We start from the raw sequence: 110,826 nt of genomic DNA, 5'->3' as shown, positions 1-110,826 counted from the left end.
GTGGTGACCAGCGCCCGGCCGGAGCCCAGCGTGAGGCGCTGCCGCACGGGCTCGGGGCCGAACGCGGAGAACAGCGGGCAGAACACGCTCGCGTTCTTGAACGTGCCGAGCACGGCGATATACAGGTCGGGCCCGCGGCCGGTGAGGGAGAACACCCGTTCCCCGCGGCCGACGCCGAGGCTGCGGAGGACCCCGGCGAAGCGGTTGGTCTGTTCGGCGAGTTCGGCGTAGCTCAGTGAATGGGTGCTGCCATCGGCGCGGACAAACCGCAGGGCCTCCCGGCCGGCGCCGCTGCCGGCTGCGTGCCGGTCCACGGCCTCGTAGGCGATGTTGAGGCCGCGGCCCCCGGGGAGCCCGGACAGTGCACGGCGGCCCTCATCCCAGGTAAATGCCGCGCAGGCCGCGTCATAATCCACCAGGTTCGGCCGGATCCGGAAACTGCCGATGTCTTTGGTGATCGCAGGCCAGCGGATGGATGGTTCGGTTCCTGCCGTCATGGTTCCATCGGACTCCCGTGCGCCGGTGCCGCCAAGAGTAAAAGGTCCCGGCCCCCGACATATGGGCGCCCGGCTGGGAATCCGCGGCGGACCAGCCACTAAACTGGGACCCATGACTGCCACCCGTGACTTCGCAGCCGACGCTGCCTCTGCCCGTGCCCGACTCCTGGAACTGATCAAGGAGCTGGCCGTCGTCCGCGGCAAGGTCATCCTCTCCAGCGGCGCGGAGGCGGACTACTACATCGACTTGCGCCGCATCACCCTGCACCACGAGGCATCCAAGCTGGTGGGGCAGGTCATGCTCTCCCTGATGGACGACGCCGGGATCGACTTTGATTGCGCCGGCGGGCTCACCATGGGGGCAGACCCGGTGGGCACGGCCGTCATGCACGCCGCCGTCGACGCCGGCCGTCCGGTGGACGCGTTCGTCGTCCGCAAGGCGCAGAAGTCCTACGGCATGGGCCGCCAGGTGGAAGGCCCCTCGGTCGAGGGCCGCCGGGTCCTGGTCCTGGAAGACACGTCAACCACCGGCGGCTCCGCGCTGACCGCCGTCGAGGGCGTTCGCAAGGCCGGAGGCAACGTTGTGGCCGTCGCCGTGATCGTGGACCGCGACACGGGAGCCAAGGAAAAGATCGAAGCCGAAGCCGGTGTTCCGTACCTCTTCGCGTTCGGCAAGGACGAACTGGGCCTGAGTTAGGCGTTTCACCGGCGGCGGACACGTATGGACCGTGCTTTGGGGGTGACTTATCATTTCTTAAATACCCCCATCGGTACCCGCCTCTGGAGAAACGCGCCATGCTTCCGCCCAATGAAGATTTGACGACTGAGTCCATCAGCACTGTCGACCAGGTCCAGAACCTGATCCTGGACAGTGCGGACTTTGAAGAGTTCCTGAACGAACTCGCGCGTTTTTCCGCGCACCAGGTGGCCGGTGAGGGCGACGACGCGCTGTGCGGGATCACCTTGTTGCGGGACCGGAAGGCCGCGACGATCGGCTGGAGCAGTGAGTCTGCCCGGGAAGTGGACGAGATCCAGTACCGGCTGGCCCAGGGGCCGTGCCTGACGGCGGCGCAGGAGGAGCGCGAGGTCTACGTGCCGGACCTTTTTGAGGAAGACCGCTGGGGTCCGGACTACGCCAACGCCGTGGCCTCGCACGGGCTGCGTTCGGTGCTCTCCGTGCCGTTCCATCTCCAGGGCGAAGCCCAGGCCGCCTTGAACCTGTACTCGGACGTGCCGCGCAAGTTCGACGGTGACGTCGCGGACCGGGCGCGCGACTACACCCGGCAGATATCCCAAGCCCTGCGCATGGCCGTGCGCTTTTCCCTGCACACGGACAGCGCCACGAACCTGCGCGCCACCCTCGAGTCCCGGACCGTCATCGACATGGCGATCGGGATCGTCATGGCGCAAAACCGCTGCGACCAGCAAACCGCGGTCCGGATCCTCACGGATGCCTCCAGCAACGGCAACGTGAAGCTGCGCGACATCGCCACCTCGCTCGTGCAGTCCGTGGGCGGAACCGATACCCGGACCCATTACGAGGAGCCGGGCCGGCGCCAGGCCGGCTAAACCGGCAGTCTCCTATGACTTGTGCCCAACCAGCGGTGCGGATACGCTGGTTGCGGTTGAGCCGTCGGCCATAGACATCCTTCTTTGGAGTACCTATGGACCAGTCACTGCAAGCCCACGTCAAGCTCGATGTCGTTTCCGACGTCGTCCGGATTGACGTCCGGGGGAGCCTCACGCAGATCTCCCGCCCTTCCCTGATGCAGATCATTCAGCGCGTCCGCCGGATGGGCATCACCGCGCACATCCGCGTCGACCTCGGCCGCGCCGCGTTCGTGGAATCGTCGGCGCTGGCCGGCCTGCGCAACGACCTCAACGCGATCGACGGCGGAAGCGCCGGCTCGGAGACCGCCGGCATACCGGCGTCCGGCAGCGGCGTTTCCCTGGAACTGACCCCGCGCTTTGATGACCCCGCCGCGTTGCAGACATTGGACATGTCCGGGGAGCTCATGGCTTCAGTGGACGCCTCGGGCACCAGGCGGTTGACCCGGTTCTCCGACGACGAACTCCTCGCCGCGAGTGACTCCGTGTTCGGCCTGCTGGACGACCCCGCCCGCATGGCCCGCGCCGAACTCCTGGCGACCTATGACGAGATCGGCATGGAAATCAGCCGCCGCGAGGTCGGCCGCGAGCCCGAACCCGCGTAGCCGGTCAAGGGCCCGGATGTCGGTGCCGACGGGGTCCCGACGGGGTCCGGGACGGCGCCAACGGGGCCCAGAACGTCACTGAGTACTGCGCTCCGTTTGGCCTTCTGTACGGCGTTCCAGTCCTACGGAAGGGCGCCGTTTCTCTTCCCCGCCGGAGCGTGGTTACGGTAGTGATGTGCCGGCAGAGATGGAACCGAACCATCCGCGAGGCCCCGGTTCTGCCGAGGCCCGCCTGCTCCGCCACGCCGTCGAACTCAAGCGGTTTTCCCGGCGCACGTTCCTGGTCGGCGCCGGGTCCGCGTCACTGCTGGCGGCCGACATGCTGTTCACCCAGCGCGTGCAGGAGGAGCGGCGCGTCAACCGGATCCTTGAAGTGAAGGACGATGTCGCGGAACGGTATTTTCCCCACGCCAGCTGGATACTGTTCCCCGGCTACAAGACGAGCTGGGAAGAAGCACTGTGGATCCTGAACGCCCTGCGCGGTTCGCTGAACAAGCGGGGCCAGCTGGCCGCCGTCGGGTATTCCAACGAGGGGCTGGACATCGATGAAGTGGTGATCGCCGTGATCGAGCACGTCCGCGCCCACCAGCTCACCACCCTCTATTTCTACGGCCACAGCTTCGGCGGCATGGTGGCAACCCAGGTGGCCGCCCGGCTGCGCGAGCTCCACGGCGTCGAAGTGGCGTTCATCCTGCTCGACTCCAGCCCTGCGAGCCGGTATGACGTGCTGGATCAGAGCTGGTTCGAGGGTGTGGTGCTGCTCTACGAGAGCGGCTTCCGTTTCCCCACCGTCCTGCGCGGCGGCTACGAGCTCGGCGAGAGGATGCTGCACAAGAATGAGCGCAGCTGGAGCCAGATCCTGGACCAGACGCTGGAGCAGTTGTCGCCCATCGCGCCTTCCAGCGTGCTGATCCAGTCCGAATCCGCCTTCATCTACCACTTTGACGCCGGCAGGTTCGTCGGCAAGCTCGGGGGCACGAAGATGGCCTTCATCGGCAACCCCCGGGACCAGACGGTGGACTACGAGACCGCCCGGGACGCGTGGTCACTGACCTTCAAAGCCAACATGGTCTCGGACAATCTGCGCACCGACGGGGCCAAGCCGGAACACGCCAGCCCCGGCTGGAGCCCGTTCGTCTACCGCCCCATCGTCGAAAAACTCCAGGACGATTTCTTCCCGCTGCCCACCGGCGGCGGGAAGAAAGCCGTGGTCTGAAGGGGTCAGATCTGGTTCTTGAGGTCCGCCACGGAATTCAGGATCTGGTTCGGCCGGAACGGGTACGCGGCGATGTCGTCACGGTGCGTGATGCCGCTGAGCACCAGCACCGTGTGCAGTCCCGCTTCCATGCCTGCGATGATGTCGGTGTCCATGCGGTCGCCGATCATGGCCGTGGTTTCCGAATGGGCGTCAATCTGGTTCATGGCCGAACGGAACATCATCGGGTTGGGCTTGCCCACGATGTACGGTTCACGGCCCGTGGCCTTGGTGATGAGGGCAGCGATGGCGCCGGTGGCGGGCATGGGGCCGTCCTTCGACGGGCCGGTGGCGTCCGGGTTCGTGGCGATGAAGCGGGCGCCGGCCAGGATGAGGCGGATCGCCATGGTAATGGCTTCAAAGGAGTAGGTGCGGGTCTCGCCGAGCACCACGAAGTCCGGGTTCTGGTCGGTGAGGATGAAGCCTGCCTCGTGGAGCGCCGTCGTGAGCCCTGCCTCGCCGATCGTGTAGGCGCGGTTCCCCGACTCCGAGCCGCGGACCTGGTCCTTGAGGAACTGGGCCGTGGCCAGGGCCGAGGTCCAGATGTTCTCCTCGGGGATTTCCAAGCCGGAGGAGCTCAGCCGGGCCGCGAGGTCCCGGGGCGTGAAGATCGAGTTGTTGGTCAGTACGAGGAACCGCTTGGAGGTATCCACCCAACGCTGGATCAGCTCCGAGGCACCCGGGATGGGCTGGTTCTCGTGGACCAGCACGCCGTCCATGTCCGTCAGCCAGCACTCGATTTCCTGGCCGCTGCGGTACATCGAAGCCCGGGAACGTGCCTCTTCTGACTCTGTCAGCTGGTCTTCGCGCTCTTCTGCCATGGTGTCCTCCGCCGTAAGTGTGCCGCTTCCAGAGTCCAGTCTAATGTTGAGGCGTGACTGAACCTGAGATCCCCCGCGCCGCCGGTGCAACGCCTGACGCCGACCCTTCGGCCGACTCGACGGCAGAGACTGCGGCAGCGACTGCGACAGAGACAGAACCCAAGCCGGAGGTTGGCGTCGGCCCCTGGGACGGCGATCTGCCGGAGGGCGAGCACTGGGACCCGGACCTCCTGGCGGACGGCGACCGGCGCAACGTGGTGGACAAGTACCGCTACTGGAAGCACGAAGCGATCGTCGCTGACCTGGACTCCCGACGCCACAACTTCCACATCGCCATCGAGAACTGGCAGCACGATCTCAACATCGGCACCGTGGTCAGGACCGCCAACGCGTTCCTGGCCAAGGAGGTCCACATCATCGGACGACGCCGCTGGAACCGGCGGGGGGCCATGGTTACCGACCGCTACCAGCACATCCGCCACCACCCCACCGTGGAGGACTTCGTGACCTGGGCGCAGGGGGAGGGGCTCGCGATCATCGGGATCGACATCTTCCCGGATTCCGTGCCGCTGGAGACCTACGAACTGCCCAAGGACTGCGTCCTGGTCTTCGGCCAGGAAGGACCGGGCCTGACCTCGGAGGTCCACGACGCCGCCCTCGCCACGTTGTCGATCGAGCAGTTCGGCTCCACCCGCTCCATCAACGCCGCCTCCGCCGCGGCCATCGCGATGCACGCGTGGATCCGCCGCCACGTGTTCGGGCAGGTAGTTTCCTGAGGCACCTATAGTCAGATCGGCGTTTGCCGTTTAGGCTCTGGCCTGTGTGGGCGCAAAGGGCGCCCGCCTAGGGGAAGACATCTCATGAAGAAGGTCTCAACTTCGCATTCCCGGCGCGCCACGCGCCTGCTGGCCCTTGGAACTTCACTTGCCTTTGCCGTCGGGCTGACCGCGACGGCCGCGGTCGCCGCCCCGCCGACGCCGCCGCCGTCGAACAACTACCCGGGTTCAGTGCCCCCGTGGGCAGGCTCCCGCGCCAAGACCGGCATCCCGCTAAGCAATACGACGGTCGAGGGCGAGATCTACCTGAACCTCCCCGACGCCGGAGCAGCCAAGGCGTTTGCGACGGCCGTGTCCACGCCGGGAAGTCCGCAGTACCAGCAGTACCTTTCGCCCCCGGACTGGATCGCCAAGTACGGGCCGGCCAAGACCGACGTCGCTGCTCTCGTTGACTACCTGAAGGGGCAGGGCATGGTGGTCACCTCGGTCCCTGCGAGCGGCCTCTACGTGGTCTTCCGCGGCACCGTCGCCCAGATCAATGCGGCTTTCAGCACGACCGAGCAGACCTATGCCTTCCAGGGCCAGAGCCTGATCGGCCCGTCTACCGCGCCGTCCCTGCCGGCGAACCTCGCCGCCAAGGTCCAGGCGATCTCCATCGACCAGGGGCGGCTGCTCACCCGCCCCTCGCTGGCAACCGCGGGCTCCTCGGATCAGGCCCAGACATCAGGCAAGCCCGTCGGCCCGGCGCCGGTTGACGCGCCGTGCTCCAACTACTGGGAACAGAACAAAGTGACCGTTCCTGCGGCGTACGGCGCAACGAGCTTCGGCACCGCTATCTGCGGCTACACCCCGGCGCAGCTGCAGGGCGCCTACGGGGTGACGTCCCCGTCGACGGCCGGCGCGGGCCAGACTGTGGCGATCATCGACGCCTACGCCTCGCCGAGCATCGAATCGGACGCGAACACGTATTCGCAGAAGAATGGCCTCCCGGCCTTCAAGACCGGGCAGTACCAGCAAATCGTGCCGGATTCCCGGTTGTTCATGGACCAGGCCCTGTGCGGACAGCCCAGCGGCTGGCAGGGTGAGCAGACGCTCGACGTCGAGGCCGTGCACGGACTCGCCGCCGCCGCGAATATCCTCTACGTCGGGGGGAACAACTGCGGCGCGGGCATCGACGTCGCGATGTCCACCATCCTGGACCAGAAGCTCAGCACCATCGTCAGCAACAGCTACGGCTACGTCGGCGAGGCGGTCTCCCCGAACGCGCTGATGGGCATGCAGAACATTCACCTTCAGGCGGCAGGCGAAGGCGTCGGGCTCTACTTCTCCAGCGGAGACAACGGGGACGAGAAGGCGAGCCTGGGCTACGCGTCGCCGGACTTCCCGGCCAGCTCGCCGTTCGTTACGGCCGTCGGCGGAACCAGCCTGGCCGTGGGCAAGAACAACGATTACCTGTTCGAAACCGGCTGGGGAACCACCCGCAACCGGATCGTCCCGAACCCCGACGGCAGCCTCGGCTACGCCGGTGACCTGCCGGGTGTATTCCGTTTCGGCGCCGGCGGCGGGACGAGCGCGGTGTTCGACCAGCCCGACTACCAGAAGGGCACGGTCCCGGCCGCGCTGGCCAACGGCTACAGGGTCTCCCCGGATGTCGCCTCCCTTGCCGATCCGTACACCGGCTACCAGGTGGGGATCAGCCCGATCACCAACGACCACTCTCTCAACACCGGTTCCTATGAAACCACCGGGTACGGCGGAACCTCGCTGGCGTGCCCCTTGACCGCAGCGCAGATGGCGATCGCACAGTCCGCGACCGGAAAAACGGTCGGCTTCGCCAACCCGGCGATCTACGCGGCGGTGAAGCCGGCCGCCTCGGGAGCGCGGGACGTGATGCCCCAGATCAACCCCCAGGCCATGGTCTTCTCCAGCCCGGTCAGCGGCAACAGCTACCTGGTCGGCACCGACAAGGACACCTCACTGTCCACCTCGCCAGGCTATGACGACGTCACCGGCGTCGGCAGCATGACCGTCCCGTTCGCGACGAGCATCGCTGGACAGTAGCCGCACGACGGCACACCGCCAACGGCGGCCGCTTAACACGTCTTCCTGCGTCTGTCGCCGGGTCCGGGAACATTTCCTGGACCCGGCTTCACGTATTCGGCTCCGGGGCGCACGTGGCTAGGATGTACATAGCCATGTAGCTACCACTGCTTTCGACGAGGAGTCAGCATGCCCATTGCAACCCCAGAGATCTACTCCGAGATGATCGACCGTGCAAAGACGGGCGGCTTCGCATTCCCGGCCGTCAACGTCACGTCCTCCCAGACCCTGAACGCGGCCCTGCGCGGCTTCGCCGAGGCCGAGTCCGACGGCATCGTGCAGGTCTCCACCGGCGGTGCGGCTTACTGGTCCGGCGCCTCCACCAAGGACATGGTTGCCGGCTCCCTGGGCTTTGCCGCGTTCGCCCGCGAGGTCGCCAAGAACTACGGCGTCAACATCGCCCTGCACACGGACCACTGCCCCAAGGACAAGCTGGACGGCTTCGTGCTCCCGCTCCTCGCCGCGTCCGAGGCCGAGGTCAAGGCCGGCCGCAACCCCCTCTTCAACTCGCACATGTGGGACGGTTCCGCCGAGACCCTGCAGGAAAACCTCCGCATCGCCCGTGAACTGCTGGAGCGCACCGCGGCCGCCAAGATGATCCTCGAGGTCGAGATCGGCACGGTTGGCGGCGAGGAAGACGGCGTCGAGAACGCCATCAACGACAAGCTCTACACCACGGTCGAGGACGCCCTGGCCACCATCGACGCCCTCGGTTCCGGCGAAAACGGCCGCTACATCACGGCCCTGACCTTCGGCAACGTGCACGGCGTGTACAAGCCCGGCGGCGTCAAGCTGCGCCCGGAGATCCTCAAGGACATTCAGGAGCAGGTGGGCGCCAAGATCGGCAAGGCCAACCCGTTCGACCTCGTCTTCCACGGCGGCTCCGGCTCTTCGGAGAAGGAGATCGCCGACGCCGTGTCCTACGGCGTGATCAAGATGAACATCGACACCGACACCCAGTACGCCTACACCCGCCCCGTGGTGGACCACATGTTCCGCAACTACGACGGCGTCCTGAAGGTCGACGGCGAGGTCGGCAACAAGAAGCTCTACGACCCCCGCGTCTGGGGCGCCTCCGCCGAGGCCGGTCTGGCCGCCCGAGTGGTCGAGGCCGCCCAGCAGCTGGGCTCCACCGGCAAGACCTTCTAGTCATGTCCGACGAGTTCCGCAAGAACCTGATGGGTCCCGAGCCCACGCTCCTGCCTGCCGAGACTGAGATCTACCAGCACCTCGCGCTCGGCCAGGAAGCCCTGGACCTCGTGGCGAAGTACCCCACCTCCTCGCTCCTGTGGGCCATCCTGGCCGAGGAGGCGTGGACAGAGGGCCGCACCATCGATTCCTACGCGTACTCGCGGGTCGGCTACCACCGCGGCCTGGATTCGCTGCGCCGCAACGGCTGGCGCGGTCTGGGACCGATCCCGTGGGAGCACGAACCCAACCGCGGCTTCCTGCGCGCCCTCTACTCGCTGGGCCGCGCGTCCGCCGCTATCGGCGAGGCCGAAGAACCGGAGCGGATCGAAAAGTTCCTCAACGATTCCGATCCCGGCGCCAAGGCGGCCATCGAAGCCCAGGGCTGAGAAGACGCCAGACGACGCAACGCGGGGTCACCTACCGTCCATTCCCGTGACCGGGACGGGCGGTACGTGACCCCGCGTTGTGGTTTAAGCGACGGAATAACGTGCGACGGCGGGCCCCCACCGTGAGGTGAGGACCCGCCGTCGGCGGATTCGTGGGAGGGCCCACGCCCGCCGGGTTCCCTGGCCGAGCTTGCGAGGTTAGGGGGCGGGTGGGGATCAGCTGGCCTTGGCCAGGCCCGTCCGGGCCATGGCATCCGCGTAGGCCGTGTGCATTTCCGCCAGGTACTCCTCCTGGCGGACCGGGGTCCCGGCGAAGGCGCGGCCGCTCAGCGAGCGGACTTTGTAGGTCTTGAGGCCGCGGCGCCAGATCATGGGCACTTCGGTCTTGAGCAGCAGGTTGGCCAGGCGGTTGGCTTCGGTGCCATGGGCCACGATCACCGAGGCGCGGGGCACGAGGGCCAGGAACTTCAGCAGCGGCTTGAGGCCGGCGGAAATCTGGTCCGGCGTGAACTTGCCGTTGGCCTCGCCGGGGACGTACCAGGGGTGGACGTTCCACGGCATGACGAATTCGGGGCGCAGGCCCAGCTTCCACTGGATGCCGAGCATGCGGGTGGCCGCCTCGTCGTCGCCGGCGGTGATGAAACCTGACGAGTCCGCGGTGCCGATGTTGGAGTAGAGGCTGATGATGCGGCACTCATCGACATCGTGCATGGGGTCCACGTAGGGGACAGAGGTGCCAGCCTTGGTTGCCTGGAGAGCGTCACAGAGCTCATTGACGGGGGCGACGTTAGGTTCGTACCGGCGGCTCAGGAGCTCTTCGCGGAAATTTTCAGTGGCCAGGGCTGTCATATGTTGCTGGGTCTCCTGCGGGATTGGCAAAGCTGCCACACCGGACGCGGGCACGCCGAATACAGGGCATGAAGAGCATTGGTGTGGTTTGAAAATGTGGTGTGGACCGATTCGTGATCGATCCTTATCAGTCTATCAAGCCCCGCGAAATGCGGCACCGGCCCGTGCCCCGGCGGCCCGGCCGGTGCCTTGGGGACGGCGTCACGATGGCCCGGCCGGTGCCTTGGTGGCGTCCGGGCGCTGCTACCAGAGGCGCTTGGTGGCGCGGCGGGCGCCCTCGCCGAGGGCCTCCAGCTTGGCGTAGGCAATTTGCGGATGCACCCTGCCGCCCAGCCCGCAGTCGGTGGATGCGATCACGTTCTCGCGTCCCACGAGCTCCGCGAAGCGCACGATCCGGTCCGCCACGAGGTCCGGGTGTTCCACGACGTTTGTGGCGTGGGAGACGACACCGGGGATGATCACCTTACCCTCGGGAAGCGTGGTGTCTTCCCACACCCGCCACTCGTGCTCGTGCCGGACATTGGCCGCTTCGAAGGAATAGCCGCCGGCGTTGACCTGCAGGACCGAGCCGACGATGTCCGCGAACGGGATGTCCGTGGTGTGAGGGCCGTGCCAGGAACCCCAGCAGACATGCAACCGGATCTTGTCCTGCGGGAGGTCGCGCAGCGCCCAGTTCGTGGCTTCGACCCGGAGCTGAATGAACTTCAGGTAGTCCTCGAGGCTCGGCTCGGGGTTGATCTGGTCCCAGCTCTCGGCCAGGGACGGGTCATCGAGCTGGACCGTCAGGCCGGCGTCGATGATGGCTTTGTATTCCTCGCGCATCGCGTCGGCGCAGGCGTAGAGGAGTTCCTCGTCGCTCTTGTAGTACTCGTTGGCCACGCGGGCGCACGAACCGGGGGAGAGCGACGCGACGAATCCCTCGGTGAGGCCGGCCGCGGCCAGGCCCGTCTTGAGGTTGGCGACGTCCGAGGCCACGAGTGCCTGACCGGTGTACGTCAGCGGCCCCGCGATCTTGGGCTGCGTCACGGCACGACGGTGCGCCAGGATCCCCGAGGAGGGGTCGTTGTAGGCGTCATTGAACTTCTGCCGGTCCCGGCGGTCGGGGAACGAGGTCAGGACGATGTTGCCCGGCGAGGAACGGTGCACCTTGGCGTCGGCCCAGCGGTCCACGTCGGTCGGTTCCAGGCCGCCGAGGCGGGAGAAGGAATAGTTCCACCAGGCGCCGTAGTCCACGGAGCTGGACATTGTGTGCCCGTACTCGCCGTCGTTGGCGATGTCGATGCCGAGATCCTTCTGGCGCCGGACGACGTCAACCACCGAGGTTTGCAGCAGGTCCAGGAATTCGGGCGTGATGCCGTCGGCCTCTTTGGCCTCGTTCGCGGCGATCAGCTCAGGCGTGCGGGGCAAAGAGCCGGCGTGGGTGACGCGGATGTGGTCGATGTTCCGGGAAGTTTTGTTCTGGGGCTCGGTCTTTTCGGACATGGCGCGGTTTCCTTTCCATCGGTCCTGGCAGTAGCACCGGTGCCGGTCACGGCGGCCGCGGTTTGGCGGGCTGTGTCCGGGAGGGTTGCTGCGGCGTCAATGGTCCAGGTCCCTCGGCCGCTCGGGATGGTCACTCTCACTTAATTCCACACCGGCCCGTCCCGCAAGTCGCGCCCACTATGTGTCGGGCATGGACTGGTGGAAGATGCAGTTGGCGTTCACCGCAGCCTAGCTCCCGGTCCGAGCAAGGACCTAAAGCGATGCCTGTCACCGTTTTCGGCTAAACTTGGGTGGTAAGAGCCCCGGAACTCTGGCGTTGGGTAAGAGCACAGCGGTAGATTCGGGGCATTCTCATGAACGGCGCTGAGCTGCGGTGGCCACCTGGTCAATCGCACGCAGTTCGGCCCGAACGAATGGGGGAGGATCCCATGCCAGCAATCGTGATCGTCGGAGCCCAGTGGGGCGACGAAGGTAAAGGAAAGGCCACCGACCTGCTCGGCGGCCGGGTTGACTACGTCGTCAAGCCCAACGGCGGCAACAACGCCGGGCACACCGTCGTCGTAGGCGGTGAGAAGTATGAGCTCAAGCTCCTTCCTGCCGGCATCCTGAGCCCGAACGCGGTTCCGATCATCGGCAACGGCTGCGTGGTGAACCTGGAAGCCCTGTTCCAGGAAATCGACGGCCTCGAGGCCCGCGGCGCGGACACGTCCCGGCTGCGCGTCTCCGCCAATGCCCACCTCGTGGCGCCGTACCACCAGGTCCTGGACAAGGTCACCGAACGTTTCCTCGGCAGCCGCGCCATCGGCACGACCGGCCGCGGCATTGGCCCGGCATACATGGACAAGGTGGCCCGGCTCGGCATCCGCGTCCAGGACGTCTTCGACGCCTCGATCCTGCGCCAGAAGGTCGAAGGATCGCTGCGCCAGAAGAACGAGCTCCTGGTCAAGGTCTACAACCGCCGCGACATCGAGGTGGACGAGATCGTGGAGTACTTCCTGTCCTTCGCCGAACGCCTCCGTCCGCTGGTCATTGACAGCACTTTCGTCCTGAACACCGCCCTGGATGAGGGCAAGGTGGTCCTCATGGAGGGCGGCCAGGCCACCTTCCTCGACGTCGACCACGGCACCTACCCGTTCGTCACGTCCTCCAACCCGACCGCCGGCGGCGCCTCCGTGGGCTCCGGCATCGGTCCCACCCGCATCTCGCGCTCCATCGGCATCATCAAGGCGTACACCACGCGCGTGGGCGCCGGACCGTTCCCCACGGAACTGTTCGACGAGATGGGCATGTACCTGCAGAAGACCGGCGGTGAGTTCGGTGTCAACACCGGCCGCCCCCGCCGCTGCGGCTGGTACGACGCAGTCCTGGCCCGCCACGCCTCCCGCGTCAACGGCTTCACCGACTACTTCGTCACGAAGCTGGACGTGCTCACGGGTATCGAGCAGATCCCGGTCTGCGTGGCCTACGACGTCGACGGCGTGCGGCACGACGAAATGCCCATGACCCAGACCGAGTTCCACCACGCCAAGCCGATCTTCGAGTACTTCGAAGGCTGGACCGAGGACATCACCGGCGCCCGCACCCTGGAAGACCTGCCGGAAAACGCCCGGAACTACGTCCTGGCGCTGGAGAAGCTCTCCGGCACCCGGTTCTCCGCGATCGGCGTCGGACCGGACCGCGACCAGACGATCGTCGTCAACGACCTGATCAACGACTAACGCTTTAGAAGCTGACGCCCGACGGCGGCGGGTCACCCTGGCAGGGCGGCCCGCCGCCGTCGCTGTTACGGCCCTTGTTAGGGCCGTGCTGAGGTTCGCGGCTAAGACGGGCTTACTCCGAGGGCCTACTGCGAGGACGTGAAGCGCAGCGAAAGCCAGTTCTCCCGGCATGCCCTGGCGGTGGCTTCGGCGTCGCGGAGGCCGGCGAGCCGGATGATTTCGGTGTGCTGGGCCACGGATCCCCGGGCGGCAAAGGAGCCGAAGCGCATCCGCTCCACCCGGCGCAGGACCGGGGTGGTTTGTTCCAGGAGGTCCCGGAGCACCGGGTTGCCGCTGACGGCGACAAAGACCGCGTGGAAATCGTCATCGGCCTGCAGTGCCGACTCGACATCGGCGTTTTGCAGGGCCTGTTCGAAGCGCGAGTTGGCCTCGGCCATGGCGGAAATGTGGTCCTCCGTCAGGAGCGGGACGGCCAGGCGCGCGGCCAGCTCGTGCAGCCCGCCCACCACCTGCTGCGTGCTCTCGGTCGATGCCTGGTCGTAGGGGGCCACGATGGTCGCCTTGCCCGGCAGTGCGATGACCAGGCCGGCGTGTTCCAGCCGGAGCAGCGCCTCCCGGATGGGGGTCCGGCTGACGCCCAGCCATGCCTCCAGTTCCGTGTCCTTCAGCCGTTCGCCGGGCTCGAAAGTGCCGTCGACGATCGCGTTCCGGATCGATTCGAAGACGTTGTCCCGGAGCAGCGGCCGCTTGTGGACTCCGGAGAGCGAGGGGACGGGCATGCAACATATCGTATATCCCTCTTGTCCTCCCGGAGCCGTTATCGGACAATGCAATATATTGCATGTTGGATGTTTACCATGCCCTTTCCCACCACGAGCGAAGGACCGTCGATGGCCATCACCGATTTTGAGCGTTACCCCCTGATGTTCGGACCGAGCCCCGTCCACCCGCTGCCGCGGCTCAGCGCGCATCTGGGCGGTGCCCGGATCTGGGCGAAACGGGAGGACGTCAACAGCGGCCTCGCATTTGGCGGCAACAAGACCCGCAAGCTGGAGTACTTCGTCCCGGAGGCCCTGGCTCAGGGCGCGGACACCTTGGTGTCGATTGGCGGCTACCAGTCCAACCACACCCGCCAGGTCGCGGCGGTGGCCGCGAAACTCGGCCTCAAAGCCCGCCTCGTCCAGGAAAACTGGGTCGACTGGCCGGATCCGTTGTCCGACCGTGTGGGCAACATCCTGCTGTCGCGCATCATGGGGGCCGATGTCCGGCTGGATAGTGCGGGCTTTGACATCGGCATCCGCAGCAGCTGGGAAAACGCCATCGAAGAGGTCAAGGCCGCCGGCGGCAAGCCGTACGCCATCCCGGCCGGCGGGTCCGACCACAGGCTGGGCGGGCTGGGCTTCGCCAACTGGGCCTACGAGGTGGAGCAGCAAGAGCGCGAGCTCGGCATCTTCTTCGACACCATCGTCGTCTGCACGGTCACGGGCTCCACCCACGCCGGCATGATCGCGGGCTTCGCCGGCCAGGACAAACCGCGCCGGGTAATCGGCATCGATGCCTCAGCGACGCTGCAAAAGACCCGCGACCAGGTGGAACGCATCGCCCGGAACACCGCCGAGCTGATCGGTCTGGGACGGGACCTCCGCGACGACGAAATCACCGTCATGGAAGGCTGGGCCGGGGATCTCTATGGCATTCCCGTCGACTCCACCCTGGAGGCCATCCGCCTTGGCGCGTCGCTCGAGGCCATGATCACCGACCCCGTGTACGAGGGCAAGTCCCTTGCCGGGCTGATCGACCTCGTGAAGAGCCGCGATATTCCGGCCGGAAGCAATGTCCTTTACGCCCACCTGGGCGGGCAGATCGCCCTCAACGCCTACAGCGGGCTCTTCCGGTCCTGATTGTTGCGCTATCACTTAGGGTCCTTCTGAGCGCTGAGAACGACCCTAAGTGATAGCGCAACGGTTGGGAGCCCAACGGTTCCGACGGTGACGGGTCCCCTTGAAACCGCCGCCTGGCGAGGAGCCCGCCGTCGTCAATCCGCCGCTAAAATCCCCCGCAGCGCCCGGCCCGAAGAAAGAAATAAAGAAATCTCCGATTGGTGCGTAACCTTTCGGGTCACCCCGACGATTACTCCTTTGTAAGCGCCTCCGGAGCTCGGACCCCCCATCGGGTCTCCGGTCGGCCTTCCACCGTAAGCGCAGGCCGGCGCCTTCCCCCCATTTGGTCTCCGGTCGGCCCTTTACCGTAAGCGCTTGCCGGCGCCTGCCCCCATCGGGCGCCGGCCAGCCTTCCACGGCGAGAGCGGGCTGTCGACGGCCCACGAGGCCTCAGCCCGCCTTCCACCAAAAAACAAAGGATGTATGTCTGTTATGAAGAGTGTTAGCAAGACCACCAAGATTGCTGTCGGCGCCGCCATCCTCGCAGTCGGAGGATTCTCCGGCATCGGACTCGCCAACGCGGCCCAGATGTCCAGCACCCAGCAGTCTGAAGTGACCCACGCTACGCCCGCCACCCCGGCGACCCCTGCGGTCCCGGCTACCCCGACCCTCCCGGCAAAGCCTGCCGTCCCCGCCACCCCCGCAGTTCCCGCGGCACCGTCGGCCGATGGCTCGGCCAAGGGCCACACCGCCGCCGACGCCGACGTCAAGGGCACCGAGGGTGCAGGCGAAGGCTCCGTCGATGCTGACCAGGACGGCGCCACCGTCAAGGGCGACGCCAGCGTGAAGGGTGCTGCCGCTGAAGCGCGCGCCAACGCCAACGTCAAGGCCGCGGTCCCCGCAGTTCCTGCTGTCCCCGGAGCCAACGGCGTTCCGGCCACCCCGGCCGTTCCCGCCGTGCCGGCAACGCCGTCCGTCGAGCTGCCCCAGCACGACAAGTAATCTCCGGCTCTTGAGCCCGGACCCGGTTGGGTCCGCAAGAAGGAACCCCTCGCTTTGAGGGGCCCGGGGGTGCGGCCGCTAGACTTTTGGGGGCCGCACCCCAGCAGTAACGGAAGGACAGCCTCTTGGCACAGCAGCTAAGCGACGACGACTTGTCAGCCGCTTTAGCTGGCGACCCATCAGGCTTCAGCGCGGTGTACGTGGCTATTTCCCCCGCCGTGCTGGGATATTTCCGGGCCAGGGGAGTGGACGACGCCGAGGCCCTGACCCAAGATGTGTTCGTGGACGTCCTGCCGAAACTGGCCGGCGTCACGGGCGGCCACACGGGTCTGCGGACTTTTATTTTCTCCGTCGCCCACGCCCGGCTGGTGGACTACCGGCGGCGCGAGCAACGCGCGCCGCATCTGGCCGAATACGACCCCCTGAACGACGCGCGGTCCTCGGCATCCGCCGAAGACGAGGCGCTCGGCTCACTGGGCGGTATCTCTGCCACTCTCGCGAAGCTCAACGAGGAGCAACGGGAAGTTCTGGTCCTGCGCATCGTCGCGGACCTTTCCATCGAACAGGTGGCCGGCATCATGGACAAGACACCGGGGGCCATCAAACAGCTTCAGCGGCGCGGGCTCAGTGCCCTGCGCGAACTCGTAACCGAAAAGGACCACGCAGCATCATGACGGGCACCCGCGACCCCCAGCAGGATGGCAGCATCCACGCGATGCTGAGCGACTCCGGCCTCGAAACCGCGGCCGAACTCCGGAGCGCGCTCAAACAGCTCCACGCCCTCGTTCCGGAGGCGGCGCCGGCACCCCGCGCCGACCTCGCGGCACTGCTCGCGTCCGGAACAGCCGGGGTGGTCGGAGCAGCCGGTCCGGGCGCAAGCGCGACGACGGCGATGCCCACCCGCGCGATGCCCACCGCAGCAGCCGGGCCGGACGCCGTCGTCGTCAAACTTGCTGATCGCCGCAGGGCACGGAACCGCCGCCTCGCGATCGTGGGCGGCGCCGTGATCGGTGCCATGAGCCTGGGCGCGGGGGCCGTGGCGGCCTCCAGCGAGGATTTCCGGCACAGCGTCAGCCAAACCGTCGGTGTCATCTTCCAGCCCTCGGGGCGCACGACTCAGGCCCCGGAACATGTCCAGCCGTCGCCGGCTTCCGTCCCGGCCTTCCCCGCGCCTGCCGGCACTGCCCCTTCGGGCACGCCGGGCACTGCGCTGCCGTCCAGCGGCGCACCCGCCGGCGCGGCACCGGACGCCCGCAAGGAGGCGGCCGAGCAGACCGGACACACGCCGCCCGTCTCGCCCCCAGCCGTCGGCCGGGACGGCATCCTGCCGTCTCCGGGCCACGGGCCGCAATCGCCTGGCCTACCCACGATGCCCGGCATTCCCGGTGGTTCCGACGGCGGCGAGGACCTGCCCCGCGTCCCCGGCCACATCACGCCAACCCTGCCCGCGATTGTTCCGACGAAGGCCCCCGACCACTCCTAGTCCGTTAAAGCAGTTGCGCTATCACTTAGGGTGGTTCTCAGCGCTGAGAACGACCCTAAGTGATAGCGCAACGTCGGGGTGGCGGCGGGATGGAGGCTAGGCCAGGATCTGCCGTTTGGAGGAAATGACGCCGGTGTCGAAGCCGGCCAGGTGCAGGCCGCCATGGAAACGGGCATGCTCAATTTTCACGCAGCGGTCCATTACGACGTCGAGCCCGGCGGCCTCGGCCTCCTTCGCCACGTCCTCGTGCCACGAACCCAGCTGCAACCATAGTGTCCTGGCGCCGGCCGCGATGGACTCCTCCAGGACACCCGGCAGGTCTTCGTGCTTGCGGAACACATCCACGATGTCCGGGCTCTCCGGAAGGTCCGCGAGCGACGGGTAGGTCGGCTCGCCCAGGATTTCCTTCACCACGGGGTTCACGAAATAGACCTTGTACCGGGTGGAGGACTGCAGGTAGGTCGCCACGAAATAGCTCGCCCGGGACGGCTTGTCCGAGGCCCCCACAATCGCGATGGATTTCGCCTGCCGCAGCAGGTTCAGCCGTTCCGGCGCCGAGGGCCCGGTCCAGGTTCTGGTTTCTTCCGCGCTCATGCGTTTGCTCCGATCGTGCAGCTGTCCGCCGGCAGGACGCCCGGGACGGATTCTTCGGACTGTTCCGATGCCGCCGTCAGCGCCTGGTCGAGGTCCCACAGGATGTCCTCGAGATCCTCCAGGCCCACCGAAATGCGGACCAGGTCCTCCGGGACGCCGGCAGCTTCCAGCTGTTCGGGGCTCAGCTGCTGGTGCGTGGTGGAGCCCGGGTGGATGACGAGGGTCCGGGAATCGCCCACATTGGCCAGGTGCGAGGCCAGCTGCAGGGCTTCGATGAATTTCTGGCCCGCCGCACGTCCGCCCTTGACCCCGAAGGAGAACACTGAGCCGGGACCCAGCGGCAGGTACTTCCTGGCCCGCTCGAAGTGCGGGTGCGAGGGCAGGCCGGAGAAGTTCACGTAGGCCACGCGCTCGTCAGCTTCAAGCCATTCGGCCACGGCCTGGGCGTTGCTGAGGTGCTCGTCCAGGCGCTGGGGGAGCGTCTCCACGCCCTGCAGGAGTTGGAACGCCGACTGCGGGGACAGCGCCGGGCCGATGTCGCGCAGTTGCTCGCAGCGAAGCTTGGTGAGGAACCCGTATTCGCCGAAGTTCCCCCACCACGAGACGTTGCCGTAGGAGGCGACGGGCTCGGTCATCGTGGGGAACTTGCCGTTGCCCCAGTTGAAGCGGCCGCTTTCCACAATGACGCCGCCCAGGGTGGTGCCGTGGCCGCCGAGGAACTTCGTGGCGGAGTGGATCACGATGTCCGCCCCGTGCTCGATCGGCCGCACGAGATACGGCGTGCTCAAGGTGGCGTCGACGACGAGCGGGATGCCGGCGTCGTGCGCCACCTTCGCCAGGGCCGCAAGGTCCTGGACTTCCGAGGACGGGTTGGCCACCACCTCGACGAAGATCGCCTTGGTGTTTTCCCGGACTGCCGCTGCGTAGTCCGCCGGGTCCGTGCCGGGAACGAAGGTGGTGTCCACGCCGAAGCGGCGCAGGGTGACGTCCAGCTGGGTCACGGTGCCGCCGTAGAGCTGGGAGGCGGCCACGATATGGTCCCCCGCCTGGGTCAGCGCGGCGAAGGTGATGAACTCCGCGGCCATGCCCGAGGACGTGGCCACGGCGCCGATCCCGCCTTCGAGGGACGCGATGCGTTCCTCGAAGGCGGCCACGGTGGGGTTGCCGATCCGCGAGTAGATGTTGCCGTACTTTTGCAGGGCGAAGAGGTTCGCGGCGTCCTGGGTGTCCTTGAATACGAAGGACGTGGTCTGGTAGATCGGCACCGCGCGGGCGCCGTGCTCGGCGTCGGGAGTGCCGCCGGCGTGCAGGGCGCGGGTGCGGAAGCCGAAGCTGCGCTCGGCCACTACGCGGCCACCTCAACCTGTGCCACGGGCGTGCCGGACAGGTCCAGTTCGGTGCCGTGCTTGCGGGCGAGGTCGGCCTCGAGTTCGCGGACGATCGGCAGGATCTCCTGACCGAACGCGGCCACCTCCTCCTGGAAGTGCAGGTAGCCGGTGAGGAACAGGTTCACGCCGATCTTCTTGTACTCCACGATCCGCTCGGCGATCTGCTCCGGAGTGCCGATCAGCTGGGTCTTGAAGCCGTCGTTGTACTGGACCAGGTCCTCGAAGCTCGAGTCGGCCCACATGCCCTTGCCATCCTTGGTGGACGGTCCGGCTTCCTGGACAGCGTCGCGGAAACCCTGGACGGCGGGCTTGTGAGCCTTTTCGACGATATCGCGGAGGGTGTCCCGGGCCTCCTTCTCGGAATCGCGGGCGATGACGAAGCCGTTCAGGCCAAACTTCGGAGAAGGCAACTGGCCGTCGGTGCCGCGGCGGGTCTCGCTGGACGCGGCAACCACGCCGGCGATGTTCTCCTTGAACCCCTCAAGGTCCTTGCCGTTGGAGAAGTACCAGTCCGCCACACGGCCGGCGGTGGCCTGCGCGGCCGTCGAGTTGCCGCCGAAGAAGATCTCGGGGTGGGCCCGGCCTGGCACGTCCACCGGGGCCGGCTGCAGGGTGAAATCGGTGATGTTGTAGTACTTGCCGGACTGGCTGAAGTTCTTTTCGGTCAGCAGTCCGCGGAGCACGCGGATGAATTCCTCGGTGCGGACGTAGCGCTCGTCGTGTTCGAGCCATTCGAGGCCGAAGTTCTCGAACTCCGCCTTGAGCCAGCCGGAGACGATGTTGACGGCGGCCCGGCCGTTGGAGATGTGGTCCGCGGTGATGAGGTACTTCGCCAGCACGCCGGGGTGCCACATGCCGGGGTGGACGGCGGCAATCACCTTGAGCCGCTCCGTCGCGGCCAGCAGCGCCAGGCTGAACGAGGTGGCCTCGTGCTGCTTGTCGGCGCCGTAGGAGGCGGCGTAGCGGGTCTGGGTCAGGGCGTATTCGAAGCCGGAGTTCTCGGCGATCCGGGCCAGCTTCTTGTTGTACTCGAAGTCCCAGCCGGTGCGCTGTTCGATCGTGGAGACCACGAGGCCGCCGGAGACGTTCGGGACCCAGTAGGCGAACTTCAGGGGTTCGGAAAGACGGGCGACGCTGCTGATGTCAGTCATGGGGATTCCTTTACTTCTGGGTGGGGATGGCTGCTGCGGGGACGGCCGCGGCGCGTTCGCGCAGCACGTCCTGGATGCCGGCGATGGCCGGCTCGTTCTGGAGGGAGGTGGTGTCGCCCAGCGTGGTTCCTTCGAACAGCTGGGTCAGCAGCCGGCGCATGATCTTGCCGCTGCGGGTCTTCGGCACATCGGGGACGACGACGACGTCGCGCGGCTTGGCGATGGGGCCGATTGCCTTCGTGACGTGCGCCTTCAGGGCGCCGTGGATGTCGGCGGTGGCCGCCGAATCCTTCAGCACCACGAACGCCACGATGGCATGCCCGGTCTTCGGGTCCGCGACGGGGCATACCCCGGCCTCCACCACATCCGGGTGGGAGACGAGGGCCGATTCGACTTCGATGGTGGAGAGCAGGTGGCCGGAGACGTTGAGCGTGTCGTCCACCCGGCCGAGGATCCAGATGTCGCCGTCGTCGTCATATTTCGCGCCGTCACCGGCGAGGAACCAGCCCTGCGCCGCGTACTGGCGCCAGTACGAATCGAAGTAGCGGCGCGGGTTGCCCCAGACCGTCCGCGCGATGGCGGGGCCGGGCGCGTCCACCACGATGAAGCCCTGGACGCCCGGCGGCACGGTGGTGCCGGCGTCGTCCACGATCCGGGTGCTGACGCCCGGCAGCGGCCGGGCGGCGCAGCCGGGCTTGAACTCGGTGTCGGTCGGGGCGGGGGAGAGGATGGTGGCGCCGGTTTCGGACTGCCACCAGGTGTCCACCACCGGGGCGGTGCCGGCGCCGAGGTTGGCCCGTAGCCAGCGCCAGGCCGCGGGATTGACGGCCTCGCCGACGGTGCCGAGGAGCCGGATGGAGGAGAGGTCGTACGTGTCCGGTACGCCGTCCGGGAACCAGCCCATCAGGGAGCGGACCAGGGTGGGTGCGGTGTAGTACTGCGTGACGCCGTAGCGTTCGATGATCTCGAAGTGCCGGCCCGGGTGCGGGGTGTTGGGGGTGCCCTCGAAAATCACCTGGGTGGCGCCGTTGGAGAGCGGGCCGTAGAGCTCGTAGGTGTGCGCGGTGACCCAGGCGAGGTCGGCTGTGCACCAGTGGACGTCCTGGTCCCGCAGCGCGGGGTCCGGGTTGCTGAAGAGGTGCTCGAAACTCCAGGAGGCCTGCGTGAGGTAGCCGCCGGAGGTGTGGACCAGGCCCTTGGGCTTACCGGTGGTGCCGGAGGTGTACATGATGAACAGCGGCGTCTCGGCGTCGAACGCCTCGGCTTCGTGGATCTCGGAGGCGGTGCCGACGGCGTCGTGCCACCAGACGTCGCGGCGTGCGGTCATCGGGACGGTGTCGAGCAGTTCCGGTGCCGTGGTCCGGTTGACCACCAGGACGTGCTCGATCGCGTTCTTGCCGGCGACGGCGGCATCCGCATTTTCCTTGACCGGCACGGGCACGCCGCGGCGGAACTGGCCGTCCGTGGTGACCAGCAGCTTGGCGCCGGTGTCCTCGACCCGGAAGCGGAGGGCCTCGGCGGAGAACCCGCCGAAAACGAGGGAATGGATGGCGCCGATCCGGGCCGCGGCGAGGGTGATGACCACGGTCTCCGGGATGACCGGAAGGTAGATCACCACACGGTCGCCTTTGGCGATGCCGAGATCCAGCAGGGCGTTGGCGGCCTTGGAGACCTCGCGCTGCAGCTCCGCGTAGGTGATGGTGCGGCGGTCGCCCGGTTCGCCCTCGAAGTGCAGGGCCACCTTGTCCCCGCGTCCCGCGGCCACGTGGCGGTCCACGCAGTTGTAGGCGACGTTGAGTTTGCCGCCGTCGAACCAGCTGATCTGCGGGCCGAGCCCGGCTTCGACGTCGGCAGGAATCAGACGGTGGGCTGTGTGCCAGGGCTTGCCGCCGGAGGCATCGCCGGAAAAGTCCGCCCAGTCGAGCCGGAGGGCGGCTTCCTCCCAGAAAGCGATCCGCTCCGCCTCGGGCATGAGGGCGGGCGTCGTGTTCTCGGGCGCGGACACGGAATAGACAGTCATAGGTGTGCTCCATCGGTCCTGGCGGTAGCACCCTGCTGATGGCCAGGGTTGCTGCGGCTGCATCGATCCAGGTCTCTTGGCCGCTCGGGATGGTTGTACTTCACACTAAACGGATGCGCGTCCCGATGGTGAAATTGCCGTCTTGTGCCACGTAATATTCGGCTCTGCAGAATTTTGTGGCTTTTCGGCGGTCATTTCTTCGACGCCGGTGCCGCTGCTGCCAGCCGACCGGCGCGTCCGCGGGTACTGCGCGTAGGCTTTGCCCATGCCCCATGTCAACGATCCTGCAGTCCTCGAACGGCTGATGCGCACCAAGGGGCGGTGGGCCATCGTCGGCCTCTCCACCAACGAATGGCGCGCCGCCTACGACACCTCCCTGTTCATCCGTGACCGGCTGGGCATGGAGATCATTCCGGTGAACCTGCCGGGAGATCCCGTGCACGGCGAAACGGGCTATGCCAGGCTCGCCGACATCCCGGACAGCAAACTGCCCATCGACGTCGTGGACTGCTTCGTGAATTCGCAGAAGGTGGGCGCCGTCGTGGACCAGGCAATCGCCGTCGGCGCCAAGGCCATCTGGATGCAACTGGGCGTCATTGACGAGGCGGCCGCCGAGCGCGCCAAGGCCGCCGGCCTCGATGTGATCATGAATGCGTGTCCGGCGCAGGACGCCGTGCGCTTTGGCTTATAGCCGCTGTATTCTGCAGCCTCCGTAACTTAACCCTAAAGTGTCATTTTCGCCTGCTACCGTTCAGCGGAATCTTCCCCGCGACGCAAGGAGCAGCCATGTGCGAGCACCACCCGACGCTGCCTCCGGCGGCGGCCCCTGAACCTCACTCGGCCCTTGGCCGGCGGGCGCTTCTGGGCCTGCTGGGCGCTTCTGTGGTCGGTGGGTTGGGCGGTTGCGCAGTTCCGGGGGCTACGGCTCGCGGCCCCGAAGCATCGTCCGGTCTTTCGGCCGGCCCGGGGCAGCCGACGCTGTCCGTCCTGACAGTCGACGGACTCGACTCCACTGTCCCCAACGACCTGCGCCGCCCCGGCAGGCGCCCCAAGCGCACCTATGTCTCCGATTTCCGGCTTCCCCCGGTCCAAGGGGGAATGGCGCCGGTCCTGACGCGGGTCCTGACCAAGCAGCCCGTGGTGTTCCTGACCATCGACGACGGCGTGACAAAGATCCCCCGGATGGCCCAGTTGCTGGACGAGTACGACTACCCCGCGAGCCTGTTTCTGACCCGGAACTTCGTGCAGAACGATCCCGGATTCTTCAAACAGTTCGAGGCCCAGGGAAGCCTGGTGGAAAACCACACCGTCAGCCACAACGTGAACATGTCCCGCCAGCTGAGCTACGGGCAACAGCTTGCCGCGATCGCCGGTATGCAGGACTACGCCCAGCAGCAGTTCGGACGCCGGCCCACGCTCTTCCGGCCGCCGGGCGGAGACTACTCCAATGCCATGCGGCAGGCCGTTGCAGCCGCCGGGATGAAAGCCATCGTGACATGGGAAGCCAAAGCCAACGCCGGCCGCATGGATTACCAGTACGGAAATTCACTTCGTCCCGGAGACATCGTGCTCATGCATTTTCGGCCGGAGTTCGCTGCGGACCTTGCCGCCTTCCGCGAGGCCCAGCTTTCTGCCGGGCTCGACGTCGTTCTCCTGGAAAACTTCCTCGGCGTCGCCTGAGCGCGCAGGGGCTGCCGCTATGGTCCGATGGTGCCGGACGGAGCCGGGTCGGCCGGCGGCGAAGTGCCGGGTGGCCACGACGTCGGCGCCTGGCAGTAGGCTCGAAGCATGGACGCAACTGCACTCCGGGCGCTTTGCCTCGGGTTCCCTGGTGCCTTTGAGGACTTTCCCTTCGGGCCCGAGACGTCGGTCTTCAAGGTCCGCTCCGCCGTCTCCGGCGGGCTCCGGCAGGCGGCCAAGATGTTCGCCCTGTCCGCGATGGACGAGGCCGACTTTTCGGTCAGCCTGAAATGTGAGCCGGTCTTGGCCCAGCAGCTGCGAGCCGCCCATCCGGAAATCACCGGTGCCTGGCACCTGAACAAGACGCATTGGAACGGTGTCCGGCTGGACGGTTCGCTGCCCGATGCCATGATCCGGGACATGGTGGAGGACTCCTACGACCTCGTGGTGGCTTCGTTGAGCCGGCGCCAGCAGGAGCAGCTCGGCTGGGCCCGGCTGGCGCTGGGTGACGCCGGGCCGGTGGAGAGGTGAACGGCTTCTTGGGCCGGCTCGTGGGCTTGCCGCCGAGCGGACCAGCGAGCGGCCCGGCCGCCGGCAGGATCGCCGGCGGTGCGCTGAACTATGCGGGCATCGGCGCCACGGAACATGGCCCGCCGCCCGAGGGCGTCGAATGCCTTGTCACGCAGGCCCATGTGGGGGAGGGAGTGGCGGCCTACCGGCGTGCGGTCCAGGGCATGCTGACGTGGCAACTCCAGAAGCGGTCAGGGCTGCGGGTCCGGGCGGAGTCCGGCGTCGTGGTCCCCGGAACCCGTGTGGTGAGCGGTTTCGGCGTCGGGCCGTTCCGCATCGACGCCCCCTGCGAAGTGGTCTGGGTGCGGCGGCTGGTTGCGGGCGACGGCCCGCAGTCCGCCGGATTCGGCTACGGCACCCTGCCGGGACATCCGGTCCGCGGCGAAGAGGCGTTCGAGATCTCGATCGATGTGCAGGGGATGGTGACCATCGCGATCACCGCGTTCGGCGGGCCGTCCAACTGGTTCTACGCGGCGGGCGGCGCCGTGACCAGGCGGGCACGGCGGCACGTCACTTCCAGATACATTAGGAGTGCCCAAGAACTGGCCGCAGGTGTGAGCTGAGCAGGAGCCAATGGATGCTTGATCAACAGACCCTTGACCGATTGTGGAATTTCGATGACCCGGCGCTTTCCGAAGCCCGCTTCCGCGAGGCACTTGCCGGGCCCGGCTACGACGCCGATGAACGTGCCGAACTCACCACGCAGCTGGGCCGGGCCATCGGGCTGCAGGGCCGCTTCGAGGAAGCCGACGCGCTTCTGGACGCGGTCGACGGCGACGAGCCCACCGTGGCGGTGCGGGTGCTCCTGGAACGCGGCCGGGTGCTCAATACCAGCGGCCATCCGGAGATGGCCGTGCCGCTCTTTGAACAGGCCGCCGAACTCGCGGACCACCTGGGCGAGGAATTCCTGGCCGTGGATGCGTTGCACATGCTCGCCCTAGCCGACTCGGCGCACGCCGTGACGTGGACCCGAAGCGCCCTGGAGTACGCGTCCACGGTCCACGATGAGCGGACCAAGCGGTGGATCGTCTCCCTCCACAACAACCTCGGCTGGACGCTGCACGACGCCGGCCGCTGCACCGAGGCCATGGTGGAGTTCCAGCTCGCCGAACAGTGGGCCGGGAGGATCGGGACCCCGCGGCAGCAGGAACTGGCCCGCGAGGCCATCAAGGCCTGCTGACCCCGTTCCGTAACACCAACGCGGGGATCCTTCCGGCCCATAAATGCCGGCAATGGGCTGGATGTGACCCCGCGGTGTCTTGTTGCAAGAATGGAACACCGTCCCGCCACACCGAAAGGCACAGTCCCGTGATCTTCATTGTCGTCAAATTCAAGGTCAAGCCCGAATGGTCCGAGCGCTGGCTCGGCCTCGTGGACGATTTCACCCAGGCCACCCGTCAGGAGCCGGGCAACCTGTGGTTCGACTGGTCCCGCAGCGTGGAAGACCCCAACGAGTTCGTCCTGGTCGAAGCCTTCAAGGACGACGCCGCAGGTGACCACGTCAACAGCGAGCACTTCAAGAAAGCCATGGCGGACATGCCGCAGGCCCTCGTGGAGACGCCCCGCATCATCAGCCGCCAGTTCGACGGCGAAGGCTGGGACCGGATGGGCGAACTCACCATCTAGGACCTCCAACTCGAGGGGAAAATTGGGGCATGTGGATCGGCTGGATTGAATTCGACCTCCTCCTCGGCGATGTCCACAGCCTGAAGGAGAAACGCTCCGTGGTGCGGCCGGTACTTGCCGAGCTGAAGCGGCGCTTTGATGTCTCCGTGACCGAGGCGGACCTGCATGACCAGCACCGGCGCACCGTGATCGGCGTCGGTCTGGTCGCGGCGGACCGGGCCCACCTCGTGGAGGTGCTGGCCGGCGTCGAACGCTTCATGGCCGCCCGGCCGGAAATGGAGCTGCTCAGCGCCCGGCAGCGGGAACTCCGCAGCGACGATTAAAAGCAACGCGGGGTCACTTAGCGCCCGTCCCCAGGGGATTTATGGGCGGCAAGTGACCCCGCGTTGCATTGTGGGGACTAGCCGAAGTACTTCGGCAGGGTCGCCTCGTGGGCTTCGCGGAGCGCGTCAAGGCTCATGGGTTCGACTCCGTTGATCTCCAGCGTGCCGCCCTCGGCGTCCACCACACCGATCCGGACGTGCGCGAAGCCGCGGGCGGTGCACATGTCCGTGAAGCGGATTTCCTCCGAGCGGGGCACCGAGACGACGGCGCGGCCCTGGGTTTCGGAGAAGAGCGCGGTGAACAGGTCCACGCCGTCGCGGTCCAGGACGTCCTGCAGCGCGATCCGGGCACCCACGCCGTAGCGCAGGGACGATTCCACGAGGGCCGCCGCGAGGCCGCCTTCGGAGAGGTCGTGGGCGGCGTCCACCATGCCGTCGCGGGAGGCGTTGATCAGGATCTCGCCCAGTGCGCGTTCGGCATCGAGGTCAACCTTGGGCGGCAGGCCGCCGAGGTGTCCGCGCAGGTTGGACCATTCCGAACCGTCCAGCTCGGCCGCCGTGGTGCCCAGCAGGTAGATGGCCTGGCCGTCTTCCTTCCAGCCCGAGGGCGTGCGGCGCGCGACGTCGTCGAACTTGCCCAGCACAGCCACCACGGGGGAGGGGTGGATGGGGGTGGTGCCGGTCTGGTTGTACAGCGAGACGTTGCCGCCGGTGACAGGGATGCCGAGCACCATGCAGGCGTCGGACAGGCCGCGGATGGCCTCGGCCAGCTGCCACATGACGTCGGGATCCTCGGGGGAGCCGAAGTTCAGGCAGTCGCTGACGGCCATCGGCACGGCGCCGGACGTGGCGACGTTGCGGTACGCCTCAGCCAGGGCCAGCTGCGCGCCGTGGTACGGATCGAGGTAGGTGTAGCGGCCGTTGGCGTCGGTGGCCAGGGCCACGCCCAGACCGGTTTCCTCGTCCACCCGGACCACTCCGGCGTCGTCCGGGAACGCCATGGCAGTGTTGCCGCCGACGTAGCGGTCGTACTGCTTGGTGATCCAGGACTTGTCGCACATGTTCGGCGAAGCCACGAGCTCGGTGATGGCAGCGGCCAGGTCCGCGGGAGCGGAGGGGCGGCCTGCGTCCTGAACGGACCCGGTGAAGGAGTCGGCCTGGACCGCGTCCTGCCATTCGGGGCGGGCATACGGGCGGTCGTAGACCGGGCCGTCGTGCGCGACGGTGCGCGGGTCGACGTCGACGATCACTTCGCCTTCCCACGTGATGATCAGGCGGCCGGTGTCCGTCACCTCGCCCAGCCAGGAGTATTCCACGGCCCATTTGTCCATGACCGCTTCAAACGCGGCGATGTTCTCCGGGGTGACCACGGCCATCATGCGTTCCTGCGACTCGGACATCAGAATTTCGCCCGGGGTCAGGGTGGGATCGCGCAGCAGGACGGAGGTCAGCTCGACTTCCATGCCGCCGTCGCCGTTGGAGGCGAGCTCGGACGTGGCGCAGGAAATGCCCGCGGCGCCCAGGTCCTGGATGCCCTCCACCAGGGAACCCTTGAACAGCTCCAGGCAGCACTCGATCAAGACCTTCTCGGCGAAGGGGTCGCCCACCTGGACGGCGGGGCGCTTGGACGGCTTGGTGTCGTCGAAGGACTCCGAGGCCAGCACCGAGGCGCCGCCGATGCCGTCACCGCCGGTGCGTGCACCGAACAGCACCACCTTGTTGCCCTTGCCGGAGGCATTGGCGAGGCGGATGTCCTCGTGGCGCATGACGCCGACGGCCAGCGCGTTGACCAGCGGGTTGCCCTGGTACACGGAGTCGAAGACCATTTCGCCGCCGATGTTGGGCAGGCCCAGGGAGTTGCCGTAGCCGCCGATGCCGGCGACCGCGCCGTGCATGACGCGGGCCGTGTCGGGGTGGTCGATGGCGCCGAAGCGCAGCGGATCCATCACGGCCACCGGGCGCGCGCCCATGGAGATGATGTCGCGGACAATGCCGCCGATGCCGGTGGCCGCGCCCTGGTAGGGCTCCACGAACGACGGCGAGTTGTGCGACTCGATCTTGAACGTCACGGCCCAGCCGTCGCCCAGGTTGGTGACACCGGCGTTTTCGCCGATGCCCACGAGCATGTCCTTCTTCATCTCCTCGGTGACCTTTTCGCCGAACTGGCGCAGGTGGTTCTTCGAGGACTTGTAGGAGCAGTGCTCGCTCCACATCACGGAGTACATGGCGAGCTCGGCGCCCGTGGGGCGGCGGCCCAGGACCTTGACGACCTCGTCGAACTCGTTCTGCTTCAGGCCCAGTTCGGCCCAGGGCAGTTCGGTGTCCGGAGTCTTCGCCGCGTTCTCCACGGTGTCGATGTTGAACTTCCGGGCGGTCTCCGCGGGCGCCGCCACTGCGGGTGTCTCCGTCATTTGTTGCCTCCCACGATTTTGTTCAGGACAGAGGTGAAGAAGCCGAGGCCTTCGGTGCCGGAGCCTTCCTCCGGGCCGAAGCCGGCCTCCACGGCGTGCTCGGGGTGCGGCATGAGGCCCACCACGTTGCCTGCGGCGTTGGAGATGCCGGCGATGTCGCGGCGGGAACCGTTCGGGTTGAACCCGACGTAGCGGAACACGACGCGGCCTTCGGCCTCAAGCGCGTCCAGGGTCTTCTCGTCGGCGATGTACTGGCCGTCCTGGTTCTTCAGCGGCACAGTAATTTCCTGGCCGACCGCGTAGTCGCCGGTCCACGCGGTGGAGTTGTTCTCCACGCGGAGGACCTGATCGCGGCACATGAATTTCAGGTGGTCGTTCTTGATCATGGAGCCGGGCAGCAGGTGCGACTCGGTCAGAATCTGGAAACCGTTGCAGATGCCGAGGACCGGCAGCTTAGCCTCCGAATTGGCGGCGTCGATGATCTTGGACATCAGCGGCGCGAAACGGGCGATGGCGCCGGCGCGGAGGTAATCACCGTAAGAGAAACCGCCGGGAATCACGACGGCGTCGACGTCACCCAAGGTGGTGTCGGCATGCCAGAGTTCCACCGGGGTGGCGCCTGCCAGGCGGACCGCGCGGGCGGCGTCGCGGTCATCCAGGGTGCCGGGGAAGGTCACGACGCCGATCCGCGCCCCCGCGAGTTGTGGGTTAGCGGCGACGGCAACAGCCTCGCCGATCAGGGGGAGTTCAGTCATCTCAGGCCTCAACGACCTCGACGTTGACGACGTCCTCGATGACCGGGTTGGACAGCAGGGTTTCCGCGGCGTCGCGGGCCTGGGCCAGGATCTCCTCGGTCACCTCGCCGTCGACCGTGAGTTCGAAGCGCTTGCCCTGGCGGACAGAGCTAAAGGCGGTGAAACCCAGCCGGGGCAGCGCACCGACGATGGCCTTCCCCTGCGGGTCCAGAATCTCGGGCTTGGGCATGACGTCGACAACGATCCGGGGCATCCGGTAACTCCTGTGCGTGAGCATTGGGTAAGGGCGCAGCGGAGTAGTGCCGTCTCACGCCGGTCCGCTGTGTGTTGAGGACTGTTAGTGAACACAGCGTGAAAGGGCGCTCCGCGAGCTTGCATGCCCATTCTACCGGCCGCGGTGCGTCCGGCCGCATTCGGGCTGGCAGTGTGAACGTGGCCTCCCCGGGAGGTCCTTGAACTGGACAAACGCCGCCGCGCGGCGCGCTTCGGCCTATGGTCCCGCGCGGCCGCGGGTCAGTAGGATGTGCGCATGGCTCCGAAACCGAAATCCGTGCTGTTACCCGTCGTCGCCGCCGCCGTGTTCGCCGGGCTGGGCCGAATGGTCCTGCAGAAGATCAGGGCCGACCGTGCAGCGAAGCAGACCAAGGTGGCCGGACCGCTGGACGAGAAGACCCGGGCCTGGATCAGCGAGGTTGTCCGGACTCCGCGCCAGTAGGCCACCCCGCCCGGGCCGCACATTCCTCCCCATTTCCTATCGACCTCCTGACTATCGACGCAGCTCAGACGCTTCGTCGACGCATCGTGTCGTATTGCGTGACAAATTTTAGATAGCTTCTTGTGGTCTATGTCATATCCGGCTCTCAGTCTGTACTGTATGAATCGGCTGGTATCCGTCGGGGCAGGCCGGGCAATCGCCCGGTGCGGCCCCGCCAGTCTGCTGGGCCCGGTATAGAAGCCGGGCCGTTCCTTTACGAAAGGTTCATCACTCGTGACATCACCAGGAAAGAGCTTCCTTCGAAGCGGGGGACTCCGGAGGGTCGCGGCGCTGACCCTGGGATTGCCGGTACTTCTGTCCACCATCGCGATCGCACCTGCCAACGCGGCCCCGGCACAGGGGCCGGCCGCGGCCGGTGTCGCGCAGAAGAATGTTGATCCGAACAACTACAAGGACGGCCGCTACATTGTGGTTCTGGCGGAAAAGCCGTCCGCAACCTACGACGGCGGGACGCCCGGGCTCCCGGCCACGAAGCCCGCCTCCGGCAAGAAGCTGGACGCCAACAAGGCTGAAGTCAAGCAGTACCGGGCCCACCTGGAACAGAAGCAGGCCCAGGTCGCCGGCCAGCAGGGCGTCAAGATCCAGCGCCAGTTCACGGCAGCCCTCAACGGCTTCAGCGCCAAGCTGACGGCGGACCAAGCCATCAAGCTGGCCAGGGACCCCTCCGTCCTGGTGGTCGCGCCGGACACGGAGAACGCTCCGGACTACTCCAGCACCGACTTCCTCAAGCTCAGCGGGCCCAACGGCACCTGGAACACCCAGTTCGGCGGCCAGGACGGGGCCGGCAAGGGCGTTGTGGTCGGGGTCATCGACACCGGGTACACCCCGTCCAGCGCCTATTTTGCCGGCGACGCGGTTAAACCACTCACGGGAAATCCCGTCGTCGGCGTGCCATACCGCAGCGCGGACGGCAAGATCGAGATGCTCAAAGCCGACGGCGAGCTCTTCAAGGGCGACTGCCAGACCGGCACTGACTTCGACGGCACGGCCTGCAACTCCAAGGTCCTGAGCGCCCGCTACTTCGGCGACGAGTTCGCAAGCTATGTCCCGCAGTCGGACTGGGCGCCGGGCGAGCGGCTGTCGCCGGTCGACGCCGCCAGCCACGGAACCCACACGGCCAGCACGGCTGCAGGCAACGCCAATGTCGAAGCCATGGTTGACGGCCGGAGCTTCGGTCAGACCAGCGGCATCGCACCGGCCGCGAAGCTGTCCATCTACAAGGTCTGCTGGGAAGATACCGATCCCAACACCGGCGGCTGCTACTCGTCGTCGGCCATCGAGGCCATCAACCAGGCCATCGAGGACGGCGTGGACGTCCTGAACTACTCCATCTCGGGCGCTACGGACACCACCACGGACCCCGTCTCCCTGGCCTTCCTGTCCGCTGCCTCGGCCGGGATCTTCGTGGCGGCGTCCGCCGGCAACTCCGGCCCGACCGCCAGCACCGTCAACCACGGCGCACCGTGGATGACGACGGTCGCTGCCAGCAGCTTCTCGCAGGAACTGCAGGGCACGGTCGAGTTCTCCGACGGCAGCAAATACCGCGGCGCCAGCATCATGAACGGCCAGGTCTCCAACGCCGGCGTCGTGCTGGCAGCCAACGCGGGAGCCGCCGGGAGTACCAACCCGGCCCTGTGCGGCGACGGCTCGCTGGACCCGGCCAAGATCGCCGGCAAGGTTGTGGTCTGTGACCGCGGCGTCGTAGACCGCGTCGCAAAGAGCGCCGAAGTCAAGCGCGGCGGCGGCGTCGGCATGATCCTGGTCAACCTGAGCGAGTCCTCGCTGGACACGGACAAGCACTCGGTCCCCACCGTCCACGTGAACCCGCCTGCCACCGAGGCCATCAAAGCCAAGGTCGCCGCCAACCCGGCGATCACGGTCTCCCTTGTCAACAAGGACACCACGGGTCTGCCCCTCGAGGCGCAGCCGCAGATCGCCGGCTTCTCCTCCCGCGGCCCGCTGCTAGCCGCAGGCTCCGATCTCCTGAAGCCGGACGTCACCGCGCCCGGCGTGGCCGTGCTGGCCGGCGTCTCGCCGATCGGCACCGACGGGGACAACTTCGGGTTCCTGTCCGGCACTTCCATGGCGTCCCCGCACGTGGCCGGCTTCGCGGCGCTGATCCTGGCCAAGAACCCCTCCTGGTCCCCGGCGGCCGTCAAGTCCGCGATGATGACCACCACGAGCGACGTCAAGAATGCTGACGGGTCGAAAAACACCGATGTCTTCGCCACCGGTGCGGGCGAGGTGGACCCGGCACGTGTGCTGGATCCGGGCCTCGTCTACGACGCCACCACGGCGGACTACCAGGCGTTCATCCAGGGCACCACCAGGCCGCGGGACATGAACCTGCCGTCCTTCGCACTGGGCAACCTGGCCGGGAAGATCGAGGTCACCCGCACGGTGACCGCCCTGACGCCGGGCGTCTACAAGGCCAAGTTTGATGTTCCCGGCATCAAGGTCAGCGTGACCCCGGCTGCCCTGAACTTCAAGGCAGCCGGAGAGAAACAGACTTTCAAGGTCTCTTTCGAAAACCAAGGAGCGCCGCTGGGCAAGTTCGCCACGGGTTCGCTGACGTGGCAGGGCGCCAACAAGACCGTCACCTCCCCGATCGCGGTCCGTCCGCAGTCGGCAGTGGCGTTGTCCGACGTCGCCTTCACCTCGCAGGGCGGGACGGGATCCGGCGCGATCAAGGTGGTCTCGGGCACGAATGCGCCGATCAGCATGACCCTCGACGGCCTCTCGAAGGCGGATTCCACCGCTGTGCAGCTGGTCCCGGGGCCGTTCACGGGTGACACGGATGCCTCGAACCTCGTCAAGACGGTCACGGTCCCCGCAGGAGCCCCGCTGGCCAAGTTCTCAGTGATTTCCGCCGACCCTAAGGCCGACTTCGACATGTACGTCATGACCCCGACGGGCCCGCTGACGGTCGCAACGTCGTCCGCCAGTGAATCGGTAGCCATCCCCGACCCCGCCCCGGGCGAGTACACGATCTACGCGAACCTGTACGCCAGCCCGAATAGCCAGACCACCAAGGCCTCAGTGGATGCCGCGGTGCTGGGCGCGAACGTCGGCAACGCTTCGCTGAGCCCGAACCCGTTGCGCCTGGCCAACGGCAAGGCCGGCAGCGTCACGATGAACTGGAAGGGCCTGTCCGAAGGTTCATACATCGGACGCGTCACCTTCGCCGGTGCCAGCGAGCCGACATTCGTCTCCGTCCTGGTCACCCCGGCCGGGGCCGTCGCGGTCCCGCCCACCGCGGAGGACCAGGACTCCAACGACGGCCCGGGAGACAACGGTGACGGCGGTAACGACACGGGCAAGAAGGTGAAGAAGGAGAAGGGCAAGATCCAGAACGGCGATCAGTCCTTCGCCCCGGACAACGCCATCTAGGCGCATAACGGCACCAAGAACGGCGACGGCCGGCGGTTCGCACCGCCGGCCGTCGCTGTTTAAACCGCCTTAAACCGCCGGGTCAGACATCAGGTGTCGGGCAGCGGCCCGCCGGAGGCAGGACACCGTCCGCCGGAAGCAGGAACCGTGGGTCGGATTCCTGCCGCGTCAGACGGCGCCCGTGGAACCTACGCTGCCGCCGAGCAGCGCCGCCATGGCGCGCCAGCGCGCGATCTCGCAGCCGTCCGTCCGGCTGAACCGGCTATTGACCTGCCGTCCCAGATACCAGCCGGTCACGACGGCGGTCTGCGGGCCGCCATACTGCTGCGTGCACAACTGCGGGGGCCCCGGCTTGGGGAAGAAGACGGCCTCGCCGTGGCGCCGGACCGCCTCAAGTGCGGCGGCCGGATCGGGAAGGGTCGACGCGGCGGAGGGTTCGCCGTCGGCGGCTTCGAGCCGGAAGGTGTATTCCGGCGCGCCGGGCGCCTCGGTCAGGCGGATGGTCAGGTCGATGTCGTGCTGCGGGGCGGCTGTGCCTGTCATGTTGGTCCTTTCAGACTCTTGTCCGGAGCCGGAGCCGGAGCCGGAGCCGGAGCCGGAGCCGGAGCCGGAGCCGCGTGCCGGCCTCCGCTTCCGGGGCTGTCCTGGCCGCGGTGTTGCGCCGCGGCATCGAGCAGGGGCCTCAGCTCCTGCAGCAACCGGTGCCGGAGTTGCTGCGACTCGGCTGCGAACGTCCGCTGATGGTCAACGTATTCGGCCTTGCCCTCCGGCGTCTCGATGGGAATGGCAGGATAACCCCAGTCGGCGAGATCGTACGGCGAGGCCTGCATGTCCATGGCCCGGATCCGCCATGACAGTTCGAAGCAGTCCATGACGAGCTCGCTGGGGAGCAGCGGGGAGAGTTTGTAGGCCCACTTGTAGAGGTCCATGTTGGCGTGCAGGCAGCCGGGCTGCTCCAAGGTCCGCTGGTTCTCCCTGCTGGGAACCAGGCTGTTCAGCGGAACGGCGTCCGGAGTGTAGAAACGGAAGGCGTCGAAGTGCGAGCACCGGATCCGGTTCTCCTCCACCACCTCGTCGGTGCGCCCAGTCCCCAGCCGCAGCCTCAGGTACTCGTGCCGAAGGTCGAACTTGTCCTGCCGGTAGACCATGGCCCACTCGTGCAGCCCGAAGCAGCCGAACTGGGCGGCCCGCGCGGCAGTCCCGGCGAGAATGATTCCGGCGAACTGCAGCGCCTCCCGCCGATCCCGGAGGAAGGCGTCGACGTCGACCGTCACGGCTGGCGAGTCCGCCGGCAGCCCGGCGGCGGCGAGTTCGGCGTCGTCGGCAGCGCGGTAATACTTCCAGCCGGTCCGCGCCTCCGCCTCAGGCCCGGAGAGCACGACGCCGGCGCCCGGGTGCCAGCGCAGCAGCTGGCCGGGTTTCTGGGTGTAGTAGGTGAAGAGGAAATCTTCCACCGGGTGCTTCCGGCCGGCGGAGCGCCGCTCAAGGTAAGGATCGGCATAGCGGCGGACGCGCTGCTGGTGGGCCGCCTGGCGTGGCAGCCACTCTTCCTGCTGGAAGTGCACGGGCTTAACTCGGCCAGCCGGATGAGCCCAGGACGTCCTTGGCGGCGTTCCACGCGGCGATTTCACAGCCGCCCTTCAAACTGAAGGTCGCCTGAACCTGCCGCCCGTCCACGACGCCGGTGACGGTCGCGACTTGCGGACCGCCGTACTGCTGGGTGCAGGCCCGGTCCTTGTCGATAACGGGGCTGAGGATGGACGGGTTGTTCTTGATGGCGAGGCACGCTGCGGCAGGGTTGGGGTGCTGGCTTTCGGCCGCGGGAACCCCGTTCTGGCACACGAGCGTGAAGTTGGTCGGGGCGGCGGTTTCGGTCGGCTTAATCATGATGGCGAGCTCGGCGTTCCCCTGTCCCGGGCCGGACGGCAGCGGGGCCGCGGAGGGCGACGGGGCCGGGGACGTCGTCTCAGTCTCCGGCGACGGAGAGCCGGTCGGGGAGCTGGAGGATGTTCCCGCCGTCGTGCTGGCTGAGGGAGACGGCGCGGGGCCGCTGTTCGGCGTGCACGCGGCCAGTCCGGCCGCGGCCATCAGGGCGGCCGCCAAAAAAAGTGCCGGGCGGCCCGATCGAGTGCGCATCAGCAGTCCTCCTCAGTTTTGCCCAGTCTACCGCCGGGGTGCGTCTTCCGGGTCGGGCCGGGTGGCGGCGATCAGGTCCATCATGGACGCGTGCAGCTGCTTCACCTGCTCGCGCGTCAGCCCCAGCCGCGCCATCATGATGCCCGGAACGGCGGTGGCCTGCTCCCGGAGGGCCGCCCCGCGGGGCGTCAGGCGGACATCCAGCATGCGTTCGTTGCCCTCCATCCGCTGACGGGTGATGAGTCCAGCGGTTTCGAGCCGGCGCAGCAGCGGCGAGATGGTGGCCGGCTCCTGGGCCAGGGCGTCGCTGATGTCCCGGACGGACCGGGGGCTGGCCTCCCAGAGGCACAACATGACGAGGTACTGCGGGTGGGTCAGGCCGAGCTTGTCCAACACGGGCTTGTAGGCGCCCACCACACTCCGGGAGGCCACCGTCAGGGCGAAACAGAGCTGTTGTTCCAGGAGGAGGTCATCCTGCGCCGCTTGGGAGTCCCGGGTGCCCTGCGGGACGCGGGCTGCCTGGTTTCTTGGGATTCCTTCGGTCACACTGACTCCTTCAAATGATTAGTGCACTAATGATTAGCGTACACTGGGAGCATTGTCTTGTTCCCAGGAAAGGATAGCCATGGCCAAGGAAAACGGCGCCCAGAGGTTCATGCGGGCAACCGGAAAGCTTCGGATGATTTTCGGGCCGGCCAACCGCAGTTCCCTCGGCCATGAGATGACCGAGCAGAACAGGCGGCTGTTGGCGATGCGGGAGGCCGAGACCGCGCAGTGGGAGACCATGCACCGGCCCGACGGCAGCACCTATGTGGTGCCCCGCAACCCGGAGGACAAGTCCCTGCGCTAGGCGTGTTTTCCCGGCCTCGCACAGGGGCCTTTTGCCGCCGTCGGGCGTAAAATGAGGACACTGACACACCGCTGTGCAGCATCCTGAACCACCCGCGACGAAGAAAGGGGGTGGGACTAGTGACACGTGCGGTCAAAGCTTTTATGGACAAGACCGACAAGCTGAGGCTCCTGTTCGGACCCGCCAACCGGGGCGACACTGCGGCGCCTGTCGTTCACCATCATGATGACTACGAGCACGCCTCGGAAGAAGACCTGGCAGGCTTCGAGGTCGAGACAGACTCGCATGGACACCACTACGCGGTCCGGAAAACGGATCTCTGGAAAGAAGAGGTCTGAGAGCCCGATCCGGCATCAGGGCGGCCGTGGCCGCCCGGACACGCCGGACAGAAGGGTGCGGAGAAACGAGGAAGGGAGCGGCGCTGGCCGCTCCCTTCCTCATGCACATGCCGGCTGGAATCCCGCTCCCGGCCACGCAGCCGGCTTGTGGTGTCCCTTGGTTGCCCGTTGCCGGTTAGCGGCCGGTGCCGCCGTAGACCGTGGCTTCGTCCTCGCTGTCGAGGTCGAACGCCCTGTGGATGGCGCGGACGGCGTCATCGAGCAGGTCCGCGTGGGTGACCACCGAGATACGGATCTCCGAGGTGGAGATCATGTTGATGTTGATTCCGGCCTCGGAGAGGGCCGCGAAGAAGCGCGCGGAGACCCCAGGGTGGGAGCGCATGCCGGCGCCGATCAGCGAAAGCTTGCCGATCTTCTCGTTGTATTCGATGCTCTCGAAGCCGATCCGGTCCTGTGCGGCGTGCAGCGCGGCAAGGGCTTCGGCGCCCTCGACGATCGGGAGGGTGAAGGAGATGTCGGTCCGGCCCGTGCCGTGGGTGGAGACGTTCTGGACGATCATGTCGATGTTGGAGTGGGCGTCAGCGATGACCTGGAAGATCGCGGCGGCCTTGCCGGGGATGTCAGGTACACCGACAACCGTGACTTTGGCTTCGGAACGATCGTGTGCAACACCGGAGATGATTGGCTGCTCCAAGGCAACTCCCTCTTGGGTCGTGATCTTGTCGTCGGCGCCGGGCAGGACCCAGGTGCCTTCGTTCTGGCTGAATGAGGAACGGACGTGCAAGGGTACCCCGAAGCGGCGGGCATATTCGACGCAACGCAGGTGCAGGATCTTGGCGCCCGAGGCGGCCAGCTCCAGCATTTCCTCGCTGGAGATGCGGTCGATCTTGCGGGCCGACGGGACGACCCGCGGGTCGGCCGTGTAGACGCCGTCGACGTCGGTGAAGATCTCGCAGACGTCGGCGTCGAGCGCCGCGGCGAGGGCCACCGCCGTCGTGTCGGAACCGCCGCGGCCGAGCGTGGTGATCTCGTTGGTGGTGCGGCTCATGCCCTGGAAGCCGGCAACGATCGCGATGTGTCCCTTGTCCAGGGCGGTGCGGATGCGGTGCGGGTCGACGTCGATGATCCGGGCCTTGCCGTGGATGCCGTCGGTGATCATGCCGGCCTGCGAGCCGGTGAAGGACTGGGCCGAAGCGCCGAACTTGTTGATGGCCATGGCCAGCAGCGCCATGGAGATGCGTTCCCCGGCGGAAAGGAGCATGTCCATTTCGCGGGCCGGGGCGGAATCGGTCACCTGTCCGGCGAGGTCAAGGAGTTCATCGGTGGTGTCTCCCATGGCGGAGACCACGACGACGACCTCGTCGCCGGCGTTGTGGGCGTCCACGACCCGGCGGGCGACGCGCTTGATGCCCTCCGCGTCCGCCACCGACGAACCGCCAAACTTCTTCACGACAAGGTGCTTGGTGGTGGCGGCCGAGACGGGCAGCGTCTGCGGCTGCGATCCGGGCTGGACTTCGGTAGTGGGCAAACTCATTCGCGCACCCTCACTGGATCATCGGGGTTCTGGGCCAGGCAACCAAACGGCGCGACGGCGTAACTTCTCCTCCCAGTTTATCGCCGCGCGCCCTGCGCCGTTGAATTGTGACCGAATAGTAGACAACCGGGCCTTTCCGCGGGCGCGATTCCGCCGGAGATGCCCGGCGCTGCGGACCAGGAAGGGCATGCTCTCCCGTGCCGGGGACATGCTCATTCTTCGCGGCCAGGGGTGGGCATAAGGGCATTGTGTCCATTCCCGGCACCGGGCGCGGGACATGTCCGATGGCCGGAAGGAGCTAGCCTCGGTCCAGCCGGTAGCGCCAGGACGGCAGCTGCTTGCCCGCCGTGTCCTCGGCAACCGGGAAGAAGCGGTCCTTCCGGAAGCCCAGGCCTTCCAGCAGCCTGCGCGAAGGCAGATTGGGCTCGTAGACCCCCGCGAAAAGTGTTTCGCTGCCGCGAACGTCGAAGAGCCACTGGACTAGGGCGGCCGCCGCCTCACGGCCGAGACCGAGCCCGTGATGTTCCGGGTGCAGGACATAGCCCAGGCTCGCGGACCAGGAAGGAATCCGGCCGGGTGCCGGGGGCTCGGCGGTGTTCCAGGTCCGGCCGTCGCCAACGACGTCACCGGTGGCGCGGAGCTCGAAGGCCCAGCCGAAGTAGAACCACTCGGCGGTCGAGGATTCCGCAGCGGACAGCGCCTGCTGGATCCGGGCACTGTTCTGCTCAGGCGTGAGCGGCCCGTGGGAGAGGTACCGCGTCGCCGCAGGGTCGCCGCGGAACCGGAGGAGGGCGCCGGCGTCGTCCGCTGTCAGCGGGCGCAGAAGCAGCCGCCCCGTGAGGAGCGGGGCGGGGGTGTCGCTGCCGGAAACCGTCACGGATCCGTCAGCTCAGCGCGTTCCGGCGTCCCTCGAAGGCCCTGCCGAGCGTGACTTCGTCGGCGTATTCGAGGTCCCCGCCCACAGGCAGGCCTGACGCGAGCCGGGTGACGGCGATCCCGATCGACTTGAGCATCCGGGCCAGGTATGTCGCTGTGGCCTCGCCCTCCAGGTTGGGGTCGGTGGCGATGATGATTTCCTGGATGGCGCCGTCGTTGAGCCGGGTGAGCAGCTCACGGATCCGGAGCTGTTCCGGGCCGATCCCGGCGATCGGATTAATCGCCCCGCCCAGCACGTGGTACCTGCCGCGGAACGACCGCGTCCGCTCCACCGCCAGGACATCCTTGGATTCTTCGACGACGCAGATCACCGAGGGGTCCCGGCGCGGGTCACGGCAGATATTGCACAGTTCCTGCTCCGTCACGTTCCCGCAGACCGTGCAGAACTTGACCCGCTCCTTCACCGTGGTGATGGCGTCGACGAGCCGCTTCATGTCCTGCGGATCCGCCTCGAGGATGTGGAAGGCCAGTCGCTGGGCAGACTTGGGCCCGACTCCGGGAAGGCGTCCGAGCTCATCGATCAGCTCTTGAACTGCACCTTCGTACACAATGTCCTCGTTCGTTTGGAATGGGGCCGGCGCCAGCCGGCAGGTGGTCTGCTAGAAGCGTGGCGGCAGCGGGCTTCCGTCCAGGGAACGTTCCTCCACCAGTTTCCCGCCCAGAATTCGCTCGACGGCGGCCCGGCCGAAGACTCCCGATTCCTCGATCGTTTCATCGTCGGCGCTCGGAATGTCCTGCACGTAGACGGTGGTTGCGGCGGCCGCGCGGGCGGGGGCTTTCGCCCGGCCGGCTTCGGCCTCCGGGCTGTTCGACAGCCGCTGGTACAGGCTCTGCCGGCCCGTCGTAGTGGCAGCGTCGGGAACCGCCGTCACCGCAGCGGCCGGGGCTGAGGGGGCCGCGGATGGCGCAGCAGCCTGCGGGCCGGCCGATGCCGGGCCCGGCGCAACTGCAGAAAATTGTTCCGACGTCAGTCCGGACGGTCCGGACACGACGCCCGCGTATTCCGGGATCTGTGCCGCCGCCGGCTCGTAGTACACCGGCGCCGGTGCGGACTCCGGTGCTGAGGGCTCGGCATCCGGCGTCGCGTGCCGGCCGACGTTGGACTCCGTGCCGATCGTCCATATGCCGGGCGACTGCTCGACGGCGCGGGCCCACGGGTCGGGCGATGGGTCGGCCGAGGTGTCCGGGCCTCCTGGCATGGCTCCGACCGCCGTGCCGGCGGCACGGGACGGCGTCGGCGCCGGAGATTTCCGGACAGGAGCTGGGGCTGGGGACTGGGCGGCGCGGTGCGGCGCCGCGGCGGGGGAAGGGTCCCAGTCCATGGGGGGTTCTTCGTCCAGCGGCGGGGCGTCTTCATCCCGGGGCGGTCCCCAGTCGTCGTCAGGGTAGGCGTAGGATCCGGAAGGCTCCGAAGGGCCGTCCGGTCCGACGGCCTCGTCGGCGGCGCGAGCCTCAGTCCCGACTGCCGGCACCGGCGTCCGCGCTTCCGGTGCCGGAGCGGGGCGGCCGCCAGCCGGGCCCGGGGCCGGAGCAGGTTGCGCAGCCGGCGTGGAGGCCGCCGGAACACGTACCGGCGCCGCCACTGGGACGGCTTCGGCGGATGCCTCGGACGGTGACGGTGACTCTGACGCAGGGGACTGGGGGGCCGGGCTCAGCCCCCAGGCGACGTCGGCCGACGTCGCCGGGGTCTCCGGGCTAGCGGGCGCTTTTGGGTTTGGCTCAGAGCTCGCTGGGCTGTTGCTGCCGCCGGCGACGGCCCTGATCTGGCAGTCGATACCGATCGTCTTGTGGATCGCCTGCCGGAGGTTCTCGGCGTGGTCGGCGCGGCCGAAGGCGCCTGCCAGGCCCGGAGTGGTGAACGCGAGAGTCAGGACGTGGTCCTCGAAATGGCCGACCTGGGCATTGGGCTCCACCAGCGCCCAGGTGCTGCGCTTGATCTTGGTGAGGGTTTGCAGGATGTCGGGCCAGGCACGGCGCAGGACCTCGACGTCGGCACCCGGGCCGGACACCGGGCGGGCAACCGCGGCAGGTGCTGCGGCGGCCTCGGACCGGACAGGGGCGGACGGTGCTGCTGCTGCCGCTTCCGGAGCAGCAGCCGCTGGGGCAGCAGGAGGCGCCGGGGCGGGCTCGACGGGCGGGGCTGCAGGCGACGGCGCGGCATGTGACCGGGCCGCAGGCGGCGACGTTGGGGCGGACGCGAGCCGGCTGGCGGCCGCGGACTCGTCCACGGGCCAGTCGTTGGTGCTGACCCGTGGCGCCGTCAGCGGTTCCCGGACAGGTTCGTCCCGCCGGGCCGGCGCGGCGTCGGGGCCAGCGGCCGGCGCCTGTGCGGCATGTGGCTGGTCAACGGGCGCTTGGTCAACTGGTGGCGGGACGGAAGCGGCGGTGGCGGCCGCGTCAGCAGGCGCCCCGGGAGACTGGGCAACGGGCACCTGGGGAACGGACTGCCGGGGGACAGGGGGACGTTCAGCGTGCGCGGGCGGGGCCGACGCAACGGCCGGGGCACTGGCGAGGGGAGCCCCGACGTCGTTCCCGGCGTAGTTCAAACGGCGCTCGACGCGGTCGATCCGGGCCGCGATGCCGCGTTCGGTCTGTTCGGAACTGGGAAGCAGGATGCGGGCGCACAGCAGCTCCAGATGCAGGCGCGGCGAGGTGGCCCCGGTCATGTCTGTCAGCGCCGTGTTGGTGACGTCCGCGGCGCGGGAGAGCTCCGCCGCCCCGAGATTATGCGCCTGGTTCTGCATCCGGGCGATCTGGTCCGCCGGTATGCCGCGGAGGATGGACTGGGCGCTTTCTGGCATCGCCTGGACGATGATGAGGTCGCGGAAGCGCTCAAGCAGGTCTTCGACGAAGCGGCGCGGATCGTGGCCGGTCTGGATGACCCGGTCCACCGCGCGGAACACCGTGGCGGAGTCGGACGCTGCCACGGCCTCGACGACGTCGTCCAGCAGCGAGGCGTGCGTGTAGCCCAGGAGGGCGACCGCGAGCTCGTAGTCAAGGCCGTTTGGTCCGGCGCCGGCCATGAGCTGGTCCAGCACGGACAGGGAGTCACGGACGGAACCGCCGCCCGCGCGGATAACGAGCGAGAGCACCCCGGGCGCCACGGGGACGTTCTCCTGGGTGCAGAGCAGCTCCAGGTACGCCATGAGGGGCTCCGGGGGTACCAGCCGGAAGGGGTAGTGGTGCGTGCGGGAACGGATGGTGCCGATCACCTTGTCCGGCTCCGTGGTGGCGAAGATGAACTTGATGTGTTCCGGCGGCTCTTCGACGATCTTGAGCAGGGCGTTGAAGCCGGCCGAGGTGACCATGTGGGCTTCGTCGATGATGAAGATCTTGTAGCGGTCCCGGACCGGGGCGTACGTGGCCCGCTCGCGGAGGTCGCGGGCGTCGTCGACGCCGCCGTGGCTGGCGGCGTCGATCTCGATGACATCCAGGGAGCCGGAACCGCCGCGGGCGAGCTCGACACAGCTGGGGCACTTGCCGCAGGGGGTGTCCGTGGGTCCCTCGGCGCAGTTCAGGCAGCGGGCGAGGATGCGGGCCGAGGTGGTTTTGCCGCAGCCACGAGGGCCGGAAAAGAGGTAGGCGTGGTTGACGCGGTTCTTACGCAGGGCCGTCATCAGCGGCTCGGTGACGTGTTCCTGCCCGATGACGTCCGCGAACGAATCGGGGCGGTATCGACGGTAAAGCGCGGTAGTAACAGTCACAGATTTAACCCTACCAATCGGCACAGACATAAAAGACCCCCCATGCACCCGCCAGAGCCCATTTACCCTTGCTACCTTCCGGTCCTGGGGGAGTTCAACAGGATGACGCCACATGAGGGGCCGTCAGCAAGTTTACCTGACGATTGAGTGTGCCCCGAATTGGCCTGTTTTCACCCCGTTTCCCCCGCTATCTCCGGCGGGACATGCTCATTTTTCGCGGGGAGGACTGGGCTGTTTGGCATTATGCCCAAGCGTTGGCAGGAACGGGGGACATGTCCTTCGCTCGGGTCGTGGACCGTGGGGCATGTCCGTTCTTTGCGCGTCTTTGCACGCGGCCCGGAGGTGGGTGGGGGTGAGCAGGACAGTGCAACCCAGGGACGGGAGGGCTGCGTGCCCGGGTCGGTGCGGGGAGGATTATGTCCAGCCCTTGGCGGGACCGCGGGGCATGTCCGTTCTTTGCGCATCTTTGCGGGAAGGCCGGCGGGTGGGCGGGCGTGAGCAGGACAGTGCAACCCAGGGACGGGGGCTGCGTGCCCGGGTCGGCGCGGGGAGGAATACATCCAGCCATCGCGCCCAGTGCGGAGCATGCCCTTTGGGTGAGGCATGTAGTGCGGGACATGCTCATTCTTCGCGGGGAGGGCTGGGCTGTTTGGCATTATGTCCAGCCCTTGGCGGGACCGCGGGGCATGTCCGGCGGTGAGGGCGTGGACCGTGGGGCATGTCCCCCTCGGAGGCGCCTCTGGCCGGGCGGGGAGGGCTCAATTGGGCGATGCCGGAAAGTTCAGGTATTCTAGTATCTGCTTTTGATTCAGAAGCAACTGGAGAATTCGCCTAGCGGCCTATGGCGCACGCCTGGAACGCGTGTTGGGTTAACGCCCTCGGGGGTTCAAATCCCCCATTCTCCGCGGTTGGCCCCGGTCCATTGGACCGGGGCCTTTTTGCGTCCACAGGCTTGGGTTATAGGACAAAACGTGTGTAATTCCCGGCGTGTCAGTTGCGTGCTGCCCAGCTCTTGCGGGCCCTGAGGTCGGGGGCCAGTAGCTTCGCCGGCGGGATTGTGCGCCCGCGCCCGCGCCAGCGGCACCACATCTCACTCCGTTTCAGGCCAGGTAGCCCAGCCGGCGCAGACGGGTCCGGGCGGCCTGTTCGCTCGGGCCCATCCGGCCCAGGGCAAGGTGCACCACGCCCAGGGTGACCCGCGTAGCCAGTCTCACAGGCAGCGGGATCGGGCCCAGCCGCGCGGTCCGGAGACCCAGCATCTCGCGGTATTTGGGTTCGAGACTGGCCACGGCGGCCGCGAACAGGACCCGGTAGCCAGGCCTGAGCACCGGGTGGAGAGGCGGATCACGGATGAAAGCCACCGTCTCGGCGACCCTTTCATCACTGCGGAGCTCGCCGTCGTCGTACCATCGGTCCAGTTGCTGCCGCATTTCCGCCTCGCTCAGAGGCGGGGCCTCCACGCCCATGAGCCTGCCGGCCTGGGCCCACTCACGGACATACGCGTCAGGTCCGCCCGGAATCGGCCGTCCCCACAGCTTGTGGGCCGAGAGGAAGGCGTCGGTGAAGGCAATGTGGACCCAGCGGAGCAGCTCGGGATCGTTGGCCGCGTACGAGCGCCTGACGCCGTGGCCGTCCACGAATTCCCCCCGGACCGTCTGGTGGAGCCGGAGCACCCAGCCAGAGGCCGCTCGGGCCGCGCCAGTGGAGCCGTAGGAAACGGTGAAAATCCAGCGGATGGTGCCCGCCAGCCGGCCCAGGGGGTCTTCGCGGAATCGGGAGTGATCGTGGACCCCGGCCAGCGCCCCGGGATGGAGGGCCTGCATCAGCAGGGCCCGGATTCCCGCGACGATGGTTGGCATGTCCCCGTGCACGGTCCATACCGCGGAGCCTGGCAAGTGGTAGCCGGCGTCGTCTCCCTCGGCAAGCCGGGGAACCCATTCAGGCACGGTGTCGCGCGTCCCGGTGAACGTTTGTTTGAGTTCCGCCTGCCATTCCCTGAGGACATTGCGCATCCTCCATTCTTACCCGGCTCCGGGGTCTTCGGCACCTGCAAGTCCGCGGCGGACTACTGGGCCGCCGTCGGCCCGCTACTCGGGACAGGCCCGGTCCCGCGGGTGCGGCGGCAAAAGGGGCCCGCCGACGGTTCACAGACCCGGCGGTCTGTGGTCACATAGTGGGGTAAGTCCGTGAAGATTGGGGTCTGGCGGGCATATAGCGGGAGTCACATCGTGGGAAAACACTGGGGAAACTCATCGAGTGAGCAATCAACCAGGGCACGCACTATTGCCGTGCGCTGCGTTTCCGGAGGCCTCTGCCTATCCCTGGCCGTTCTGACATTCGGCGGCTTTCAGGGACTGGGCGCCAGCGTGTCCTACGTTGCGCCCGCCGACGTGCCGGCCGCCGGCGCCGTCGGACCTGAAACGCTGGACCCGGTTACCCAGCCCGCCGGGACCGCGTCATCGGCGACGCCAGGTGCTGTGACCGCGGACCCCCAGGCGCTCGTGGCCTTCAGCAGGAGCACGGTGGAAACGGTGACCAAGGAAGGGGTTGGCGGCGAGCTCAATGTCGCCTCGGCAGGCCTGAGCCGGCCCGCGGCCGGGTTCCTCATGGCCCCCCTGGAGACGTTGGTGCCGTCCTCCCCGTTCGGACTGCGCACCAGCCCCCTGACGGGCGTTGCCGGCGAATTCCACTGGGGCCAGGACTTCGCCGCCGCCTGCGGAACGCGGGTTTACTCGGCCGACGCCGGTGTGGTGAGGGCCGTCGGCTGGCACCCGTGGGGCGGCGGTAACCGGGTGGAAATTGACCACGGCAACGGTCTTATCACGACGTACAACCACCTCCAGGGGATTGCCGTCAAGAAGGGCGACTCCGTGCGGGTGGGGGAGGTCATTGCCCTGGTCGGCACTACCGGCTCCTCAACCGGCTGCCACCTTCATTTCGAAACCATCCTCAACGGCGCTCACACCGACCCGATGGGCTGGAAGTTCATCCCCATCAAGCAGGTGGACCAGCTCGGCCCGATCGAACTGACCAGTTACGCGCCCGACGCCGGCAATCCAGCCAACGCAGGGCTTGGATGGGCGATTCCCGTCCGGGAGGACCTGACCCACGTGGTGGCCGGCGGTCTTCAAGAACAGCCTGCCGCTGTGGCGGCCAAGCCGTCCACGAGTCCCCCGACGCCGACGAAGACCGCCTCCCCGACGCCGACCGCCACGCCGACGAAGACCGCCTCCCCGACGCCGACTGCCTCCCCGACGCCGACGAAAACCGCCTCCCCGACGCCGACTGCCACCCCGACGCCGACGAAAACCGCCTCCCCGACGCCGACCGCCACGCCTACGCCGACGCCGATGAAGACCGCCTCCGCGGCGCCGTCTGCACCGGCCCCGACAACCGCATCGGCTTCTCCCAGCGCGACCGAGGCCGCCGCCAAGACGTCGGCCCCGCCAGCCAAACCCCTGGCGCCGGCACCGGTCACCGCGCCCACGGGGGACCCTGCGCCGGCTACCACCACGCAGTCCGCCACCACAAAAACCACGACAAAAACCACAACGAAAACCACCGCAACGCCCACCGCAACGCCGACCCGCTAGCCGCCAGCCGGACTTTCCCCCGAACACGCGTCCGGGTTCGGGGCAGGTGGCCAGCTTCGGCCCTGGACCTCCGCCCGGAAGGCACACCCATACCTGCGCGCGTCGGCGCCGAATTACACTGGTGACCAGTTCCGGGCCCTGCTTCGGACCACCGACACCGCGAGGACGCACCCATGACCGCTCTGCACTCCATTCCCCTGACCCTCATCGACGGCACCGAGACCGACTTCGGCCGCTTCAAGGGGGAGGTGGTGCTGGTGGTGAACGTGGCATCACAGTGCGGTTTCACGCCCCAATACGCGGGGCTTGAGGCGCTGCACAACAAGTTCCGCGACCAGGGGTTTCAGGTCCTCGGCGTCCCGTGCAACCAGTTCGCGGGGCAGGAACCCGGGGCAGACGCCGAGATCGCCGAATTCTGCCAGCGCAACTTCGGCGTGACCTTCCCGCTGACCGCCAAAGCCAACGTCCGGGGCAAGAACCAGCACCCGCTCTACGCCGAGCTCACCAAGTTTAAGAACGGCATCCTGCCGGGCCTGGTGAAGTGGAACTTCGAGAAGTTCCTAGTGAACCGCGACGGCGACATCATCGCCCGCTTCGCACCCACGGTGGAGCCGGACGCACCGGAAATCATCGAAGCTGTCCAGCCGGCCCTTGGCTGAATCGGACGGCCCGGCTTCCAGAGGAAATCGACCCCTATCCCTAAGCATGCTTAGCGCCTAGACTGGCCAGACCCTCCAACATTCCGGGCATCCCCGCGGCACAGTCATCCCTGGCAGCAGCCCGTCGGCAGTGCGGTCACGGTGCCCCTATGGAGGGCGCATCAAAGAACTTCGTGAATCACACCAGGGCGCCCAGACCGGGGCTCGTGAAAGCAGGAGGAAATAGATGACAGGGAACAAAGCCGTTGCCTACAAGGGGCCGGGCAAGGTCGAACTGATCGACATTGACTACCCCACCTTTGAACTCAAGGACGGTCCGGGGGTCAACCCCGCCAACGTGGGCCGTTCGGTGCGCCATGGCGTAATCCTCAAAACCGTTGCCACGAATATTTGCGGCTCAGACCAGCACATGGTCCGGGGGCGCACCACAGCTCCCACCGACCTGGTGCTGGGCCACGAGATCACCGGCGAGGTGGTCGAAGTGGGGCCCGATGTTGAGTTCATCAAAGTGGGGGACATCTGTTCCGTCCCCTTCAACATCGCCTGCGGGCGCTGCCGGAACTGCAAAGAGCGCAAGACCGGCATCTGCCTGAACGTTAACCCGGACCGTCCGGGCAGCGCCTACGGCTACGTGGACATGGGCGGCTGGGTAGGTGGCCAGGCCAACTACGTTCTTGTGCCGTATGCCGACTGGAACCTGTTGAAGTTCCCTGACAAGGATCAGGCCCTCGAAAAGATGATGGACCTGACCATGCTCTCGGACATCTTCCCGACCGGATTCCATGGCGCGGTCACCGCAGGCGTAGGCGTCGGGTCCACAGTTTACGTGGCCGGCGCAGGGCCTGTGGGACTCGCCGCGGCGACCAGTGCCCAGCTCCTGGGTGCCGCCGTCGTGATTGTGGGTGACATGAACGCGGACCGCCTGGCGCAGGCACGCAGCTTCGGCTGCGAGACCATCGACCTGAGCAAGGGCGGCCCGGCCGAGCAAATCGAGCAGCTTCTGGGCGTACCGGAAGTCGATTGTGGCGTGGACGCGGTGGGATTTGAGGCCAAGGGTCACGGGGCCGGAGCGCATGAAGCCCCCGCTACCGTCCTGAACTCGCTGATGGAAGTGACGGCCGCCGGCGGCGCCCTGGGTATTCCGGGGCTCTACGTCACCGGTGATCCGGGCGGCGTGGACGAGGCCGCGAAGAAGGGCTCTCTCTCGCTCAGCCTTGGAACGGGCTGGGCAAAGTCGCTCAGCTTCACCACGGGACAGTGTCCGGTCATGAAGTACAACCGGCAGCTGATGATGGCCATCCTGCATGACAAGGTGCACATCGCCAAGAACGTCAACGCGAAGGCGATTGCCCTGGAGGATGCTCCGAAAGGTTACGCCGAATTCGACGCCGGCGCGGCGACGAAGTTCGTGCTCAACCCCAATGGGTATCTGAGCTAGCAGGCCCGGAACCCGGCGGCACTGCCGTTGCCCCGTTGAGCTGGGGCTTCGGTGTGCCGCCGGGCCGCCTCCGCCTTCATATGCCGTCTGGAGCATGTGAGGGGCGGCCATCTGTTAACCTGCGATTTTTGAATATGCGTGACCGAGTTTTTACATTGTTTGCCCAATGTCTGGTTGGATAGTCCTTACTGAGAGGGACACTGGAGGCACCGCTTCCACCCAACCAAGAAGGTAGCAATGGAGCGCATCGAGGCCGAGCACCCCCGGCCACGTCATTTCCTACTTCATCTGAGCGACCCCCACCTGCTGGGGGGTCCGCAACCCCTGTACGGCGTCGTTGACAGCGAAGCCCTGCTCCAGCAACTCTTCGACGAGGTCCACGCCTCAGGTGCACGCCCCGAAGCCGTGATTTTCACCGGCGACCTCGCCGACCTCGGCGAACCGGAAGCCTACGCCAAGCTCCGCGCCATCGTGGAGCCTGCGTGCAGGGCCATGGGAGCGAAGGTCATCTGGGCGATGGGCAATCACGACGACCGGGCCAATTTCCGGGCCGGGCTCCTGGACCAGGCGGACAACGACGCCCCGGTGGATCACAGCTACTTCGTCAACGGGCTGCGCATCATCACCCTGGACACCTCAGTGCCCGGCTTCCACCATGGCGAGCTGAGCCAGGACCAGCTGGACTGGCTCGCCGCCGAACTCGCCACCCCGGCCCCGGACGGGACCATCCTCGCCCTGCACCACCCGCCGGTACCGTCCGTGCTGGACCTTGCCGTGCTGGTGGAACTCCGGGGACAGTCGGCGCTGGCCGGAGTCCTGCGCAACTCCGATGTCCGGGCCATCCTCGGCGGTCACCTGCACTACTCGACCACCGCAACGTTCGCCGGCATCCCCGTGTCCGTGGCATCTGCGACGTGCTACACACAGGACCTGAACGTTGCTGTGGGCGGCACACGCGGGCGCGACGGCGGGCAGGCGTTCAACCTGGTCCATGTCTACGAGCACACGATCGTGCACTCCGTGGTGCTGCTCGGCGACACCCCGGCTGTCGGGGAACTCGTCCCTCCGGCGGAAGTCCAGCGCCGGCTCGCTGCTGCGGGCATCACGATTCCGGAGCAGGCCCAGCTCGAAGCGCCGTCCCGGACGCCGGCGCACCGCAGGTACACCACCCTGAACTGATTCGCCGCACTGCTGGTTCACCGGTCTGCGGGCACAGCCCGCAACTCTTGCCCCGCGGTTCGCCCCGGGCCGCTGCTCCTTGGGCTACTTTTCCCAGGGCGCCTTGATGGGGTAGTACTTCTCCAGGAAATCCGTGACCAGTTCGGCGCGCTCTTCCGCGGGGACTTCCGGGAAGCTGCCGTCGTTGAGGCAGAAGAAGTCCATGTTCCGCTTGGCCAGGAGCTTGGGCAGGTAGTTCAGTCCTGCCCGGGCCGTGGTGTCCACATACTTCACCTTGGCAGCCGTCTGGGTCACGGCGCGGCCCGTGAGCAGCGCGTAGTAGTGGTAGAACGAGTTGGTCACGGAGATGTTGTCCGCGGCCCGGAACGTGCTCGCGGCGGTCTTGGCGAACTCGGCCGGGAACTCCTGTTCCATTTGTTCCACTACGCTGCGCCGCAAGGGGGCCGCCGTGTGCTCCAGGTGCCGGGTGGTGATGCGCCCGAAGCGGTCCCAGAGCAGCTTGCGGTTCACCCGGGCGGCGTTCTCAAAGCCGCTGCGTTCGGCGTCGTTGTCGCCCAGCCCGATCCGCGTCTCGGCCTCAATGAACTTCGTAATCCCGCCCGGGGTGAAGAACATGTCCGGTCCCACGGCCCGGCCAAAGAACATGTCGTCGTTGGAATACAGGAAGTGCTCGGAGAGCCCCTCGATGTGGTGCAGCTGGCACTCCACGGCCTGCGAATTGTGCGTCGGGAGGACCGAGGGGTCGGCGAAAAACTCTTCGCTGCGGACAATCGTGACGCTCGGGTGGTCCGCCAGCCATGCCGGTGCGGGGGAGTCGGTGGCGATGAAGATCCTGCGGATCCACGGCGCAAACATGTAGACCGAGCGCAGGGCGTACTTGAGCTCGTCGATCTGGCGGAAGCGGGCCTCGTGGTCATCGCCCTCGCCCACCACGACGCCGGCCATCCGGGCCCGACGGGCCGCGATGTACTCGGGGGAACTTCCGTCCACCCAGGAGAACACGAGGTCGATGTCGAAGCTGATGTCGCTGGCGTGGTCCGCGAACATGTTCTCGATAGTGGGCCATGTGTGGCCGTAGCGTTCCACTGTGCCGCGCACGGCGTCCTGGGCGAGCAGGGTGCGGCGCGTCAGGGAGTTCTCGATGGGGAGGATCAGCTGGTCGCCCTCGAAGCTCCAGAGCTCCAGCTGGACGCCGGCGGAAGCGCCGAACTCGAAGCCGCCCTCCGGCTCCACCCGGGGGCGGTACAGCCGGAAGATCCGGGCCTGGCGGTTCGGCGAGAGCTCGCCGTCGGCCACCAGCACGGAGGACTTCTTCTTTGCGTCCACGCTCATGGAGTAGAAGGGCTCGTCGCGGCACGCTTCGACGAGGGCGTCGCGCAGCACCTTGCGGTCCTTCCAGTCGACGGCGATCACCGGGCGGTGGTTGTTGCCGCGGACCAGCAGGTAGCCGAGGCCTGCGCCGGCCAGGACTGACCGCAGGAACATGAGGTCTTCGACCATGGCCTGATACGGCGTGCGGTTCTCATTGATCAGCGCATACCGGCCGCGGTGGCGGACGACGTCGGAGCGGGTCCGGAATCTGGCGACTGCGGCCGCCGACGTGACCTCGGCGTGGGCGTCCTCGGATGCCTGGCTGCCATAGTAAATCTCGTCTTGGATCGCTGCGTCGGTGATGTCGGATCTCCCGTTTCTTTGAGTGCGTTGATATCTACTTGCATGATAACGCGGCCCTCAAAATTGCCGCGGAATCCCGCTCGCACCGGGCGCGTGTGTGGCCGCACAGAAAGGCGCGTGTGTGGCCGCACAGAAAGCGGCGGCAGCGGACCTCAGCCGGTGACGACGGCAAGCCAGTGGCGCAGGAAGGCGGCACCGGCGTCGTCGTGGATCACGTCCTCGCCGAGCCCGAGGTCGGCAGCGGTGAGGACCTCGTAGGGTTTGACCGGGATGCCGTCCGCCGGCCGGACGTCCACATGCTTCACGGCGTGGTCATTGTGGTGCAGCCAGTCGGCCATGGCGTAGTCCGTGCGGGAGTCGCCCACCGTGCGCCAGGCCTGCGGTGTGATGCCCTGGGCGGCCAGGAACTCCACCGCCCGGCTCGCGCCCAGATCCTTGCCCAGCCGCACCGACTCGATATCGGTGGAGATGATGGTCGGGTCGACGCGGAAGTCGATCTGGTCGTCCGAATCGGGGACGTGGTGGTCCAGCCGCACCACGCCGAGCCCGTGCCGGGCCATGAGGTTCATGGCGTCGGCGTCGAAGAGTTCCTGCTCGGCCCGATAGTCCGGGTTGGCGACGGCGATATGTTGCTCCACGGAGACCATGGCGCGCTTGGTTTCGTCGTAGAACATGTGGGCGGAGTAGTCCTCGGCGACCAGGCGGCGGACGTCGTCGCCGAAGGCCTGCGGGATGGCGAGCTCGCGGTCGACGTGGACCGTGCCGGGGCCTTCGGCCGTATAGCTGAACCAGACGGCGCCCTTTTCGCAAATGGCGTGGATGACGGTGCCGGCGGGCATGCCGGCGGCGATCATCGGTTCCATGACCTGCTCGCGGATGAACGTGTCCGATCGGCCGGTGTTGAAGATGACCGGCACGCCGGCGGCGGCCAGGGCCAGCAGGTCCGCAATGATGCCGGGCTGCACATCGCGGGTGACCGGGCTCGCGACCGGACCGTCGACGTCGAGCAGCAGCGCCAGCACAGGGGAAGTCTCGGGTGAAGTCATACCGCTATTCTGTCAGCCGTCGGGAACCTTTGCGCGAAGTGTGGAGAAGATCGATGGCCGTGCGCCGGATGTGTCAATGCGGCCTGTGACAAATGGTTACCGTTTGGCCACAACCTCACGCCGGTCCGGGACTTTCATTCCTTTGCGCGTACAAGTTCCTTAGGCTGGCATGGTGATATTCAAAGCTGTGGGCGAGGGACGCCCGTACCCCGACCATGGTTACAACACGCCCAAGGACTGGGCGGCCCTGCCCCCGCGTCCGGTCCGGCTTGATGAGCTCGTGACTACCAAGCGCACGCTGGACCTCGAAGCTCTGCTGGCCGAGGACTCCACTTTCTTCGGTGACCTCTTTCCGCACGTCGTGGAGTACCGCGGCGTGCTTTACCTTGAAGACGGCCTGCACCGGGCAGTCCGCACCGCCTTGCACCAGCGCACCGCTATCCACGCGCGGGTCCTCGTGATAAATGGCTAGGAAGCGGGCTGACTCGACGGTCCTGCACGGGCACCGCGTCGTGAGTGGCTCCGAGCTGCGGGCCACGTTCGTGGAGGAGGACGGTGCCGAGGACAACCCCGTCCGGCTGCGCCGCAGGATCCTGCACGGCGTCGTGCTGGTGATGCTGGTCGGCGTGATCGTGGCGGCGATCGTGGTGGCGCTCGCCATCATGAACGGCCAGATCAAGATTGCCACGGCGGAACGGAGCAAGGCGCCAGTGTCGGTGTGCCCGGCGGCCACCTTCGACTACACGCCGCCGGAGAAGATCAACCTCAACATCTACAACTCCACGAGCCGGCCCGGACTGGCGCGGAGCGTCGCCGACCAGTTTGCCGCCCGGAAGTTCATCGTGGGCGCCGTGGGGAACACGACGTCGAGCTACCGCGGCGTGGCGCTGATCGTCTCCGGCGCCGCCGGACAGTCGGCCGCCTTCAGCGTCCAGCGCAACCTGCCGGGCTCGGACTATTTCCAGGACAACCGCACGGATCCCAGCGTGGATGTCATCCTGACAGGCGACTTCAAGGAACTGGCCAAGCCGGAACTCGTGGACCAGACGCCGGGCCAGCTTAGCTGCCCCCGCGAGAACCGGCGCATCGTGGATGAGAGCACCTGGCCGATTGCGCCGTCGGCGACGCCGACGGCCGGGTAGGCGCCGCCGCTTAGCTGCCGCGGCGGACCGGCCGGCCGGCGTCGTCGAACCTGGCCCCCGCGCCGAGCTGGATGAACCGCACCGTCCGGGCGAGCCGGGCCTCGGCCTCGGCGTCCTGGCCGGCGCCGTCGCCCCGGGCCGCGCTTGAGGAGAGCGTGCCGTGGATGAGCTGGGCCAGTTGGGCGATGTCCGACTCGGGCAGGTAGCCCTGGGCCATGCCGTCGCGCAGGATGCCTTGCAGGAGCACGCTGAGCTCGCCCACGTGGTCGGCGAGTTTAGCGAACGACGATGGCGAGAGCACTGCCGCCATGGCCGGCCCCGGCGGCAGGTGGCGCCGGCTCAGGTCCTCCACCTGGGCCCGGACGTAAACAGCCAGCCGCTCTACCGGGTTCTCCAGCGAATCCAGCGACTCGCGCAGGTCGACCAGGAACCGCTCGGTCTCGTCCAGGGCGTAAGCGATGAGGAGCTCTTCGATGTCCGCGTAGTAGTTATAGACGGCCGTCCGGCCGATCCGGGCGTGGCGCGCGACATCGGTCATGGTCAGGCCGGGCAGCCCGTGGGTGAACAGGAGTTCTCCGAATGCGGTCAGGATGCGGCGCTGGGTCTCGGCACGTTGGGCGGCGTTGCTCGCGGCCGAAATCCTAGGCATACGGACACTTTAGCGCGATCTGTCACCAAATCGGGCGGGTGGGAGGCTGCGACACGGCCGGGCACGCTCAGTTCCGCGGAAGTCATGCTGGCCAGCGCACCTTCTACGGAGCAGCCAGACGCGAAGTCAGGGTCGAGTCTTGCCGGCGGGCGAGAACGACGTGCTCACCACCCGGCCGTGCCCGGGCCACCCTTGAACGGGCCAACGATCTGTCTGGTGATCCAACCGCCGTAGAAGTCACCCTCCTGGAAGGTCACCTGCTCGCCGTTGACCTCGCAGGAGTCCATGTGCTCCGGGTAGAGGGCCACTCGGGTACTGAGCGCCTCGAACCCCCAGGTGGGTTCCGGGTAGGTCCACCCGGCACGGGGAACGACGACTCCGCCGGCAACGACGTCGAAGTAATGCGCTTCTCCCTTGAACTCGCAGAAGCTGGTGCCCTGGACAGGGAGGAGAACACCGGCAGGGAATGCGTCCAATGGCAAGTAGTAGACGGGGGGATGACTCGTGTCCAGGACGCGCACTGCATCGGTCGTGTCGGCAATCACCTGCCCGCCAAGCCGCACGATGACCCGTTCCGATCGCGGCTCGACCCTTGGCGGCCGCGGGTAGTCCCACACCGATTCTTGACCGGCGTTGGGTTTGATGGGCTGGGGACGCCGAAAGAAGCCGGAAAATCCTCGAGCAGAAATCATGTCTCCATGGTGCCATCTAATGTGGTGGGCGTACGCGGTGGAGGACGAAAAGCCGGACGGGTAAACCTTCGCACGCACCGCCCCGGTGGCCTCCGTTGAGCGCGAAAACGCCACCTGGCTCGCGAACGATCAGCGCCGGGCGGTACGGTCGAACGCTTCACTCATAGATGGTCGGGATGGCCGGTTCGCCGGGCTGCAGCCGGTCCACGACCCGGGGCAGCTCCGCCATGGAGGCCGCGTGCCGCTCCCGCGCCCGCCCCACCGCGTCCGGCCCGGTCCAGCCGGGCAGGAGTTCGCCGTCCTTCATGAACTGCTGCAGGAGCGGTCGGCCGTTCTTGTCGTCCGTCGGCGGATGGCCCACGCCGAGGACCTCATGGGTGGCGGTGCCGCGGTCGTCCAGGCGGCGTACGGCGAACTTGCGGCCGCCCACGTTGATTTTGTCCTTGGAGGTCTTCGCGACGGCAACGAGCCCGCCGGAGTCACCGGCCCGGCTCACCAGTTTGTAGACCATGCCGGCCGTGGGCGCCCCGGAACCGGTCACCAGCGATGTGCCGATCCCGTAGGAATCGGCCGGCGCTGCCCGGAGCGCGGCGACGGAGAACTCGTCCAGGTCCGAGGTCACCACGATCCTGGTGTGCACATTGCCGAGGGTGTCCAGAAGTTCGCGGACCCAGTGTGCCTGGGCCACGAGGTCTCCAGAGTCCAGCCGGATGGCCCCGAGCTTGTCTCCGGCGAGGTCGACGGCGGTGCGGACGGCCGCTTCGACGTCGTACGTGTCCACGAGCAGCGTGGTGCCTGCCCCCAGCGAGGCAAGCTGCGCCGCGAAGGCGTCGCGCTCGGAGTCGTGGACCAGCGTGAAGGAGTGGGCCGCGGTGCCGACGGTCCGGAGGCCGTAGCGCCGGCCGGCGGCCAGGTTGGACGTGCCGGAAAAGCCCGCGATCACGGCCGCTCGGGCCGCCGCGGCGGCCGCTTCCTCGTGCGTGCGGCGGGACCCCATCTCAATGCAGGGCCTGCCGCCCGCGGCACTGGTCATCCGCGACGCGGCCGAGGCGATGGCGCTGTCGTGGTTCAGCACCGACAGGACGTAGGTCTCCAGGATGCAGGCCTCAGCGAAGGTCGATTCCACGATCAGGACGGGGGAGTGCGGGAAGTAGGCCTCGCCTTCCGGGTAGCCCCAGATGTCGCCGGAGAACCGGAAGGCGGACAGGTGCTCCAGCGTGTCCTCATTGACCACCCCGGTGCCGGCCAGGAAATCGAGGTCGTCCTGGTCGAAGCGGAAGTCCGCGATGCCTTCAAGGAGCCGGCCGGTGCCGGCCACGATCCCGTACCGGCGCCCGGCCGGGAGCCCGCGGGCAAAGGCCTGGAAGACGGACCGGCGGTGTGCCGCCCCGGAGTGGAGCGCCGCCTGGAACATGGTCAGCTCGTAGTGATCGGTAAACAGGGAGGTCCGGGATCCGTCCGGTCCGGCCGAAGTGTCCATGACTCACTCTAGGCCGGGGATCGCAGTGACGGCCCCGAATTCGCCGGAATCCTGCGGGGTCGCCGGAAACTTCCGGCGAACCCGGGTGTTTCCCGCGAACTCGGACGTTTCCGGCGAATTCGACGGCGTCGGACTCAGGCGGTGCGGCTCAGACGCTGCAGCCGTCGGGGCCGCAGGCCCCGGACGCCGCAGAAGCATCCCCTTCGGCGGCATCCGCAGCCTCCGTGCCGGCGGCGCCCACCATGACCAGCGGGTGGCTGTCCTGCCAGGCCTGCTCAAGGGCGGCGCTGAACGTGTCTGCCGGCTGGGCGCCGGAGAGCCCGAACTTCCGGTCGATCACGAAGAACGGGACGCCGCTGATGCCCAGGGCCCGGGCCTCCGCGATGTCGTTCCGGACGTCGTCGGCGTAGGCGTCCGTGCTGAACAGCTCCGCGAGGTCGCCGGCATCGAGTCCGAGGTCCAGTCCCAGACCGGTCAGGTACTCCTGGCTGCCGATGTCTTTGCCGTGTTCGAAGTGGTCGCTGAGCAGGCGTTCCTTTGCGGCGTCCTGCTTGCCGTGGGCGGCGGCGAGGTGGAGCAGCCGGTGGGCCGTGAAGCTGTTGGCCACCACGACGGCGTCGAAGCGGTAGTTCAGTCCCTCGCCCTTGGCCTGGGCCGCCACGTGCTCGAACATCTGAGAGACCTGCACCGGGGCCATGCCCTTGCGCGTGCTGAGGTAGTCCAGTTCGGTGCCGTCGTAATGCTCCGGGAGCGTGGGGTCCAGCTGGTAGCTGCGCCACTGCACCTCCACGGCATCACGGTGCGGGAACGCCGCGAGGGCGGTTTCGAATCGGCGTTTGCCGATGTAGCACCAGGGGCAGGCGACGTCGGACCAGATTTCAATCTTCATGCCGGCAACAACCTCCGCCGGGGCCCGCTCATTCCCCGGCGCCCTGTCGGCTTCGTCACGGGCTGTTCAAAGCTTGGACATGGACATGGGCCGGCCACGGGCAGGACATGGACTTGGACACGGGCAGGCCGGCGTGAGTACGGCGCCGGCCGTCCCCGCGGTCACGGCGTGAGCCGGCGTTCCATGACGAAGTCGTGCTCCACGGTGTCGCCCAGCTGGAAGGACTTGGTGCCGACCTTGCGGAAGCCGGACTTCTCGTAGAACCGGATGGCCCGGGCGTTCTGGCTGTTCACGCCGAGCCACAGTCCGCGGGCACCTGCCGCCACGGCCGCGGCGATGCTGGCGTGCATCAGTTCGGCGGCGGAGCCCAGTCCGTGGTGGTCCGGGTGGACGTAGCACTTGCTGAGTTCGGTGCACGGCAGCTCGGCCAGGACTGCGGCCACCTCCGGGTCCCGGGCGGGGCGGGCCACCAGCAGGCTGTAGCCGCGGAGCTCGCCGTCGGCGTCGATCACCAGCACCGTGACCGCCGGATCGGCCAGATAGGCCCGGAAATTGGCCTCGCTCAGGGTGTTGGCCAGATGGGCCGCGATGTCCTCCGGCCGGGATTCCGGCGGGCACGCGAGCGGGAACGTGACGGCAGCAAGCGCTGCCAGCCTCCCGGCGTCGTCCGCGGTTGCTGTCCGGATCTGGTGCGTCATAGCTAAAACCCTAGTCCGCCGCGGAGCCCGGGCATCAATGGCGTGGTTGCCGGGCAGAGCTACCTATCAGATGGTGTAGCGAAGGATTCCGACCGCCTCCACGTTTTCCGGCAGATCGGAGCGGCGCACGGCCAGGACCCGGGCGCCCGCGCCGAGGGCCCGGCGCGCGATTTCCTCAACCACGTCCTGCCCAGTGTCCCCGTCGAGGGTGAGCGCGCCGTCGTCTCCGACGGCACCGTTGACTTGTGCATCCATGTCCACGGCGAGCGTCGCAATGGCGCCGAAGGCGGCGGCCCGAGCCAGGTCGCTGAGGTCGGTCGTGCCACGGCCGTTGGAACGACGCTCCTCGAACGTCGTTTGCAGAGCAACAAGATCGGCCGCGTAGATCCGGTCGAGCACACCACGCGCCGCTTCCGCCAGTTGGGCCGGTGTCAGTTCATCGGGGTTTCCCTCGATGACTTCGGACGCAAGGTGTGCGTAGCCTGTGAGGTTGCGGTAGATGCTGGTGAGTGGTTCCGTCGCAGCGATCACCAGCGGGAGGGAATTCCCGTTTAAGAGTGGACGAAGCGCATGGTCGACGGAACGGGCATATTGGGTCAGCCGTACCTTTCGTCCCTCGTCGCCCTGCAGCCGGCCGGATGCGGAGCGGCCGCCTATCGATTCGAGCCCGACGGCACTTGCTGCATCCCGGGGCATGCCCGGTACCGTGACCTCCTCTGCCGGCCGGTCCGCCGTGACCTCAATGAGCCGCGCCCCGTTCTGTGAGATTGCGAGCACGAGCGCAGCGTTCGGGAAGGTGAGGGCGCGAAGCAGCGGGGTGATGGCGAAGCGGTCGGACACGCTCACGTGGTCCTCGAGATCGTTGGGCAAACGGAACTCAAGAATTGATGTCGGAGTCACGAAGATGGCCACGCTCCGCCCCATGTCAAACCAGAACTCCGGGGATCCCAGCAGCTCGTCGAGGAAGGTTTCTATCGCGGCCACTGCGTCGTTGTTTCCGCCTTGGCGGAGCTGTTCGACGGCGGAACTGAACAAGGACCGGGCTCTGGACTGATTGTCCTCCGAATGGGCCGGGACGCTGCTTGTCGAAAGATACACGGTGACGCTGTGTGGATCGCGCGCGGCGGCCAGACGTTCCACGTCGTACCGGGTCGGCATATCGATGTGCATGGGGGTGCTCCTTTTTGCTATCTCTCCGCTGGGTCGCACGAGGAGGGGGATTTTCCTGCACCTACTCGATGCGCAAAGCCGCACCGAGGGTCAGCAATACCGGATCAGCCCAGCATCGGACCCCGCGGAGTCCCGTGTCAACAGTCGGCGGAACTTGCAGTACGGAGGTGTTCGGCGCCGGTAGCCAGTTCGGCCAGCACCCTTAGCGGACCGCAGCGGTGCGGATTGTCTCGGTCAAGTGGCACTCCGGGAGTGCGTGCAGGTGGTGGCTGGGGTACATATCTCAGGCCAACACATGGACAGCATTTCTTAGCCGGCGGCCGACTGGAGATGACGCCTGATGGCCTCGACCACCAGCTGGTGGTCGTCGTCGGACGAAAGCCCGGATGCCGTCACAGCGGCGACGACGCCGGCGTTCCGAACCCGCACAGGAAAGGATCCGCCTGCCAGCGTGTAGTCCGCCGGGGCCAGCCACCCGCCCTGCGTGGGGTCGTAGTCCTTGACCGCGAACTCCTCGGCGAGCAGGGCCGTGCTGCGTTCAAAGCGGAGCGTCGTGGCCGCCTTGCGGCGGATCCATTCCTCCTGGTCGGCGGTGGCTCCCGGCAGGACACAGCGGAAGAGGACCAGGTTGTGCCGGCGTATATCGATGGCAACGGAATGGCCCCCGGCGATCGCGCGGTTGGCGATGAGCGAGCCGAGGCGCCAGGCATCGTGGTGATCAAAGCCCGGGAAGACGAGTTCTTCCTCGTGCCGGCGCAGTTCGGCGATCCGCGGTGAGTCGGTGTCAGTCATGGAGAGTCTCGTCCGTTGTGGAGTCGGCGTCGTAGCTGAGACCGATCTGGCGTCGGATTTCGTCCATTGCTGCCATGACGGCCACTGATTCGCGGGGCGGAAGGATGGTGCCGGAGGTTACGCCTTCCCTGACCAGTCGTTCCAGTTCGGCGGCCTGGTACTGCATTCCGCGGCTGTTGACAGGCTGCTCATAGAGTTCAACAACGCTGCCATCCAAGGCATGAACTGTGAAGGGCGTGGGGTTGTACCAAGTGGATTCGATATCGATCCACCCTTCGGTCCCGATGACCATAGCCCGGTTGGCGCTGGCGGCGTCCAGTTCGCAGTCCACAATGGCCTGCTGACCGCCAACATATTCAAAGATGGCTGCAGTCTGCCGGTCTACCCCGGTAGCGGTCATGGACGCACTGGCGCGAATAGTCTCCGGAGTGCCCAGGATGTCGAACGCAAAGGAGACCGGGTAGATGCCGAGGTCCAGCAGCGCTCCGCCGCCCAGTGCAGGATCGTTCAGCCGGTGGGCAGGGTCCTTGGGCAGGCTCTGGTTGTGGCTGGCGACCACCTTCCGGACCTCGCCGATGGTGCCTTCCTCGATGATTGCGCGGATGCGGATCATGTGCGGGAGGAATCGCGACCACATGGCTTCCAGCGCCACGAGCCCTTTGGATTCCGCGAGGTCGACAACGTCCTGGGCTTCGCGGGCGTTCATGGTGAACGACTTCTCCACCAGCACATGCTTGCCAGCATTCAAGGCCAACAAGGCATTGGCGTGGTGGAACGGGTGCGGCGTGGCGATGTAGACCACGTCAACCAGCGGGTCGGCCACCAAGTCCTCATAGCTGCCATGCGCGGTTGCCACACCGTACTCTTCAGCGAACGCCTGGCTCGAATCCAGGGTCCGGGAGCCGACGGCCTGGACGGTGAAGCCGTTCTCGATCAGGTCCTGGGTTTGCAGCCCCGCGATGAATCCGGTGCCGAGGATTCCCCAGCGGATGCGGCCGTCAGAGGTGCCGGTGGGCTGATTAGTCACGTGCTTGGTCCTTCGGTGAGTCGGTGGTGGCCAGCGGGTAAGCCACAAACGCAAAGCGCCTGGAATCCGGCGACCAACTATTAACGTTGAGGGTTCCTTGGCCGCCGAAGAGGGGCCAGGTGTGAAGCGGTGCGGTCCAGTCGCTGGTGGAGACAAGCACGACGGCGACCGGCAGGTCCGCGGGGTGGCCCTCCGTGCCGCGGGGGAAACGGATGTAGCTGGCCCAGCCGCCGTCGGGGGATAGATGCGGGAACCAGTCGACGGTTTCGCTCTCTAGGAGGCGCTCGAAATCGCTTCCGTCAACCTGGACTCGGGCAAGCTGGGCGTGGCCGTGGAGAGCGCTGAAGGACTCCGTGTTCAGGTAGAGCCACTTTCCGTCGGGCGAGTATTCCGGTCCGTCGCAATGGCCGGGGCCGACATCGACGCCGGCGGTAGCGCCGCCGTCGGACGGTATGGTCCTGAGGCGGCCCGGCTGCGTGAAGTCTCCGGCCTCGATGCCGACGTATGCCAGCTGGGATCCATCCGGGCTGACGCCGTGCAGGAAGTGGAAGGAGCCGTCGGCGTCGGTGATCCGCTCCGCCGGACCTCCACTCAAAGCTGCCCGGTAGATGTGGCCGTCGTTCGCCGAGAGGAAGATGCCGGTGCCGTCGGGTGCCAGGACGTGGTCGTTGTTGAGGTCGGGGATGCCGGTCAGCGGGACCTGGCTGATGGTCCGGCCTGGCAACTCAAACCGCCACAGCTTCCCGTCCCCGTTGAGGACGAGGGCCGAGCCGTCAAGGGTCCAGTTGGGCGCTTCGAGGAGGACCTCGTCGGTGCTGTAGACAAGTTCGGATTCGCCTGTGACGGACGCTATCCAGACCTCGCAGCGCTGGCCGGTCTGAAGGGTACGCAGCATGCTCAGAGTTCCTTGATCCGGATGTTCCGCCACCGGCACTGCGCGCCCTTGCCCCAGCGGGCCTCGCCGAACATGGAGTCGTTGTCGTGGACTTCCAAGGCGATGTGCCCGCGCTCTCCGAGAACACCCAGGACATCCGCCGGGTTGTAGTTCGGCGAGTCCAGCGTAGCGGTGTCCAGTTCGGCGATCTTGAGACCGTTGACCCAGGTGGTGATGACCGGCAGGGCGCCGACGCAGCGGATGCGGAGTTCGTTCCAGCCGTTCCATCGCCAGACGTTGAGGAAGTCCTCGACGTCGGCGGCGTGCTTCAGGCGGCCACGCTTTTCTTCCGTGACAGGCTCCACCGACGTGGCCGGGTTGTCCGCAATCAAACCCGTGGGTCGCCCGTCAGCGTCCATGGCCACGTTGACGGCGAAGGGTACGGCGGAGAAGCTCGCCAGGCCGTTGCCGAAGAACCCGCCGATACCGCCGGAGGGACGGTGGTCCACCAAGACCTGGAAGCCTTCCCACGTATCCGGCCGGCGCCGGATCATGACGCCGGTGTCGGCCGGCCAGTCGGGGCGCATTTCCAGCACGAGTTCGAAGTCGCCGAATGCCTGCTCGCTCACCAGATAGCCGCCGTAACCGCTGCCGGGGGAGTCCTGCTCGCCGACCAGGACGCCGTCTTCCACGAACCAGCGGGCCGGGTGCTTCTCGGGCTCCACCGGCGGGGTCAAACCCAGGGCGGCAAAGCGTTCCGAGAGGGCCGGACCGCCCGGATACTCGGTGCCATAGACGCGGGGTACCGATCGCCAGCCAGCCAAAGTGGTGCCGTCGAACAGCGGGACAAAACGGTCGCCGCCGTCGGGCGTTTCAATGCCTGACATGAACGTGCCCTTACTGTTTGAAGGCGGCGTCGAAGGAGGTGTTCGAGGCCGGGAAGTCGAACTTCTTGAGGGCGGCGAGGGCTTCGGGGGCGCCGTGGAGCCGGTCCATGCCGGCGTCCTCCCACTCGACGGAGATGGGGCCGTCGTAGCCGATCGCGGTGAGGGCGCGGAAGGACGATTCCCAGGGCACGTCCCCGCGGCCGGCGGAGACGAAGTCCCAGCCGCGGCGCGGGTCGCCCCAGGGCAGGTGCGAGCCCATGACGGTGTTCCGGCCGGTGGGGCGCAGCTTGGTGTCCTTGCAGTCGACGTGGTAGATCCGGTCCTTGAAGTCCCAGATGAAGGAGACGGGGTCGATGCCCTGCCACATGAAATGGGACGGGTCCCAGTTCAGGCCGAAGGCCTCGCGGTGGCCGATCGCCTCGAGGGTGCGGACGGTGGTCCAGTAGTCGTAGGCGATCTCGGAGGGGTGGACCTCGTGGGCGAACCGGACCCCGCATTCGTCGAAGACGTCCAGGATGGGGTTCCAGCGGTCAGCGAAGTCCTGGTATCCGGCCTCGATGACCTTCTCCGGCACGGGCGGGAACATCGCGACGTACTGCCAGATGGAGGACCCGGTGAACCCGACCACGGTGTCCACGCCGAGGGCCTTGGCGAGCCGGGCGGTGTGCTTCATTTCCTCCGCGGCGCGCTGGCGCACGCCCTCAGGCTCGCCGTCGCCCCACACGCGCGCCCCGACGATGGCCTCGTGCCGGAAGTCGATCGGGTCATCGCACACGGCCTGGCCCTTGAGGTGGTTGGAGATGGCCCAGACCTTGAGGTTGTACTTTTCCAGGACGGCGAGTTTGGATTCGACGTAGCCGGGTTCGTCCCAGCGCCAGGCGTCCAGGTGGTCGCCGGAGACGGCGATTTCCAGGCCGTCGTAGCCCCAGCCGGAGGCCAGGCGTGCGACTTCTTCGAAGGGCAGGTCGGCCCACTGGCCGGTGAACAGGGTGTACGGGCGGGGCATGTCAGGCTCTTTCGGTAGCGGGCTGGGTGGTCGGTGCGGACGGGGCGAGCTGGATGAGCGAACTCTTGGCCGCGGCGCTTTCTTCCACGGCGGCGAGGATCCGCTGGACGTTCAGGCCGTCCTCGAACGACGGCGACGGCGTGGTTCCGGTGCCCACCGCCACGAGGAAGTCGCGGATTTCGTGCGTGAACGTGTGTTCCCAGCCGAGCACGTGGCCCTGCGGCCACCACGCGTCCACGTACGGGTGCTCGGGCTCGTTGACCAGGATGCGGCGGAAGCCCTGTTCCCTCACGGGCAGGGTGGCGTCGAGGAAGCCGAGCTCGTTGAGGTCCTCGAGATCGAACAGCAGGGCTCCCTTGTCGCCGTAGATCTCCAGCTTGAGCGAGTTCTTCTGGCCGGTGGCCACCCGGGAGACCTCCACGGAGGCGATGGCCCCGGAGGCGAGGGTCAGCGTGGCCCAGGCGGCGTCGTCGACTGTCACGTCCTCCAGCCCGGTGGCGCCGGGGCGCTGCGGGGTGAAGGTGTGCAGCCGGCCGGAGACCTCGGTGACCTGGCCGCCGAGGAGGAACAGCACCTGGTCGATCGCGTGGCTGGCGATGTCGCCCAGCGCGCCGGACCCTGCGGTGTCCTTGTTCAGCCGCCAGGTCATGGGCGAGTCCGGGTCCACGAGCCAGTCTTGCAGGTACGCGGCACGGACGTGCCGGATGGTGCCGAGCCGGCCCTCCGCGATCAGCTCCTTTGCGAGGGCCAGGGCGGGGACCCGGCGGTAGTTGAATCCGATCATGGACTGCACGCCCCGGGTCCGGGCGGCCCGGGCGGCCTCCGCCATGGCCTCGGCCTCGGCCAGGGTGTTGGCCAGCGGCTTTTCGACCAGGACGTGCTTGCCGGCGGCCAGGGCGGCGATGGCGACTTCCGCGTGCATCCAGCCCGGGGCGCAGATATCGACAATCTGAATGTCATCACGGGCGATCACCTCGCGCCAGTCGGTGGAGGACTCGGCCCAGCCGTATTTCGCGGCGGCCTCCGCCACCCCGGCGGGGTCGCGTCCGACCAGGACGCGACGTTCGAAGGCCGGGACGTCGAAGTAGCTGGCAACATTCCGCCAGGCATTCGAGTGGGCCTTGCCCATGAACGCGTACCCGATCATGGCCACTCCCAAGGGGGAAGATCCGGGGGTAGTTTCGTGGGAGTTCATTACTGGTTCCTAGAGTGTGGAAGCGGTGGGGTCCCAGTCCTCGGGGAGGGCTGCGGAGGCGGGGGCGGAGCTTTCCACGTCGACGAACGCGCCGGAATCGATCGACTCGGAGATCGAGACCATGGTGTCCAGGACGTGGTAGGCAAGGTTGCCGGTGGCGCGGTGCGGGACGCCGGCGCGGATGGAGCGTGCCATGTCCAGCACGCCCATGCCGCGGCCCTGGCTGGGGCCGGTCGCCGGGATAACAGTCCACTCCTCGTCGCCGGCGCGCCAGAGCCTGACGTCCCCGTCGAAGTAGTTCGGATCCGGCAGCGAGATGGTGGCCTCGGTCCCGGTGATCTCCACAAAGCCCATCCGCAGCCGGGGTGACTCGAACGAAAAGACGCTGTGGGAGGACGCGCCGGACTCGAACTGGGCCATCGCGGAGACGTGGGTGGGGACCTCGACCGTGAATTCCTCGCCGGCCTTGGGCCCGGAGCCGATCATCCGGACTTCCTTGGCCTTGGACCCGGTGGCGGCCACGCGGCGCACGGACCCGAACGTCTGGACCAGAGCCGTGAGGTAGTACGGGCCCATGTCGAACAGGGGGCCGGCGCCGTACTGGAACAAGAAGGCCGGGTTGGGGTGCCAGGATTCCGGGCCGGGGGTCTGGAACGTGGTCATGGCGGTCAGCGGGGTGCCGATGTCGCCGCGTTCGATCAGCCGCCGCGCGGTCTGCAGCCCGGCCCCCAGGAACGTGTCCGGGGCGCAGCCCAGCCGCAGCCCCGCGGCGTCGGCGGCCTTCAGCAGGCCCAGGCCCGATTCGCGGTCCAGCGAGAACGGCTTTTCCGTCCAGACGTGTTTGCCGGCGTTGACGGCGGCCGTCGCCACCTCCACGTGCGCTGCCGGGATGGTCAGGTTCACGATGATCTCGACGTCGGGATGGTTCAGGGCCGCATCCACGCCGCCCCACTCCGGGATGCCGTATTCCTTGGCGCGCGCCTCGGCGGCTTCTTCGAAGAGGTCGGCGATCACGTGGACCTTGAGGTCGGGGAAGACGGTCAGGTTGTCCAGGTACTGCTTGCTGATGTTTCCGGCGCCGATGACGGCGACGCCCACCGGGCCGCGTCCGGTTGCTGCGGTGCTCATGCGTTCACGCCCTTGGCGCTGGCGGAACCGCTCTGCAGGTAGCCCAGGGACTGGGCGATGCCGTCGAAGATGTCGCCGGAGTAGTCGTCAAACTCCACGACGCCGACCTCAAGGGACTGCGCCGCCTCGATGACATCCCACACGGGAATTTTGCCCTGACCGGCGGGCTGCTGGGCCTTGGTATCGGTGGAGACGGGGCCGTCCTTGATATGGATGAACTTCACCCGGTCGCCGAGGCGCTCAAGGAGGGCAACCGGGTCCTGGCCGCCGACGGCGGCCCAGTAGGTGTCCACCTCTAGGACAAGTTCCGGGTCCAGGAGTCCTTCGAAGTACTCCAGGGCGGTCTGGCCCTCGATGCTGGACTCCAGCTCCCAGGCGTGGTTGTGGTAGCCGACGCGGATGCCGTACCCGGCACCCTTCTTGGCGGCGGCATTGAGTTTCGCGGCGGTGGCCTGGATGTCCTCGGCGGACTGCCAGTGCTCGGCCGGGAGGTAGGGATCGATCACCGTGCCGATGCCCAGTTCCTTGGCCGCGGCGAAGATCTCGTCCTGGTCCTGGCTCAGCAGCGGGGCGTGGCCGGACGGGGCGGTCAGGCCGTTCGCCTTCAGAGCCGCGCCGAGCTCGGCGGCCGTGGCGACGAAGTTGTAGGGCTCCACCTGGGTGAAGCCGAGTTCGGCAACCTTCTTGATGGTGCCGGGCAGGTCTTCCTGCAGGGCGTTGCGGAGGGTGTACAGCTGGATTGAGTAGGACATTGCGTTCCTTTGCGGGGAGTCGGTTGTTCTCAAGTAGGGGAGCGGCCCTGCGGCTAGCCGGCCGACGTCGGGGGTGGAGCCAGGTGTCTAGCGGCCGGCGAGGGATCCGCCGATGCCGCCGACGCTGAAGTATTTGTTCAGGGTGGCGAAGACGATGATGGGCGGGAGCATCATGATTAGGGCCAGGGCCATGACCCCGGACCAGTCGGTGTTGTTCTGCTGGAAGAACGACTGCACGCCCATGGGCAGGGTGAAGATTTCGTTGGAGCGCAGGAACACGATGGCCACGAGGTAGTCGTTCCAGGCCAGCAGGAAGGCGAAGATCGCCGTGGAGAGCACGCCCGGCAGGGAGTTGCGCAGCACCACCTTGCTGAAGCTGCCAAAGACGGAGCAGCCGTCGATCCAGGATGCCTCTTCCAGGCTGATGGGGATGGAGTCGAAGTAGGCGGCCATCATCCAGGTGGCCACAGTCATGGTGGAGCCGACGTAGATGATGGTTATCCCCATCAGGTTGTCGACGAGGCCCATGCCGGCGAAGAGGATGAACAGCGGCACCACGGAGGTGATGATGGGCAGGGACTGCATGACGAACAGGAGCAGGGAGTAACCGGAGACGGCCTTGGACCGGCCGCGGGAGAGGACATAGCCTGCCGGGGCGGCGACGGCCACCGAGACGGTCACCGTGCTGAGCGTGGTGATGAGGCTGTTTTGAAGCCAGGTCGCGGCGAGGGTTTTCGAGAAGACGTCGGTGATGTTCTCGAAGGTCAGGCCGGTGGCGGTGCTGTTCGGTCCGGGCGTGAAAGCGAGGAGGACGGTCACCATGATCGGGATGAGCACTATCGCGGTGATGGCCAGGATGGCGGTGAAGCGCCACCAGCGGCCGCGCAGGCCGGCTTCGGAAAGGGTGCGGCGGGGTTTGCCGGTGTCGGCGACGCCGAGGGCGGGGCCGGATTCGGGGTGGGCGTGGAGGACTGCGCTCATTATTCGACGCTCGACTTTCGGATCTGGCGGTACAGGATGACCGACACCACCACGAGGGTGATGGTCATGAGGAAGGCGATCGCGACGCCCGGTCCGGTCTGGAAGTCCTGGAAGACGGTGCGGTAGGCCAGCACCACGAGGGAGGTGGTGGCGTCCACGGGTCCGCCGCCGGTGAGCAGGTAGATGGTGGGGAAGTCGTTGACGCAGAAGATCGTCATGAGGATCCAGCTGATGTAGGTGGACCGTGCGATCAGCGGCAGGGTGATGCCGGAGAACTGCTGCCAGCGGCTCGCGCCGTCCATGCTGGCGGCCTCGTAGACGGTGGTGTCCACGGAGGCCAGGGCCGCCGAGGTCATCATCATCATGAAGGGGAAGCTGACCCAGACCTTGAAGATGCAAACGGTAATGGCCGCGAGCGTCGGGTCGGCGAGGAAGAGCGGCGTGCCCAGTCCGAGGTTCCGGCAAATGCTCGGGATGAGGCTGTCCGGAGTGCCGACCAGCCAGTTCCAGGCAGTGGAGGACACCACAATCGGCACCACCCACGGCAGCAGGAGCAGGACTTTGAAGGTCCCCCCAGCGGGGATTTTGGTGCGCAGCAGCAGGGCCAGGCCCAGGCCCAGGAGCCAGGACCCGAAGACGCCCACGATCGTGAAGATCAACGTGAAGCGGGCGGCTTTCCAGAATGCCTCGGACGACAGGACCGTGGCGAAGTTATCCAGGCCGACGAACTCGCCTGTGTCCAGGAGGGAGCCGTTGTGCGTGGCCTGGATGCCGGCGTAGATGAGGGGGTAGCCGTGGATCAGGATCAGCAGGACGACCGAGGGCAGCAGGAGCCAGAAGAACGTCTTGCGGGTCTGCGAACTGAGTTTGCTCTTGCGGTTGACAGATTTGGCGGGCTTGCCCGGCCCGCCGGGGGCAACGCCCCGGCGGGCCCGGCTCAGGCCGGTCTGGGCTGTGGTCAATGCCATTGGAGCGCCGCTTACTTCTTCAGGACCGATTGCAGCCCGGACTGGAACGTCTGCAGCGCGGACTTCGCATCGGTCTTGCCGGTCAGGATGGTCTGGGTGAACTGGTTGAGGGCCTGGCCGCCGTCGAGGACGGCAAGATTGGCATTGAGTGTTGTGCCTTGGGCGGCGAACGTCTTGGCGATCGGCACGTACTCCTTGACGATCTTGACGTTGTTGGGATCGGACGTGAACTCGGGAAGCTCGGTGATGGACTTGAAGACCGGCAGCGCGTTCATGAGCTTCTGCTGCCAGAGCTGCTTGAGCTGGCCCAGGTAGGCGACCAGGAAGGCCTCGGACGACGCCTGTGAGGGGGTGTTCGTGTACATCATGATGTTGTTCGGGAAAACCAGGGCGGCCTTGTCCCCGTGCGGGCCGGCCATGGGGCTGGCGACCACAAGGTCGCCAGATGTGTCACCGACACGCTCGGGAACTCCCAGCGTCAACATGCCGAACGCGGCCTTCTTGTTCTTCCACTGGGCGTTGAGGTTGTCCGAGGTGTAGCTGACCGCGGCGGGGTCGATGATGCCGTTGGAGACCAGCTCCAGCAGGAATTCAACGGCCTCGACGTTGCGGTCGTTCATAACATCGAGCTCACCGGACGGGGTGAACACGCCGCCGCCGTTGTTGAGCATCATCATGATCATCAGGTGGTTGCCGATGTTGTTGCCGGCGCCGGAGCCCGTGGCAAAGCCGACGGCGCCCATGCTCTTGAACTTCTTGCCAGCCTCAAGCAGGGATGCCCAGTCGGTGGGAACCGCGACGCCGGCCTGGTCGAACAGCGACTTGCGGTACCAGAGCGGACGGATGTCCAGCTGCCACGGAACGGCAACATAGCCCTTGTCCGTCTTGAACGGCTCCAGCACGCCCGGCAGGAAGTCATCGAACTGGCCGTTCTTCTTCAGTTCATCCACCACCTTGTCCGCGTAGGCAATCTGGCCCTGCTGCTCGAACTGGAAGGCCTGGAAGCCGCCGCCGGTGGACACTGCCGGTCCGGTCTTGGAAGCGATGGCCGAGGAGAACGTCTGGTAGAAGTTCGCCCACTGGATGGTCTGGTAGCTGGCCTTGAGGTTGCCCGAGGCCGGCGCGTAGCCCTCTGCGATCTTCTTGGCGGCGTCGTTGTACGCGGGGGTGGCCCACGGCATATCCCAGAACTTGATGACGCCGCTGCCGCCTGACTGAGAGGCGGAGCCGCCGCCGCACGCCGCGAGGAGCGGTGCGCTCGCCGCGGCTGCGGCGAAGCCCAGGAATCCCCGGCGGGAGAATGCGGTGGAGGTTACAGAGGACTTGATCGTCACGATGATTTCCTTTCGTGACCGGCACGCTGTGGCGCGGCCGGTCTTCTCGACAGTGAGTTGATGCGGAAGGTATTGCGGGCTGTGCAGTTAGAGCAGCTAGAGCGGTTGGAGCAGTTATTGCGGTGAGTCGTGGAGCTGCCCGACAAGTGCGGTCAGGGCGGCGAACCGTTCCAGATCGGCCTCCGGGGCGCCGGAGTCGATGGCGGCGCGGAGCCGCCTCCAGCTGTGCCGGTGGGCCGATTCGTAGATGGTGGGGAAGGCGGCGGCCCCGGCGGAGGTGACCGAGCGGACCTCCGCGGGCCAGCCTGCGGAGGCATCGGGGAGGGTGATGTCCGCCCGTCCTGAGGAGGTCAGGACGGACACGGTGGCCGTCGCGGGCAGCGAGGACGTGGTGATTCCCTGCAGGGCCGCCGGCGCCCCGCCGGGGAGGCTGCCGATCACGGTGTAGCCGTTGGCGTTGCGCTGGATGACCCGCAGGCCTTCCAGCTCGACGCCGCAGGCCAGGACCGCGCCAAGGTGCCGCGTGAGCAGGGCTGCCGGGTCGGTTCCGGGGGTGCCCCACGCCACGGAGTCCAGCAGCACGGCGTCGGCCACGGCGTCGGCGATGGCGTTCCGGACCGCGGCCTGGGACTCCGCGAGGACCGGGTTTCCGGCCCACGCCTGGTCGAGGACCACCGCGGCGCCCGCCTCCGCAGCTGCCTCGGCCAGCGTGGCGGGGTCTTCCGCCACGGGATCAACGACGACGACGCCGCGGACACCGCTGCGGACCGCCGCGGTGGCGCTGGCGGTCCAACCCGGGACACCGGCGACAGCCACGACGTCGGCCCGGCCGTCCGCCGGGGCGAAGGAAACAGGCAGGGAAGCGACCACGGCGCCGACGGCACCGGCTTGTTCGGCCTCGGGGCCGGCCTGGACGAGAAGCGGGGTTGTCATGCGCTTGCCTCCTCATAGGCGGCGGCGCCGGCATCGACGCAGGCAGCGGCGGCGTCGGCGATCGCGAGGGCGAATTCCAGATCGTGGATCAGCGTCTCCGGGCGGGGGGCCGTTCCGGTGCCCCGGGCGATTTCGGCGAGTTTGCGCCATTCGCCCTCGTAGCCGTTGTGGCCGAAGGGGCCCAGGACGGTGGTGCTGGCAGCGGTGCGGATCCGGGCGGTCGCCGACCCCGCGTGAACGTAGGACGGGGTGAAGTCGATGGACAGCGAGGCGTCGTTGCCGATGGCCTCGAAGGTCCAAGACGGTTCCCAGGTGCCGTTCATCGCGGCGCGGAGTTCGATTGTCACGTCGCCCGCCCGCAGGGAGATGACATAGCCGAACGGCATGACGGTCTGGGCATGCAGGACCTCGACGGCCCGGAAGTCCGGGGCGAACCTGCGGACCAGGGGGAGGTCGTGGATGGCCAGACCCATGACGCCGCCGGTCAGCATGGCTTTCACCGCAGCGGTGTCGGGGGCCGCGTTTGCCGCGGGCGCCGGGGGAGTGCGGCCCACGATCTCGGTGGCAAAGTCCTCGAAGCGGGGGTTGGGCGGCAGGACGATCGACGACCGGACGGTGTGGACCTGTTCCGGCAGGTTGCCCCACGCGGCTTCGGCAGCCAGCCAGCCGGGGTCGAAGGTGTGCATGGCGCCGACGACGATCGGCACACCGGTTTCGGCTGACACGGCGGCGATGGCCGCGGCTTCCTCGCCGTTCATGGCGAAGGGCTTTTCGCACAGGACGGCTTTCTTGCCGGCGCGGCAGGCGGCGATCACCTGGACGGCGTGGAACTGGTGCGGGCTGCAGATCGCGACGATCTCGACCGCGGGGTCGGCCAGCAGTTCTTCCATGCTGGTGCTGAAGCGTGCCCCCACCCGTGCGGCCACGGATTCGGCCACCGCCGGATCGACGTCCATGATGTGGCGGACCTCCAGGATGCCGCGCAGCCTGGCGAGGGAGGGAAGGTGGATCGCCTGGGTGACGGGACCCGCCCCCAGAATCCCCACTCCCAGCGGCGCCGGCGCTGCATGTTCTTGGCTCGACAAGTTCGTTCATACCCCTTCGTAGTCCCGGAACCGTCCAGCGGCAGGCAGGCTGCCGGGCCGGTGATCTGGCTCACACCCAAAGTTAGACATACTTTTGACGAGCGTCAAGCAAAAGTTGAAAACTACGTTTCAATCTTTGTGAAGAGTGACATACAGAAGAACTTCGTGCTATCACTTACTCATGAGTACGCCCACCGGCACCGAACCCGCAGCCACCGAGGCCGGCGGCAGCCTGTCCCGCGCCGGCGACCTCTTCCAGCTCCTGCGCGACGGCAAGGCCCGGACCCGCGCGGAACTGGCCCTGACCACCGGGCTTGCCCGCTCCACCGTCGCCTCCCGCATCGACGCGCTGATGGTCTCGGGCCTCGTCGGCCCGGCAGGGGAGGCGAGCTCCAGCGGCGGCAGGCCGCCGTCGCGCTTTGCCTTCAACCCGGCCGCCCGCGTAGTCCTGGCGGTGGATGTCGGGGCCACGCACGTGATCATCGCCGTGACGGATCTCAACGGAAAGGTGCTCGCCGAGCGCCGGCTGGCGCAGGACGTCGCCGACGGCCCGGTGGTTGTCCTGGACCGCGTGATCGAGGAAGGGCTGAAGCTGCTCGGCGAGGCGGGGCGGAGTACCTCGGACCTGGCCGGCGCCGGGATCGGGCTCCCCGGGCCCGTGGAACACGCCTCCGGCATGCCGGTAAAGCCGCCGATCATGCCCGGCTGGGACGGGTTCGACGTCGTCCGTCACGTCCAGCGGTCCCTCCCGGTGCCGGTCCTGGTGGACAACGACGTGAACATCATGGCCCTGGGCGAGCGCACGGCGCACTGGCCCCAGGACGAAAACTTCCTCTTCATCAAGGTGGCCACCGGCATCGGCGCGGGCATCATCAGCAACGGTGAACTCCAGCGCGGGGCCAACGGCACAGCCGGAGACCTCGGGCACGTGCGGGTTCCGCGCGGCGACGACGTGCTGTGCCGCTGCGGGAATTACGGCTGCCTCGAAGCCCTGGCGTCCGGCCCCGCCGTCGCCAAGGCGCTCACCCAGCAGGGACTTCCGGCGCACGACGGCGGCGACGTCCTGCGCCTCGTCGCTGAGGGGAACCTCCAGGCAATCCAGGCGCTGCGGCAGGCCGGCAGGGACCTCGGGGATGTCCTCTCCACGGTGGTCAACCTGCTAAACCCCTCGGTGATCGTGATCGGCGGAAGCCTCGGCCAGGCCGGGGAGCACCTCATGGCAGGGGTCCGCGAGGTGGTCTACCGGCGCTCGCTGCCGCTGGCCACGACGCACCTGAGGATCGGCCTGTCCAAAGCCGGCGACCAGGCCGCCATCCTCGGCGCCAGCCAGATGGTCACGCAGCACGTGCTCTCGCCCGCCGTCATTGAGGCGACCCTGCAGGCCACGGGCTAGAAACGGCGTCCCGGAAGCCGTCGCCCCGGATGCGTGGTCGCCGGTGGCCGTGTCCCGGGTGGCGTCATATTCCGCGGGTGCGGGAGTGGCCCGTGATAGCAATGGGACTGATGAAACCATATTTGTGCCCGCTCGCCGGGCGACGGCCCACCTTATGAGCGACCTCGCCAAGGCACCGCGCGGCTGGCTCCTCATGCTCGCGATCGGGCTCATCGCGCTGAACATGCGCGGCCCCCTGGTGGCCGTGGCCCCGGTGGTCGCGCAGATGCAGCACGATCTCGGGTTCACTCCGGTGGAACTGGGATTCCTCACCGGGATCCCGGTCCTGTGCTTTGCCCTGGCCGCGCCGCTGGCATCGCTGGCCGGGCGTAAGCTGGGTCCCGAGTTCGCCATCACGCTGACCCTGCTGGGCGTGCTCCTGGGCGTCGTGGTCCGCTCGGCGGGAGGCGGCGCCGTCGTGATGTTGGGCACCGTGATCCTGGGCGTTTCCATCACGATCGGCAACATCGTGGTGCCGCTGATCATCCGTCGGGACTTCACTCCGGCCCGGCAGGGCGCGGCGATGGGCACCTACACGGCGGCGCTCAATATCGGCTCGTTCCTTACGTCGATGGTGTCCGCGCCGCTGGCCGAGCTGCTGGGCTGGCGTCCCGCGATTGCCGCGAGCGGACTGTTCGCGCTGGCGGCCCTCGCGGTCTGGGTGATCGCCGTCGGCCAGCGGGCGGCCTTCGTTCCTGCTGCCGTTCCCGCGTCCGACCCCGGGCGGCCGGCCGGCAAGCTCACATCGCGGTGGATCACGGCAGCCCTGACCGTCGGGTTCGCCGGGCAGGCGTTCTCCTACTACGGTGTGACCGCCTGGCTGCCCAGCCTGCTGGTGGACGAACTTGGCATGACGCCGTCGGCCGCCGGAGCGGCGTCCTCGCTTTTCCAGATCTTTGCCATTGTGGGCGGCCTCGGCGTCCCGCTGGCGGCCCGGTTCGCCAGCACGACGGCGGTGGGCCTCACCCTGGGCCTGCTGTGGCTCACGGTTCCTGTGGGCCTGCTGCTCGCGCCCGAACTGTGGTGGCTGTGGTGTTCCCTCGGCGGTGTCGCCCAGGGCGGCGGCATCACGCTGATCTTCCTCGCCATCATCCGGCTGGCCCGGGACCAGGCGTCGGCGGCCCGGATGTCCGCCGTCGTCCAGGGGACCGGGTATTCCTTCGGCGCCGTGGCGCCGACCCTTCTGGGCTACGTCCACGGTGTCTCCGGCGCCTGGACCGGTCCGCTGCTGCTGATCCTGTGCTCCGTGACCGCGTTCATCCTGGGCACGGCGTTGTCCCTGCGCCGGGTGCCGAAGCCGCACTAGGTTCCTCCCGCCCCCGCTCATTTCGGGCCGCGCTTGTGGACGCCTGTGCGCCGAGAAATGCCCGCCCCGGCCGCCTTCCCGCCCACAAAGTTTGCGCCGGGAACACAGTGAGGGCCCATGTTTTATCGAAAACATGGGCCCTCACTGTCAGTTCGACGCCGTTGTCGGGCTGTGTTCCGTTGCTGGGCTGCCACCCGGATTTCGGGCTGCCTGTTGCGAAGGGCGGGCAGTCCAGCTGACGGAATTCTGGGGTTACGCCGGGATGAGGGCGGCCTTCTCGCTGAGCTCCGCGCCGTCGCGCGCTTCATACAGGAAGCGGTCGTAGGCCGGCAGCGTCAGGAAGGCCGGGAACTCGTTGCTGAGCGTGACCTCCTCGAAGATGTCCCGCGCGTCGGCGAACCGGTCCCCTTCGAAGCGTTCCAGCTTGGCGAATTCCTCATCCAGCATGTCCTCCACCCACTCGCGGGTCACGACGTCGCCGTGGTCGGTGATGGCGCGGGAGAAGATCCACTGCCAGAGCTGTGAGCGGGAGATCTCTGCGGTGGCGGCGTCCTCCATCAGGTTGTGGATGGCCACGGCGCCGTTGCCGCGCAGCCAGGACTCGATGTAGCGGATGCCGACTTCGATGTTGTTCCGGATGCCCTGTTCGGTGATGGTTCCGGTGGTCGAGGAGATGTCCAGGAGGGCGCGGTCGTCCGGGGTGACGTCTTCCCGGAGGCGCTCGAGCTGGTTCGGGCGGTCGCCGAGCACGCCGTCGAACACCTCGCGGCAGACCGGAACCAGGTCCGGGTGCGCCACCCAGGAGCCGTCGAAGCCGTCGCCGGCCTCACGGGTCTTGTCGGCGCGGACCTTTTCGAAGGCGATCGCGTTGGCTGCGGCGTCCTTGCGGTTGGGGACGGCAGCGGCCATGCCGCCGATCGCCATGGCGCCGCGCTTGTGGCAGGCCCGGACGAGCTGTTCGGTGTAGGCGCGCATGAACGGCTGGGTCATGGTGACCTGGCCGCGGTCCGGGAGCACGAAGCGCGGTCCGCGGGTGCGGAAGTTCTTGATCAGGGAGAAGATGTAGTCCCAGCGGCCGGCGTTCAGGCCTGCGGCGTGGTCGCGCAGTTCGTAGAGGATTTCCTCCATCTCGAACGCGGCGGTGATGGTCTCGATCAGCACGGTGGCGCGGATGGTGCCCTGCGGGATGCCCAGCAGGTCCTGGGCCAGGATGAAGATGTCGTTCCACAGCCGGGCCTCGAGGTGGTTCTCGATCTTGGGCAGGTAGAAGTAGGGTCCCTTGCCCTGGGCGATCAGGCGGCGGGCGTTGTGGAAGAAGTACAGGCCGAAGTCCACGATTCCGCCGGCGATCGGGGTGCCGTCGATGAGCATGTGCTTTTCCGGCAGGTGCCAGCCGCGGGGGCGGACCACGATCGTGGGCAGTTCCCCGGCCGGGCGCAGCTTGTATTCTTTGCCTTCGGGGGAGGTGAAGTCGATCCGGCGCTCCAGGGCGTCCGTGAGGTTCAGCTGGCCCTGGATCACGTTGCGCCAGGACGGGGTGGAGGAGTCCTCCATGTCCGCGAGCCACACCTTGGCGCCGGAGTTCAGCGCGTTGATGGTCATCTTCTTGTCCACCGGCCCGGTGATTTCCACGCGGCGGTCCTCCAGGCCCGGGGCCGGGGGAGCGACGCGCCAGTTCGGGTCGTTGCGCACGGACTCGGTCTCGCGCAGGAACCGCGGGTCCTGGCCCTTGGAGATCTGCTGGCGGCGTTCACGCCGTGCCTCCAATAGCTCCTCCCGGCGCCCGGCCGTGGCCTTGTGCAGCTTGGCCACAAACGCCAGCGCATCCGGTGTGAGGACCTCGCTCTGCCGGCAAATTGGCTGCGCGGTCAGCGTGATCCCGTTAATAGTGAAGTTGTCAGTGAAGCTGTTCATTTCAATCTCTCCTCGGAGAAGCAAATGTTCGACGGCGGGGTGCGGTTTGGGGCCGAAAAAGGCAATCCTCCGCGTGCTATTCCCCATCCCCGCCGTGGGCCTCGCAGGGCTCGGCCGGGCGGGGACAGGGCCCCTTATACGCACGCTTCCGGATCACCTTTCCCGGCCCCCGAGGGGTTGGGCACCCTGGGTGCCGGCCGCCGTCGTGCCTTCAGATGAGCGGAATCAACAGCTCACCTTGGGCGGGGATTAGTGGAACTGGCCCTCTTCTGTGGATCCCACGAGAGCCAAAGTGGATGCGTTCGGGTTGAGCGCGGTGGCGATGTCGTCGAAGTAGCCGGTGCCGACTTCGCGCTGGTGCTTGGTTGCGGTGTAGCCGCGGGACTCGGAGGCGAATTCCTTCTCCTGCAGCTCGACGTAGGCGCTCATGCCTTCCCGGGCGTAGCCGTGGGCGAGGTCGAACATCGAGTAGTTCAGGGCGTGGAAGCCGGCCAGGGTGATGAACTGGAAGGTGAAGCCCATGGCGCCGAGTTCGCGCTGGAACTTCGCGATCGTGGCGTCGTCGAGGTGCTTGCGCCAGTTGAACGACGGCGAGCAGTTGTAGGAGAGCATCTGGTCCGGGAACTCGGCCTTGACGGACTCGGCGAACTTGCGGGCCAGCTCCAGGTCCGGGGTGCCCGTTTCCATCCAGATGAGGTCGGAGTACGGGGCGTAGGCCTTGGCGCGGGCGATGCAGGGTTCGATCCCGTTGCGGACCTTGTAGAAGCCCTCCGGGGTGCGGACCGGCTGTCCGCCTTCGCGGAGGATGAATTCCTGGTCGCGCTCGTCGACGTCGGAGGTGATCAGGGTGGCTGCCTCCGCGTCGGTCCGGGCGATGATGACCGACGGCGTGCCGGCGACGTCGGCGGCGAGGCGGGCGGCGTTCAGCGTGCGGACGTGCTGCTGGGTGGGGATCAGGACCTTGCCGCCGAGGTGGCCGCACTTCTTTTCCGAGGCGAGCTGGTCTTCCCAGTGCACGCCCGCGGCGCCGGCCTGGATCATGGACTTCATGAGCTCGTAGGCGTTCAGCGGGCCGCCGAAGCCGGCCTCGGCGTCGGCCACGATCGGGACCATCCAGTCCTCGACGGTCTGGATGCCCTCGGAGAACTCGATCTGGTCCGCGCGGAGCAGGGCGTTGTTGATGCGGCGGACCACGGTGGGGACCGAGTTGGCGGGGTAGAGCGACTGGTCCGGGTAGGTGTGGCCGGAGTTGTTGGCGTCGGCGGCGACCTGCCAGCCGGAGAGGTAGATGGCGCGGAGCCCGGCCTTGACCTGCTGCACGGCCTGGTTGCCGGTCAGGGCGCCCAGGGCGTTGGTGTACTTGCCGGTGCTGTGCTCCTCGGTGAGCTGCTTCCACAGTTTCTCGGAACCGCGGCGGGCCAGCGTGTGTTCTTCGGAGACGCGACCGCGGAGGCGGACGACGTCGGAAGCCTTGAAGTCACGGGTCACACCTTCCCAACGCGGGTTGGCGGCCCACTCGAGCTCCAGTGCGGCGGCCTGCTGCTCGGGCGTCTGCTGGGTGGGCTCAAATGCTGCAGTCATCTTTGTCTCCTTGATGGGTCCGGGACCGGCCAGTCTGCGACTCTGCAGATCCTGGCCGGTTGTTTCCGGATAGTGAATCTTTCCGTGAGATCTACTTTTCTTCACTTTCCAAGGGGTTTCTAGACCAAAGCTATGGAAAGAAATGCACTTCTTCGCATATCCTCAATAAATGCACCCCGCCAGCTGGAACCGCCCCGCCTCAGCCGCCTCGCCTGCCGTCCCGGAAGTGGACGTCATCAGCATGGGCCGCCGTGTCCGTCATCTGCGCAAGGCTGCCGGACTCACGCTCGATGACCTGAGCGCCGCCGTCGGGACCGCCCCCAGCCAGCTGAGCCTGATCGAAAACGGCAAGCGCGAGCCCAAGCTTGGCCTGCTTCAGCAGCTCGCGGGGGCCCTCGGGGTCAGCATCGATGAACTGCTCGGGGCCGAGCCGCCCAACCGCCGCGCTGCGCTGGAGATCGAGCTGGAACGCTACCAGCGCAGCCCCATCTACGAGTCCCTCAACCTGCCGAAAATCCGTATCAGCTCGCGGCTTCCGATGGACGTGCTGGAGTCCATGGTGGGCCTGCAGCATGAACTCGAGCGGCGGCTCAACGAGCAGGTGGCGACACCGGAGGAGGCTCGCCGCGCCAACGGTGAACTGCGGGCCATGATGCGGGAACGGAACAACTACTTCCCGGAGTATGAGGCCGAGGCGCAGAAGGTCCTGGCCTCGGTGGGCCACACGAGCGGACCCCTCTCCCACCACGTCATTGCGGACATCGCCGGGCACCTCGGTTTCAGCCTCCACCACGTGGGCGATTTGCCGCATTCCACCCGCTCGGTGACGGATCTTAAGAACCGTAGAATTTACCTCACGCAGAACGCACGGAGCGACCACGACCCCCGGTCGGTGCTGTTGCAGGCCCTGGGCCACTATGTCCTGGGCCACCAGACGCCGTCGAACTACGGGGACTTCCTCATGCAGCGCGTGGCCACGAACTACTTCGCCGCCGCGCTCCTGCTCCCGGAACAGGCCACGGTGGAGTTCCTGCAGCGGGCCAAGCAGGCCAAGGAAATCGCCGTCGAGGACATCCGGGATGCTTTCGCCGTGTCCTATGAGACGGCCGCGCACCGGTTCACCAACCTCGCCACGCAGCATCTGGACCTCCGCACGCACTTCCAGAAGACCCACAAGAGCGGCATCATCTACAAGGCCTACGAGAACGACGGCGTGACGTTCCCGCAGGACCACACCGGCGCCATCGAGGGCCAGCCGTCCTGCAAGAACTGGACCTCCCGGGTGGTGTTCGACGTCCCGGACAAGTTCAGCGCGTACAACCAATACACCGACACCCCGGCCGGGACCTTCTGGTGCACGGCCCGCACCGAACGCTCCGCCAACGGGGAGTTCTCGCTCTCCGTTGGTGTCCCGTATGCGCACGTGAAGTGGTTCCGCGGCCGCGACACCACGGAGCGGTCCAAATCCACCTGCCCGGACGAAAGCTGCTGCCGCCGCCCGCCGGCATCGCTGACCGCCGAATGGGCCGGCAACGCCTGGCCCTCGGCCCGGGCCCACTCCCACCTGCTGGCCGCCATGCCGCCGGGCGCCTTTCCCGGCGTGGACGAGACCGAGGTCTACTCCTTCCTGCAGGCGCACTCCGGAAGCTGATCCTCCCCTCACGTCCTGCGGGTTTCTCCGGGACCCTGCCGTCCCGCCCGCTTACTGCCGTCGCTCCCGCATTTTCTGCGGTTCAGTGCGTCGCTCCCGCACATCAGGCGAGGGAGCGTCGCCTTGGGCGTGGCTGACGGCAGGGCGGACTATATTGGCCTGTGACAGCTCATCGACCCACCTCGCGGGAGCGTGCACCCATGGCCAAGGAACTTGCCACCCAGCTCATCGAACAACTCCAGGCTGCCGGCGTGCAGCGGATCTACGGGATCGTGGGGGACAGCCTCAACCCGCTCGTCGACGCCGTCCGCAAGACCGGCGGCTCGCAGCAGGGCGGCATCGACTGGATCCATGTCCGGCATGAGGAAGCAGCCGCCTTCGCCGCGGCGGCGGAGGCCCAGCTGACCGGCCGGCTCGCGGTCTGCGCCGGCTCCTGCGGGCCCGGCAACCTGCACCTGATCAACGGGCTGTACGACGCCAACCGTTCCGGGGCGCCGGTGCTGGCCATTGCCTCGCACATCCCGAGCAAGCAGATCGGCAGCAGTTTCTTCCAGGAAACCCACCCGGACCGGCTCTTCAACGAATGCTCGGTCTATTCCGAACTGATCAGCACCGCGGAGCAGGCGCCCCGGGTCATGCACAGCGCCATCCAGCACGCCGTCGGGCTCCGGGGCGTCGCCGTCGTGACCCTTCCCGGCGACATCGCCGGCCTCGAAGCAACCGCCCCGACCCCGGCGCCGGCCGCATTCCGGCCGGCGACGCTGACCCCGGACCCCGCCAGCGTTCAAGAGCTGGCAGACGCCATCAACGCGGCGGATAAGATAGCCATCTTTGCCGGGGCCGGCGTCGAGGGCGCGCACGATGAGGTGGTGGCGCTCGCCGGACTGATCGCGGCGCCGATCGGCCATTCGCTCCGCGGCAAGGACTTCATGCAGTACGACAACGCGTATGACATCGGCATGACGGGGCTGCTGGGCTACGGCGCTGCGGCCGAAGGCATCGAGGACGCGGATCTACTGATCCTGCTGGGCACCGACTTCCCGTATGACCAATTCCTGCCGGCAACCCGGACGGCGCAGGTGGACCGGGCCGCCCACAAACTGGGCCGGCGGACCGACGTCGACGTCGCCGTGCATGGCGACGTCCTCCCCACGCTCGCGGCTTTGATGCCTTTGATCAAGGCCAAGAAGAGCCGGCGCTTCCTCGATGCGATGCTCAAGAAGCACGACCGTCTCATGAACAAGGCCGTGGGCGCATACACCCGGAACGTGGGCAAGAAACAGCCTATCCACCCGGAATATGCGGCCTCGCTGCTGGACCAGGTGGCGGCAGAGGACGCGATCTTCACGGCGGATACGGGCATGTGCAATGTTTGGACCGCGCGGTACATCAACCCGCTGGGCACCCGCCGGCTGATCGGCTCGTACCTGCACGGCTCCATGGCCAACGCGCTGCCGCACGCGATCGGCGCTCAGCTGGCCTACCCCGGCCGGCAGGTGGTCTCGGTCTCGGGGGACGGCGGCCTGTCCATGCTGCTGGGTGAGCTCATCACGGTCGCCGCGCACCGGCTTCCGGTCAACGTCGTGGTCTTCAACAATTCCACCCTCGGCATGGTGAAACTCGAAATGCTGGTGGACGGGCTCCCTGACTTTGGCGTGGACGTCCCCGATGCGAACTACGCCGACGTCGCCCGGGCCCTGGGGTTCCATGCCGTGCGTGTAACGGACCCGTCCCGCATCGAGGCCGCGTACCGGGAAGCGTTTGCCCATCCCGGCCCGTCGCTCGTGGAGCTCATCACGGACCCCAAGGCGCTGTCCCTCCCGCCTAAGATCAAGGGCGCCCAGGTCCTGGGTTTCGCCACGGCCATGTCCAAGGTGGTCCTCAACCGGGGCGCCGGCGAGGCCGTCAGCATGGCCCGGAGCAACCTGCGCAACATCCCGCGGCGCTGAGGCCCTCCGGGTTCGCCGGAAACTCTCCAGCTCGCGGGAAACTTCCGGCGAACTGGAGAGATTCAGGCGAACTGGGTACTAACGATACGACGGGAGTGGCAATGAAAAATCACCGCATGGCTGGAATCGGGCCAGCGCGGAGCGCCGGGGCGCTCGCCGCATACTCGCCCCCGCCACCGTCGCTGTTGACGGCCGACGGCGTTGAGCGGGTTGCGGTGGACCGCGCCGCGTACGCTGCCGAATTTCGGGCATTCCGGGCATCCGCCCTGACATTGGGAGCGGCTCTCCTGGCCGACGGTGGTGAAGGGGCCGAAGGAAACGTGGTGTCGTCCCCGGGCAGCCTGCTGATAGCGCTCGCGATGCTGCGGGCAGGGGCCTCCGGGGAGAGCGCCGTCGAAATGGACAAGGTCCTGGGACTCCCGGCCGGCACCCGGGATGAGGCAATGAACGCCCTGCTCGGGTTCCTGGCGGCGTACGACGGCGATCCTGGCTCGGTGGACGAAAAGGACCCGCCACGGAAGCCGGTCATGCACGCGGCCAATGGCCTGTTTGCGGACACGGGCGTGCCAACCGGAAAGAACTACTTGGCAACCCTTGCCAAGCACTATGGCACCGGCGTGTACCCGGTGGACTTCCAAGATGAGGCCGCCACCAAGCCTGCAATCGACGCCTGGGTGAACAAGAACACCGGCGGCCGGATCAAGAAAGCGCCTGCGGAGTACGATCGCGACTGCACTTTCAGCCTCCTCAACGCCTTGTACTTCGCCGCGGCGTGGCGGTCGCCTTTCGACCCCAACGACACCCAGGACAGCCCCTTCACCAAGTCCGGTGGCGAGGAAATCAGCGTCCCGACGATGCACAACATGCTGGAGTTGGCCTATGCAGAGGGTGCCCGCTGGCGAGTCGTGGACCTGCCGTACGCAAAAGGTTTTGTCATGCGGCTGGTGCTGCCCGGTCCCGGCGAAGGGCCGGAGACCCTCACGGCCGCCACCCTAGCGGAGATTGCGGCGGCACTGGACACGGCCCCCGAGGTCCTCGTGCTGATCTCCCTGCCCAGGTGGGACCACAAGAGCAGCTTCGACCTTCGGAAAGTGCTGGGTTCCTTGGGGCTGGACACAACCCTCACCACCACCAAAGACTTCGACTCCATCCAGAGCAGACTCACTATCACCAAGGCCGCGCAGGCTGCCAGCATCACTGCCGCGGAGAAGGGGACGGTGGCCGCGGCGGTGACCCGAATTGACGGCATGGTGACCGGATTGCCGCCGGAGCCGGAACAGACCATCGACTTCGACCGGCCGTTCCACTACCAGATCGTGCACGTCGAATCCGGCCTGCCCCTGTTCATGGGAACTGTGGCCGACCCCCGCTGACGGGCGGCTGGCCGGGCTCCACGTCGCCGGAAGCTCTCGAGTTCGCCGCCAACTTCCGGCGAACTGGAGAGTCTCCGGCGAACTCGGCACACGGGCCGGAAAGGCTCTAGCGCGGGCCGCCCTGCCAGAGGGCGTCGAACGGGGCGCCCGAGGCCACCCGGTTCCGGATCCCCGCGGTCACAAACGCCTTGGCCGTCCGGGCGGCCTCCAGCGGGGTCGCGCCTTTCGCGAGTTCGGCCGTCACCGCGGCGGCCAGCGAGCATCCGGCACCGGACACGGCCACGTCGCCCACCTTCGGGGTGGACAGGACTTCCAGGGTTTCGCCGTCGTAGTAGACGTCGACGGCGTCGGGGCCTTCCAGCCGCACGCCGCCCTTGGCGAGAACCGCGGCGCCGCTGAGCTCGTGGATGCGGACGGCGGCGGCCGTGAGGGATTCGACGTCGGTGATCTCCAGCCCGGAGAGCGACTCGGCCTCGAAGTGGTTCGGCGTGACGAAGGTGGCCAGCGGCAGGACCTGTGCCTTGAGGGCCTGATCGGTGTCCAGGGCGTGCCCCGGCTCCTGGCCCTTGCAGATCAGCACCGGATCCAGCACCACGTTGGCGAACTGCCCGTCGGACAGTGCCGCAGCCACGGTCGCAATTGTCGCGGGGCTGCCCAGCATGCCGATTTTCACGGTATCCAATACGGTCGATGCGCCGGACGCGGCACCGTAGGCCGCCGTCGTCGCCTCCAATTGGTCCGCAATGACCTGCTGGTCTACCGGGACGAAGCGGTGGTTCCAGTTGTCCTTAGGGTCGAAGGACACGATGCAGGTCAGGTTCGCGATGCCGAAGACGCCGAGTTCCTGAAACGTCTTCAGATCAGCCTGCGCGCCGGCGCCGCCGGTCGCTTCGGAGCCTGCGATGGTCAGCGCGATGGCGGGGGAGACTGTGGTTTCGGTAGCAGCCGGGGAAGCGGAGTCGAATGCGGTAGAAGTCATGGTCCCATCCTGCCATTGGGCTAAATCCGACCGCATTGTGCTCTTGAACAAGTATTCCGTGAACAGTATGAACAAAACCCGAGTGTCCCGGATCACGCGGACCACGGTGACGGACGGTGCGCTGAGCCCCGCCGTCGTCAGGTTACTGCGCGTTGTCTGCGAACCGCAGCTGCAGGATCGTGGCGGCGACGCCTGCGACGAATGTCGCGGCAAGCACCGCGTAGCGGCCTGCCGGGAGCGAGTCGATAGGGCCGGCCACCATGCCGATCAGCAGTGGGACTATCGAGTAGGGGAACCACTCCGCCCAGCCGGTCTTGCCGAACAAATTGCCGAGGGCCAGCATCACGAGCGAGAAGGCGATGGGCGCCACCTCGCCACGGCTCAACACCGCGATCCAGGCGACCACTGGTGCGAGCAGGAACGAAATCGCCGGGGCGAGAAGCACGTGTGCGATTCCGGTCGCGGCCAGCTCCGCCGAGAACCCCGGCAGGCCCATCGCCAGTCCGATCGCCAACGCCTCGACGAGGACGACGGCGACGATTGCCATCCACCACGCCGCCGCGACCAGCAGCTTGGCGACGACGAACCAGTGACGGCCCACCGGCAGCGCGAGCATGTTCTTGGCGGTGGCGTCGCTGTACTCGCGGCCAAACAGGTAAGCGACGATGAACGCCAGCAGCAGCATCCCGCCGACGCCGAAGATCAGCGTGAGCATGTAGAAGTATGCGGACCATGTCGCCTCGATCCCCGCAAGGCTCGCTTTGGTGCCCAGAAGCCCCAGCTCGGCCGCACGCCCCGGTTCGCGGACGATCCACATGAAAAGCGCTACGCTCGGCGGCATCATCGCGAGCACCGCCAGGGTGGCCCACGTTGCCTTGGAACGATGGAGCTTGACGAATTCGGTGGCGAGAACCTGACCGAACATCAGGCATCGCCGCCCTGTGGGCCATCGCCCGTGCGCGCGAGGAAGTAGCGCTCCAGATCCAGTGTGAGCAGCGCCTGCTCGCGTTCTTCGGACGTGTAGGCGTCGGTCGCGAAGGCGCGCGCCTTCGCGGCGAGTTCGTCGCGTGATGACTCCTCGATGAGGCGGCCGTCGTGGACGATGCCGATGCGGTCCGCCAGGTGGGCGACCTCGGCGAGGATGTGGCTCGACATGAAGACAGTGACGCCGCGCTCGTCGGCGAGTGAGCGAAGCAACTCGCGGATCTCGACGATGCCGGCTGGATCCAGCCCGTTGGCGGGTTCGTCGAGCACGAGAAGTTCGGGGGCGTGCAGCAGTGCGCGGGCGAGCGCGAGGCGCTGCTTGTTGCCGAGCGAGAGCTGCCCGGCGCGCCGGTCGGCGTACGGCCCCAGGCGCAGCAGAGCGATCGAGTCGGCGACCGTCCGGGTTGGCGAGCCGGTGAGCCGCCGCTGGATGTCGAGGTTCTCGCGCACCGTGAGGTTGGGGTAGGCGGTAGCGGTCTCGACGAGGAAGCCGACGCGCGAAAACACGTTGGTCTCGCCGGGCCGGATGCGCCGCCCGAGGACCGTCACCTCCCCGCTGCTCGGGCGGATGAGGCCGAGCAGCATGCGGATGGTGGTCGTCTTGCCCGCCCCGTTCCTGCCGAGGAACCCGTAAATCTCGCCCCGGCGGACGTCGAGGTCGAGCGAGTCGACGGCGGTGACTCCGCGGTATCGCTTGACGAGGGCACGCGTGGAAACCGCGGTGTCAGGCACGGGGCTCCTCCATGCCCCCATCCTGCCACCATGCCCGGAACGTTCACAGTGCGGGGCCCGGCAGCATCGAAATAGCCGGAAAGGTGCGAGATCGCCGTAAGTTTCCGGCGAACCGGCAGGTCTCCGGCGAACTCGCGGCTCCGGGCCGGATTCGCACCGTCGTGCCCGCACGGCCGGGTGCGAGAATGGAGGGCGGTTCGGGTGGTTCTTTTGCCCGAGCCGTCCAGTGCTAATACAGCCGGCGGACCAGCGTATTCCCTTGCGGGCGCGGGCCGCCGAGCGAACCACTACGAATGGAATGCCATGACGTCCGCCAAGACTTTCCCGGTGTCCGCGCCGCCGAAGTTCGCCTCGATCGGTTCCCCGTACTTCGGCATCATGCTGGCCGTTATGGCCGTGGTGCTGATCCTGTCCAACATCGGGGCATCCAAGGGCGTGGCGATCGGCCCGATCATCACGGACGGCGGCTTCTTCCTCTTCCCGCTGGCATATATCCTGGGCGACGTCATCAGCGAGGTCTACGGCTTCAAAGTGGCACGCAAGGCCATCGTCACCACCTTTGCGCTCTCCGTCTTCGCGTCACTCTGCTACTGGGTCATCATCGCCCTGCCGGGCTTCGGCGACGAGTACGGTGCCTCCAAGCAGGCGGCCCTGGAAGGCGCCCTGGGCCCGGTCCCGCAGATCGTGCTGGCTTCGCTACTGGCCTTCTTTGCCGGCCAGACCATCAACTCCTGGATCCTGGTAAAGATGAAGGCGCGCACTGGGGAAAGATCCCTGTGGGCGCGCATCATGGGCTCCTCCGTGGCCGGCGAGTTCGTGGACACGCTGATCTTCTGCAGCATCGCCGCGTCCGTGATCGGAATTACCGACGTCGGGATGTTCGTGAACTATGTCCTTGTGGGCTTCCTCTACAAGACCCTCGTGGAGTTCGCCTTCGTACCGCTGACCACGCTCGCCATCGGCTGGGTGAAGAAGCGCGAACCGAGCTACAGCGCTTAGGCATCCGCCGTCGTGCCCGACGTCGTTCCGTTCCGTGGCCCAGTTCGCCGGAAACCTGCGGGGTCGCCGTAGGTTTCCGGCGACGTCGCGGGCGTCCGGCGAATTCGCGACTCACGGGCGTGTCAGGCGGGCGGGCGGCCGGCTAAAGCACGAAGCAGCCGGTTCCTGAATTCCTGCTCGCGGAAGAGGTGTTCCCACTCAACGCGGATGAACAGCCAGCCCTCTTCAGCCAGGGCTTTCTCCCGGCGCCGTTCCTCGAAGAGCACCTCGGCTGTGGGCCTGTAGTCGAAGTACTTGGTCTTGCCGTCGAACTCGAGGGCTACCTTCTCCTCTTTCCACGCAAAGTCCAGACGGTGGCGCCCGGCGCGGCTTGATACTTCCACTTGCAGCTCAGGAGGCTTGATCCGAAGCCGGTGAATCAGCTCGCGGGTCAGGGTTTCGCCGGCAGATTCGGACCGTGGATCGGCCGTGATGAGGACGCGGCGGAACGTCCGGATCCCCCGGCGGCCATCCAGTGCGTCCGCCATGGTCTGCAGGGCTACTCGATCCGCACCCAGGCGAAGCGCGTGGTCGGTGAGGATCAAGGCCTGCCTGTAGCGCAGCATCATGGCGCAGTCGGCAACCGTCCGTTCCAGAGACGTCGTCCGCAGGCCGCGGACAACGTCGGCGTCGTGTTCGGCAAAGGGACGTGTATGGCACCGGACATCCCTGCCATGGCGCTCGTTCGACGGGCGCACTTTCTGCAGGACGTGGATGGCGTCATCCACGTTCCAGAGGAACAGGCTGCGGAGGCGCGCTGCGGACGTGTGACTGTACAGGAAGGTGCCCGTCGACGTCGTACGCGTTCCGTGGGCGTGCGCGAAGATGCGCTGCCTGCTCCGGACGTCCGGGGACTGGGCGTTCCAGAGGCTGGTGCGGATGTAGCAGCCGTGCCGGAGCCGGACGAGGGCGCCCGAATCCAGGAGGGATCGGATGGTCCGCGAGCCGTAGCCGAGGTCGAGCAGTTCTTCTGTGCGCCAGAGATTGCCCGTCGGGGGCAGTTGCAGCGAGGGGTTTTGCGACATGGCTCCAGCGTCCGGTACCGCCGACGCGCCCGGGAGGCTCCGCCGTCGCTATGTGGATAACGGCGGTGTGGATAACGAGTTCGCCGGCGGCCCGGAACGGGACGCGCCGGTATCAGCCGGAAACGCGCGCCGTCGTGCCCCGGACGATCAGGGCCGGCTCGATCAGCTTGCGCTCGGGCTCGAGGGCCGGGTCCTGGATCCGGGCCAGCAGGGTGTTGGCGACATCGACGCCGACGACGTCGCTGCGGTTGTCGACGGACGTGATGTCCAGGTACCGCGACTTGGCCAGTTGGGAATTGTCGTAGCCGATCACGGAGAGGTCTGCCGGAACGGACAGGCCGCGCGCCTTGGCCGCGGCGAGGGCGCCCAGGGCCATGGTGTCGTTGGCTGCGAACAGTGCGGTCGTGTCCGGGTGGTGGTCAAGAATCCAGCAGGCGGCCGCGTAGCCGTCCTCCTCGGAGGTCCCCTGCGATTCGCCGGCGATCCGATGCTCGACGCCGGCCTTCGTGATGCCGCTGCGGAAGCCCTCGCGCCGGTGGGCGGCAGCCCCGCCGGAGCCCGAGAGGTGTCCGATCCGCGTGTGGCCGAGCCCCAGTAGGTGATCCGCCGCCATGCGGCCGCCGCCGTCGTCGTCATTGGTAATGAGGCTGGCGCCGGCAGGAACACCGTTGCGCCAGCCGGCGACGACGGCCGGAACCCAGGTCCCCGCCATCATCGACTCGCTCGGCTCGGCCGCGATGACAAGGCCCTCGACGTGCATGGACAGCAGACCGTCCGCGGCTTCGGTGATGCGGTTCTCGCCCGGGCGGGAATCCGCGAGGGTGACCTGGTAGCCGTGGGGGGAGAGAGCGGATTCCATGCCGCGCAGGAGGTCCACGAACCAGAGGTTCCGGAAGTCGTCAATGACCAGTCCGATGCTTTTCGTCTGGCTGCTGGCAAGCGTGGTCGCTGCCCGGCTCGGGCGGTACCCTAGCTCTGACATGGCCGCCCGGACAGCCTCCCGGCGCTTCTCGCTGACTTTCGACGGGTTTTGAAGCACGAGGGACACCAGCGACGGGGAGACGCCGGCGCTCTTGGCGACGTCGTAGATCGTCGGGCGGCGGGTTCGAGAGGTGTTCAGCGTCATCTGCAGAGCCTTTCATGTGTCATTCGAGGATAGCCGTCCAACCATTGACAGGACATATTCACATAGCTACGCTTCTTATCAGCGCTAATTTTTGTAGCGCTCCAATTTTCTAGAGTCGGGCCGTCGGCCTGGCAATTTCAAAGGAGAAATCGATGGCTGACAGTTTAGGAGTTGCCGTAATCGGCGCCGGAATGGCAGGAAAGGCGCATGCGGCCGCCTACCGGACGGCGTCCACGCTGTACAGCCCGGTTCTTCCTCCCATCCGGCTGGTCTCCATCGGCGATGTCAACGCCGAGTTCGGCTCTCTAGCGGCGAAGCGTTTTGGCTACGAACGCAATGACACCTCCTGGCAGGCGATCGCCGAGGCCGATGACATCGACGTCGTGAGCGTCGTGATCGCGAACTCCCTCCACCGCGAAGTCGTGGAGGGCCTGCTGGCCGCCGGGAAGCACGTGCTGTGCGAAAAGCCGCTGAGCGACTCGATCGAGGACGCCCGCGCCATGGCCGAGGCAGCCCGCAACGCCAGCTCGATCGCGCGCATCGGGTTCACTTTCCGCCGCACCCCGGGCATCGCCTACATCCGCGACCTCATCCGCAACGGCGTCCTGGGCAACGTCCTGCACTTCAGCGGGCGCTACTGGACCGACTACGGGTTCAGCCCTTCGGCCCCCATGAGCTGGCGCTACAAGGGCGGCCAGGGCTCCGGCGCGCTGGCCGACGTCGGAAGCCACCTCACGTACGTCTCCGAATTCCTCTGCGGTGACATCAAGTCCATCAGCGGCGGGCACTTCAGCACCGTGATCGACAAGCGCCCGCTCCCGCTCGCCGCGGTCATGGGCCACGACCACGTCGCTGTCAGCGACACCTTCGAGCCGGTCGAAAACGACGACTACGCGGCGTTCTCCGCAGAGTTCGAAAACGGTGCCGGCAGCTTTGAAGTCTCCCGCGTTGCCGCCGGACACGCCAACAGCCTCCAGTTTGAAGTGTTCTGCGAGAACGGTGCCGCCAAGTTCGACCAGCGCCGCCCCGCCGAAGTCCAGCTGTTCCTCAACGACGGCCCCGGCAACGAGAACGGCTACCGCCAGGTCATCCTCGGCCCGGGCCACCCCTACATCGCCGGCGGCCTGGCCATGGACGCCCCTGAAGTCGGCTTCGGACAGAACGACGCCTTCGGCTACCAGGCCCGGGCGTTCCTGGAGGAAGTTGCCGGTCTCAGCGAGGCGGAGTCGCTGCCCCGCTGCGCCACCTTCGACGAGGGCGTGCGCAACATGGAACTGCTCGGCGCGGTCACCGAATCGGCGCTCAACAACGGAAAGAAAATCACGCTATGAAACTCGGCGTCTACAACGCAATCCTGCACGACCGTCCGCTGCCCGAGGCCCTCAAGGTCATCGCCGACCTCGGACTGACCGGCATCGAAATCAACACCGGCGGATTCCTGCCGGCCGTCCATGTTCCCACCATGGACCAGATCCTCGAAAGCGATGCGGCCCGTGATGACTACCTCGCGATTTTCGAGGGGACCGGCGTTTCGATTGCAGGCCTGAACTGCAACGGCAACCCGCTGCACCCCAAGCGGGAGATCGGCGAGAAGCATGCCGAGGACATCCGCCGCTCCATCCGGCTGGCGCACAGGCTGGGACAGGACCGGGTGGTGACCATGTCCGGCCTTCCCGGCGGCGAACCCGGGGCCACCACCGTCAATTGGGTGGTCAACGCCTGGAACTCGGCCGCCCTGGACGTGCTGGACTACCAGTGGAGCATCGCGGCCGACTTCTGGAAAGAAACCGACCGCCTCGCCGCGGACCACGGCGTCAAGGTTGCCCTTGAACTGCACCCGCAGAACATCGTGTTCAATACCGCCGATGTGTACAAGCTCATTGAGCTGACCGGCGCGACCCACGTGGGCGTCGAGCTGGACGCCTCGCACCTGTTCTGGCAGCAGATGGATCCGGTCGCGGTGGTGCGCAAACTCGGTCCGCTGGTCTTCCAGGCAGCCGCGAAGGACGTCCGAGTGAACACTGAGAACGCCGCGCTCTACGGTGTCCTCGACAACAGCTTCCGCAGGCTTTCCCCGGAGGAAAACCGCACCAACCTCGGCGGCGACGAGTGGGCCAACGAGTGGCCCAAGAACTCCGCCTGGGACTTCGTGGCCCTGGGCCGCGGGCACGACACCGCCTACTGGACGGAGTTCCTGCGCGCGCTGTACGAGGTGGACCCGAACATGCTCGTCAACATAGAACATGAGGACACCTCCCTGGGCCGGATCGAGGGCCTCCAGGTGGCGGCCAAGGTCCTGCGGGACGCGGACGCGGCGCTCTCGGCGTCGCTGCACCTCACGAACTGACCGTCGTTCGATCAATACCCCGAGGTCGCCGGAAAGCGCCGGGTTCGCCGTAAAAGTCCGGCGAACGGGCAGCTTTCCGGCGAATTCGACGGCGGTGCGGACAGCGCCCGAACAGAAAGGGCCCCATACGGTGCGCATCGGACTCGGAGCAGGGCAACTATGCCGGGTTCTACACCGAGTTCGCCCGCGCGGTTCGGGACGGCGGGCCCGGACCGGTGCCGGCCGTCGAGGGGGTACGGACCCTTGAGGTGCTCGACGCCGCCCGGCGCAGCGCACTGGAGAACAGGGTTGTGGGGCTGGACGGACAGCACCCGGAGTAGGGGCCGCCGTCGTGCGGTGAATCGCGAGGTCGCCGGAAAGCTGCGGAATCGCCGGAACGTTGCGGCGACCTCAAGAGGTTCCGGCGAATTCGACGCCGGGTCCGGAACGTTGCGGCGACCTCAAGAGGTTCCGGCGAATTCGACGCCGGGTCCGAATTGTTTCGGCGACCTGGACGGCGGCAGCGGAACCTAGGAGTAGTACCGGCCCAGGGTCTCGGCCTTGAAGTCGAAGAAGTTGCCCGACTCGATGGCCAGGCGCGCATCGTCCACCATCTTCACCACGAAGCGCTCGTTGTGGATCGAGATCAGCGTCGCCGAGATCATCTCCTTGGCCTTGAACAAGTGGTGGATGTAGGCCCGCGAATAGTTCAGGCAGGCGTAGCAGTCGCAGTCTTCCTGGAGCGGGCCGAAATCGCGCTTGTACTTGGCGCCGGAGAGGTTGTACCGGCCGGTGGGGTGATAGAACGCCGAGTTCCGGGCCACCCGGGTGGGGGAGACACAGTCGAACGTGTCTGCGCCGTTCTCAATTGCGGTGAAGATATCGTCGGGTTCGGAAATGCCCAGGAGGTGCCGCGGCTTGTTCTCCGGCAGCTCCTCATTGCACCAGCGCACGATCGTGCCGAGGTTCTCTTTCTCGAGTGCGCCGCCGATGCCGAAGCCGTCGAAATTCATGGCGCCGAGGTCGCGGCAGGCCTTGCGGCGCAGGTCCTCGTACTGGGCGCCCTGGATCACCCCGAACAGCGCCTGGTAGGGCTTCCCGACGCGCTCGGATGTGAGCCGGAAGTGCTCGGTGATGCACCGCTCGGCCCAGCGCCGGGTGCGTTCCAGGGATTCCTCCTGGTAGCCGCGCGAGTTCTGCAGCGTGGTCAGCTCATCGAACGCGAACATGATGTCCGCGCCGATCTGGTGCTGGACGTTCATGGAGATCTCGGGGCTGAACCGGTGCCGGTCGCCGTTGAGGTGGCTCTTGAACCACACGCCTTCCTCATCGACGTGGGCCAGGCGTTCCTTGCCGGGGGCGACGGCGTCGTCCGGCCCTGAATGGTCCACCGACTTCATGTCGATGACCTTCTTGAACCCCGAGCCCAGGCTCATCACCTGGAAGCCGCCGGAATCGGTGAACGTGGGCCCGCGCCAGTTCATGAAGGCGCCCAGCCCGCCGGCCTCGTCCAGAATGTCCGCTCCCGGCTGCAGGTACAGGTGGTACGCGTTGGCCAGCACGGCCTGCGCGCCGAGCTCGGCGATGGATTCCGGCAGCACGGACTTGACCGTGGCTTTGGTGCCGACGGCGATGAACGCCGGAGTCTGGATCTCGCCGTGCGGGGTGGCGATGGTGCCGGTCCGGCCCAGGAACTCCCCGCCGTTGGCGGCGATCTGACCGGCCGACGGCGGGCACGCCTCACTCAGGCGCTTGCCCACACGGAAGGAGAACTCGGACTGCCGGGCAGGCGCGGGCGGCAAAGAAGCAGAGACAGGATTGGCTGGCACGGTTCAAGTGTGCCAGCTAACGCGGCCTAAGCCTTAGTGGACGGGATCCGATGTGGGGTAGTTCTCAGCCCGCCATTTGTCCCAGTAATTGCGGATCGCGTCCAGCTGGTGGGCCCCGAGGTCATAGGTGGAGACGATCGCCAGGGATCCGCCGTCGGGCCGGACGTCCGCGATGGCGGGCTGGTCCGCCACGATCAGCAGGCCCTCGCCGTGCTCGGCGTAGTTGTGGACCGTCAGGCCCACCTGGTGATTGCTGCGGAACCAGACCTTGCCGGAGATCTCCTCGCCCGTGGGCAGGGTGAGCGAATACGTGTCCCCGGGCGCCGGGACGTCGCTGAGCCCGAGGTTTTCTATCGCCGAGCCGCCGGTGCCGGGCACGGAGAAGAAGAAGGTCCGGCGTTTGCCGTGCGGGTGCCGTTCCAAGGCGAAGCGCAACTGATGGAGGAAGGTCAGCCAGCCTTGGGTGATGTCCTCGTCCCACGCGGCCCATTCGGAATTGTGGTCGATCGCCGCCCGGGTGACGCTGACTTCCGTGCCCGTGGGGACAGGTTTCAAGGTGAAGACGTCTCCGCCGTCGACCACCAGGGAGGTGTGGTCCGCGCCTTCGACCACATTGGGGCCGAAGTAGATTTCGTTGATTTCGGCCTCTTGGTCATCGGCGTTCCAGCCGTGCCATTGGGCGATTCTGGCGGGTTCGCGCAGCATGGTCCAAACTTGCTGCGCGTCCGAATTGATCACAACGCTCAGATTGTTCGTCATGGGGTGAATCTACAACGCCAGGCCCCGAACGGGTAGGGGCGAACGGGTAGGGCGAACGGGTGGGCAGGACCGGCTGGGACCGGAGAAGACCGGCAGGACCGGATGGGAACGATCGCGAGGCCCTTAGGGGCGGACGGATTCCAGCTCGTTGCCGATCCGGCGTTCCAGCTCGGCGGCGCCGATGGTTTCAGAGCCGCCGTGCGCGCGCAGGAACAGGAGCGCCTCGAGCCGGAGCAGCCGCCATTCGCGTTCCGCATCAGGGTTGGAGTTGTCGATCGAGCGGAAAATTTCCTTGTCGTACAGATTGGGCTCGTTGAGCGAGCGCTGACGCACCTTGGCGTTGATCCTGGCCTTGAACGGGTCTGCTTCCATGGCCTCCGGCGCGCGAAGGAATTTCTCGTAGATTCCGGCGCGCTCGTCCTGCCCCAGCTGGCGGCAAATGTAGCTGGAGAGCGCCAAGGACGCCTCCACCGAGGCCCAGCGGCCAGGGTTGCCGTCGAACGGCAGGACGTTGAGCAGGTCCGCGACGGCCAGGGCGTTTTCGGCGTCCTTGAGCATGACGAAGAGCTCGTGGGCGAGGTCGCTGAGGTCCTTCAGGCAGCTCCCGGACTTGGTGTTGATGCCCTTGGCAAGCCGTTCGCTGAGCAGGAGCACGCCGACGGCGCCCGCATGGGCCTCTGCCACGGCCTCCACCACGGATTCCGGTGTGCCGTCCGGCGCCGGGATGAGCGCCAGCTCCGTCTCGCTGGGTCCGCTCACCGCGGGCGGCACCAGGGGCAGCGGAGGAACGACGACGCCGGGCGCCGCCGCCTCGGAGCCCTCCTGGCCCGGGGCGGGGGCCGTGCCGGCGTCGGAGGCATCGGCGTCGGATGCGCTGGCATCGGAAGTAGCGGAACCTGTATTCGGGGGTGCTGTATCGGCGGTGCCGGCGGCCGCGAAATCAGTGAACTCCGCGGCCGCCGTCGTGTCCTCCGCGTCAATCTCAGCCGTCTCCGCTTCCTCCGCGTTCTCGGTGATCCTCACCGTTGATCCTGCCGCGATCCGCAGCACACCGCCGCCGCTGAGGGTCGCCAGAACCATGGCGGGCGTGCCGAAATCGTCGGTTTCGACGTCCACCTGATGGACCTCGGCGGAGCGGTTTCCATCGGGCAGAATCAGGTGATCGCCGGCCCGTAGAGATCCAGCCTGAAGTTCACTGTGGTTCCGGGAGGCTGGCGGGTGGGTCATCGGGAGTCCTTAAAGTTCTCTTGCAGTCCGCCCAACAGTCTACAAAATCAGGTGCCCGAAGTCGGGGACGCTGCTGTTGCCCCGAGCGTCCCCGGGGCGGCGCCGGACCCAGGGGAACCGGCTAGTTGCCGACTCCCGCGAAAGCCAGCGCCTGCCGGATCAGGGCACCGCGGCCGCCGCTGAATTCAAGCTGCACGTCCGAGCTCATGACCTCCTGCGGGGTCATCCAGGTCAGCTCCAGGGCGTCCTGCCGCGGGGAGCATTCTCCCGTGACGGGAATGATGTACGCCAGGGCGACGGCGTGCTGGCGGTCATCGGTGAAGCCTGTGTGCGACGGCGACGGGAAGTACTCGGCCACGGTGAACGGCACGGGGCTGACCGGCAGTTGCGGGAAGGCGAGCGGGCCCAGGTCCTTCTCCATGTGGCGGAGGAGCGCGGCGCGGATGGTCTCGCGATAGAGCACGCGGCCCGAAACCAGGGAGCGGACCATGGTGCCGTCCGCGTCGGCCTGCAGGAGGGTGCCGACCTCGTTAACAAACCCCAGCGGATCCAGCCGGACCGGAACGGCCTCGACGTAGACCATCGGCAGCCTTCCCCGCGCTTCGAACAAGTCGTCGTCGGAGAGCCAGCCGGGATTCGGGTCAGGGGTGCGCACATTCATGGTTAAGTTCTACCCCATCCCTGACCCGTTCCCCGCGCCGCGCCTCAGATCGGGGATATTGTTTGTGCCCCAGGTAGGTGCACCGCGCGGACGGGATCCGGCACATAGGGTCCTGCCGCGCTCAGCCCTCCGCGGGTGCCGCGGAAATCCAGAGCGGCGGGTGGGCGGCCACTCCGTCCGCATCGGGGTTGACCACGTGCAGGGTCGGGATGGCAGCTTCCTCAATGACCGCCGCCTCGTGACCCGCCTCGTTCAGCCGCTCATGCAGGGCGTCAAAGTCGCCGGCGTATTCGAAGCCGAAGCCGGCACGCGCGGTCCCGGCGCCTGCACCGACCATCAAGATCCCGCCGTTCTTCGCCGTGAACGCCTCGGACTCCGCTGTGTCAGCGCCGCTGCCCGGGACCGGCCGGGGCCGGGCACCGATATCGCGCAGCGTTTGCGCCGCCGCAACGGCGTTTTCGGAGAACCAGACGCCGACGACGGCGAGGCCCGGGTCCGCTTCCGCCGACCCGCCCCAGCTGCCGTCGGCATCGCGCGTGGCCGTGTCCGCGAGGAAAGTGAAACCGTCGGCAGCGGTGATACGGCAGGAAGACCCGTGGTCCGCTTCGATGAGTTCCGCGGTGGTGCCGCCGGCCGGGCCGGGACCGCCCTGCGCCCCCGCCTCCGTGGTCCGCCGGGCGAATTCCTTCAGATCGCCCACTTCGACGCCGAAGGATGTGGTGCCGTCCTCTGCGGAGCCCTGCTCGACGAAGTGAAGGGCGAGGCGGCCGGAACCGGCGTCGAACACCCGCCAGGTGGGCTCGTCTACTGTCTTGACTAGGCCCAGATCGGTGAGCAGCCGCTCCCATTCATCAAGGCGGGAAGTGAAGTGGATCGGGCGGACGCGCAGCATCGTTGCTCCTCGGGTGGTCACGGGTTTCGGTTCGCAGGGATATCGTCCCACCAAAGCGGCACTTGTGGTCAGGTCCGAAGGGCACAATAGGGCCATGGCTGTTGAACTGGAGGAATTGCTGGTCAAGGATGCCGCCGCGTGGCGTGCCTGGCTGGAGCGGCATCACGCGCAGAGCCCCGGCGTATGGCTGGTGCTGCACAAGAAAGGCGGCTCGGTGACCGAGCTGGATTACGAGGCTGCGCTGCAGGAGGCGCTGTGTTTTGGCTGGATCGACGGGCAGGGCCGACGGCGGGACGAGGAGAGCTCCTACCAGCGGATGACACGGCGCGGACCCAAGAGCGTGTGGTCCGCGCGGAACGTGGAGCGGGTTGAACGACTCGAGTCGGCGGGGCGGATGGCCCCGGCCGGACAGGCCGCCGTCCTCAGCGCCAAGGCGGACGGGCGCTGGGAAGCCGCCTATTCGGGCGCGGCCACGGCAGAGGTCCCGGAAGACCTCGCCGCGGCCATCGCGGCGGAGCCCCGGGCGCAGGCAATGTTCGAGGTCCTGACCTCGGTGAACCGGTATGCCCTGATCTATCGCACGAACGAGGTTAAGCAGGCCGCTACGCGAGAGAGGAAGATCGCCGGGTTCGTGGAGATGCTCGCCCGGTTCGAAACGCCGTACCCGCAGACCAAGCGGCCCCGGGAAGAGTAACGGCGGCCCCCGCCGCGGATCCCAGAGAACTCCCAGAAACCGTCCGGGTTACGGGTAGTTGCCGCTGGCAGGATGGAGCGATGCTCCCTGCCCAGCGTGCTCCGCGACCCTCCGCCCGCCCGCCGCTGCCGTCCCAGCGGCGGCTCTTCTTCGTGGCCGCGGGCTTGCTGGTCGCGGGGGAGACGATCTTCTGGACCATGCTTGCCGCGGTGCAGTCGAACAGCGGTGCCGCTGCCTTGGACGGGCCCGTGCACGACGGGCTCGTGGCGTCCCGGGACCCGCTGGCCACCTCCATCCTGACGGCCGTGACCACGGTGACGTCGCCACTGTGGATGACCGTGATCGGCTGCATGCTGGCCCTGGCATGGGCGGCGTGGAAACGGGAAATCTGGCGTCCGGCCCTGCTGGTCGGTGCCATGGCGGCAGCCCTTGCAGTGTCCACTCTGATCAAGCACGACGTCGCCCGCCCCCGGCCTGCCGCCAGCGATTTCATGCTTGGCCCGGACGACGCCCTGTCATTCCCCTCGGGCCATACGTTCGGCGCAGGCGTCTTCCTGTGCGTTCTGAGCTACCTGCTGGTGACGGGCCGCGGCACGCGGACTAGCAAACGAACGACGTCGGCCCTCAGCTTCGCGGCCGCGGCCGCGGGGACGCTGGTGGTCGCCTTCAGCCGGCTTTACCTGGGCTATCACTGGCTGACGGACGTGCTCGCCTCCATCGGCCTGGCGCTCGCCGTCACCGGGACCGTCATCCTGGCCGACGGGCTGCGCACCGCCAGGGCCGCCCGGCTGCCGGCGCCGGCCGTCCCGGCCGCGCAGGCGGCAATGCCGGCTCCGGCGTACGCGGCGCAGGAGTACCCGTCAGAAGACGGGCTGTTAGAGCCCGACGCCCATCGCCTGGGCGATCACCACCGCCGAGGCTGAGGACCACGCCTGCGGGTGGCACGACGCCGGGTAGGGCACCGCGACCCCCGAGTCCTCGGCCCGCACCCCGGCGAACACCTCCGGCAGCCGGTGCCCGAACGAGGCTGCCGCGCCGAGCAGGCCATCGGCCAGGTTCCGTGCCTCGGGGATGAACCCGTCGGCCAGGAGGCCGCGGATTGCGATGGCGGTGTCGTGGCTCCACACGGATCCGCAGTGGTAGCTGAAGGGCCAGAACCCCGCAGCACGCCGGGAGATCGTGTGCACGCCGTAGCCGGAGAACAGCTCCGGGCTCACCAGCCGGTCAGCCACGATCCGGGCTTCGGCCGCATCCAGGATGCCCGTGCCCAGCAGGTGTCCCATATTCGAGCCCGGGATGTCCAAGGGAACCCCGTGCCCGTCCAGGGCCATGGCCGGAAAGGGCCCGGCGTCGTCGTCAACCCAGAAGCGCTCCCGGAACCTGAGCCGGAGGCCGGCAGCGAAGTCCCGCAGCGCCGGGCCACCGGGTTCCCCGTAGGCGTCGAACAGCTCGGCCGTCTGCAGGGCCGCCTGGTACGCGTAGCCCTGCACCTCGGATAGGGCGATCGGCCCCTCCGCCTGCCGGCCGTCGCGGAACTGCATGGCATCCCGGGAATCCTTCCAGCCCTGGTTGCTCAGGCCGTGCCCGGTCGCGTCCCGGTAGCTAAGGAACCCGGCGTTGTTGCCCGCTCCCGCGCCGGCGGCGAGCAGCCAGTCCGCGGCGCGTGCCGCATTCGGCAGCAGCGACCGGATAACGGCGTCGTCCGGCCCGGCACGCCAGAGTTCACCGAGCAGGCAAAGCCACAGCGGGGTGGAATCCACGGCGCCGTAGTACACCGGAGGCAGGCGCAGGCCCTGGCTCTCGAGCACGAGTTCCTTGGAGCGCAGCTCGTGCAGGATCTTGCCGGGTTCCTCGGCAGCCGCAGGGTCAGTCCGAGTGCCCTGGAAGGCCGCCAGGGCCCGCAGCGTGCCCGCGGCAAGCCCGGTCTCCATCCCGGTGTCCAGCGGCAGCAGCAGCCGCGCCGCCCACAGCGAGTCGCGCCCGAACAGTGTGAAGTACCAGGGCGCCCCGGCGGCGATGAAAGGAGCGTGCGGAAGCTGGCGGGTGGCCAGCCGGAGCCCGGCCACTTCATCCAGGGAGTTGTCCAGGAGCAGGCCCAGGGCCCCGGCCGGTCCGGTCCGCGACGGCCGCGGGGCGGGCGGCCGCGCCGCCACCACGGCGTCGTCATCGTCGGTCAGAACGGCTTGCCATTCGGCCTCGAACGGCCGGCCCCGGCCCAGGCTCCCGCGCCAGGCGAGCCGGCCCTCCGGGGTCACAGCACCGGGCGCCGCCACCGCGAAGCTCTTCCCGCCCTCCCGCCAGCGTAACGCCGACTGGTCGGCCGAGACCGGCGCGGACGCGTCGCGAAAGCGGCTGAGCCGGATCTGGGCCATGTCGGTGAAGTCGGCGGCCAGCTCAACGTCGATCTCGACGTCGAGGGAATCCAGTGACGTGCGCAGCTGCAGGGCATGCCGCACCACTCCGGGCGTCACGGTCCAAGTCTGGACAAGCTCGACGGCGGGATCTTCTGTGGGCCCCGGGATGCCCCGGACGAGTCCCCGCACGCGCAGCACGCCGCCGGGCTGGGTCTCGACGGTGGCCGGTTCTGGCTCCAGGCCGTTGACACGTACGAGGGCGCGGCAGAGCATCCGGGTGTCGCCGTGAAGGAGCCCGGTGAACCCGGCTGGATCGGTGGACCCGCCGGCCGGATCGCCGGACTGCCCGGCTGACTGACCGGACTGCCTGGCGCCTGGCGGGTTGGACTCGCCGGCCAGGCGGCCGTCGGGATCGAGCCACAGCTGCGTCGGGGCGGCAACGGAGCAGTGCTGGCGGTGCAGGCCTGGCTGAACAGTCATTCGCCCACCCTATGCCGCGGCCCACGGAGGGCTCAATGTCCTATTGGACCGGCGCGTCGTCCATCGGGAACGCCACGGCCTCGCCCACCACGCGCAGCCTCAGCTCGGTGCCGGGGCGTGCGATGGAGGCGTTCCAGTGCCGGATGGTGATGATTTCCCCGCCGCCGGGGTAGCGGTGGTCCGGGACGGCGCCGGCGGCAAGGACCGGCGGGACGGGGAGCTGGAGCCGGACGGTGGTCTCGGGGCCGAAGTAGTCGGTGTCCACCACGGTGCCGCGGATGGGGCCGTCCTCGGAAATGCGGATCTGCTCCGGCCGGAGCATCAGCTGGACCCGGCCCTGCGCCGGCGGGCGTCGCACGGGGATCCCGCCGAGCGAACACGTGGCCAGGGAACCTTCCATCCAGGCATCCAGGATGACGGCGTCACCGAGGAACTCCGCGGTGGCGCGGTCCGCCGGGCGTGTGTAGACGACGAACGGGTTGCCGATCTGGGCCAGCTTGCCGCCGCGCATCACGGCCACCTGGTCGGCGAAGGACAACGCCTCGGCCTGGTCGTGCGTGACGAGGATCGTAGTGACCCCGGCGTCCTTCAGGACCTGGCCCACCGCGCGGCGGGTCGCCACCCGCAGGCCGGCGTCCAGGGCGGAAAACGGCTCGTCCAGGAGCATGAGCTCGGGCTCGCGGGCGAGCGCCCGGGCCAGCGCGACGCGCTGCTGTTGGCCGCCGGAGAGCTGGTGTGGGCGGCGCTTGGCCGTGGACGGGTCCAGCGAGACCATTTCCAATAGTTCGCTCACCCGCGCCTTGACGCCGCTGCGTCCGCCGGGGAGTTTGCCGCTGTCCAGGCCAAAGGAGATGTTCTGGCCCACGGTCAAGTGCGGGAACAGGGCGCCGTCCTGGGCCACGTAGCCGACGTGGCGCTTGTGGGCCGGGACCCAGGCGTCCTCTCCCGCCACCTTGCTGCCGTTGAGTGAGATGGTGCCGGTATCGGGGTGTTCGAAGCCGGCGATCAGCCGCAGGAGGGTGGTCTTGCCGGAACCGGACGGTCCCACGATCGCCGTCGTTCCGCCCTTGGCGACGGAGAGGTTGACGCCTTTGAGTACCGCCTGGGGCCCGAAGTTCTTGGTGACCGCGTCGATTTCCAGGTGGCTGTTGGTGCTGGGCGCCACGGACGCCGCGATCCGCGGCTCTGGGAGACGGGAGGGTGCCTCGTGCGGAGGGTAAAAATCGGTCACTGTCCGGCCACTTTCTTGGACTGCTGGAAAAGGAGGTAGGTCATGGGCGCCGAGATCAGGATCATCAGGAGCGCATACGGAGCGGCGCCGGCGTAGTCAATCTCGCTGCTCTTGCTCCAGAACTCGGTGGCGAGCGTGCGGGTCCCGTTGGGGGAGAGCAGGAGAGTGGCCGTGAGCTCGTTGACGATCCCTAGGAACACCAGTGCCGCGCCGCCGGCAGCGGCGGGGGCCGTGAGGCGCAGCGTCACACGGAGGAACGCCAGCAGGGGCGGCTTGCCGAGCGCCTGCGCGGCCTCGTCGAGTTCCTTCGGCGCCTGGGCCAGCCCGGAGCGGAGGTTCACCAGGGCCCGGGGCAGGAACAGCAGCACATAGGCCGCGATCAGGAGTCCCGAGGTCTGGTACATGTTGGGGAGCATCCGGATGCTTACGGTCACGAACGCCAGGCCCACCACAATCCCCGGCATGGAGCTGGTGATGTAGTTGGAGAGCTCCAAGGACTTGCTGAACCACCCCGGACGCCGCACGGCAAGGTAGGCCATGGGGAACGCGACCAAGGTGGTGACCACGGCCGCGGCGATGCCGTAGGCGAGGGTCTGCAGCAGGGCCGGCATGAACTCCTCCGCGGCCCAGACATCCGGCCCGCCGGCGATGACCCAGCGCAGCACGAACGTCAGCGGCAGGCCGAACGCCAGCGCAGTGAGGGCGATCAGGGACAGCTGGGCGGGGACCTGATACGCGTGCAGGGGCAGCCGCAAGGCGCGCGCCTGGGCACCCGAGCCGATCCTGGCGTACCGGGCGCTGCCGCGGCTGCGGACCTCCACGAGCAGCAGGATCAGGCACAGGAAGACCAGGACGCTGGCGAGCATGTTCCCGGCGGTGCCGTTGAAGGTGGACTGGTACTGCACCATGATCGCGGTGGTGAAGGTGTCAAAGCGGATCATCGCGAAGGCCCCGTATTCGGCCAGCAGGTGCAGCGCGACCAGCAGCCCTCCGCCGGTCATGGCGATGCGCAGCTGCGGCAGCACCACGCGGAAGAAGGCGCGCCAGGCGCCGAGGCCGAGGGACGCGGCGGACTGTTCGATGGCCGGGTCCAGGCGGCTGAGGGTCGCGGCGGCCGGGATGTAGACGAGGGGGAAATAGGACAGGGTGGCGATCAGGACCCCGGACCACAGCCCGCCGAGGGAGGGGACCGCGGAAACCCAGGCGTAGCTGTTGACGAAGGCGGGGATGGCCAGCGGGGCCGCGAGCAGCACAGCCCACCACTTCCGGCCCACCAGGCTGGTGCGTTCCACGAGCCAGGCGCCGCCCACGCCCAGAATCAGGCACAAGGGCACCGTCACCACGGTCAGGAGCACAGTGTTCAGCAGCAGTTCGCCCACCCGAGGGCGGAAGATCAGGGAGACGGCGGTGTCCCACCCGGTGGCGGCCGTCATGACGATCACGTAGGCCAACGGCACCAGGGAGAACAAGGCGATCAGCACCGCCACGATGGACACAGCAGAGACGCCGACAGGCGGGCGGGGTCGCTTGACCCTGCCCGCCGTCGTCGTGTCAGTCGTCAAATCACCGGATGGACCTGGGACCGCCAGCTTGTTAGTCACTGCCGTTACAGCAGCCCTGCCTGGGTCATCAGTTCGGTGACCTTGGCGGAATTGAGCTTGGCCGGATCCACGGTGGGTGCCTGCAGATCCTTGAGCGGTACGAGCTTTTCGTTGGACGGGACGCCCGAGCCGACGGCGTACTCGAAGGACGTGCCCTTCTGGAGCACTTCCTGGCCCTTCTTGCCGGTGATGAACTTCAGGAAGGCCTGGGCGGCCGCCGGGTTCTTCGAGGACTTCAGCACGCCGCCGCCGGAGACGGAGACGAAGGCGCCGGGGTCCTGGTTCTTGAAGTAGTACGGCGTGACGTTGTTGGAGTTCTCGCCGGTCTTGGCCTGGTCGCCGTAGTAGTAGTAGTGGTAGATCAGGGCGGCGTCCACTTCGCCGGCGTTGACGGCCTTCATGGCCGTGCTGTTGCCCTTGTAGGCCTTGGAGTTTTCCTTCATGCCCTTGAGCCATTGCTGGGTGGTGGCTTCGCCCTTGAGCTCCAGCAGGGCCGAGACGATTGCCTGGAAGTCGGCGCCCGACGGCGAGGCGGCCCAGCGGCCCTTCCACTCGGGATTGGCCAGGTCCAGCATCGACTTGGGCAGCTTGTCCGCGCTGATCTTGTTCTTGTCATAGACCAGCACGGTGGAGCGTGCCGCGATGCCGGTCCACTTGTTGGTGGAGGGGCGGAATTCGGCGGGTACCTGGTCCACGGTGGCTTTGTCCACGTCCGCGAAGAGGCCGGCGTTTTCCACCTGGGCCATGGCGGGCGAGTTCTCAGTAAGGAAGACATCCGCCGGCGACGCCTGGCCTTCCTGGACGATCTGGTTGGACATCTCGGTGTCGTCGCCCTGGCGCAGGGTGACCTTGATGCCGGTTTCCGCGGTGAAGGCGTCCACCCACTCCTTGGTCAGGGACTCGTGCTGGGCGTTATAGACCGTGATCTCACCCGACGGGGTGCCGCCGGCGGCTGCGCTGCTGCCGGCCGGGGAGGATGAACCGGAGCCGCAGGCGGCCAGGCCCAGGGCGGCAGTGGCGGCCAGGGCGATGCCCGCCAGTGCGTTGGTGCGGATCTTCATGGGGCTACTTTCTGCAAGGAAGTCGTCGTAGGTGCCCTGACCCCCGTGAGCGGGGAAGTTAGGGCATGCTCACTAAGAAAGACTGTAGGTTAGCCAAACCTAAGCAACCAACCTGAGAACGCGTTAAGTGATCAGGATCACATGAATTACGAAACTATTGCGTGACGTAATTAGCGCCGGCGTCGGGGCGGCCTACGGGGCGTGTGCCGGGGCAATCGATGCGGCTGCCTCCAGAATCATCCAGGCCTGCAGCTGGGTGGAGAGCTCGACGGCGGCGCCCTCCGGATAGCTGCGGCGCGCCGGCAGTTCGGTGCGGTTGGAAAAGACCAGATGGCTGCCCCCGCGGGCGAGGCGGTCGTGGGCCGGGAGAATCCGCCGGCCCTCCCAGAGGGCCTGGGCGGTGTCATTTACGAGGGTCGCCGCCGTGGCCCGGGTTTCGGCCGGAAGGCCCTCGTTTAGGGCTGCAAGGGCCAGATATCGGACCAGGATCCCGGTGAAGAGTCCGCCGTCGCCCGTTCCCTCGCAGCGCAACACCGCCGCGCTTCGGCCCAGCAGCGGCGCCGGCTGCGTGAGGCTGCGCGCCACGGCCTCCACCAGCGCGGCCGCCCGCTCGAGGTTCGCCGCGCCCCCGAGTTCCAGCAGGGCGCCGAGGACGGGCCCCTGGTTATAGGTGTAGATGGTCTCTTCCAGTACCGCTTCGCCCGTGCCGGAAATCCGCAATCCGTCCCGGTACAGGCCCTGTTCAGGCGCGTAGAGCCGGGCGTCGAGCCAGTCCAGCAGCGCCTGGGCCTTGGCCCGGTTGCCCGTCCGCGCGTAGTAGAGGGCCACCGGTGCGGTGGCGGGCGTGTTCTTGAAGTCCCGTTTCTTGCTCCAGAAGGTGCCGCCGCCCAGATCGTCCGTGGAAGCGGCGTCGAACTGGAGCGTCAGGCTCTGCAGGACCTTGGCGTTGCGCTCCCGGCCGGTGCGTTTGCGGGAGTCCTCGGCGAGCCTGTCCAGCCGGAGCGTGGCGAGGGCCAGCCAGGCCATGTCGTCGTAGTAGTCATTGACCACCGTGAGGAAATTGCGGAGCCGGATCCCGGTGACGAGCCGGGAGGCGAGCCTGCCGGCGCTGGGCCGGTTCTCGCCGTCGAACTTGGCGCCCGGATGCCCCGACGAGCCCAGCTCCCGGCGGCCGGCGTCCACGAGGCAGTCCAGGTAGTGCGCCTGCCACCAGTAGTGCCAGGGCCGGGACAGGCTCTTGAGCCGGCCCGAGGGCCGGAGGATTGCTCCGATGTGGGTCCCCGGCAGGAAAAAGAGCCGCTGTCCGAAGAGCCTGGTCACCGAGCGGGCGGCCTCGTCCGCGCGGAAGGACCAGTTGGGGGCGGCGTCGGCTCGGGTCATGGTTCAAGCCTAATCGCGGGACCTGCCCGGACACCGTTCGTGACGGCGGCCTCCGGGGGTGCAGTCGAGGTCGCAGTGCAATCGTGCCGGCAGGCGTGCGGTGGAATCGTTCCGTGGGGCGCGGGCAAAGGTGCGGAATGCCGGCGTTCCAGTTAACATTCACTAACTAATGTTCCCGGCGGGCCGCTGCTGCAGGCGGCGCCCGCGTCGAGGCTTCGCGGCCGGGGTTCGGTTCCACATCAAGGAGGATGCATGGACATCAAGGGTACTGTCGCGCTGATTACGGGCGGGGCCTCCGGTCTCGGAGCTGCCACGGCCCGGCGCCTGTTCGACGCCGGCGCATCGGTGGTGCTCGTGGATCTGCCGGGCTCCGCCGGGGCCGCGTTTGCCGCCGAACTCACCGCTTCCGCTCACCGTGGCACGTCCACTGGCGGCGCTGAGGCACGCGGCCGCACGGCCGTCTTTGTCCCCGCCGACGTTACCGACGAAACGCAGGTGCAGGCCGCCGTCGACGCCGCCGTCGCCCTGGGCCCGCTGCGCATCACGGTGAACTGCGCGGGAATCGCCACCCCGGGCAAGGTCCTGGGCCGCGAGGGCGTGCTGCCCCTGGAGACCTTCAACCGCGTCATCCAGATCAACCTCGTGGGCACCTTCAACGTGATCCGCCTGGCCGCGGCCGCGATGGCCGCCACCGAGCCTGTCAGCACGGAACTGGGCGGTCCCGAACGCGGCGTCATCATCAACACCGCCTCCGTCGCCGCGTTCGACGGCCAGATCGGCCAGCCCGCCTACGCCGCCTCCAAGGGCGCCGTGGCCGCCATGACGCTGCCGATCGCCCGCGAACTCGCGCGCTCGCTCATCCGGGTGGTCACCATCGCGCCGGGGATCTTCGAGACCCCCATGATGGCCGGACTGCCGCAGGAGGCGCAGGACTCCCTGGGCCAGCAGGTGCCGCACCCCTCGCGGCTGGGCCGTCCAGCCGAATACGCCAACCTCGCAGCGCACATTGTGGACAACGCCATGCTCAACGGTGAGACCATCCGCCTCGACGGCGCCATCCGGATGGGCCCGAAATGACCCGGACCGGGCCGGCCGCCGGGGCAGCACCGGCTGCGGCAGTGGCATCTGTGGCGGGGTTGCCCGCGGCGGACTTCTTCGACTACGAATCCCTGCTCAGCACCGCGGAGCAGGCCAAACTGGCGCAGCTGCGGGAGTTCCTGGCGGCCGAGGTCGCCCCGTTCGCCACGGACTGGTGGAACAAGGCCGAGTTCCCGGCCCATATCCTGCCCAAGCTGGCGGCCCTGGAGCTTAGCGCCCCCGCCCAGCGCGGCTACAGCAACCTGTTCGCCGGGATCGTCATCGCCGAGATGACCCGCGTGGACACCTCGCTCGCGACCTTCTTCCTGGTCCATCATGACCTCTTCGTGGAGTCGCTCTTCGGCTTCGGCTCGGACGAACAGAAGGCGCGCCTGCTCGACGACGCGGCGAACCTGCGCACGACGGGTGCCTTTGCGCTCACCGAACCGGACCACGGTTCGGACGTCGCTGGCGGCATGGAGACCCGGGCCCGGCGGATTCCCGGCGTCGAGGCCGGCGGCGGCGACGTCTGGGTGCTCAACGGCGCCAAGCGCTGGATCGGCAACGGGACGTTCTGCGACTACATGCTGGTCTGGGCCCGGGACGAGGCCGACGGCGGCATCCGGGGCTTCATCGTCGACGCCACCCTGCCCGGCGTGAGCCGGAGCCGGATCGAGAACAAGATCGCCCTGCGCACCGTGCAGAACGCGGATATCGTCTTCACCGACGTCCGCGTGGCCGAGGCGGACCGCTTCGCCGGCATCAGCAGCTTCGAGGACACCAACGAGCTCCTGCGCGGTTCCCGGATCATGGTGGCCTGGCAGGCGGTAGGGCAGCAGCTTGCGGCGTTCGACGTCGCCCGGCAGTACGCCGTCGAACGCCAGCAGTTCGGCCGGCCGCTTGCGAAGTTCCAGCTGGTCCAGCAGCAGCTGGTGACCATGCTCGGCAATGCCGTGGCCAGCATGGGCATGATGGTCCGGATCGCACAGCTGCAGGACCAGGGTGCCGCGGACATGCCGCAGGTGGCGCTCGCGAAGTCCTACGTCAGCGCCCGGATGCGCGAGACCGTGGCGATGGGCCGGTCCCTGCTGGGCGGCAACGGGATCGTCACCGACTACCGGATGGCCAAGATCTTCTCCGACGCCGAGGCGATCTACACCTACGAGGGCTCGTTCGAGATCAACACACTGATTACGGGGCGGGCCATCACCGGGGTGTCCGCGATCGTCTAAAAGACCGTTTAGAAGAGTCCGGGCTCCTTCTCGCCGGCCTCGATCCGGTAGTCCAGGCTGTTGTTCTTCACCGGCATGGGGCACGTGCCGTACGGGGTGAAGGCGCTGGGGTAGTTGATGGCCCGGTTGAAGTCCAGGATCACCGTTCCATCTGGCCGGGGTTTTGCGGTGGAGACCTTGCGCCACTCGTCCGTTGATTCCCCGTTGGTTTCGTCGTGGAACGTCACGGTCAGGGCGCCGAGCTTCTCCTCCTCCGCCTGCAGGCGGAACTCGTGTTCCGAGCCCGGAAGGCGGAAGACGAGCTCGCCGACCGAGCGGTGGATCCCGTCCACCAGCGGGTTGGCGGTGCCGATCGGCACGTCCACGGGCTCCGGATAGGGCACGAACCGGGCCTCGATCACCAGGTCCGGACGGAAGTCGAAGGTGGGCACGCCGTCGAACCCGGTGAACACCGGTGACTGGGAGTCTCTCGTGCGGATGGCGTACTTGCCGGCCCGCATGGCGAGTTCCACCACTACCTGACGGCCGTCGTCGCCGCCGTACTGCACCCACATCAACGATTCCTCGTCGGCGAGTTCGGCACTGACGGTCCCGTCCACGGGTTCGCCGGTCTCCACGAGGGTCAGGCCCTCGGGCGCGGCGGCGGTGAGGCGGGCCGCCCTGCCGTCCGTGGACCAGAGCCCCGGGGCGAGCTCGACGGCGGACGGACGGTCCTCCAGCCACTGAAAGGACGTCAGCGTCAGCCAGCCGTGCTCACTCACGAGGGCCGCGTTGCGGCTGTTCCGGAAGCGCTGCCAGCGGGCGAGCTGGGGATCCTTCGCTGGATCAGTTGCGGGCATGGAATCAGGTGTGGGCTTCGAACGAGTCCCTGGTTCAGGAGTGATCATGGGCACTTCCAGAGGTATCGGCACAACTAGCACGCATCAGGGGTCGCTTTGACGCCTCAAAACGGCCACTGCTGCGAGTCAGTTGGGGGTGGGTGGAGTTTCGAGGCTGGCTGCCACGAGCTGGGCCGCCGCGGCGCCGGCCGCGGCGGCCGCATCAGGGTCGCCGTCGAGCACCCCGCTGGCCAGCCCGCCGTCGAGCAGCAGGGTCAGGCCGCGGGCCAGCTGGTCCGGGTCGTGCGCGCCAGCGCGCACGGCCAGATCCCTGATCCAGGCGCGGATCTGCTGTTTGTGGGCCACGGTCCGGTCGTGGACCCTGGTGCCGGAGGCCGACTCGGCGGCCGCATTGATGAAGGCGCAGCCGCGGTAGCCGTCGCGCCGGCAGGCCGTGGTCAGGGCATCGAACAGGCCCACGAGCTGCGCGGCGGGGTCTTCCCCGGCGGCTTCGGCTGCGGCGTGAAGCTGCCCGGTCCAGACGCCGTCGACCCTCTCCAGATACGCCAGGATGAGGTCGTCCTTGGCCGGAAAGTACTTGTAGAACGTGGCTTTGGCGACGCCGGACTCGGCGATGATCGTATCGATGCCGGCGGCCCGGAGTCCCTGCGCATAAAAGAGGCGGAAGGCCGTGGCCAGGATCTTCTCCCGGGCCTGCCCGGCGGGGGTCCGGGCAGCCGGCGGGGCGGTGGCTGCTGGCGACGTCATGTCACAATCGTACACAGACAAGTCTGTCTATGCCCGGCTCGTCCTTTATGTAGCATCCAGCCTGCCCCGTGTTGTCGCCAGCCTATGGGCGTGCGGCCAGGCCCTGCACGAGCAGCCGCCAGACCTCGTGCAGCTCCGAGCCGACGGCCGGATCCGCCCATTCCGCCGCGTGCAGCGGGTGGTGGAACCGTGCGGTCGCGTGCAGGACGGCACGGCCGGCCGTGACCGGATCCGTCACCAC

At 67.4% G+C, this 110,826-nt stretch carries 105 protein-coding genes, 1 tRNA gene and 1 other RNA gene (2 of these 107 running past the window's edge); 44 read left to right on the top strand and 63 right to left on the bottom strand.

Annotation, left to right across the window (positions count from 1 at the left end; translation table 11 throughout):
- On the bottom strand, positions 1-497 hold the 5' end (the start) of the coding sequence (acsA, locus tag ACVWZ7_RS08850; protein ID WP_456507624.1) for an acetate--CoA ligase. 1,357 nt of this gene lie to the left of the window's left edge; the window shows 497 of its 1,854 coding nt (coding positions 1-497); the start codon lies at positions 495-497; its stop codon lies beyond the left edge, outside the window.
- A 112-nt stretch (positions 498-609) separates the two neighbouring features.
- On the opposite strand from acsA, the gene pyrE reads away from it, so the two are divergent.
- From pyrE to ACVWZ7_RS08830, 4 genes are all read left to right on the top strand, one after another.
- Positions 610-1,194 carry an orotate phosphoribosyltransferase gene (gene pyrE / locus ACVWZ7_RS08845; RefSeq protein ID WP_456507623.1) on the top strand — a complete coding sequence of 195 codons (585 nt, stop codon included), beginning with the start codon at positions 610-612 and terminating at the stop codon, positions 1,192-1,194.
- Positions 1,195-1,292: 98 nt separating this feature from the next.
- Positions 1,293-2,066 carry a GAF and ANTAR domain-containing protein gene (locus tag ACVWZ7_RS08840; RefSeq protein WP_116768771.1) on the top strand — a complete coding sequence of 258 codons (774 nt, stop codon included), beginning with the start codon at positions 1,293-1,295 and terminating at the stop codon, positions 2,064-2,066.
- Between the two features lie 95 nt (positions 2,067-2,161).
- On the top strand, positions 2,162-2,710 hold the full coding sequence (locus ACVWZ7_RS08835) for a hypothetical protein (RefSeq protein WP_456507622.1): 549 nt from the start codon (positions 2,162-2,164) through the stop codon (positions 2,708-2,710).
- Positions 2,711-2,885: 175 nt separating this feature from the next.
- Positions 2,886-3,926: a thioesterase domain-containing protein gene (locus tag ACVWZ7_RS08830; protein ID WP_456507621.1), complete on the top strand. Its 1,041-nt coding sequence runs from the start codon at positions 2,886-2,888 to the stop codon at positions 3,924-3,926.
- A 5-nt stretch (positions 3,927-3,931) separates the two neighbouring features.
- Here the strand turns inward: ACVWZ7_RS08830 and ACVWZ7_RS08825 are convergent, their stop codons facing one another.
- Positions 3,932-4,786 carry an HAD-IIA family hydrolase gene (locus ACVWZ7_RS08825; protein ID WP_091256758.1) on the bottom strand — a complete coding sequence of 285 codons (855 nt, stop codon included), beginning with the start codon at positions 4,784-4,786 and terminating at the stop codon, positions 3,932-3,934.
- Positions 4,787-4,983: 197 nt separating this feature from the next.
- Between ACVWZ7_RS08825 and ACVWZ7_RS08820 the strand changes: the two genes are divergently transcribed.
- From ACVWZ7_RS08820 to ACVWZ7_RS08805, 4 genes are all read left to right on the top strand, one after another.
- Positions 4,984-5,562 carry a TrmH family RNA methyltransferase gene (locus ACVWZ7_RS08820; protein ID WP_344360849.1) on the top strand — a complete coding sequence of 193 codons (579 nt, stop codon included), beginning with the start codon at positions 4,984-4,986 and terminating at the stop codon, positions 5,560-5,562.
- A gap of 84 nt (positions 5,563-5,646) precedes the next feature.
- A complete protein-coding gene (locus ACVWZ7_RS08815) occupies positions 5,647-7,623 on the top strand; it encodes a S53 family peptidase (protein ID WP_456507620.1) in 1,977 nt (658 codons plus the stop codon).
- 168 nt (positions 7,624-7,791) lie between these two features.
- Positions 7,792-8,811 (top strand): class II fructose-bisphosphate aldolase, encoded by a 1,020-nt coding sequence (gene fbaA, locus ACVWZ7_RS08810; RefSeq protein WP_116768767.1) that lies wholly within the window; start codon positions 7,792-7,794, stop codon positions 8,809-8,811.
- Between the two features lie 2 nt (positions 8,812-8,813).
- The gene (locus ACVWZ7_RS08805; protein WP_456507619.1) at positions 8,814-9,239 is read left to right on the top strand and encodes a DUF3151 domain-containing protein; all 426 of its coding nucleotides are present in this window, start codon (positions 8,814-8,816) and stop codon (positions 9,237-9,239) included.
- Between the two features lie 216 nt (positions 9,240-9,455).
- Here the strand turns inward: ACVWZ7_RS08805 and ACVWZ7_RS08800 are convergent, their stop codons facing one another.
- Together ACVWZ7_RS08800 and ACVWZ7_RS08795 are read right to left on the bottom strand one after the other, a co-directional pair.
- Positions 9,456-10,088, bottom strand: coding sequence for a uracil-DNA glycosylase family protein (locus ACVWZ7_RS08800; protein WP_116768765.1), 633 nt, complete (start codon positions 10,086-10,088; stop codon positions 9,456-9,458).
- Positions 10,089-10,331: 243 nt separating this feature from the next.
- A complete protein-coding gene (locus ACVWZ7_RS08795; protein ID WP_456507618.1) occupies positions 10,332-11,570 on the bottom strand; it encodes a cobalamin-independent methionine synthase II family protein in 1,239 nt (412 codons plus the stop codon).
- A 428-nt stretch (positions 11,571-11,998) separates the two neighbouring features.
- Between ACVWZ7_RS08795 and ACVWZ7_RS08790 the strand changes: the two genes are divergently transcribed.
- Positions 11,999-13,288, top strand: coding sequence for an adenylosuccinate synthase (locus tag ACVWZ7_RS08790; protein ID WP_091255587.1), 1,290 nt, complete (start codon positions 11,999-12,001; stop codon positions 13,286-13,288).
- Positions 13,289-13,413: 125 nt separating this feature from the next.
- On the opposite strand, the gene ACVWZ7_RS08785 is transcribed toward ACVWZ7_RS08790, so the two are convergent.
- Positions 13,414-14,067 (bottom strand): GntR family transcriptional regulator, encoded by a 654-nt coding sequence (locus ACVWZ7_RS08785; protein WP_456507617.1) that lies wholly within the window; start codon positions 14,065-14,067, stop codon positions 13,414-13,416.
- A 111-nt stretch (positions 14,068-14,178) separates the two neighbouring features.
- Between ACVWZ7_RS08785 and ACVWZ7_RS08780 the strand changes: the two genes are divergently transcribed.
- The 4 genes from ACVWZ7_RS08780 to ACVWZ7_RS08765 all read left to right on the top strand — a co-directional run bounded on the left by ACVWZ7_RS08780 (position 14,179) and on the right by ACVWZ7_RS08765 (position 17,653).
- A complete protein-coding gene (locus ACVWZ7_RS08780; protein ID WP_116768781.1) occupies positions 14,179-15,189 on the top strand; it encodes a 1-aminocyclopropane-1-carboxylate deaminase in 1,011 nt (336 codons plus the stop codon).
- A 471-nt stretch (positions 15,190-15,660) separates the two neighbouring features.
- Complete coding sequence (locus tag ACVWZ7_RS08775) at positions 15,661-16,170, top strand: hypothetical protein (protein ID WP_456507616.1); 510 nt, start codon at positions 15,661-15,663, stop codon at positions 16,168-16,170.
- Positions 16,171-16,295: 125 nt separating this feature from the next.
- Positions 16,296-16,844: an RNA polymerase sigma factor gene (locus tag ACVWZ7_RS08770; RefSeq protein WP_456507615.1), complete on the top strand. Its 549-nt coding sequence runs from the start codon at positions 16,296-16,298 to the stop codon at positions 16,842-16,844.
- Positions 16,841-17,653 (top strand): hypothetical protein, encoded by an 813-nt coding sequence (locus ACVWZ7_RS08765; RefSeq protein ID WP_456507614.1) that lies wholly within the window; start codon positions 16,841-16,843, stop codon positions 17,651-17,653. The genes ACVWZ7_RS08770 and ACVWZ7_RS08765 overlap by 4 nt, the downstream gene beginning before the upstream one ends.
- A gap of 96 nt (positions 17,654-17,749) precedes the next feature.
- Here the strand turns inward: ACVWZ7_RS08765 and ACVWZ7_RS08760 are convergent, their stop codons facing one another.
- From ACVWZ7_RS08760 to acs, 4 genes are read right to left on the bottom strand one after another with little or no spacing between them, the layout of a single operon-like run.
- Positions 17,750-18,247 (bottom strand): CoA-binding protein, encoded by a 498-nt coding sequence (locus tag ACVWZ7_RS08760; RefSeq protein WP_456507613.1) that lies wholly within the window; start codon positions 18,245-18,247, stop codon positions 17,750-17,752.
- Positions 18,244-19,593 (bottom strand): O-acetylhomoserine aminocarboxypropyltransferase/cysteine synthase family protein, encoded by a 1,350-nt coding sequence (locus ACVWZ7_RS08755; protein ID WP_456507612.1) that lies wholly within the window; start codon positions 19,591-19,593, stop codon positions 18,244-18,246. Before ACVWZ7_RS08755 ends, ACVWZ7_RS08760 begins: the two co-directional genes overlap by 4 nt.
- Entirely contained in the window at positions 19,593-20,786 is a 1,194-nt protein-coding gene (gene sfnG / locus ACVWZ7_RS08750) for a dimethylsulfone monooxygenase SfnG (protein ID WP_456507611.1), read from the bottom strand. The genes ACVWZ7_RS08755 and sfnG overlap by 1 nt, the downstream gene beginning before the upstream one ends.
- Before the next feature lie 10 nt (positions 20,787-20,796).
- Positions 20,797-22,806 (bottom strand): acetate--CoA ligase, encoded by a 2,010-nt coding sequence (acs, locus tag ACVWZ7_RS08745; RefSeq protein WP_456507610.1) that lies wholly within the window; start codon positions 22,804-22,806, stop codon positions 20,797-20,799.
- Positions 22,807-23,071: 265 nt separating this feature from the next.
- On the opposite strand from acs, the gene ACVWZ7_RS08740 reads away from it, so the two are divergent.
- The 7 genes from ACVWZ7_RS08740 to ACVWZ7_RS08710 all read left to right on the top strand — a co-directional run bounded on the left by ACVWZ7_RS08740 (position 23,072) and on the right by ACVWZ7_RS08710 (position 27,005).
- Positions 23,072-23,497 carry a CoA-binding protein gene (locus ACVWZ7_RS08740; protein WP_116767160.1) on the top strand — a complete coding sequence of 142 codons (426 nt, stop codon included), beginning with the start codon at positions 23,072-23,074 and terminating at the stop codon, positions 23,495-23,497.
- Positions 23,498-23,592: 95 nt separating this feature from the next.
- Entirely contained in the window at positions 23,593-24,486 is an 894-nt protein-coding gene (locus ACVWZ7_RS08735; RefSeq protein WP_456507609.1) for a polysaccharide deacetylase family protein, read from the top strand.
- 108 nt (positions 24,487-24,594) lie between these two features.
- A complete protein-coding gene (locus ACVWZ7_RS08730) occupies positions 24,595-25,017 on the top strand; it encodes an MmcQ/YjbR family DNA-binding protein (protein ID WP_116767158.1) in 423 nt (140 codons plus the stop codon).
- Complete coding sequence (locus tag ACVWZ7_RS08725) at positions 25,014-25,619, top strand: DUF1990 family protein (RefSeq protein ID WP_456507608.1); 606 nt, start codon at positions 25,014-25,016, stop codon at positions 25,617-25,619. The genes ACVWZ7_RS08730 and ACVWZ7_RS08725 overlap by 4 nt, the downstream gene beginning before the upstream one ends.
- Positions 25,620-25,633: 14 nt before the next feature.
- Positions 25,634-26,236 (top strand): tetratricopeptide repeat protein, encoded by a 603-nt coding sequence (locus tag ACVWZ7_RS08720; protein WP_344362672.1) that lies wholly within the window; start codon positions 25,634-25,636, stop codon positions 26,234-26,236.
- A 128-nt stretch (positions 26,237-26,364) separates the two neighbouring features.
- Positions 26,365-26,682 (top strand): putative quinol monooxygenase, encoded by a 318-nt coding sequence (locus tag ACVWZ7_RS08715; RefSeq protein WP_344362675.1) that lies wholly within the window; start codon positions 26,365-26,367, stop codon positions 26,680-26,682.
- A gap of 29 nt (positions 26,683-26,711) precedes the next feature.
- A complete protein-coding gene (locus ACVWZ7_RS08710) occupies positions 26,712-27,005 on the top strand; it encodes a DUF503 domain-containing protein (protein WP_091255616.1) in 294 nt (97 codons plus the stop codon).
- A gap of 77 nt (positions 27,006-27,082) precedes the next feature.
- Here the strand turns inward: ACVWZ7_RS08710 and purL are convergent, their stop codons facing one another.
- Genes purL through purS form a run of 3 tightly spaced genes read right to left on the bottom strand, consistent with a single transcriptional unit; the run spans position 27,083 to position 30,424 of the window.
- Positions 27,083-29,416, bottom strand: coding sequence for a phosphoribosylformylglycinamidine synthase subunit PurL (gene purL / locus ACVWZ7_RS08705; protein WP_456507607.1), 2,334 nt, complete (start codon positions 29,414-29,416; stop codon positions 27,083-27,085).
- The gene (gene purQ, locus ACVWZ7_RS08700) at positions 29,413-30,171 is read right to left on the bottom strand and encodes a phosphoribosylformylglycinamidine synthase subunit PurQ (RefSeq protein ID WP_116767153.1); all 759 of its coding nucleotides are present in this window, start codon (positions 30,169-30,171) and stop codon (positions 29,413-29,415) included. The genes purL and purQ overlap by 4 nt, the downstream gene beginning before the upstream one ends.
- Before the next feature lies 1 nt (position 30,172).
- Positions 30,173-30,424, bottom strand: a complete 252-nt coding sequence (gene purS / locus ACVWZ7_RS08695; protein ID WP_018776110.1) for a phosphoribosylformylglycinamidine synthase subunit PurS — start codon at positions 30,422-30,424, stop codon at positions 30,173-30,175.
- Positions 30,425-30,700: 276 nt separating this feature from the next.
- Here purS and ACVWZ7_RS08690 point away from each other — a divergent pair, with 276 nt between their 5' ends.
- Together ACVWZ7_RS08690 and ACVWZ7_RS08685 are read left to right on the top strand one after the other, a co-directional pair.
- On the top strand, positions 30,701-30,886 hold the full coding sequence (locus ACVWZ7_RS08690) for a hypothetical protein (RefSeq protein WP_091255625.1): 186 nt from the start codon (positions 30,701-30,703) through the stop codon (positions 30,884-30,886).
- Between the two features lie 273 nt (positions 30,887-31,159).
- Entirely contained in the window at positions 31,160-34,336 is a 3,177-nt protein-coding gene (locus ACVWZ7_RS08685) for a S8 family serine peptidase (protein ID WP_456507606.1), read from the top strand.
- A 168-nt stretch (positions 34,337-34,504) separates the two neighbouring features.
- On the opposite strand, the gene ACVWZ7_RS08680 is transcribed toward ACVWZ7_RS08685, so the two are convergent.
- The 4 genes from ACVWZ7_RS08680 to ACVWZ7_RS08665 are packed head-to-tail and all read right to left on the bottom strand — an operon-like array spanning position 34,505 to position 37,006.
- Positions 34,505-34,879, bottom strand: coding sequence for a serine protease inhibitor (locus tag ACVWZ7_RS08680; RefSeq protein ID WP_456507605.1), 375 nt, complete (start codon positions 34,877-34,879; stop codon positions 34,505-34,507).
- Positions 34,876-35,901, bottom strand: a complete 1,026-nt coding sequence (locus ACVWZ7_RS08675; protein ID WP_456507604.1) for a 3-methyladenine DNA glycosylase — start codon at positions 35,899-35,901, stop codon at positions 34,876-34,878. The genes ACVWZ7_RS08680 and ACVWZ7_RS08675 overlap by 4 nt, the downstream gene beginning before the upstream one ends.
- 4 nt (positions 35,902-35,905) lie before the next feature.
- On the bottom strand, positions 35,906-36,472 hold the full coding sequence (locus ACVWZ7_RS08670; protein ID WP_344362690.1) for an SSI family serine proteinase inhibitor: 567 nt from the start codon (positions 36,470-36,472) through the stop codon (positions 35,906-35,908).
- A 27-nt stretch (positions 36,473-36,499) separates the two neighbouring features.
- The gene (locus ACVWZ7_RS08665; RefSeq protein ID WP_344363118.1) at positions 36,500-37,006 is read right to left on the bottom strand and encodes a MarR family winged helix-turn-helix transcriptional regulator; all 507 of its coding nucleotides are present in this window, start codon (positions 37,004-37,006) and stop codon (positions 36,500-36,502) included.
- Positions 37,007-37,097: 91 nt separating this feature from the next.
- Here ACVWZ7_RS08665 and ACVWZ7_RS08660 point away from each other — a divergent pair, with 91 nt between their 5' ends.
- On the top strand, positions 37,098-37,322 hold the full coding sequence (locus tag ACVWZ7_RS08660; RefSeq protein WP_116767150.1) for a hypothetical protein: 225 nt from the start codon (positions 37,098-37,100) through the stop codon (positions 37,320-37,322).
- Between the two features lie 143 nt (positions 37,323-37,465).
- Positions 37,466-37,660, top strand: coding sequence for a hypothetical protein (locus ACVWZ7_RS08655; RefSeq protein ID WP_091255667.1), 195 nt, complete (start codon positions 37,466-37,468; stop codon positions 37,658-37,660).
- A 175-nt stretch (positions 37,661-37,835) separates the two neighbouring features.
- Here the strand turns inward: ACVWZ7_RS08655 and ACVWZ7_RS08650 are convergent, their stop codons facing one another.
- From ACVWZ7_RS08650 to ffs, 5 genes are all read right to left on the bottom strand, one after another.
- Entirely contained in the window at positions 37,836-39,194 is a 1,359-nt protein-coding gene (locus ACVWZ7_RS08650) for an aspartate kinase (protein ID WP_091255635.1), read from the bottom strand.
- 298 nt (positions 39,195-39,492) lie between these two features.
- The gene (locus tag ACVWZ7_RS08645) at positions 39,493-40,071 is read right to left on the bottom strand and encodes a GNAT family N-acetyltransferase (protein WP_456507603.1); all 579 of its coding nucleotides are present in this window, start codon (positions 40,069-40,071) and stop codon (positions 39,493-39,495) included.
- Positions 40,072-40,078: 7 nt separating this feature from the next.
- On the bottom strand, positions 40,079-40,678 hold the full coding sequence (recR, locus tag ACVWZ7_RS08640) for a recombination mediator RecR (RefSeq protein ID WP_090579574.1): 600 nt from the start codon (positions 40,676-40,678) through the stop codon (positions 40,079-40,081).
- Between the two features lie 51 nt (positions 40,679-40,729).
- Positions 40,730-43,864, bottom strand: a complete 3,135-nt coding sequence (locus ACVWZ7_RS08635; protein WP_456507602.1) for a DNA polymerase III subunit gamma and tau — start codon at positions 43,862-43,864, stop codon at positions 40,730-40,732.
- Positions 43,863-43,959: signal recognition particle sRNA small type (gene ffs, locus ACVWZ7_RS08630), an RNA gene on the bottom strand. Before ffs ends, ACVWZ7_RS08635 begins: the two co-directional genes overlap by 2 nt.
- A gap of 695 nt (positions 43,960-44,654) precedes the next feature.
- Here ffs and ACVWZ7_RS08625 point away from each other — a divergent pair.
- Positions 44,655-44,739, top strand: a tRNA-Ser gene (locus tag ACVWZ7_RS08625).
- Between the two features lie 195 nt (positions 44,740-44,934).
- Here the strand turns inward: ACVWZ7_RS08625 and ACVWZ7_RS08620 are convergent.
- Entirely contained in the window at positions 44,935-45,846 is a 912-nt protein-coding gene (locus tag ACVWZ7_RS08620) for an oxygenase MpaB family protein (protein ID WP_456507601.1), read from the bottom strand.
- Positions 45,847-46,200: 354 nt separating this feature from the next.
- Between ACVWZ7_RS08620 and ACVWZ7_RS08615 the strand changes: the two genes are divergently transcribed.
- The 4 genes from ACVWZ7_RS08615 to ACVWZ7_RS08600 all read left to right on the top strand — a co-directional run bounded on the left by ACVWZ7_RS08615 (position 46,201) and on the right by ACVWZ7_RS08600 (position 50,703).
- Complete coding sequence (locus ACVWZ7_RS08615) at positions 46,201-47,427, top strand: M23 family metallopeptidase (RefSeq protein WP_456507600.1); 1,227 nt, start codon at positions 46,201-46,203, stop codon at positions 47,425-47,427.
- A gap of 173 nt (positions 47,428-47,600) precedes the next feature.
- A complete protein-coding gene (locus ACVWZ7_RS08610) occupies positions 47,601-48,086 on the top strand; it encodes a glutathione peroxidase (protein ID WP_456507599.1) in 486 nt (161 codons plus the stop codon).
- Positions 48,087-48,312: 226 nt separating this feature from the next.
- A complete protein-coding gene (gene fdhA, locus ACVWZ7_RS08605) occupies positions 48,313-49,524 on the top strand; it encodes a formaldehyde dehydrogenase, glutathione-independent (RefSeq protein ID WP_344362712.1) in 1,212 nt (403 codons plus the stop codon).
- Positions 49,525-49,761: 237 nt separating this feature from the next.
- Entirely contained in the window at positions 49,762-50,703 is a 942-nt protein-coding gene (locus ACVWZ7_RS08600; RefSeq protein ID WP_344362715.1) for a phosphodiesterase, read from the top strand.
- 84 nt (positions 50,704-50,787) lie between these two features.
- Here ACVWZ7_RS08600 and ACVWZ7_RS08595 read toward each other — a convergent pair whose 3' ends face one another.
- Positions 50,788-52,203 (bottom strand): stealth family protein, encoded by a 1,416-nt coding sequence (locus ACVWZ7_RS08595; RefSeq protein WP_091255647.1) that lies wholly within the window; start codon positions 52,201-52,203, stop codon positions 50,788-50,790.
- A gap of 326 nt (positions 52,204-52,529) precedes the next feature.
- Positions 52,530-53,423: a hypothetical protein gene (locus tag ACVWZ7_RS08590; protein ID WP_116767142.1), complete on the bottom strand. Its 894-nt coding sequence runs from the start codon at positions 53,421-53,423 to the stop codon at positions 52,530-52,532.
- Positions 53,424-53,595: 172 nt separating this feature from the next.
- Between ACVWZ7_RS08590 and ACVWZ7_RS08585 the strand changes: the two genes are divergently transcribed.
- Positions 53,596-53,895, top strand: coding sequence for a type II toxin-antitoxin system VapB family antitoxin (locus ACVWZ7_RS08585; RefSeq protein WP_120954228.1), 300 nt, complete (start codon positions 53,596-53,598; stop codon positions 53,893-53,895).
- A complete protein-coding gene (locus tag ACVWZ7_RS08580; RefSeq protein WP_344362717.1) occupies positions 53,888-54,565 on the top strand; it encodes a LytR C-terminal domain-containing protein in 678 nt (225 codons plus the stop codon). The genes ACVWZ7_RS08585 and ACVWZ7_RS08580 overlap by 8 nt, the downstream gene beginning before the upstream one ends.
- Positions 54,566-54,575: 10 nt before the next feature.
- On the opposite strand, the gene ACVWZ7_RS08575 is transcribed toward ACVWZ7_RS08580, so the two are convergent.
- The 19 genes from ACVWZ7_RS08575 to ACVWZ7_RS08485 all read right to left on the bottom strand — a co-directional run bounded on the left by ACVWZ7_RS08575 (position 54,576) and on the right by ACVWZ7_RS08485 (position 73,105).
- Complete coding sequence (locus ACVWZ7_RS08575) at positions 54,576-55,214, bottom strand: TetR/AcrR family transcriptional regulator (protein ID WP_116767140.1); 639 nt, start codon at positions 55,212-55,214, stop codon at positions 54,576-54,578.
- Positions 55,215-55,378: 164 nt separating this feature from the next.
- The gene (locus ACVWZ7_RS08570) at positions 55,379-55,906 is read right to left on the bottom strand and encodes a DUF427 domain-containing protein (protein ID WP_456507598.1); all 528 of its coding nucleotides are present in this window, start codon (positions 55,904-55,906) and stop codon (positions 55,379-55,381) included.
- 157 nt (positions 55,907-56,063) lie between these two features.
- Complete coding sequence (locus ACVWZ7_RS08565; RefSeq protein WP_456507597.1) at positions 56,064-57,386, bottom strand: nicotinate phosphoribosyltransferase; 1,323 nt, start codon at positions 57,384-57,386, stop codon at positions 56,064-56,066.
- A 148-nt stretch (positions 57,387-57,534) separates the two neighbouring features.
- Entirely contained in the window at positions 57,535-58,275 is a 741-nt protein-coding gene (locus ACVWZ7_RS08560) for a DsbA family oxidoreductase (protein ID WP_456507596.1), read from the bottom strand.
- Between the two features lie 161 nt (positions 58,276-58,436).
- Positions 58,437-58,973, bottom strand: coding sequence for a GNAT family N-acetyltransferase (locus ACVWZ7_RS08555; protein WP_116767137.1), 537 nt, complete (start codon positions 58,971-58,973; stop codon positions 58,437-58,439).
- Between the two features lie 66 nt (positions 58,974-59,039).
- The gene (locus ACVWZ7_RS08550; protein ID WP_116767136.1) at positions 59,040-60,143 is read right to left on the bottom strand and encodes a baeRF11 domain-containing protein; all 1,104 of its coding nucleotides are present in this window, start codon (positions 60,141-60,143) and stop codon (positions 59,040-59,042) included.
- 309 nt (positions 60,144-60,452) lie between these two features.
- Complete coding sequence (locus tag ACVWZ7_RS08545; protein WP_456507595.1) at positions 60,453-60,935, bottom strand: heme-degrading domain-containing protein; 483 nt, start codon at positions 60,933-60,935, stop codon at positions 60,453-60,455.
- A complete protein-coding gene (locus ACVWZ7_RS08540) occupies positions 60,928-61,962 on the bottom strand; it encodes a Gfo/Idh/MocA family protein (protein ID WP_456507594.1) in 1,035 nt (344 codons plus the stop codon). The genes ACVWZ7_RS08545 and ACVWZ7_RS08540 overlap by 8 nt, the downstream gene beginning before the upstream one ends.
- Positions 61,955-62,857 carry a TolB family protein gene (locus tag ACVWZ7_RS08535; protein WP_456507593.1) on the bottom strand — a complete coding sequence of 301 codons (903 nt, stop codon included), beginning with the start codon at positions 62,855-62,857 and terminating at the stop codon, positions 61,955-61,957. Before ACVWZ7_RS08535 ends, ACVWZ7_RS08540 begins: the two co-directional genes overlap by 8 nt.
- A 2-nt stretch (positions 62,858-62,859) precedes the next feature.
- Positions 62,860-63,723: a 3-keto-disaccharide hydrolase gene (locus tag ACVWZ7_RS08530; RefSeq protein ID WP_344362740.1), complete on the bottom strand. Its 864-nt coding sequence runs from the start codon at positions 63,721-63,723 to the stop codon at positions 62,860-62,862.
- Between the two features lie 10 nt (positions 63,724-63,733).
- Positions 63,734-64,729: a sugar phosphate isomerase/epimerase family protein gene (locus ACVWZ7_RS08525; RefSeq protein WP_120954239.1), complete on the bottom strand. Its 996-nt coding sequence runs from the start codon at positions 64,727-64,729 to the stop codon at positions 63,734-63,736.
- A 1-nt stretch (position 64,730) separates the two neighbouring features.
- On the bottom strand, positions 64,731-65,924 hold the full coding sequence (locus tag ACVWZ7_RS08520; RefSeq protein ID WP_456507592.1) for a Gfo/Idh/MocA family protein: 1,194 nt from the start codon (positions 65,922-65,924) through the stop codon (positions 64,731-64,733).
- Positions 65,925-65,933: 9 nt separating this feature from the next.
- Positions 65,934-67,052, bottom strand: a complete 1,119-nt coding sequence (locus ACVWZ7_RS08515) for a Gfo/Idh/MocA family protein (protein WP_344362748.1) — start codon at positions 67,050-67,052, stop codon at positions 65,934-65,936.
- Positions 67,049-67,804: a sugar phosphate isomerase/epimerase family protein gene (locus tag ACVWZ7_RS08510; RefSeq protein ID WP_456507591.1), complete on the bottom strand. Its 756-nt coding sequence runs from the start codon at positions 67,802-67,804 to the stop codon at positions 67,049-67,051. Before ACVWZ7_RS08510 ends, ACVWZ7_RS08515 begins: the two co-directional genes overlap by 4 nt.
- Positions 67,805-67,891: 87 nt before the next feature.
- Positions 67,892-68,785: a carbohydrate ABC transporter permease gene (locus tag ACVWZ7_RS08505; RefSeq protein ID WP_456507590.1), complete on the bottom strand. Its 894-nt coding sequence runs from the start codon at positions 68,783-68,785 to the stop codon at positions 67,892-67,894.
- Positions 68,785-69,753 carry a carbohydrate ABC transporter permease gene (locus ACVWZ7_RS08500; protein WP_344362755.1) on the bottom strand — a complete coding sequence of 323 codons (969 nt, stop codon included), beginning with the start codon at positions 69,751-69,753 and terminating at the stop codon, positions 68,785-68,787. Before ACVWZ7_RS08500 ends, ACVWZ7_RS08505 begins: the two co-directional genes overlap by 1 nt.
- 11 nt (positions 69,754-69,764) lie before the next feature.
- Positions 69,765-71,087, bottom strand: a complete 1,323-nt coding sequence (locus ACVWZ7_RS08495) for an ABC transporter substrate-binding protein (RefSeq protein WP_344362759.1) — start codon at positions 71,085-71,087, stop codon at positions 69,765-69,767.
- A gap of 114 nt (positions 71,088-71,201) precedes the next feature.
- Positions 71,202-72,020 (bottom strand): hypothetical protein, encoded by an 819-nt coding sequence (locus tag ACVWZ7_RS08490; RefSeq protein ID WP_344362762.1) that lies wholly within the window; start codon positions 72,018-72,020, stop codon positions 71,202-71,204.
- Positions 72,017-73,105, bottom strand: a complete 1,089-nt coding sequence (locus tag ACVWZ7_RS08485) for a Gfo/Idh/MocA family protein (RefSeq protein ID WP_344362765.1) — start codon at positions 73,103-73,105, stop codon at positions 72,017-72,019. The genes ACVWZ7_RS08490 and ACVWZ7_RS08485 overlap by 4 nt, the downstream gene beginning before the upstream one ends.
- Before the next feature lie 181 nt (positions 73,106-73,286).
- On the opposite strand from ACVWZ7_RS08485, the gene ACVWZ7_RS08480 reads away from it, so the two are divergent.
- Together ACVWZ7_RS08480 and ACVWZ7_RS08475 are read left to right on the top strand one after the other, a co-directional pair.
- Positions 73,287-74,498 (top strand): ROK family transcriptional regulator, encoded by a 1,212-nt coding sequence (locus tag ACVWZ7_RS08480; RefSeq protein ID WP_344362768.1) that lies wholly within the window; start codon positions 73,287-73,289, stop codon positions 74,496-74,498.
- 154 nt (positions 74,499-74,652) lie between these two features.
- Positions 74,653-75,843, top strand: coding sequence for an MFS transporter (locus ACVWZ7_RS08475; RefSeq protein ID WP_456507589.1), 1,191 nt, complete (start codon positions 74,653-74,655; stop codon positions 75,841-75,843).
- Between the two features lie 252 nt (positions 75,844-76,095).
- Here the strand turns inward: ACVWZ7_RS08475 and aceB are convergent, their stop codons facing one another.
- A complete protein-coding gene (aceB, locus tag ACVWZ7_RS08470) occupies positions 76,096-77,757 on the bottom strand; it encodes a malate synthase A (protein WP_456507588.1) in 1,662 nt (553 codons plus the stop codon).
- Positions 77,758-78,006: 249 nt separating this feature from the next.
- Positions 78,007-79,338, bottom strand: coding sequence for an isocitrate lyase (gene aceA, locus ACVWZ7_RS08465; protein ID WP_456507587.1), 1,332 nt, complete (start codon positions 79,336-79,338; stop codon positions 78,007-78,009).
- 169 nt (positions 79,339-79,507) lie between these two features.
- Between aceA and ACVWZ7_RS08460 the strand changes: the two genes are divergently transcribed.
- The 3 genes from ACVWZ7_RS08460 to ACVWZ7_RS08450 all read left to right on the top strand — a co-directional run bounded on the left by ACVWZ7_RS08460 (position 79,508) and on the right by ACVWZ7_RS08450 (position 84,311).
- A complete protein-coding gene (locus ACVWZ7_RS08460; protein ID WP_116767119.1) occupies positions 79,508-80,989 on the top strand; it encodes a helix-turn-helix domain-containing protein in 1,482 nt (493 codons plus the stop codon).
- Between the two features lie 200 nt (positions 80,990-81,189).
- Positions 81,190-82,938 carry a pyruvate dehydrogenase gene (locus ACVWZ7_RS08455; protein WP_456507586.1) on the top strand — a complete coding sequence of 583 codons (1,749 nt, stop codon included), beginning with the start codon at positions 81,190-81,192 and terminating at the stop codon, positions 82,936-82,938.
- 116 nt (positions 82,939-83,054) lie between these two features.
- A complete protein-coding gene (locus tag ACVWZ7_RS08450; protein WP_456507585.1) occupies positions 83,055-84,311 on the top strand; it encodes a serpin family protein in 1,257 nt (418 codons plus the stop codon).
- A gap of 106 nt (positions 84,312-84,417) precedes the next feature.
- Here ACVWZ7_RS08450 and ACVWZ7_RS08445 read toward each other — a convergent pair whose 3' ends face one another.
- The 3 genes from ACVWZ7_RS08445 to ACVWZ7_RS08435 form a co-directional block, all read right to left on the bottom strand.
- Entirely contained in the window at positions 84,418-85,290 is an 873-nt protein-coding gene (locus ACVWZ7_RS08445; protein WP_456507584.1) for a hydroxymethylpyrimidine/phosphomethylpyrimidine kinase, read from the bottom strand.
- A gap of 142 nt (positions 85,291-85,432) precedes the next feature.
- Positions 85,433-86,215, bottom strand: a complete 783-nt coding sequence (locus ACVWZ7_RS08440) for an ABC transporter permease (RefSeq protein ID WP_456507583.1) — start codon at positions 86,213-86,215, stop codon at positions 85,433-85,435.
- Entirely contained in the window at positions 86,215-87,006 is a 792-nt protein-coding gene (locus ACVWZ7_RS08435; RefSeq protein ID WP_456507582.1) for an ABC transporter ATP-binding protein, read from the bottom strand. The genes ACVWZ7_RS08440 and ACVWZ7_RS08435 overlap by 1 nt, the downstream gene beginning before the upstream one ends.
- 303 nt (positions 87,007-87,309) lie before the next feature.
- Between ACVWZ7_RS08435 and ACVWZ7_RS08430 the strand changes: the two genes are divergently transcribed.
- Positions 87,310-88,005, top strand: a complete 696-nt coding sequence (locus ACVWZ7_RS08430) for a queuosine precursor transporter (protein ID WP_456507581.1) — start codon at positions 87,310-87,312, stop codon at positions 88,003-88,005.
- A gap of 122 nt (positions 88,006-88,127) precedes the next feature.
- On the opposite strand, the gene ACVWZ7_RS08425 is transcribed toward ACVWZ7_RS08430, so the two are convergent.
- Both ACVWZ7_RS08425 and ACVWZ7_RS08420 read right to left on the bottom strand, forming a co-directional pair.
- A complete protein-coding gene (locus tag ACVWZ7_RS08425; RefSeq protein WP_456507580.1) occupies positions 88,128-89,069 on the bottom strand; it encodes a type IV toxin-antitoxin system AbiEi family antitoxin domain-containing protein in 942 nt (313 codons plus the stop codon).
- A 112-nt stretch (positions 89,070-89,181) separates the two neighbouring features.
- Positions 89,182-90,195 carry a LacI family DNA-binding transcriptional regulator gene (locus tag ACVWZ7_RS08420; RefSeq protein WP_116767111.1) on the bottom strand — a complete coding sequence of 338 codons (1,014 nt, stop codon included), beginning with the start codon at positions 90,193-90,195 and terminating at the stop codon, positions 89,182-89,184.
- 152 nt (positions 90,196-90,347) lie between these two features.
- On the opposite strand from ACVWZ7_RS08420, the gene ACVWZ7_RS08415 reads away from it, so the two are divergent.
- The 3 genes from ACVWZ7_RS08415 to ACVWZ7_RS08405 all read left to right on the top strand — a co-directional run bounded on the left by ACVWZ7_RS08415 (position 90,348) and on the right by ACVWZ7_RS08405 (position 92,862).
- Positions 90,348-91,526, top strand: a complete 1,179-nt coding sequence (locus tag ACVWZ7_RS08415) for a Gfo/Idh/MocA family protein (protein WP_456507579.1) — start codon at positions 90,348-90,350, stop codon at positions 91,524-91,526.
- Entirely contained in the window at positions 91,523-92,542 is a 1,020-nt protein-coding gene (locus ACVWZ7_RS08410) for a sugar phosphate isomerase/epimerase family protein (protein WP_456507578.1), read from the top strand. The genes ACVWZ7_RS08415 and ACVWZ7_RS08410 overlap by 4 nt, the downstream gene beginning before the upstream one ends.
- 83 nt (positions 92,543-92,625) lie before the next feature.
- Positions 92,626-92,862: a Gfo/Idh/MocA family oxidoreductase gene (locus ACVWZ7_RS08405; RefSeq protein ID WP_456509086.1), complete on the top strand. Its 237-nt coding sequence runs from the start codon at positions 92,626-92,628 to the stop codon at positions 92,860-92,862.
- Positions 92,863-93,051: 189 nt separating this feature from the next.
- On the opposite strand, the gene tgt is transcribed toward ACVWZ7_RS08405, so the two are convergent.
- From tgt to ACVWZ7_RS08380, 5 genes are all read right to left on the bottom strand, one after another.
- Positions 93,052-94,350, bottom strand: a complete 1,299-nt coding sequence (gene tgt, locus ACVWZ7_RS08400) for a tRNA guanosine(34) transglycosylase Tgt (RefSeq protein WP_456507577.1) — start codon at positions 94,348-94,350, stop codon at positions 93,052-93,054.
- Between the two features lie 33 nt (positions 94,351-94,383).
- Positions 94,384-95,109: an SRPBCC domain-containing protein gene (locus tag ACVWZ7_RS08395; protein ID WP_456507576.1), complete on the bottom strand. Its 726-nt coding sequence runs from the start codon at positions 95,107-95,109 to the stop codon at positions 94,384-94,386.
- A gap of 123 nt (positions 95,110-95,232) precedes the next feature.
- Positions 95,233-96,336 carry a DUF6707 family protein gene (locus tag ACVWZ7_RS08390; protein WP_456507575.1) on the bottom strand — a complete coding sequence of 368 codons (1,104 nt, stop codon included), beginning with the start codon at positions 96,334-96,336 and terminating at the stop codon, positions 95,233-95,235.
- 121 nt (positions 96,337-96,457) lie between these two features.
- On the bottom strand, positions 96,458-96,997 hold the full coding sequence (locus ACVWZ7_RS08385; RefSeq protein ID WP_091255041.1) for an NUDIX hydrolase family protein: 540 nt from the start codon (positions 96,995-96,997) through the stop codon (positions 96,458-96,460).
- A 121-nt stretch (positions 96,998-97,118) separates the two neighbouring features.
- Positions 97,119-97,889, bottom strand: coding sequence for a VOC family protein (locus ACVWZ7_RS08380; RefSeq protein WP_456507574.1), 771 nt, complete (start codon positions 97,887-97,889; stop codon positions 97,119-97,121).
- A 94-nt stretch (positions 97,890-97,983) separates the two neighbouring features.
- On the opposite strand from ACVWZ7_RS08380, the gene ACVWZ7_RS08375 reads away from it, so the two are divergent.
- Both ACVWZ7_RS08375 and ACVWZ7_RS08370 read left to right on the top strand, forming a co-directional pair.
- Complete coding sequence (locus tag ACVWZ7_RS08375) at positions 97,984-98,583, top strand: YdeI/OmpD-associated family protein (RefSeq protein WP_456507573.1); 600 nt, start codon at positions 97,984-97,986, stop codon at positions 98,581-98,583.
- A gap of 80 nt (positions 98,584-98,663) precedes the next feature.
- Entirely contained in the window at positions 98,664-99,506 is an 843-nt protein-coding gene (locus tag ACVWZ7_RS08370; RefSeq protein WP_344362817.1) for a phosphatase PAP2 family protein, read from the top strand.
- Here the strand turns inward: ACVWZ7_RS08370 and ACVWZ7_RS08365 are convergent.
- From ACVWZ7_RS08365 to ACVWZ7_RS08345, 5 genes are all read right to left on the bottom strand, one after another.
- Positions 99,459-101,417: a glycogen debranching N-terminal domain-containing protein gene (locus tag ACVWZ7_RS08365; protein WP_456507572.1), complete on the bottom strand. Its 1,959-nt coding sequence runs from the start codon at positions 101,415-101,417 to the stop codon at positions 99,459-99,461. The genes ACVWZ7_RS08370 and ACVWZ7_RS08365 overlap by 48 nt on opposite strands.
- 40 nt (positions 101,418-101,457) lie before the next feature.
- On the bottom strand, positions 101,458-102,594 hold the full coding sequence (locus ACVWZ7_RS08360) for an ABC transporter ATP-binding protein (protein ID WP_456509085.1): 1,137 nt from the start codon (positions 102,592-102,594) through the stop codon (positions 101,458-101,460).
- A 50-nt stretch (positions 102,595-102,644) separates the two neighbouring features.
- A complete protein-coding gene (locus ACVWZ7_RS08355) occupies positions 102,645-104,144 on the bottom strand; it encodes an ABC transporter permease (RefSeq protein ID WP_116767101.1) in 1,500 nt (499 codons plus the stop codon).
- 110 nt (positions 104,145-104,254) lie between these two features.
- Positions 104,255-105,310 carry an iron ABC transporter substrate-binding protein gene (locus ACVWZ7_RS08350; protein WP_456507571.1) on the bottom strand — a complete coding sequence of 352 codons (1,056 nt, stop codon included), beginning with the start codon at positions 105,308-105,310 and terminating at the stop codon, positions 104,255-104,257.
- Positions 105,311-105,502: 192 nt separating this feature from the next.
- Complete coding sequence (locus tag ACVWZ7_RS08345) at positions 105,503-106,690, bottom strand: glycoside hydrolase family 76 protein (protein ID WP_456507570.1); 1,188 nt, start codon at positions 106,688-106,690, stop codon at positions 105,503-105,505.
- Positions 106,691-106,942: 252 nt separating this feature from the next.
- Here ACVWZ7_RS08345 and ACVWZ7_RS08340 point away from each other — a divergent pair, with 252 nt between their 5' ends.
- Together ACVWZ7_RS08340 and ACVWZ7_RS08335 are read left to right on the top strand one after the other, a co-directional pair.
- Entirely contained in the window at positions 106,943-107,767 is an 825-nt protein-coding gene (locus ACVWZ7_RS08340) for an SDR family NAD(P)-dependent oxidoreductase (protein WP_344362833.1), read from the top strand.
- Positions 107,764-108,999 carry an acyl-CoA dehydrogenase family protein gene (locus ACVWZ7_RS08335; RefSeq protein ID WP_456507569.1) on the top strand — a complete coding sequence of 412 codons (1,236 nt, stop codon included), beginning with the start codon at positions 107,764-107,766 and terminating at the stop codon, positions 108,997-108,999. Before ACVWZ7_RS08340 ends, ACVWZ7_RS08335 begins: the two co-directional genes overlap by 4 nt.
- 8 nt (positions 109,000-109,007) lie before the next feature.
- Here ACVWZ7_RS08335 and ACVWZ7_RS08330 read toward each other — a convergent pair whose 3' ends face one another.
- The 3 genes from ACVWZ7_RS08330 to ACVWZ7_RS08320 all read right to left on the bottom strand — a co-directional run.
- The gene (locus ACVWZ7_RS08330; RefSeq protein ID WP_456507568.1) at positions 109,008-109,838 is read right to left on the bottom strand and encodes a DUF1684 domain-containing protein; all 831 of its coding nucleotides are present in this window, start codon (positions 109,836-109,838) and stop codon (positions 109,008-109,010) included.
- A 126-nt stretch (positions 109,839-109,964) separates the two neighbouring features.
- Positions 109,965-110,585, bottom strand: a complete 621-nt coding sequence (locus ACVWZ7_RS08325; RefSeq protein WP_116767095.1) for a TetR/AcrR family transcriptional regulator — start codon at positions 110,583-110,585, stop codon at positions 109,965-109,967.
- Positions 110,586-110,667: 82 nt separating this feature from the next.
- Positions 110,668-110,826: the end of a TetR family transcriptional regulator gene (locus tag ACVWZ7_RS08320; protein ID WP_456507567.1), read on the bottom strand. 435 nt of this gene lie beyond the right edge of the window; the window shows 159 of its 594 coding nt (coding positions 436-594); its start codon lies beyond the right edge, outside the window — the gene reads right to left on this strand; the stop codon is at positions 110,668-110,670.

The sequence above is a fragment of the Arthrobacter sp. TE12232 genome (assembly GCF_054062615.1).
Note: the sequence above shows the minus strand (reverse complement) of the source record. Positions and strands in the feature narration are given on the sequence as shown.

What these genes read in the sequence shown, in the direction of transcription:
- pyrE (WP_456507623.1), top strand. Translation starts at nt 610, where the DNA reads ATGACTGCCACCCGTGACTTCGCAGCCGACGCTGCCTCTGCCCGTGCC.
- ACVWZ7_RS08840 (WP_116768771.1), top strand. Translation starts at nt 1,293, where the DNA reads ATGCTTCCGCCCAATGAAGATTTGACGACTGAGTCCATCAGCACTGTC.
- ACVWZ7_RS08835 (WP_456507622.1), top strand. Translation starts at nt 2,162, where the DNA reads ATGGACCAGTCACTGCAAGCCCACGTCAAGCTCGATGTCGTTTCCGAC.
- ACVWZ7_RS08825 (WP_091256758.1), bottom strand. Translation starts at nt 4,786, where the DNA reads ATGGCAGAAGAGCGCGAAGACCAGCTGACAGAGTCAGAAGAGGCACGT.
- ACVWZ7_RS08815 (WP_456507620.1), top strand. Translation starts at nt 5,647, where the DNA reads ATGAAGAAGGTCTCAACTTCGCATTCCCGGCGCGCCACGCGCCTGCTG.
- fbaA (WP_116768767.1), top strand. Translation starts at nt 7,792, where the DNA reads ATGCCCATTGCAACCCCAGAGATCTACTCCGAGATGATCGACCGTGCA.
- ACVWZ7_RS08805 (WP_456507619.1), top strand. Translation starts at nt 8,814, where the DNA reads ATGTCCGACGAGTTCCGCAAGAACCTGATGGGTCCCGAGCCCACGCTC.
- ACVWZ7_RS08800 (WP_116768765.1), bottom strand. Translation starts at nt 10,088, where the DNA reads ATGACAGCCCTGGCCACTGAAAATTTCCGCGAAGAGCTCCTGAGCCGC.
- ACVWZ7_RS08795 (WP_456507618.1), bottom strand. Translation starts at nt 11,570, where the DNA reads ATGTCCGAAAAGACCGAGCCCCAGAACAAAACTTCCCGGAACATCGAC.
- ACVWZ7_RS08790 (WP_091255587.1), top strand. Translation starts at nt 11,999, where the DNA reads ATGCCAGCAATCGTGATCGTCGGAGCCCAGTGGGGCGACGAAGGTAAA.
- ACVWZ7_RS08785 (WP_456507617.1), bottom strand. Translation starts at nt 14,067, where the DNA reads ATGCCCGTCCCCTCGCTCTCCGGAGTCCACAAGCGGCCGCTGCTCCGG.
- ACVWZ7_RS08780 (WP_116768781.1), top strand. Translation starts at nt 14,179, where the DNA reads ATGGCCATCACCGATTTTGAGCGTTACCCCCTGATGTTCGGACCGAGC.
- ACVWZ7_RS08775 (WP_456507616.1), top strand. Translation starts at nt 15,661, where the DNA reads ATGAAGAGTGTTAGCAAGACCACCAAGATTGCTGTCGGCGCCGCCATC.
- ACVWZ7_RS08765 (WP_456507614.1), top strand. Translation starts at nt 16,841, where the DNA reads ATGACGGGCACCCGCGACCCCCAGCAGGATGGCAGCATCCACGCGATG.
- ACVWZ7_RS08760 (WP_456507613.1), bottom strand. Translation starts at nt 18,247, where the DNA reads ATGAGCGCGGAAGAAACCAGAACCTGGACCGGGCCCTCGGCGCCGGAA.
- sfnG (WP_456507611.1), bottom strand. Translation starts at nt 20,786, where the DNA reads ATGACTGACATCAGCAGCGTCGCCCGTCTTTCCGAACCCCTGAAGTTC.
- acs (WP_456507610.1), bottom strand. Translation starts at nt 22,806, where the DNA reads ATGACTGTCTATTCCGTGTCCGCGCCCGAGAACACGACGCCCGCCCTC.
- ACVWZ7_RS08740 (WP_116767160.1), top strand. Translation starts at nt 23,072, where the DNA reads ATGCCCCATGTCAACGATCCTGCAGTCCTCGAACGGCTGATGCGCACC.
- ACVWZ7_RS08735 (WP_456507609.1), top strand. Translation starts at nt 23,593, where the DNA reads ATGTGCGAGCACCACCCGACGCTGCCTCCGGCGGCGGCCCCTGAACCT.
- ACVWZ7_RS08730 (WP_116767158.1), top strand. Translation starts at nt 24,595, where the DNA reads ATGGACGCAACTGCACTCCGGGCGCTTTGCCTCGGGTTCCCTGGTGCC.
- ACVWZ7_RS08720 (WP_344362672.1), top strand. Translation starts at nt 25,634, where the DNA reads ATGCTTGATCAACAGACCCTTGACCGATTGTGGAATTTCGATGACCCG.
- ACVWZ7_RS08710 (WP_091255616.1), top strand. Translation starts at nt 26,712, where the DNA reads ATGTGGATCGGCTGGATTGAATTCGACCTCCTCCTCGGCGATGTCCAC.
- purL (WP_456507607.1), bottom strand. Translation starts at nt 29,416, where the DNA reads ATGACGGAGACACCCGCAGTGGCGGCGCCCGCGGAGACCGCCCGGAAG.
- purQ (WP_116767153.1), bottom strand. Translation starts at nt 30,171, where the DNA reads ATGACTGAACTCCCCCTGATCGGCGAGGCTGTTGCCGTCGCCGCTAAC.
- purS (WP_018776110.1), bottom strand. Translation starts at nt 30,424, where the DNA reads ATGCCCCGGATCGTTGTCGACGTCATGCCCAAGCCCGAGATTCTGGAC.
- ACVWZ7_RS08690 (WP_091255625.1), top strand. Translation starts at nt 30,701, where the DNA reads ATGGCTCCGAAACCGAAATCCGTGCTGTTACCCGTCGTCGCCGCCGCC.
- ACVWZ7_RS08680 (WP_456507605.1), bottom strand. Translation starts at nt 34,879, where the DNA reads ATGACAGGCACAGCCGCCCCGCAGCACGACATCGACCTGACCATCCGC.
- ACVWZ7_RS08670 (WP_344362690.1), bottom strand. Translation starts at nt 36,472, where the DNA reads ATGCGCACTCGATCGGGCCGCCCGGCACTTTTTTTGGCGGCCGCCCTG.
- ACVWZ7_RS08660 (WP_116767150.1), top strand. Translation starts at nt 37,098, where the DNA reads ATGGCCAAGGAAAACGGCGCCCAGAGGTTCATGCGGGCAACCGGAAAG.
- ACVWZ7_RS08655 (WP_091255667.1), top strand. Translation starts at nt 37,466, where the DNA reads ATGGACAAGACCGACAAGCTGAGGCTCCTGTTCGGACCCGCCAACCGG.
- ACVWZ7_RS08650 (WP_091255635.1), bottom strand. Translation starts at nt 39,194, where the DNA reads ATGAGTTTGCCCACTACCGAAGTCCAGCCCGGATCGCAGCCGCAGACG.
- ACVWZ7_RS08635 (WP_456507602.1), bottom strand. Translation starts at nt 43,864, where the DNA reads ATGTCTGTGCCGATTGGTAGGGTTAAATCTGTGACTGTTACTACCGCG.
- ACVWZ7_RS08620 (WP_456507601.1), bottom strand. Translation starts at nt 45,846, where the DNA reads ATGCGCAATGTCCTCAGGGAATGGCAGGCGGAACTCAAACAAACGTTC.
- ACVWZ7_RS08610 (WP_456507599.1), top strand. Translation starts at nt 47,601, where the DNA reads ATGACCGCTCTGCACTCCATTCCCCTGACCCTCATCGACGGCACCGAG.
- fdhA (WP_344362712.1), top strand. Translation starts at nt 48,313, where the DNA reads ATGACAGGGAACAAAGCCGTTGCCTACAAGGGGCCGGGCAAGGTCGAA.
- ACVWZ7_RS08600 (WP_344362715.1), top strand. Translation starts at nt 49,762, where the DNA reads ATGGAGCGCATCGAGGCCGAGCACCCCCGGCCACGTCATTTCCTACTT.
- ACVWZ7_RS08595 (WP_091255647.1), bottom strand. Translation starts at nt 52,203, where the DNA reads ATGGTCGAAGACCTCATGTTCCTGCGGTCAGTCCTGGCCGGCGCAGGC.
- ACVWZ7_RS08590 (WP_116767142.1), bottom strand. Translation starts at nt 53,423, where the DNA reads ATGACTTCACCCGAGACTTCCCCTGTGCTGGCGCTGCTGCTCGACGTC.
- ACVWZ7_RS08580 (WP_344362717.1), top strand. Translation starts at nt 53,888, where the DNA reads ATGGCTAGGAAGCGGGCTGACTCGACGGTCCTGCACGGGCACCGCGTC.
- ACVWZ7_RS08575 (WP_116767140.1), bottom strand. Translation starts at nt 55,214, where the DNA reads ATGCCTAGGATTTCGGCCGCGAGCAACGCCGCCCAACGTGCCGAGACC.
- ACVWZ7_RS08570 (WP_456507598.1), bottom strand. Translation starts at nt 55,906, where the DNA reads ATGATTTCTGCTCGAGGATTTTCCGGCTTCTTTCGGCGTCCCCAGCCC.
- ACVWZ7_RS08565 (WP_456507597.1), bottom strand. Translation starts at nt 57,386, where the DNA reads ATGGACACTTCGGCCGGACCGGACGGATCCCGGACCTCCCTGTTTACC.
- ACVWZ7_RS08560 (WP_456507596.1), bottom strand. Translation starts at nt 58,275, where the DNA reads ATGAAGATTGAAATCTGGTCCGACGTCGCCTGCCCCTGGTGCTACATC.
- ACVWZ7_RS08555 (WP_116767137.1), bottom strand. Translation starts at nt 58,973, where the DNA reads ATGACGCACCAGATCCGGACAGCAACCGCGGACGACGCCGGGAGGCTG.
- ACVWZ7_RS08550 (WP_116767136.1), bottom strand. Translation starts at nt 60,143, where the DNA reads ATGCACATCGATATGCCGACCCGGTACGACGTGGAACGTCTGGCCGCC.
- ACVWZ7_RS08545 (WP_456507595.1), bottom strand. Translation starts at nt 60,935, where the DNA reads ATGACTGACACCGACTCACCGCGGATCGCCGAACTGCGCCGGCACGAG.
- ACVWZ7_RS08535 (WP_456507593.1), bottom strand. Translation starts at nt 62,857, where the DNA reads ATGCTGCGTACCCTTCAGACCGGCCAGCGCTGCGAGGTCTGGATAGCG.
- ACVWZ7_RS08530 (WP_344362740.1), bottom strand. Translation starts at nt 63,723, where the DNA reads ATGTCAGGCATTGAAACGCCCGACGGCGGCGACCGTTTTGTCCCGCTG.
- ACVWZ7_RS08525 (WP_120954239.1), bottom strand. Translation starts at nt 64,729, where the DNA reads ATGCCCCGCCCGTACACCCTGTTCACCGGCCAGTGGGCCGACCTGCCC.
- ACVWZ7_RS08520 (WP_456507592.1), bottom strand. Translation starts at nt 65,924, where the DNA reads ATGAACTCCCACGAAACTACCCCCGGATCTTCCCCCTTGGGAGTGGCC.
- ACVWZ7_RS08515 (WP_344362748.1), bottom strand. Translation starts at nt 67,052, where the DNA reads ATGAGCACCGCAGCAACCGGACGCGGCCCGGTGGGCGTCGCCGTCATC.
- ACVWZ7_RS08510 (WP_456507591.1), bottom strand. Translation starts at nt 67,804, where the DNA reads ATGTCCTACTCAATCCAGCTGTACACCCTCCGCAACGCCCTGCAGGAA.
- ACVWZ7_RS08505 (WP_456507590.1), bottom strand. Translation starts at nt 68,785, where the DNA reads ATGAGCGCAGTCCTCCACGCCCACCCCGAATCCGGCCCCGCCCTCGGC.
- ACVWZ7_RS08500 (WP_344362755.1), bottom strand. Translation starts at nt 69,753, where the DNA reads ATGGCATTGACCACAGCCCAGACCGGCCTGAGCCGGGCCCGCCGGGGC.
- ACVWZ7_RS08490 (WP_344362762.1), bottom strand. Translation starts at nt 72,020, where the DNA reads ATGACAACCCCGCTTCTCGTCCAGGCCGGCCCCGAGGCCGAACAAGCC.
- ACVWZ7_RS08480 (WP_344362768.1), top strand. Translation starts at nt 73,287, where the DNA reads ATGAGTACGCCCACCGGCACCGAACCCGCAGCCACCGAGGCCGGCGGC.
- ACVWZ7_RS08475 (WP_456507589.1), top strand. Translation starts at nt 74,653, where the DNA reads ATGAGCGACCTCGCCAAGGCACCGCGCGGCTGGCTCCTCATGCTCGCG.
- aceB (WP_456507588.1), bottom strand. Translation starts at nt 77,757, where the DNA reads ATGAACAGCTTCACTGACAACTTCACTATTAACGGGATCACGCTGACC.
- aceA (WP_456507587.1), bottom strand. Translation starts at nt 79,338, where the DNA reads ATGACTGCAGCATTTGAGCCCACCCAGCAGACGCCCGAGCAGCAGGCC.
- ACVWZ7_RS08460 (WP_116767119.1), top strand. Translation starts at nt 79,508, where the DNA reads ATGCACCCCGCCAGCTGGAACCGCCCCGCCTCAGCCGCCTCGCCTGCC.
- ACVWZ7_RS08455 (WP_456507586.1), top strand. Translation starts at nt 81,190, where the DNA reads ATGGCCAAGGAACTTGCCACCCAGCTCATCGAACAACTCCAGGCTGCC.
- ACVWZ7_RS08450 (WP_456507585.1), top strand. Translation starts at nt 83,055, where the DNA reads ATGGCTGGAATCGGGCCAGCGCGGAGCGCCGGGGCGCTCGCCGCATAC.
- ACVWZ7_RS08445 (WP_456507584.1), bottom strand. Translation starts at nt 85,290, where the DNA reads ATGACTTCTACCGCATTCGACTCCGCTTCCCCGGCTGCTACCGAAACC.
- ACVWZ7_RS08440 (WP_456507583.1), bottom strand. Translation starts at nt 86,215, where the DNA reads ATGTTCGGTCAGGTTCTCGCCACCGAATTCGTCAAGCTCCATCGTTCC.
- ACVWZ7_RS08430 (WP_456507581.1), top strand. Translation starts at nt 87,310, where the DNA reads ATGACGTCCGCCAAGACTTTCCCGGTGTCCGCGCCGCCGAAGTTCGCC.
- ACVWZ7_RS08425 (WP_456507580.1), bottom strand. Translation starts at nt 89,069, where the DNA reads ATGTCGCAAAACCCCTCGCTGCAACTGCCCCCGACGGGCAATCTCTGG.
- ACVWZ7_RS08420 (WP_116767111.1), bottom strand. Translation starts at nt 90,195, where the DNA reads ATGACGCTGAACACCTCTCGAACCCGCCGCCCGACGATCTACGACGTC.
- ACVWZ7_RS08415 (WP_456507579.1), top strand. Translation starts at nt 90,348, where the DNA reads ATGGCTGACAGTTTAGGAGTTGCCGTAATCGGCGCCGGAATGGCAGGA.
- ACVWZ7_RS08410 (WP_456507578.1), top strand. Translation starts at nt 91,523, where the DNA reads ATGAAACTCGGCGTCTACAACGCAATCCTGCACGACCGTCCGCTGCCC.
- ACVWZ7_RS08395 (WP_456507576.1), bottom strand. Translation starts at nt 95,109, where the DNA reads ATGACGAACAATCTGAGCGTTGTGATCAATTCGGACGCGCAGCAAGTT.
- ACVWZ7_RS08390 (WP_456507575.1), bottom strand. Translation starts at nt 96,336, where the DNA reads ATGACCCACCCGCCAGCCTCCCGGAACCACAGTGAACTTCAGGCTGGA.
- ACVWZ7_RS08385 (WP_091255041.1), bottom strand. Translation starts at nt 96,997, where the DNA reads ATGAATGTGCGCACCCCTGACCCGAATCCCGGCTGGCTCTCCGACGAC.
- ACVWZ7_RS08380 (WP_456507574.1), bottom strand. Translation starts at nt 97,889, where the DNA reads ATGCTGCGCGTCCGCCCGATCCACTTCACTTCCCGCCTTGATGAATGG.
- ACVWZ7_RS08375 (WP_456507573.1), top strand. Translation starts at nt 97,984, where the DNA reads ATGGCTGTTGAACTGGAGGAATTGCTGGTCAAGGATGCCGCCGCGTGG.
- ACVWZ7_RS08370 (WP_344362817.1), top strand. Translation starts at nt 98,664, where the DNA reads ATGCTCCCTGCCCAGCGTGCTCCGCGACCCTCCGCCCGCCCGCCGCTG.
- ACVWZ7_RS08365 (WP_456507572.1), bottom strand. Translation starts at nt 101,417, where the DNA reads ATGACTGTTCAGCCAGGCCTGCACCGCCAGCACTGCTCCGTTGCCGCC.
- ACVWZ7_RS08350 (WP_456507571.1), bottom strand. Translation starts at nt 105,310, where the DNA reads ATGAAGATCCGCACCAACGCACTGGCGGGCATCGCCCTGGCCGCCACT.
- ACVWZ7_RS08345 (WP_456507570.1), bottom strand. Translation starts at nt 106,690, where the DNA reads ATGACCCGAGCCGACGCCGCCCCCAACTGGTCCTTCCGCGCGGACGAG.
- ACVWZ7_RS08340 (WP_344362833.1), top strand. Translation starts at nt 106,943, where the DNA reads ATGGACATCAAGGGTACTGTCGCGCTGATTACGGGCGGGGCCTCCGGT.
- ACVWZ7_RS08335 (WP_456507569.1), top strand. Translation starts at nt 107,764, where the DNA reads ATGACCCGGACCGGGCCGGCCGCCGGGGCAGCACCGGCTGCGGCAGTG.
- ACVWZ7_RS08330 (WP_456507568.1), bottom strand. Translation starts at nt 109,838, where the DNA reads ATGCCCGCAACTGATCCAGCGAAGGATCCCCAGCTCGCCCGCTGGCAG.
- ACVWZ7_RS08325 (WP_116767095.1), bottom strand. Translation starts at nt 110,585, where the DNA reads ATGACGTCGCCAGCAGCCACCGCCCCGCCGGCTGCCCGGACCCCCGCC.